Origin of the sequence: Paenibacillus xerothermodurans, from assembly GCF_002220865.2 — a bacterium.
Lineage (GTDB): Bacteria > Bacillota > Bacilli > Paenibacillales > NBRC-103111 > Paenibacillus_S > Paenibacillus_S xerothermodurans.
In genome coordinates, this window is the sequence record NZ_NHRJ02000006.1 from 115,344 (window position 1) to 203,553 (window position 88,210).

At 50.2% G+C, this 88,210-nt stretch carries 85 protein-coding genes, 2 pseudogenes and 2 riboswitches (1 of these 89 running past the window's edge); of the genes and pseudogenes, 10 read left to right on the top strand and 77 right to left on the bottom strand.

Translation table 11 applies throughout. The annotated features are described in order from the left end of the window. The 3 genes from CBW46_RS12450 to CBW46_RS12460 all read right to left on the bottom strand — a co-directional run. Positions 1 to 905, bottom strand: partial view of a hypothetical protein gene (locus CBW46_RS12450; protein WP_089200328.1) — the 5' portion only. It extends 34 nt beyond the left edge of the window; the window shows 905 of its 939 coding nt (coding positions 1-905); the start codon lies at positions 903 to 905; the stop codon falls past the left edge of the window. Between the two features lie 402 nt (positions 906 to 1,307). Beyond that, positions 1,308 to 2,879 (bottom strand): FAD-dependent oxidoreductase, encoded by a 1,572-nt coding sequence (locus tag CBW46_RS12455; protein WP_089200329.1) that lies wholly within the window; start codon positions 2,877 to 2,879, stop codon positions 1,308 to 1,310. A gap of 279 nt (positions 2,880 to 3,158) precedes the next feature. Next, a complete protein-coding gene (locus CBW46_RS12460) occupies positions 3,159 to 4,514 on the bottom strand; it encodes an MFS transporter (protein WP_089200330.1) in 1,356 nt (451 codons plus the stop codon). Between the two features lie 216 nt (positions 4,515 to 4,730). Here CBW46_RS12460 and CBW46_RS12465 point away from each other — a divergent pair, with 216 nt between their 5' ends. Continuing rightward, positions 4,731 to 5,651, top strand: coding sequence for a polysaccharide deacetylase family protein (locus CBW46_RS12465; protein ID WP_089200331.1), 921 nt, complete (start codon positions 4,731 to 4,733; stop codon positions 5,649 to 5,651). Between the two features lie 34 nt (positions 5,652 to 5,685). Further along, positions 5,686 to 6,807: an amidase domain-containing protein gene (locus tag CBW46_RS12470; protein ID WP_243633288.1), complete on the top strand. Its 1,122-nt coding sequence runs from the start codon at positions 5,686 to 5,688 to the stop codon at positions 6,805 to 6,807. A 146-nt stretch (positions 6,808 to 6,953) separates the two neighbouring features. Here CBW46_RS12470 and CBW46_RS12475 read toward each other — a convergent pair whose 3' ends face one another. From CBW46_RS12475 to CBW46_RS12495, 5 genes are all read right to left on the bottom strand, one after another. Next, complete coding sequence (locus CBW46_RS12475) at positions 6,954 to 7,562, bottom strand: alpha/beta hydrolase (protein WP_089200332.1); 609 nt, start codon at positions 7,560 to 7,562, stop codon at positions 6,954 to 6,956. Next, complete coding sequence (locus tag CBW46_RS12480; protein ID WP_089200333.1) at positions 7,559 to 8,509, bottom strand: ring-cleaving dioxygenase; 951 nt, start codon at positions 8,507 to 8,509, stop codon at positions 7,559 to 7,561. Before CBW46_RS12480 ends, CBW46_RS12475 begins: the two co-directional genes overlap by 4 nt. 33 nt (positions 8,510 to 8,542) lie before the next feature. Beyond that, positions 8,543 to 8,944: a DoxX family protein gene (locus CBW46_RS12485; RefSeq protein WP_089200334.1), complete on the bottom strand. Its 402-nt coding sequence runs from the start codon at positions 8,942 to 8,944 to the stop codon at positions 8,543 to 8,545. 70 nt (positions 8,945 to 9,014) lie between these two features. Then, positions 9,015 to 9,467 (bottom strand): MarR family winged helix-turn-helix transcriptional regulator, encoded by a 453-nt coding sequence (locus tag CBW46_RS12490; protein WP_089200335.1) that lies wholly within the window; start codon positions 9,465 to 9,467, stop codon positions 9,015 to 9,017. Between the two features lie 178 nt (positions 9,468 to 9,645). Next, positions 9,646 to 10,797: a hypothetical protein gene (locus tag CBW46_RS12495; protein WP_089200336.1), complete on the bottom strand. Its 1,152-nt coding sequence runs from the start codon at positions 10,795 to 10,797 to the stop codon at positions 9,646 to 9,648. Positions 10,798 to 10,941: 144 nt separating this feature from the next. On the opposite strand from CBW46_RS12495, the gene CBW46_RS12500 reads away from it, so the two are divergent. Then, a complete protein-coding gene (locus CBW46_RS12500) occupies positions 10,942 to 11,679 on the top strand; it encodes a polysaccharide deacetylase family protein (RefSeq protein ID WP_089200410.1) in 738 nt (245 codons plus the stop codon). A 356-nt stretch (positions 11,680 to 12,035) separates the two neighbouring features. Here the strand turns inward: CBW46_RS12500 and CBW46_RS21800 are convergent, their stop codons facing one another. The 12 genes from CBW46_RS21800 to CBW46_RS12555 form a co-directional block, all read right to left on the bottom strand. Then, positions 12,036 to 12,440, bottom strand: a complete 405-nt coding sequence (locus CBW46_RS21800) for a patatin-like phospholipase family protein (protein ID WP_243633289.1) — start codon at positions 12,438 to 12,440, stop codon at positions 12,036 to 12,038. A gap of 13 nt (positions 12,441 to 12,453) precedes the next feature. After that, positions 12,454 to 12,741 (bottom strand): patatin-like phospholipase family protein, encoded by a 288-nt coding sequence (locus tag CBW46_RS21805; protein ID WP_243633290.1) that lies wholly within the window; start codon positions 12,739 to 12,741, stop codon positions 12,454 to 12,456. Between the two features lie 152 nt (positions 12,742 to 12,893). Continuing rightward, positions 12,894 to 13,388, bottom strand: a complete 495-nt coding sequence (locus tag CBW46_RS12510) for a helical membrane plugin domain-containing protein (RefSeq protein WP_089200337.1) — start codon at positions 13,386 to 13,388, stop codon at positions 12,894 to 12,896. Continuing rightward, on the bottom strand, positions 13,381 to 16,341 hold the full coding sequence (fdhF, locus tag CBW46_RS12515) for a formate dehydrogenase subunit alpha (protein ID WP_089200338.1): 2,961 nt from the start codon (positions 16,339 to 16,341) through the stop codon (positions 13,381 to 13,383). The genes CBW46_RS12510 and fdhF overlap by 8 nt, the downstream gene beginning before the upstream one ends. 594 nt (positions 16,342 to 16,935) lie before the next feature. After that, a complete protein-coding gene (locus tag CBW46_RS12520; RefSeq protein ID WP_089200411.1) occupies positions 16,936 to 17,196 on the bottom strand; it encodes a PadR family transcriptional regulator in 261 nt (86 codons plus the stop codon). Positions 17,197 to 17,499: 303 nt separating this feature from the next. After that, positions 17,500 to 17,694, bottom strand: coding sequence for a twin-arginine translocase TatA/TatE family subunit (gene tatA / locus CBW46_RS12525; RefSeq protein WP_089200339.1), 195 nt, complete (start codon positions 17,692 to 17,694; stop codon positions 17,500 to 17,502). An 18-nt stretch (positions 17,695 to 17,712) separates the two neighbouring features. Beyond that, positions 17,713 to 19,434 (bottom strand): GMC family oxidoreductase, encoded by a 1,722-nt coding sequence (locus CBW46_RS12530; protein ID WP_089200340.1) that lies wholly within the window; start codon positions 19,432 to 19,434, stop codon positions 17,713 to 17,715. 21 nt (positions 19,435 to 19,455) lie between these two features. Then, complete coding sequence (locus CBW46_RS12535) at positions 19,456 to 20,199, bottom strand: gluconate 2-dehydrogenase subunit 3 family protein (protein WP_243633291.1); 744 nt, start codon at positions 20,197 to 20,199, stop codon at positions 19,456 to 19,458. Between the two features lie 23 nt (positions 20,200 to 20,222). Further along, a complete protein-coding gene (locus tag CBW46_RS12540) occupies positions 20,223 to 22,253 on the bottom strand; it encodes a methyl-accepting chemotaxis protein (protein ID WP_089200342.1) in 2,031 nt (676 codons plus the stop codon). A gap of 127 nt (positions 22,254 to 22,380) precedes the next feature. Further along, positions 22,381 to 22,465, bottom strand: a riboswitch (cyclic di-GMP riboswitch). Positions 22,466 to 22,778: 313 nt separating this feature from the next. Continuing rightward, entirely contained in the window at positions 22,779 to 23,672 is an 894-nt protein-coding gene (locus CBW46_RS12545; protein WP_089200343.1) for a YitT family protein, read from the bottom strand. A gap of 47 nt (positions 23,673 to 23,719) precedes the next feature. Further along, positions 23,720 to 24,082 (bottom strand): hypothetical protein, encoded by a 363-nt coding sequence (locus tag CBW46_RS12550; RefSeq protein ID WP_165842286.1) that lies wholly within the window; start codon positions 24,080 to 24,082, stop codon positions 23,720 to 23,722. A 216-nt stretch (positions 24,083 to 24,298) separates the two neighbouring features. After that, positions 24,299 to 25,279 (bottom strand): NADP-dependent oxidoreductase, encoded by a 981-nt coding sequence (locus CBW46_RS12555; protein WP_089200345.1) that lies wholly within the window; start codon positions 25,277 to 25,279, stop codon positions 24,299 to 24,301. Positions 25,280 to 25,456: 177 nt separating this feature from the next. Between CBW46_RS12555 and CBW46_RS12560 the strand changes: the two genes are divergently transcribed. Beyond that, positions 25,457 to 26,014, top strand: a complete 558-nt coding sequence (locus CBW46_RS12560; RefSeq protein ID WP_089200346.1) for a TetR/AcrR family transcriptional regulator — start codon at positions 25,457 to 25,459, stop codon at positions 26,012 to 26,014. 499 nt (positions 26,015 to 26,513) lie between these two features. Here the strand turns inward: CBW46_RS12560 and CBW46_RS12565 are convergent, their stop codons facing one another. The 16 genes from CBW46_RS12565 to CBW46_RS12640 all read right to left on the bottom strand — a co-directional run bounded on the left by CBW46_RS12565 (position 26,514) and on the right by CBW46_RS12640 (position 44,777). After that, the gene (locus CBW46_RS12565) at positions 26,514 to 27,818 is read right to left on the bottom strand and encodes an MFS transporter (protein WP_207802286.1); all 1,305 of its coding nucleotides are present in this window, start codon (positions 27,816 to 27,818) and stop codon (positions 26,514 to 26,516) included. Positions 27,819 to 27,858: 40 nt separating this feature from the next. Next, positions 27,859 to 28,533, bottom strand: a complete 675-nt coding sequence (locus CBW46_RS12570) for a cyclase family protein (protein WP_089200347.1) — start codon at positions 28,531 to 28,533, stop codon at positions 27,859 to 27,861. A 61-nt stretch (positions 28,534 to 28,594) separates the two neighbouring features. Next, the gene (locus CBW46_RS12575; protein ID WP_089200348.1) at positions 28,595 to 29,302 is read right to left on the bottom strand and encodes a cyclase family protein; all 708 of its coding nucleotides are present in this window, start codon (positions 29,300 to 29,302) and stop codon (positions 28,595 to 28,597) included. Between the two features lie 361 nt (positions 29,303 to 29,663). Further along, a complete protein-coding gene (locus CBW46_RS12580; RefSeq protein WP_089200349.1) occupies positions 29,664 to 30,689 on the bottom strand; it encodes a galactitol-1-phosphate 5-dehydrogenase in 1,026 nt (341 codons plus the stop codon). A 5-nt stretch (positions 30,690 to 30,694) separates the two neighbouring features. Then, complete coding sequence (locus CBW46_RS12585) at positions 30,695 to 31,582, bottom strand: fumarylacetoacetate hydrolase family protein (RefSeq protein ID WP_089200350.1); 888 nt, start codon at positions 31,580 to 31,582, stop codon at positions 30,695 to 30,697. 151 nt (positions 31,583 to 31,733) lie between these two features. Next, positions 31,734 to 32,693, bottom strand: coding sequence for a U32 family peptidase (locus tag CBW46_RS12590; protein WP_089200351.1), 960 nt, complete (start codon positions 32,691 to 32,693; stop codon positions 31,734 to 31,736). Further along, positions 32,677 to 34,881 carry a dihydroxy-acid dehydratase domain-containing protein gene (locus tag CBW46_RS12595; protein WP_089200352.1) on the bottom strand — a complete coding sequence of 735 codons (2,205 nt, stop codon included), beginning with the start codon at positions 34,879 to 34,881 and terminating at the stop codon, positions 32,677 to 32,679. The genes CBW46_RS12590 and CBW46_RS12595 overlap by 17 nt, the downstream gene beginning before the upstream one ends. Before the next feature lie 29 nt (positions 34,882 to 34,910). Continuing rightward, positions 34,911 to 36,173, bottom strand: coding sequence for a nickel pincer cofactor-dependent isomerase, group 22 (locus tag CBW46_RS12600; protein WP_089200353.1), 1,263 nt, complete (start codon positions 36,171 to 36,173; stop codon positions 34,911 to 34,913). A gap of 37 nt (positions 36,174 to 36,210) precedes the next feature. Next, on the bottom strand, positions 36,211 to 37,272 hold the full coding sequence (locus CBW46_RS12605; protein WP_089200354.1) for a TRAP transporter substrate-binding protein: 1,062 nt from the start codon (positions 37,270 to 37,272) through the stop codon (positions 36,211 to 36,213). 40 nt (positions 37,273 to 37,312) lie between these two features. Further along, entirely contained in the window at positions 37,313 to 38,338 is a 1,026-nt protein-coding gene (locus tag CBW46_RS12610; RefSeq protein ID WP_089200355.1) for a C-terminal binding protein, read from the bottom strand. Between the two features lie 140 nt (positions 38,339 to 38,478). After that, on the bottom strand, positions 38,479 to 39,756 hold the full coding sequence (locus CBW46_RS12615) for a TRAP transporter large permease (RefSeq protein WP_089200356.1): 1,278 nt from the start codon (positions 39,754 to 39,756) through the stop codon (positions 38,479 to 38,481). Then, positions 39,753 to 40,310 carry a TRAP transporter small permease gene (locus CBW46_RS12620; protein ID WP_243633292.1) on the bottom strand — a complete coding sequence of 186 codons (558 nt, stop codon included), beginning with the start codon at positions 40,308 to 40,310 and terminating at the stop codon, positions 39,753 to 39,755. The genes CBW46_RS12615 and CBW46_RS12620 overlap by 4 nt, the downstream gene beginning before the upstream one ends. An 83-nt stretch (positions 40,311 to 40,393) precedes the next feature. Next, positions 40,394 to 41,446 (bottom strand): TRAP transporter substrate-binding protein, encoded by a 1,053-nt coding sequence (locus CBW46_RS12625; RefSeq protein WP_089200357.1) that lies wholly within the window; start codon positions 41,444 to 41,446, stop codon positions 40,394 to 40,396. Positions 41,447 to 41,868: 422 nt separating this feature from the next. Beyond that, on the bottom strand, positions 41,869 to 42,633 hold the full coding sequence (locus tag CBW46_RS12630) for a sporulation protein (protein ID WP_089200358.1): 765 nt from the start codon (positions 42,631 to 42,633) through the stop codon (positions 41,869 to 41,871). Positions 42,634 to 42,725: 92 nt separating this feature from the next. Beyond that, complete coding sequence (locus CBW46_RS12635; protein ID WP_089200359.1) at positions 42,726 to 43,877, bottom strand: AI-2E family transporter; 1,152 nt, start codon at positions 43,875 to 43,877, stop codon at positions 42,726 to 42,728. 126 nt (positions 43,878 to 44,003) lie between these two features. Continuing rightward, complete coding sequence (locus tag CBW46_RS12640) at positions 44,004 to 44,777, bottom strand: DUF1836 domain-containing protein (protein ID WP_089200360.1); 774 nt, start codon at positions 44,775 to 44,777, stop codon at positions 44,004 to 44,006. A 260-nt stretch (positions 44,778 to 45,037) separates the two neighbouring features. Here CBW46_RS12640 and CBW46_RS12645 point away from each other — a divergent pair, with 260 nt between their 5' ends. Further along, positions 45,038 to 46,360: a hemolysin family protein gene (locus CBW46_RS12645; protein ID WP_089200361.1), complete on the top strand. Its 1,323-nt coding sequence runs from the start codon at positions 45,038 to 45,040 to the stop codon at positions 46,358 to 46,360. A 187-nt stretch (positions 46,361 to 46,547) separates the two neighbouring features. Here the strand turns inward: CBW46_RS12645 and CBW46_RS12650 are convergent, their stop codons facing one another. From CBW46_RS12650 to CBW46_RS12660, 3 genes are all read right to left on the bottom strand, one after another. Beyond that, on the bottom strand, positions 46,548 to 47,126 hold the full coding sequence (locus CBW46_RS12650) for a hypothetical protein (RefSeq protein ID WP_089200362.1): 579 nt from the start codon (positions 47,124 to 47,126) through the stop codon (positions 46,548 to 46,550). A 99-nt stretch (positions 47,127 to 47,225) separates the two neighbouring features. Further along, the gene (locus tag CBW46_RS12655) at positions 47,226 to 48,356 is read right to left on the bottom strand and encodes a CgeB family protein (RefSeq protein WP_089200363.1); all 1,131 of its coding nucleotides are present in this window, start codon (positions 48,354 to 48,356) and stop codon (positions 47,226 to 47,228) included. Positions 48,357 to 48,406: 50 nt separating this feature from the next. Then, positions 48,407 to 49,513, bottom strand: a complete 1,107-nt coding sequence (locus tag CBW46_RS12660; RefSeq protein ID WP_089200364.1) for a CgeB family protein — start codon at positions 49,511 to 49,513, stop codon at positions 48,407 to 48,409. 458 nt (positions 49,514 to 49,971) lie between these two features. On the opposite strand from CBW46_RS12660, the gene CBW46_RS12665 reads away from it, so the two are divergent. From CBW46_RS12665 to CBW46_RS21315, 3 genes are all read left to right on the top strand, one after another. After that, positions 49,972 to 50,280 carry a hypothetical protein gene (locus CBW46_RS12665; protein ID WP_133253976.1) on the top strand — a complete coding sequence of 103 codons (309 nt, stop codon included), beginning with the start codon at positions 49,972 to 49,974 and terminating at the stop codon, positions 50,278 to 50,280. Positions 50,281 to 50,307: 27 nt separating this feature from the next. Beyond that, the gene (locus CBW46_RS12670) at positions 50,308 to 50,517 is read left to right on the top strand and encodes a hypothetical protein (protein WP_089200366.1); all 210 of its coding nucleotides are present in this window, start codon (positions 50,308 to 50,310) and stop codon (positions 50,515 to 50,517) included. A 374-nt stretch (positions 50,518 to 50,891) separates the two neighbouring features. Further along, a riboswitch (cyclic di-AMP (ydaO/yuaA leader) is annotated at positions 50,892 to 51,032 on the top strand. An 88-nt stretch (positions 51,033 to 51,120) separates the two neighbouring features. Further along, a complete protein-coding gene (locus CBW46_RS21315; RefSeq protein ID WP_165842287.1) occupies positions 51,121 to 51,288 on the top strand; it encodes a hypothetical protein in 168 nt (55 codons plus the stop codon). Positions 51,289 to 51,577: 289 nt separating this feature from the next. Here CBW46_RS21315 and CBW46_RS12675 read toward each other — a convergent pair whose 3' ends face one another. The 11 genes from CBW46_RS12675 to CBW46_RS12730 all read right to left on the bottom strand — a co-directional run bounded on the left by CBW46_RS12675 (position 51,578) and on the right by CBW46_RS12730 (position 62,498). Continuing rightward, positions 51,578 to 52,036 carry a hypothetical protein gene (locus CBW46_RS12675; RefSeq protein ID WP_089200367.1) on the bottom strand — a complete coding sequence of 153 codons (459 nt, stop codon included), beginning with the start codon at positions 52,034 to 52,036 and terminating at the stop codon, positions 51,578 to 51,580. Continuing rightward, positions 52,033 to 53,265, bottom strand: coding sequence for a glycosyltransferase family 4 protein (locus CBW46_RS12680; RefSeq protein WP_089200368.1), 1,233 nt, complete (start codon positions 53,263 to 53,265; stop codon positions 52,033 to 52,035). The genes CBW46_RS12675 and CBW46_RS12680 overlap by 4 nt, the downstream gene beginning before the upstream one ends. 19 nt (positions 53,266 to 53,284) lie before the next feature. Beyond that, on the bottom strand, positions 53,285 to 54,334 hold the full coding sequence (locus CBW46_RS12685; RefSeq protein ID WP_089200369.1) for a glycosyltransferase family 61 protein: 1,050 nt from the start codon (positions 54,332 to 54,334) through the stop codon (positions 53,285 to 53,287). 70 nt (positions 54,335 to 54,404) lie between these two features. After that, a complete protein-coding gene (locus tag CBW46_RS12690) occupies positions 54,405 to 55,076 on the bottom strand; it encodes a class I SAM-dependent methyltransferase (RefSeq protein WP_089200370.1) in 672 nt (223 codons plus the stop codon). A gap of 30 nt (positions 55,077 to 55,106) precedes the next feature. Beyond that, on the bottom strand, positions 55,107 to 55,802 hold the full coding sequence (locus CBW46_RS12695; RefSeq protein WP_089200371.1) for a glycosyltransferase family 2 protein: 696 nt from the start codon (positions 55,800 to 55,802) through the stop codon (positions 55,107 to 55,109). 230 nt (positions 55,803 to 56,032) lie between these two features. Next, positions 56,033 to 56,665 carry a hypothetical protein gene (locus tag CBW46_RS12700; RefSeq protein ID WP_089200372.1) on the bottom strand — a complete coding sequence of 211 codons (633 nt, stop codon included), beginning with the start codon at positions 56,663 to 56,665 and terminating at the stop codon, positions 56,033 to 56,035. A 795-nt stretch (positions 56,666 to 57,460) separates the two neighbouring features. After that, positions 57,461 to 58,525: a tartrate dehydrogenase gene (locus CBW46_RS12710; RefSeq protein ID WP_089200374.1), complete on the bottom strand. Its 1,065-nt coding sequence runs from the start codon at positions 58,523 to 58,525 to the stop codon at positions 57,461 to 57,463. Positions 58,526 to 58,834: 309 nt separating this feature from the next. Beyond that, positions 58,835 to 59,641: an adenosylmethionine decarboxylase gene (gene speD, locus CBW46_RS12715; protein WP_089200375.1), complete on the bottom strand. Its 807-nt coding sequence runs from the start codon at positions 59,639 to 59,641 to the stop codon at positions 58,835 to 58,837. Between the two features lie 345 nt (positions 59,642 to 59,986). Next, the gene (locus tag CBW46_RS12720; RefSeq protein WP_089200376.1) at positions 59,987 to 60,361 is read right to left on the bottom strand and encodes an amidase family protein; all 375 of its coding nucleotides are present in this window, start codon (positions 60,359 to 60,361) and stop codon (positions 59,987 to 59,989) included. Positions 60,362 to 60,398: 37 nt separating this feature from the next. Continuing rightward, positions 60,399 to 61,334 carry a dihydrodipicolinate synthase family protein gene (locus CBW46_RS12725; protein WP_089200377.1) on the bottom strand — a complete coding sequence of 312 codons (936 nt, stop codon included), beginning with the start codon at positions 61,332 to 61,334 and terminating at the stop codon, positions 60,399 to 60,401. A gap of 141 nt (positions 61,335 to 61,475) precedes the next feature. Further along, positions 61,476 to 62,498 (bottom strand): sialidase family protein, encoded by a 1,023-nt coding sequence (locus CBW46_RS12730; protein WP_089200378.1) that lies wholly within the window; start codon positions 62,496 to 62,498, stop codon positions 61,476 to 61,478. A gap of 451 nt (positions 62,499 to 62,949) precedes the next feature. Here CBW46_RS12730 and CBW46_RS12735 point away from each other — a divergent pair, with 451 nt between their 5' ends. Further along, positions 62,950 to 63,285, top strand: a complete 336-nt coding sequence (locus CBW46_RS12735) for a 2Fe-2S iron-sulfur cluster-binding protein (protein WP_089200379.1) — start codon at positions 62,950 to 62,952, stop codon at positions 63,283 to 63,285. Positions 63,286 to 63,654: 369 nt separating this feature from the next. Here the strand turns inward: CBW46_RS12735 and CBW46_RS12740 are convergent, their stop codons facing one another. The 17 genes and pseudogenes from CBW46_RS12740 to CBW46_RS12830 all read right to left on the bottom strand — a co-directional run bounded on the left by CBW46_RS12740 (position 63,655) and on the right by CBW46_RS12830 (position 78,518). Beyond that, positions 63,655 to 64,725 (bottom strand): lactonase family protein, encoded by a 1,071-nt coding sequence (locus CBW46_RS12740; protein ID WP_165842288.1) that lies wholly within the window; start codon positions 64,723 to 64,725, stop codon positions 63,655 to 63,657. Between the two features lie 33 nt (positions 64,726 to 64,758). Further along, on the bottom strand, positions 64,759 to 65,958 hold the full coding sequence (locus CBW46_RS12745; protein ID WP_089200381.1) for an enolase C-terminal domain-like protein: 1,200 nt from the start codon (positions 65,956 to 65,958) through the stop codon (positions 64,759 to 64,761). Positions 65,959 to 66,040: 82 nt separating this feature from the next. After that, entirely contained in the window at positions 66,041 to 66,862 is an 822-nt protein-coding gene (locus CBW46_RS12750) for an SDR family NAD(P)-dependent oxidoreductase (protein WP_089200382.1), read from the bottom strand. Between the two features lie 52 nt (positions 66,863 to 66,914). Further along, the gene (locus tag CBW46_RS12755; protein ID WP_089200383.1) at positions 66,915 to 67,118 is read right to left on the bottom strand and encodes an ABC transporter permease family protein; all 204 of its coding nucleotides are present in this window, start codon (positions 67,116 to 67,118) and stop codon (positions 66,915 to 66,917) included. Positions 67,119 to 67,408: 290 nt separating this feature from the next. Then, positions 67,409 to 68,578 (bottom strand): DUF418 domain-containing protein, encoded by a 1,170-nt coding sequence (locus CBW46_RS12765; protein WP_089200385.1) that lies wholly within the window; start codon positions 68,576 to 68,578, stop codon positions 67,409 to 67,411. Positions 68,579 to 70,375: 1,797 nt separating this feature from the next. Next, the gene (locus CBW46_RS22155; RefSeq protein ID WP_341538183.1) at positions 70,376 to 70,624 is read right to left on the bottom strand and encodes a histidine phosphatase family protein; all 249 of its coding nucleotides are present in this window, start codon (positions 70,622 to 70,624) and stop codon (positions 70,376 to 70,378) included. Then, positions 70,521 to 70,835, bottom strand: coding sequence for a histidine phosphatase family protein (locus CBW46_RS12780; protein ID WP_279386466.1), 315 nt, complete (start codon positions 70,833 to 70,835; stop codon positions 70,521 to 70,523). The genes CBW46_RS22155 and CBW46_RS12780 overlap by 104 nt, the downstream gene beginning before the upstream one ends. Positions 70,836 to 70,841: 6 nt before the next feature. Next, the gene (locus CBW46_RS12785; RefSeq protein ID WP_089200388.1) at positions 70,842 to 71,264 is read right to left on the bottom strand and encodes an NUDIX domain-containing protein; all 423 of its coding nucleotides are present in this window, start codon (positions 71,262 to 71,264) and stop codon (positions 70,842 to 70,844) included. A 286-nt stretch (positions 71,265 to 71,550) separates the two neighbouring features. After that, positions 71,551 to 72,219: a hypothetical protein gene (locus tag CBW46_RS12790; RefSeq protein WP_089200389.1), complete on the bottom strand. Its 669-nt coding sequence runs from the start codon at positions 72,217 to 72,219 to the stop codon at positions 71,551 to 71,553. 163 nt (positions 72,220 to 72,382) lie between these two features. Beyond that, positions 72,383 to 73,216: a Cof-type HAD-IIB family hydrolase gene (locus CBW46_RS12795; RefSeq protein WP_089200390.1), complete on the bottom strand. Its 834-nt coding sequence runs from the start codon at positions 73,214 to 73,216 to the stop codon at positions 72,383 to 72,385. 33 nt (positions 73,217 to 73,249) lie between these two features. Next, entirely contained in the window at positions 73,250 to 74,299 is a 1,050-nt protein-coding gene (locus CBW46_RS12800) for an ABC transporter substrate-binding protein (RefSeq protein WP_341538184.1), read from the bottom strand. Further along, positions 74,296 to 74,451, bottom strand: a complete 156-nt coding sequence (locus CBW46_RS22160; protein ID WP_341538185.1) for a hypothetical protein — start codon at positions 74,449 to 74,451, stop codon at positions 74,296 to 74,298. Before CBW46_RS22160 ends, CBW46_RS12800 begins: the two co-directional genes overlap by 4 nt. Positions 74,452 to 74,620: 169 nt before the next feature. Continuing rightward, positions 74,621 to 75,320: pseudogene (locus tag CBW46_RS22305) on the bottom strand (carbohydrate ABC transporter permease). A 38-nt stretch (positions 75,321 to 75,358) separates the two neighbouring features. After that, positions 75,359 to 76,222, bottom strand: a complete 864-nt coding sequence (locus tag CBW46_RS12815) for a glycerophosphodiester phosphodiesterase family protein (protein WP_133253980.1) — start codon at positions 76,220 to 76,222, stop codon at positions 75,359 to 75,361. A gap of 5 nt (positions 76,223 to 76,227) precedes the next feature. Beyond that, the gene (locus CBW46_RS12820) at positions 76,228 to 76,416 is read right to left on the bottom strand and encodes a hypothetical protein (RefSeq protein ID WP_089200393.1); all 189 of its coding nucleotides are present in this window, start codon (positions 76,414 to 76,416) and stop codon (positions 76,228 to 76,230) included. A 45-nt stretch (positions 76,417 to 76,461) separates the two neighbouring features. After that, a complete protein-coding gene (locus tag CBW46_RS12825; protein ID WP_089200394.1) occupies positions 76,462 to 76,860 on the bottom strand; it encodes a GntR family transcriptional regulator in 399 nt (132 codons plus the stop codon). Between the two features lie 553 nt (positions 76,861 to 77,413). Continuing rightward, positions 77,414 to 78,518, bottom strand: a pseudogene (locus CBW46_RS12830) (oxalate decarboxylase family bicupin). Between the two features lie 338 nt (positions 78,519 to 78,856). Between CBW46_RS12830 and CBW46_RS12835 the strand changes: the two are divergent. Continuing rightward, on the top strand, positions 78,857 to 80,389 hold the full coding sequence (locus CBW46_RS12835; protein ID WP_089200414.1) for a multicopper oxidase family protein: 1,533 nt from the start codon (positions 78,857 to 78,859) through the stop codon (positions 80,387 to 80,389). A gap of 142 nt (positions 80,390 to 80,531) precedes the next feature. Here CBW46_RS12835 and CBW46_RS12840 read toward each other — a convergent pair whose 3' ends face one another. The 10 genes from CBW46_RS12840 to CBW46_RS12880 form a co-directional block, all read right to left on the bottom strand. Next, positions 80,532 to 81,005: a UPF0158 family protein gene (locus CBW46_RS12840; RefSeq protein WP_089200395.1), complete on the bottom strand. Its 474-nt coding sequence runs from the start codon at positions 81,003 to 81,005 to the stop codon at positions 80,532 to 80,534. 239 nt (positions 81,006 to 81,244) lie between these two features. Then, positions 81,245 to 81,475 (bottom strand): hypothetical protein, encoded by a 231-nt coding sequence (locus tag CBW46_RS12845; RefSeq protein ID WP_089200396.1) that lies wholly within the window; start codon positions 81,473 to 81,475, stop codon positions 81,245 to 81,247. Between the two features lie 144 nt (positions 81,476 to 81,619). Next, positions 81,620 to 82,666, bottom strand: coding sequence for a S66 family peptidase (locus CBW46_RS12850; protein ID WP_089200397.1), 1,047 nt, complete (start codon positions 82,664 to 82,666; stop codon positions 81,620 to 81,622). Between the two features lie 175 nt (positions 82,667 to 82,841). Further along, entirely contained in the window at positions 82,842 to 83,135 is a 294-nt protein-coding gene (locus CBW46_RS21810; protein WP_243633293.1) for a YdeI/OmpD-associated family protein, read from the bottom strand. After that, positions 83,119 to 83,358, bottom strand: a complete 240-nt coding sequence (locus tag CBW46_RS21815; protein ID WP_243633294.1) for a DUF1905 domain-containing protein — start codon at positions 83,356 to 83,358, stop codon at positions 83,119 to 83,121. Before CBW46_RS21815 ends, CBW46_RS21810 begins: the two co-directional genes overlap by 17 nt. 94 nt (positions 83,359 to 83,452) lie before the next feature. After that, a complete protein-coding gene (locus CBW46_RS22070; protein ID WP_341538188.1) occupies positions 83,453 to 83,665 on the bottom strand; it encodes a hypothetical protein in 213 nt (70 codons plus the stop codon). Positions 83,666 to 83,819: 154 nt separating this feature from the next. Next, complete coding sequence (gene abc-f / locus CBW46_RS12865) at positions 83,820 to 85,580, bottom strand: ribosomal protection-like ABC-F family protein (RefSeq protein WP_089200399.1); 1,761 nt, start codon at positions 85,578 to 85,580, stop codon at positions 83,820 to 83,822. A gap of 790 nt (positions 85,581 to 86,370) precedes the next feature. Beyond that, complete coding sequence (locus CBW46_RS12870; RefSeq protein WP_243633295.1) at positions 86,371 to 86,808, bottom strand: NUDIX domain-containing protein; 438 nt, start codon at positions 86,806 to 86,808, stop codon at positions 86,371 to 86,373. Between the two features lie 244 nt (positions 86,809 to 87,052). After that, on the bottom strand, positions 87,053 to 87,556 hold the full coding sequence (locus tag CBW46_RS12875; RefSeq protein WP_089200400.1) for a DUF3600 domain-containing protein: 504 nt from the start codon (positions 87,554 to 87,556) through the stop codon (positions 87,053 to 87,055). Continuing rightward, positions 87,546 to 88,103: a sigma-70 family RNA polymerase sigma factor gene (locus tag CBW46_RS12880; RefSeq protein ID WP_089200401.1), complete on the bottom strand. Its 558-nt coding sequence runs from the start codon at positions 88,101 to 88,103 to the stop codon at positions 87,546 to 87,548. Before CBW46_RS12880 ends, CBW46_RS12875 begins: the two co-directional genes overlap by 11 nt. Between the last annotated feature and the right edge of the window lie 107 nt (positions 88,104 to 88,210).

Consider the following 88,210-nt stretch of genomic DNA (forward strand, 5'->3'; position numbering starts at 1 on the left):
TGGATGGCGTGGCCGTGGAACGGCAGACGGTGCTTCAGCTTCTCATTCACCACGCTGAGCTCCTGCTTCATATAATTTTTTCCTTTAGGGTGAAATGTGATCGGGCCTTCGTCGGTTTTCACAGTTTCCACAGCAACGATAACCGACTTGCCGTTGCGCTCCGCTTCGGCGAGCTCATGCTGAACACTGCCCAGGATCGCCGCGGCATTGTCCCGGTAAGCCATCAGTGTGGTTTGATCCAACATACGGATCATCCAATTGGATAAGCTGGTCCGGCCGCCATGCCCGTCCGGCACGTCAATCGCTTCAAGCCATACCGGCATGTCCGCTCCGGCTACCAACCCCGGTGTTTCTATCCGCATTTCTTCTACAAACCCGCTAATGGTGTCCTTCCATAATCCTATCATCGTATCCGTATCCTTGAACCACTCCTTGGTCACATACGGTTCGACATCCAGATGAATTCCGGTAAAGCGGGCATCCTGAGGCGCGCTGTTGTTGTAGAGTTTGACCCAATGAATTAATTCGTAAAGTTTGACCTGCTTATGACGCAGCGTCCAATCGGGTGCTCCTCCTAGAGCATGAACTTCGATTCCACGTGCTCCAGCCTGCTGAATAAAGCTTATGTATTCCGACTGCGGGACGTCAGGATCGATCTGTAAAAACGCAAGATTGATGGAATTTTCTTGAAGAAACTGAAAAGTACTCTCTCTATTCTTCAACAACTCATCCGTTTTCCACAGGTAAGTGGACTGATATAACGCACGGTCCGGTGTCGCTGCATAAGCGCGTTGTCCGGTGCCGTCAGTCATGGTCAGCAGGAACGGGGCCTGCAGCAGGGCGAGGCAGAGAATCGTTACTTTTGCTAGAATGTGTGGGCGAAATGATTTCTTTTTTCTTTTCACAGGCATGCTCCTTCCATTGGCTTTTACATCGGCTTCCAGCCGCGGTAACACAGTCGATTATAACATTGTTGTTCGTTATTAAGAAATAGTTCCTCATGCACTTTTATGAATCTGGCTTTAATTGTAAAATCCTGGATCACCCTTTCAGGTGCGTTTGAGCGCCTTGGCAAACCACATGCGCGCATGCCGAGCAGGATCACTCCAGCTTGCTACTGGACAGAATCAAACGACAGCACCACACAAAAGCAGGTCATTCGGATCACGCGAAACCTGATATGATGGTCCTATGCATCATAAACGCGAGCATTAAAATTAGGCCCATTGACAGATTGCGACGAACGTCGAAAAAAAGAAGCATGCCCCCGTTCCACTGGGGCATGCTGAGCTCCTGCTTGTGATGATCTATACCGCCCCTATGCTGGGCCACGCCAACTCTACGCCTTGATTTGAGAGCAGCGTCTGTAGTTCCTGCAGCTTCTTGGGATCTGCGCGCACCTCGCTCGGGCTGAACCCTTTGTCCAAGCAAAACGCGGCAAGATAGCCCGCCGACTCGCCAATGTTCCATTCTACCGGATGAAGCCGGTAGCACCCGTTGGTGACGTGGGTTGTGCCGATATTTTTGCACGCGGCCAACAAGTTTTTAGTGCGCTGGGGGATAAGGCTCCCTAGCGGTATCTGAAAAGGAAGCGATGAAATATCAATGAAGTTCCGACCGCTCATGCTTGGATGCAAATCGATTCGATAACATCCAATCCCAACGCTGTCCAGGAACACTTCCGCTCCCTGTTCGCCGCGCACAGCTGCACTGACGTGCTGCTCGAGCACAGTGAACTCCGCCTTGATCCTTCTTGATTCACGAATGTACGGCGCTTGTGCCATGCCATCCGCGGTGCCGACCACGTCGGGCCGCAGCCGCAGCCCCGGGTATCCGCACTTCCCGTCCGGGCGGGGCGCCTCCGTCTGCAGCCAATACAACAGCGAGTAGCTTAGTTGTTTCGCCTGCCGGCGGTGTTTGCGCTCGACCTGTTCAGGCACATCGTAGATGTTGCCTAGAAAGTAATCGTTTTGCGCCCAATTCACCAGACTGATATCGGACGGATAAGTTCCCGGCACGAAATTGGTTTGATCGATGATTCTGCGGTAAATGAAGAGCGGATATTTGTCCGTACCCGGAAACAGAGCTTCCTCCGTCGGTTCAAGTGTCTTGGGGTCTGGGGACACCCAATTCAGCAGAGGATTGGGCCAAAAAGCCGGCTGAAACGAGCGCCAAAAGTCATAGTCTTCCGGCTTATCGATGACATGATTTTCACCCTCGAAATAGTCCATTGCGAAACAATGCGTGAACGCCTGCACATCGTGCGGGTCCGCCGGACCATCCAAAGCATGAGGCTCATCGGTCTCGCTCTTGGATTCCGCACCGGTCACATACTCCACCCCCGCTAAGGGAAGCACATCACCGCACTCTGTCGCATCCAGGACGTACGGGGCGTGAATCGTTATTTTTTGTCCGTCCGGCTGTGTCACCGTTACCGATCTTATCGTATCACCATCGGTTTCGGCCGCCACCGGTTTGCATCGGGTATGAATCGTAAGTTTGCCGGCATGAATGAAAGGGGCTAACATCAGCTGCAGCACGTGCAGCATGGCACGCGGTTCGGCGCAGAGGCGGCTCACGCCTCCATTGCCCGGATTGAAATATATGGCGGATCGACCGGAATCCGATGAGGGAAAATACCGTCGGTAATACGATCTCACGAGATCACGAAACCTTCGGTAATTTCGAGTACACCCAAATTGCTCGATCCATTTATGCTCATCGGGAGGCACGGCCTGACTGGTCAACTGCCCGCCAATCCAATCGTACTCTTCTGTCATAATCACGCTTTTGCCAAGACTGCACGCTGCAAGAGCAGCCGCACACCCTCCGACACCTCCGCCAATCACAGCAATATCCGTATGTACTTCCCTATGCATACCTATTCCTCCTTAAGCATTTTTATCCATAATTTACCTCCCTGCTTGGTTATTGACGATGTTTGTCTACTAAATGTTGCGGTGTAATCCCAATATGGAAAAATATGGATTCAATAGAGCGGTAAAAAAGCTCCGCTGAGGCTAGCCGAGCGTATCCGGAAGGTACCGGTGCAATATTGCGAAAAACAGTGTGGTGTGCGTTGAAAGGGACGGGCAGCGTCTCCCTTTGATTCGCGTTTAAAATCATATAAACAACAAAAAGCACTACGCGTCGAACTGCTATACTGCACTCTCTTCTCTTACAGCCGCGCTTGGCTTTTCCCGGTTTACATGCATCGACCGCCGATACCATAACAGTATCGCGAAGGAACAAACACTGACCGCGAGCAAGCACCGGTATACAAGCTGATAGGCGTCGACCAGCGGTATTTGCTCCTGCAGTGCAAGCAGTAGGCCGCATGCAGCGACCGAAAACGCGCCGCCGAAAAACTGTGTCAGCTGCATCAGTCCCATGCCGGAGCCGATCAGAGGCTTTTGCAATATGCGTGACGTTTCGTTATTCAAGGAAGCGATGGTAGCTGAAAACGCCGGAGAGAAACAGATGTAACCGCAAAGAATAACGAACGGCGACACAGCAAGTCCTATGGAAAAAGCCGCGACCACCGCGGTAAGAATAGCGTGACCCAGAAGCAGAAACCGCAAATTGCCATACCTGTCGATCCACTGACCCAGGAATCGCGTCAGTATCGCAGACACGATGGCGCCCGGTGCGATCACAAATCCGATCGTCATCGCCGATTGTTCGAAAAGATTCGCGAGTGCAAGCGGCATAAGGAACAAATTAGCCAGGTTCAGCACAAGGATGCAGAAGCCTATAGTCAACAGCTTCCTGTAAGCAGAGTTAGCCAAAAGCTGAGGATTGATGAACGGCTGCTGCGCTCTTTTCAAATGCCATGCATGGGCGGCGAATGACAGAACGCTGACAGCAAGCCAAACGGCCGAGCGCTGGGTGACCGCGATTAGCAGTGTGGCGGTGTTGATCACGGTGAAACCCGCACCCGGTGCATCAAAGCGGAATGGCTGCGGCTGTTCTTTGGGCAGAAGCCGCAGAAGCAGAGGCAGGATAACAAGCACAAGGCATGTTACCGCGAACAACCCGTTCCAGCCGAAATACTCGCTCACTAGGCCGCCTACGATCGGCCCGAGTCCGAATGCCATCGCACTCCCGGCCGAAATCATAGTAATCGCTCTGCCGCGCCTCTCATAGGGAATGTACCTGCTGGCTAGAACCAGGCCCAGGCCCGCCATTGCGCCGGACCCCGCGGACTGCAGAATACGTGCCGCAAGCAGCGATTCAAAATCACGGGCAAAAATACCAAACACCGACGACAGCCCAAGCACGCCAATACCGACCGCCAGCAGTGTCCGGATGGGAACGGAGTCCGACAGCCTGCTGTAAATGACGGTGGAGAGAGCATATCCGATCGAGTAGCTGGAAATAATCCACGCTCCGAGGTTCGCCGTTATGCCGAGATCCCGGATGATACTTGGGATGGATACGTTAAACATCGTCGTATTCATCACCACTATAAACAGGCCGAATGTCCACACCGGCATTACGATTTTGTCATTCATATTCCAAACCTTCCTACCCCGCTGCATGCCTGACCATCCTTGGCGCCGCACCAGTTTTATCATGATATATTGATTATTATACTTTTGCGCTCCGTTGGCAAACCCAGGGCTTAATTGAGTGAGGTGGGATCGTCAGCACAATAGCTTACGGGATTACATAATTCCGCTATAAGCAGCAGATAATGATGGGTATAAATCGAAAGGAGTTGCCCAGGTATGCTGTGCTGCAAGCTCGCAATCATTTTGGCGCTTTCCTCTTTACCAATTGTGTCGGGATTCACAACGCTCCCTATCAATCTTGATCCCGTTATGACCAAAATTATGCAGGAAGCGCCGAGCAAACGGATCCCGCCCGTCGATGCCAAAATCGATCGTCTGGAAGGGGCCATCCCTGGCTACAACGGCCTAGAGGTCGATATTGAACGGACTTACTCGGTGAATAAAAATAAGCCTTCGGGTACGCCTTTTGAGTATGTGTATAAACAAATCCCGCCCGCTGTCAATCTGCATGACCTGGGGGCACAGCCCATCTACCGCGGCAATCCGCAGAAACCAATGGCGGCACTAATGATCAACGTCGCGTGGGGCGACGAGTTTATTCCGCGCATTCTAAAGACGTTGGATGAGCATAAGGTGAAGGCTACATTCTTCTTCGACGGCTCCTGGCTGAAAAAAAATGTGGCTACCGCAAAAGTGATAGCCGAGCATGGCCACGAGCTCTCCAACCATGCCTACTCTCATAAGAACATGAGCCAGTTGAGCGACAGCCAGGCGTTAGCGGAAATTACTAAAACGGAAAAGCTGCTGCAAGAGCAGCTGCAGGTGAAAAACCGCTGGTTTGCCCCGCCGTCAGGAGATTTCGACAAGAAGACTGTGGAGCTTGCATTGAGTTTAAAATTGAATACGGTGCTGTGGACGCTGGATACGGTGGATTGGCGAAATCCGAGCCCTGAATCCATCGTTCATAAGATAGGGTCAAAGGTTGGCAATGGGTCGCTGATTCTGATGCATCCAACCCGCTCCGCAACTACAGCATTGGATGGGATGATTCGAGCCATACGCAGCAAAGGCTTGCAGCTTGGCACAGTCAGCGACGTATTGTCCCCTGAGCGTGTCGAGCCCCTCGTCACACCTTAGAATAAGCCCGCTGAACGCACTTTGGAGGGTGTCAATGAAACCATTTGTCTTGTTCATGCTGCTCACCGCCTTGCTCATTCCGTCTGCCGCCAGAGCCGAAGATGCAGGCAAAGAGGAGGTAGTGCGATTTTTAAATCAGCTGTATGCGTCCCGCGCCCAATCGCTGCTGCACGCTGAGCCCCGCCCGATCAGCCCGTTTTACATTGCGGCGGAAAAAACCAGCCGCTATGCGCTGCACCATGAATTGCGCAGAACGGAGTACATGCATGCCTGGGCGGAGAGAAGAAACATCGAGTTCGTTCACGCCGGCAGCGAAATACACATCACCCAGTTCAAGCGCCAGGCAGATCGGATCAAGCTTTCTCTAACACAGAGTCTGAAACTCAGCTATGTATATAAAAACGGGGCAAGAGAGCCGCAGCATTTCGGTGTGGGAACCCGCCATACGCTGACGTTGAAGCAGCTCGACGGGCAATGGTATGTGCTAAAAGAATGGTATTCGGATCCATTAGAGGAAGACCCCAAGCTGATTCCGACTTGGCTTCACGCGCAGGACCATGTGCGCATCCCCATGCCGTTGGCCTACCCCGCTTCCGCTTCGCGCCCGGTCAAATATGATAGGGCGAAGGCGGTCAGATATGCCGACAAGTACGCAGGTCTCGCTTGGGGCGCAGGCAATGGTCATAAGTACAACAGCAAATACAAAGACTATTCGGGACGCGGCGGAGATTGCACCAATTTCTCTTCTCAAATTGTGGGAGATCCTCACGAAGGAGCGGGCCTGCGCATGACACCGACTTGGTTCTATAGCAGGAACGAAGGCGGAAGCACGGCGTGGATCCGGACTGACTCGTTTAAAAATTATTTGCTGTATCAGGGTCACGGCGCGCTCATCAGGAGAGGTAAATATGTCGACATAATGAAATCCAGCTCACGGTTTCCAAAAGGCGCATTTGCGGAAATGAAGCCCGGTGACTTCGTAGGATACGAACTCAAGCAGGGTGATATCGACCACTTCTCCATCATCGTAGGCTTCGATGCCAACGGCTACCCGCTTGTAAACTCGCACTCAGCCGACCGATATCACGTGCCTTGGGACTTGGGATGGGACAAATCCACCGTATTCTGGCTAATCCATATGCGCGATCATAGCTAGCGGCTGCGCGTCAAGCGGCCGCACCGCCGCCACGCCTTACACTTGCTGTACCTCAGCGCGATACCATGCGGCAGTGGCTTCCACTTCTGTGCGCGTCAGTTGATAGCTGTGCTGTTGCAGCGCACTGCGAGTGCGCGCCAGCCGAGTTACAGCACCTCCGCGTGATACCATGCGGCAGCGGCTTCCACTTCTGGGCGCGTCAGCTGGTGGCCATGCTGTTCCCAATGCACTGTGACTGCCGCTCCCGCTTGTGTGAGCAGTTTTTTCAGTTCGTCTGTCTCCGCCGGCGAGCAAATAGGGTCATTCGTTCCGGCCCCGATGAACACCGGCATGCTGAACAGATTGGGAAGCTGCCGTCCCCACAGGGGGACCATCGGATGGTGCAGGATCGCGGCCCGCAGCACATTAGGAAAATGGAACACCAAGCTGGCGATAATGTTCGCGCCGTTAGAATAGCCCACCGCTGCCACGTTAGCCCGGTCGAACCCGTATTGTTCGGCCGCTTTGTCCAGAAACTTGTGCACTTCCTTGGTGCGATGTACGAGATCAACTTCGTCAAACACGCCCTGCCCCAGGCGCCTAAAAAACCGGGGCATTCCATTTTCCAGCACGTTGCCCCGAAGACTTAGCACCGCGGAGCCTGGAGACATGAGCTGGCTCAGCGGCAGAAGGTCTCGCTCCGTTCCCCCTGTGCCGTGGAATAGCACCAGTGTGGGACGGTCGGCTTCGGTTGCCTGCTGATATAGATGAATCATCTGCGTCTCACCTCGGGGTCCCTTACCACAAAAGGCGCCAGATTGCTCTCAATCTGTCTGCGATGAGGCTCATACCACGCGGGCAGCATCAGCTTTTCCCCCAGAGCAGCAACGGCCTCATCCACGGCGAAGCCCGGCGGATCTGTGGCGATTTCAAACAGGATCCCGCCGGCCTCACGAAAATATACCGCGTTAAAGTATTGCCGATCCTGCACCGGCGTAGGCTGAAAACCATGTGACTGCACATGTTCGCGCCATTGCAGCTGCTCTTCATCATCTTTGGCCCGCCACGCAATATGATGGACGGTGCCGCTGCCGCCAGCGCCATACCCTACGGGGTCAGCCTTCAAATCAATGATATTGCCGATGTCCCCGGCAGAGCTAAACCGGATGAGCCCGTGTTCCTCGGACACCCGCTGCAGCCCAAGCGTATGCGCTAGGGCTTGGGCTGTGCTGGTTGGCGCCGCACTGTACAGGACCGCACCTCCGAACCCTTTGATCGCCTTGTCGATCGGAACACCGGCAGTCGACCATGTGCTCTGTGGGCCTTCGGCCCGTTCAACCAACTCCAGCCGCAGATCGTCGTAGTCCGTGAATGTAAGGTAGACTTCGTCGAAGCGCCGGTGTTTCTCGGCCGGAATCTCATATGCACGCAAACGCTGCTCCCAGAAATCCATCGAGCAAGGAGGCACCGCATACGTGGTGACGCCGACTTGGCCGCCCCCTACACGGCCTTTGTGCCCCATCGGCCAAGGAAAAAAAGTGATGATGGTTCCCGGATGCCCGATTTCATCGCCGAAATACAGATGGTATACCTCGGGCGCATCGAAATTGATTGTTCGTTTGACTAACCTTAGACCCAGTATTCCAGCATAAAAATCAACATTCTGCTGCGCATCCCCTACGAACGCCGTGATATGATGAATGCCTACCGTTTTTAACGTCATAACTGATTTCTCCTCCCATGCTGCAACCGCGATTCAGGAATTCCACCAAGCGTCGAGCGAATAATCGCCAGGCCCGGTAAGCCAGACACCTATTGCGACTACGAGCAAAACTAACGGGTATTCGTATCCGTTCGTCGTAGCCCATAGCCCATGCTTGCCGTGCACTTTAATGATGGCGCCCAGCATCGTAATAACAATCAGCGCGGCGGCGAGGCCGGTGAATAGACCGGCAGCGAAGAACAGTCCTCCCACCAGTTCTGCCAAACCTGCCAGCACGGCCATCGTCATCCCTGGTTTGATTCCCGTAGACTCGAACCAGCCGGCGGTGGCCTTTAGCCCGCTGCCGCCAAACCAGCCGAACAACTTCTGCGCACCATGGCCGGCCATGAGCAGGCCTACAACCAGCCGTATCAATAATAACCCTACATCCGTCACGTGGAACTCCTCCTTCGCCTCTACTTTAAATCCATACATCTTAAATTCAAGATACTTTTTAAAAAAATTTTTATGTCCGGTTTTGCGTGCCCTTTCCCAACCTCTTTAACAGCTCCGTGGTAAGATGTTTTTCCTCTGTGGTCAGCTCGTGCATCATCGAGTGGATCGAGGCGGCATGCGCGGGAAAAATACGGTCAAACCACTCTATCCCGGCGTCGGTGATCTCCGCGTACACGACGCGGCGGTCCTCCTTACAAGGCACGCGTCTGATCAGCTGTTTTTTCTCCAGCTTATCAATGTTATAAGTCACACTGCCGCTAGTTACCAGTATTTTCTCGCCGATCTGCTGCAGCGGAATCCGTCGCTTATGATACAGCACTTCCAACACCATAAATTCAGCCGAGGACAGATTGTAATTCCGCATGTCTTTCACAGCCTGGTCCATGATACTTTTGTATGCTTTGGACAGCACTACGAACAGTTTTAGCGATGCTTGTTGATCCTCGCTGTTATTGTCCGACATTAGCTTCTCTCCTATTCGTTCAAACTTAAATATCTTAAAGTTAAGATAAATATATCGTAGGAGACATTCTTTGTCAATCGCGGTAACCTGCGCATAAAAAAGAACCTTCAGGTGGCCATCTCTGTGTGATGTACACATTGTTCATGCAAACGGCGGAGCCGCTGCACGGCTCCGGCGTTCACCTCCGTGTGGCATCTTTTTTGCCTTGCTTCGCAGCGGTACCCACTCGCACGGAGTCAATCTTCCAAGGCTCGAGCAGCGAGGTGCGGCACACGTGGAACGATATTCGCGCGTGCTCTCTCGCCCGGCCCTGCCGCTCAATTTGAAAGCTAGCGGGTATTTCCACGGACAGCAGGCCTGTGGTGTCTTTTTTCACATAATGTGATGTGCGGGTCATTGCCTCGATCTCGTCTTTGCTTCGGAGGAGCTCGGATAGATCAGCGTTTTTTTGCGGCGCCACGCTCAGCGCCAACAGCAGCGGGTCGCCCAGATGTATTGCCGCGACAAACGCATCCACCACATCGTAAGGAGACGCGTGATCGAAGTATTCGTCCAGACGGCCGCCCGCTTTGCGCACCATGAGCTGATGCTCCAAGTCGACTTTACCTGATTTATGAGTTGAGCTATTCAAAAAATGAATGCAAAAGTGGCCTGAAAAGCCGTTGTCAGGGATGCCGTCTCCTCCGTGAGGCATACCGTGCATCGATGCCGCAATAACCTGCTCGTCGGTTTGCGCCAAGATAGCCCGGCGCTTCCAGCTCCATTTTCCATTATAAATTTGTTTCATGATGGCGGTGTCTGCCTCGGTCAACGGTTGAACGTCTGCATGGTGTTGGCCTGCTCTTCTTTGCACGTTAAAGGTCAGCCCGGTCTCCATATCAATTACCTTGAATGTCTTTTTTCTCGGTATGATTTGTTTTGCTTGATCCCAAGGCACCATTTTGCCATAGTGTGCGGAGCGGACGAGCCCTACATACTGCAGCAGCTGCGCCTGGGCGTTTTCATCCAATTGTATCTTTTCCCCGCGCTGAACATCAAACAAATTCCCCTCTTCATCCACCGCATACGTTGTTGCATGCGTCTCTGCGTCTTTGACGGTTAAAAACGTGTCGGTCGCAGGGATAGCGGTGATGAATTTCTCTACATGGCTGCGGTCAATCCGCTGTATCAGCTTGCTGTTCATTACGACGAGCTGCGTCTCCATGTCGGCCTGCGAGGACGCTTTGACGGTGAGAATCGCCTGCTGCGCGGGAGCTGCCGAAGCATCGTGACCGAAGCATGCGGCTACGATAAACATAACAAAACATATGAACAGCCGTCTGTTGATCATCGCCACCCCGTTTCCCGAATTGTATTTTTAGCGTATTTATTTTCTGCCGGCGCCGGGGAAACCATAACAGGCAATTTCAAGGAAACATAATAAACATAGATCCGGCCAAAATACGGTTATGAAGGAGGGAGATCGATCGTGCAAATGTGGGCTAATCCCATTATTATTACCGCCTTATTAGCCGCGCTGTTCACTGTCGACAGTACAGCGCCGCAGTATAAAAACCGGCAGTACTATGAAGCGAGAGGCGACATTGTGTGGGAAGTGCCCACGCAAGAGCAAATTATCGCCCTTACGTTTGACGATGGTCCCGATCCGGCCGATACGCCCGCCATTTTAGATCTGCTGAAACAGTATGAGGCGAAAGCCACCTTTTTTGTGATCGGAACGCGTGTCGAGGCTTACCCGGAGTTAGCGAAACGCGAAATCGCGGACGGCCATGAAATTGCCAACCATTCCTATCATCACAGATATTTTACGAGGCGGATTGGTGGCGACAGAGTATACGAGGATATCTCACAGGCCGAGCGCGTCATAGTGGATACAACGGGACGAAAACCAAGCTTATTTCGGCCGCCCGGAGGTTTCTATGGTGACAACGTGGTGGATGCTGCCAAAAGGTCCGGCTACCAGGTGATCATGTGGTCCTGGCATCAGAACACAAGAGATTGGGACACGCCCGGTGTGAAAAAAATCGTCGACACGGTGTTGAATAACGCGCACAACGGAGATATCATACTGTTTCATGACTACGTGGAAGGGCAAACGCAGACCGTCGACGCCTTGAAACAAGTGCTGCCTGAGCTGAAAAACCGAGGCTTCCGCTTTGTCACGGTGTCCGAGCTGCTGACATTCCGCAAGACGGCTGACGGCAAACATTAAAACATGAGCGGGCAATGACTTTTTTGTGCGGCATAATAAAAAAGCTTCCATTGGCGATGGAAGCTTCAAAAGTCCGAGTAGTTGGTGACTGCGTAGTATCTATTGCAAACTCGCGAGATGAACTCATCCAATCTCACCTTTACGTATTGTTGTAGGCTTCCAGATATTTTTTAGTTCCTGTTTTACCTGATTCAATAAGCCTTAACTTCATCTCAGGAGATATCTCAAAATCGGTAGCCTTTACACCTAGGGAATCAATATATACTGTTCGATCTGCATCTGTACTATGTAAATGAGCATTATTCTGAGTATCCATGATTGTACCGATTAAATTCGAAGAAAAGTCAAAGAAATTATCAATTGCTATGTTCGGGGGGAACCGTCCCTATTAAAACATCTTGCTCCTCTTTCGAATCCAAGCGAAACCCTAACGTCTCTTTGTTTTGCACGAGTATATCCCCAGCTCTTTCGACATTAATTCCGTTTCTGACCCGATAATGTTCAGGAATAGTAAAATTATCTTCGTTTTCAACATACTCCTTCATATCGAACATCCTAACCGGATAATTCATTAACACGCCGCCGTCTACATAGTAGTCATTTTCCCACTTAACTGCTTGAAAAAACAAAGGCAGAGACATGGAAATCCGAACAGCATCAATCATTTTAGGTGTATTGCTAGAGGCAAATATAACAGAAAAGTGAGTTGAAACATTTGTACCTACAAAAGACATTTCTTTGTACCGTTTGCTTTCCTGCATTAACGCAACTTCTTCACCATCCGAAGTTTTTAATTAACTGGTACATGTTATCTATCTGGACACTAGCGATATCCTCGTCCATAAAATCTGTTAAATTCATGCGCTCGAGTGTTACTTTGATTTGATCAACCGAATAATTCAATCCTATTAAAAGGGCTATTATTGCCCCAGCTGATGAACCTCCCGTTCTGCGAATATTCTCAAGAATTCCTTCATCCTTCAGCACTTCTAATGCCCCTGCATAGGCAATGCCCTTTACTCCTCCGCCTTCAAACACCAAATTGCGAAATGGATAAACCATTCGATCACCTCGGTTATTCGTCTCTACTCTTTTTTACCAAACAACTCAAAAAAGGGAAACCCTAACGCTCCCCAAAAACTTATACTTTCTATTATGTTAAAAAAAACGCACCCTCCGACAACCGGAGAGTGCAGTTTTTGTTTGCCAGTATTTCACTTCTTCATCTCGGCTTCCTTCTGATTCAATCCCTCGCCCAAGCCCTGCATGAAACGCAGTCCGGTTGACATTGCGGCACGCACGTTCGGATCGCGCATCATACCCATCAACGCGAATACACCTTGGGGCTCCACGTCCGGTTTCATCGCCGCATTCAATCCTTTTTCCATTCCGGTGATCAGTTTTTCGGTGGTCTTCGGATCAATCCGGCCGAGCAGCTGCGTGAAGCCGATCACCGTTTTCGCCATAGTTGGAATGTTGGCGATATTGATAAAGTCCAGCCCTATCGCCGCCATTGTGCTCCGATTTTTCATGATGCCCTGGATGATGTCCAGCACCCCGGCTTCACTCAGCTCGTTCAACAAATCCAGCGCCCAAATGATAGTGCGCTTATTTTCGGTGAGCTTTTGCAAAATTTCCGCCATGGCCTCCGCTTGCAGCTGTTCCTGCGTCGGAATTTTGCGTTCGATGTAACTTATCGCATTAGCCACGTTGTTCACGCTCCTTTTGGATAGTTACCGCCACAGGCTCGAAGCCCGGCCGCTTCCACTTCTCCTCGACCTTCACGCCGACCTGCGGATTTCTTATTGCAAGGCGGAAGTTTTCATCAGGCAGCGGACGTTCACCATCAGCTCTGATGACATCCATGTTGACTTTCATTTCTTTATACGCCGGCGTGTGCGTGATCAAGTCAAAATAGCTGCTCGTCAGCCGGTTCACCGTTTCCTCGAGCTTCCGGGTATGCATCGGCAGGTACAATTCGTCGCCCTGCACCCTGTCGGTAACGAGAACCGGTACCTCTACTTGGCCATACGGAGATGTCAGCCGTACGAGGGCTCCATCCTTGATGCCGCGGCGCTCAGCAAGCTCAGGCGAGACCTCCAACCAGATGCCAGGCACCTTATGCGTAATGTCAACACTTTGATATGTCATGTTACCTTCATGGAAGTGCTCCAGAATACGACCGTTATTTAAATGCAGCTCATAACCCTCCGGCTCAAACGGCGGTGTCCATTCCAAAGGAATCAACCGGCCTTTACCGTTAGGGAAACCGAACTTTTCCTGGTACAGCAGCGGAGTGCTTTCTCCTTCCGGGGAGACGGGCCAAACCTGGCTGTTCCAACCTTCCAAGCGCTCATAGCTGACGCCGGCGAACAGGGGAGCAAGACTCGCCGCTTCCGCCATAATTTCGCTAGGATGGGTGTAGTTCCAATTCGCGCCCATACGGTTGGCAAGCATCTGGAAGATCTGCCAGTCGGGTTTGGAATCGCCCAACGGCTCGAACACTTGATAGAAGCGTTGGATGCGTCTTTCCGTATTGACGAAGGTTCCGTCCTTCTCCAGGCTTGGCGCTGCCGGCAGCACGACATCCGCAAATTGCGCGGTTCTTGAGAAGAATATGTCCTGCACCACGAAAAACTCGAGGTTGCCGAACATCGCCTCAACATAGTTGGAGTTAGCGTCAACCAAGGCCATCTCTTCACCGAACAAATACATAGCCTTGATTTCACCTTTTTCAATACCTTCAACCATCTGGTGGTTATCATAGCCTGGCTTGGCCGGCAGCTTCGTGCCCCATGCCTTTTCATAGCGAGCCCGAACTTTCTCGTCGGTGACCAGCTCGTAGCCCGGGAAGTAGGAGGGCAGTGTGCCGAAATCGCAAGCCCCTTGCACATTGTTATGGCCACGCAGCGGATAAGCACCCGTACCGGTGCGACCAAAGTTACCGGTCACCATGAGCAGGTTACAAATTGCAGTACTTGTGTCAGTGCCGCCCAAATGCTGGGTAACACCCATTGCCCACAGCATGGAGACCGAGCCTGCATTATGGATCATGTTGGCGATTTGGATCAATGTTTCCTTCGGTACGCTGCACACCTCCGCAGCATAGTCCAGCGTGAACTTGTCCAGTGAGGCGACATACTCGTCAAAGCCTTCCGCACGCTCATTGATAAACTCTTTGGCATGCCAGCCTTGCTCGATAATGTATTTTGTCACCGCCGACATCCATACGAGATCCGTACCCGGTTTTGGACGGAAGAATATGTCAGCCCGCTCCGCCAATTCAGTTTTACGCAAGTCTGCGACAATCAGCTTCTGTCCGTACAGCTTGTGGGCGCGTTTCACCCGGGTGGCAAGCACAGGATGCGATTCCGCCACGTTGGCGCCGAGCACAATGACCAACTCGGCGGATGCGATATCCTTGATCGTACCCGTATCGCCACCCAGACCGACTGTCCGCATCAGTCCCGCAGTAGCAGGAGTCTGGCAGTAACGGGAACAGTTATCTACGTTGTTAGATTCCATTACTGCACGTGCGAATTTTTGGAAAACGAAGTTATCCTCGTTACTGCATTTGGACGAGGCGATGTAGCCGATAGATTCGGGCCCGTGCTTTTCTTTGATCGCGCCGAGCTTCTCCGCAATCAAATCGAGAGCTTCGTCCCATGTAGCTTCAACGAATCGGTCTCCCTGCCGGATCAGCGGCTTAGTCAACCGGTCCTTGCTGTTGACAAAATCCCAACCCCACTTCCCTTTCACACAGGTTGACACACCGTTGACCGGCGCCTCGACGGTAGGCTGGATTTTCAGAATTTTTCTCTCTTTTGTCCAAACCTCAAAACTGCAACCAACGCCACAGTATGTACATACGGTTTTTGTCCGCTTAATTCTGGATTGACGCATCGCAGCTTCGAATTCGGATATCATGAAGATCTCACGATAGCCCGGCTCGACCTCCTTGGTCAGGTCGATCATAGGCTCAAGTATATCGGAAGCGATATTGGTCATGTATCCGGCTTCTCCAAGCATAGTCTTTTCCATAAGAGCGTTACAAGGGCACACATTGACGCAGTGGCCGCAAGATACGCAGGAGGACACATCGATAGGCACATCCTGGTCCCATATAACACGTGGAATTTCACGGTTCCAGTCGATACTCAGCGTTTCATTCACCTGCAAGTCCTGGCATGCCTCTACGCATCGGCCGCATAAGATGCACTGATTCGGGTCATAGCGGTACATCGGGTGCGACATGTCGAGCGCGTATGGCTTTTCCCTGAACTCGTATTTCTGGTGGTCCATCTGCAAAAGTTCCGTAGTATTGTGCACGACACAGTTACCATTGTTGTTATCGCACACGGTGCAATAAAGCTCGTGATTTTCCAAAATACGCGACATCGCTTCCATCTGGGCTTCTCTTACATACGTGGATTCGGTAGCTACCCGCATGCCCGGCTGTATCAATGTATTACAAGAGCGCACCAGTTCGCCATTGACCTCTACAAGACAAGTGTCACATGTTTGAAGAGCACCCAATTGAGGGTTGTAACAAATTTGAGGGATAAAAGTCTTGTCCTCGTTTGCCGCCTGAAGAATGGTCTGCCCGGCCTTACCGGTCACCTCTTTACCGTTCAACATGATGGAAACACTCTCGCTGCTCATACGCTCAAATCACCTCTTATGTTGTTTTTCGTCCGCAATAATAAATAATTAACCAAACTTGATCTCTAATAAGCATACCCTGATCATTTTAAAAAAAACCTGACCGCTCAAAAACCGCCATGCAAGCCATGCGGCTGCCTTAGCACCGTGGGATCAGACCGCGTGAACGCAAGTGGTTTTGCTCGAAAATGATAGCGAGACATTGCTCGATTTTGCAGCTAGACACATGACAAAGATATAAATGAAGAGCAGAAGTCTGACCGCACTAATCAACCTCATCGTGTTCATAACATACAAAAAAACACCTACGGGCTAGGCAGGTGTTCTCATAATAGAGGATGGAGCGGAGAACGGCAGCAGTTGGAAGGCGAACTTCCCCTTCCCTTAGCGATTAACGGTATGTCAGCTGCAGATGGTTAAATCATAGTTGGTAGATTCTAGTCCGGTACACACCGCTGAACTCAAGCCTGTGTGGCGGCGCTACCTGGCACAACGCGACACACGGTGGTATTTCTCATCGAACGCCAACCCGCCGGATGAAACGTAGCGCACCTTCTTATCATAGATCATTCAGTAGTCTCCTCCTTTGCGAAATTAGAGAGCTTTAATTCCGTGCTGTGCCATTCTTGACCGGCGTGCGATCTCATCCGAGATAATAGCTCTGCCTTTAGCTGTGACTGAGTACGTCTTGCGCCGCTCTTCCTCACTCTGATCAAGGGTGATGTAATCGGCGTCCTGCAGTTTTTTTATTAACGTGTACAATGTCGCCGGTCCGATAGACACTTCTCCGTCTGTGAGCTTTTCTATATACTTCATAATCGCGTATCCATGCCTTGGGCAGATTAGAGACAGCATGATGTAATATGCGGAGTCAGTCAGCTGTTCTGCCGCCAACGAATTGTTCCTGGACAAATGACATCGCCGTCCCTTCTTTACTTCAATCCCTCATTGTTTTTCTATATCCGGAATAGATATATCCATTAGCAATATATCCATGAGCGATACAATAACCGGTCATGTCTTCCATGTCAAATAAATGCAAAAAAAAGGCCTCCTGCGTCGGAGACCTAGAGTGGCGAGCAGTGCCCAATTGAATAGAAAACAAGATTCAAAGGCGGGGGTATCCTCTTCCCGGCCGTGGCCGAGTCCTGATTACGTTCATTTTTTCTCTTCTTTGTTATCGCCTTTGACTTCATCGGTGATTTCATCCACTACCCCTTTGGTGGAGTTGCGGAATTCTCGCAGGGTGTCCCCTACGGCTCTGCCCAGCTGAGGCAGCTTGGACGGACCGAACACGACTAGAGCGATGATCAAAATAAGAATTAATCCGGGAATTCCAATGTTGCTGAACATGTGGTTGTTAACCTCCCTTTACACCAAGGATCCGCCGTGCTGCATGTACTTCAAAATACCTTCTGCCGCGCGGTAGGCGAGTGCTCCAATAGTGCCCGTCGGATTATATCCGCTATTGTGAGGGAAGGAAGAAGCTCCTACCACGAAAACATTCTCGGCATCCCACATTTGTGAATAAGTATTCACCGCGGAAGTGCTCGGATCAGCGCCCATTACTGCTCCACCTGTGTTATGTGTGGATTGGTAAGGCACGATGTCGTATGATTTCACTGTGTTGCTGATTTCCATTGTGGTCGGCTTCATCGCCTTCATCACTTCACCGGCTTTTTCGCCCAGGAATTTAGCCAGTTCTCTGTCCTGATCTTCGAAATCGAATGTCAGACGGATAAGAGGCACACCGTACGCATCCTTATACGTTGGGTCAAGATCCAGGTAATGGTGCTTCCACGACAGATTCGCGCCTTGCGTGCTGACGACCAATGTGGAGTTGGCATATTTGATGGACTTTTGCTTAAACTCTTTGCCCCATGAAGGTGTTCCCTTCGGCACACTGTTGCTGGCGATGGGACGCAGGCCTGTTTGTGTCAAACGAATGCCTCCGCCGTGCAGGAAGTTCAGATTACTGTGGTCGAAATTGTCGCCGTTAAAATCATCGAAAATCGAACCTAGGGCGCCCGCACCCATGTATAAGTTGAACTGCTTGTCATCGTAAAAGCCTGTGGCCCTGGCGGATTGCACTTGATATGCATAGTTTCTGCCGACAACTCCTGTGCCTGCCGCCGCGTCGTACGGCTTTCCGAGCTTGGATGTCAACAGCAGACGCACGTTACTGAATACGTAGCTCGCCAAAATAACGATATCCGCAGGCTGCTCGAACTCCTCGCCTGTCAGTGTATTCACATACACAACGCCGGTGGCTTTCTTACCGTCGTTCAACAGTTTGACTACGTTGGAGTGGGTGCGCAGCTCCAGATTGCCTGTGCGCTGAGCGACCGGCAGTACGGTGACAACAGGGTCCGCCTTGGAGCCGTACTCACAGCCAAAGCGCTCGCAGTATGCACAATATTGGCAGGCTGCCCGCTCTATGCCGTCCGGATTTTTATACTGCTCGGAGAGGTTGCCGGAAGGAATCGAGTACGGGTGATAGCCCAAGCTTTTCGCCGCTTCTTCGAACAACTTGATACTTGGCGTCTTTTTCATCGCAGGGGTTGGAAATGGATTAGACCTCTTTCCTACCATCGGATTTGGTTCCGCGTCACCCGAGATGCCTGCCATTTTCTCATATTTGTCGTAATAAGGCTCCAGCTCATCGTAGGTGATGCCCCAGTCTTGAATCGCCATACCTTCAGGGATTTTCTTCTCACCGTAACGCTCCACCGTGTTGGAACGGATTTCGAAGTCGTACGGCAGAAAACGATAGTTTTGCCCATTCCAGTGTGCACCGGAACCGCCCACGCCGTCTCCCATAACGAATGATCCGTGTGCACGCATCGGCAGTGCGCGCATCTTCTCATTGTTACGGAAGGTCACTGTTTCCTTAGAAAGGTCAGTCATCATTTCATGCCGCTGAACATACCGCAGCTCGTCGTGGCCCATAAAATAATCTTCTGTCGTTCTTCCTTTGCCGCGTTCAAGACCTACTACTTTGACGCCCGCTTTGGTCAGTTCCGCCGCGATAATACCACCAGTCCAACCCATACCTACAATAACTACCGGTACTTTAGGTAATTGCTTTGCCATTTCTATAGTTCCTTTCTCTGCTTAGTGGCTCATATGGTCACGAAGACTCATCGGTTCCATTTTGATAAACTCATCTTTTTCTATAAGATCGGTGTAGCTCATTTGATTTCCCGGGTAATTGCGCATTTTCCAGCCCATCATATCCTTGTTGCCGCCGTACATCGGATCGGAGTATACGCCCTCGATCGTGTAAGAGCGAAGCAGACTGAAAAATGATTTCGTGGTTGCTCCATTAAGAGTGAATTCTTCGCCTTTTTCAAACACTTTCAATACATCGTTTTGCTCGTTTTCCGCCAGGTTTTGAAAATCTTTATTGTATTTCTTTTGGCTATAATCTTTGAGACCTTGCAGGCCGAGCAAAAACAGATCTGCCCGTCTCATCTGGGACTGATTTCCTTGAGTGGGTTCTCCTTTGACAAACGGCCCCATCATGTAATCTCTCGCATTGATGCCCCATGGGCTGGCAAGCTGGTGGTCTATATAGAACGCCACGCCAAGCTCCTTGGCTCCCGGCCCGAGCTCATCCTTTGGAAAGATGCGCTCTGCAGCCGCTTCTGTGATCTGATACTGCTCCTGGTTGAAAAACATGAGCGCCTGGTTATATTCCACCGGCTTCGGTGCCGCAGGTTGAGCCTGCTGTGTTTTTCTTCCCAGGAAGACACTGCTGATTGCAGCGCCCCCTATCACGGCTCCCCCGATCGCGATGCCTGAATTTTTCAGAAAGTTGCGTCTGGAATTACTTTGTGGTTGGTCCTTTTCCGACACGACTGTTGCCTCCCGAATATTGATTATAATTTTTGGATGATGAATTTCTGCAATTCTTCCTGTAATTCTTGTGCCATCTTGCTCAGAGCTTCACTGGAAGCCGAAATTTCCTCCATCGAAGCGAATTGCTCCTCAGTTGCAGCGGCGATCGCTTGTGCATTGCCAAAAGAGTTATCCGAAATGGAAACCATTTCATTCATCGAAGATGTCACCTGCTGAGTTCCGGCTGAAATTTGCTCTGTGGCCGCTGAAATTTCTTGAATTTGCTCAGATACGTGCTGTACGGAGCTATGTATCGTCTCGAACACTTCGCCCACGTGATTCATCAACTTCGTGCCCTCGTCGACTACGGCCACCCCTTCGTTCATCGCCCTAATCGCTTTGTTGGTGGTTTGCTGGACTTCCGCGATCAACGCAGCGATGTTGGACGCTGAATTTTTGGATTGCTCGGCCAGTTTCTTGACTTCATCGGCAACTACGGAGAAGCCTTTGCCGTGCTCCCCGGCGCGAGCGGCCTCGATGGACGCGTTGAGCGACAACATTTGTGTTTGGTTGGCAATTTCGCTGATGACATTGACGATTTCACCGATTTTCGCGGACAACTCGCCCAGTACGGAAATCTCGGATGAAGTATTGGTCACAGAGTGTTGAATGGCGCTCATTTGGGTAACTGCCTGCTGCACCGCTTCGTTACCTTGCTTGACATCGTTGGCGGCGCCTAACGTTGTGTCCGCTACAACAGACGCAGACTCGGCGATTTTCATGATGCCTGAAGCCATTTCCTCCATCGCCGCGGAATTTTGCTGCGCCGCCTTGGACTGTGCTTCGGAGCCGCTTACAACGCTTTCGGTCGAAACGCCGATTTGTCTTGCAGACTCTACGTTTTGGGCCGAGATCGCGGTCAATTCCTCGGAAGAAGCTGCAACTTGTTCGGCAACTTGACTAGCCTGGTTGAGCATGCCGCTCATCGAGTCCAACATAGAGTTCATGTTCTCGGATATCTGACCGATTTCATCTCGTGATTTGGACTGTACCCGAACGGTCAAATCACCCGTAGCGGCTTGGTTCAATGCATCGGATAGCGTTGTGAGCGGTCTGGATGCCTTGAGCCCGATAAACCACGCAATTATGGCCACCAGTACGCACGCAGCAACTAGAATAAACAAAGATATGCGCTGAAAGCTGCTAACCGCGTCGTACACTTCTGCGGTGTCCATCGTGACCATGACTTTCCATCCGGTAGTAGGTACCGTGCTGTAAGCCGCAACCTTAGGTATGCCTTCAGAGTTGATAAATTCCATTGTACCTGTGCTGTTGGAGAAGACGGTGTCTTTGAACGCTTGAACTTGCTCGGGGGTGAAGACTTCCTCCATCTTTTTGCCCGGGTGCGTTTCTTTCGGATGTGCGATAAAAGTCCCGGTTTCAGACCAGAGGTAGGACAGCCCCGTTTGTCCGATTTTTATGTCACTGGAAAATTTGCCAAGAATGGTTGGGTTAACAGTGCAGTTGATGGTTCCTAAAAATTTGTCGCCATCCAATAAGGGAATTGCCATAACGATGATAAACTTTCCTGTCTTCTGGTTCACGAGCAGATCACTAATGGCAGGCATTTTCGTTTCCTTAGCCTTGATGAAATACTCCCTCTGCGCTACGTTGGACGTTTGTCCCGCCCAGTTAGTGCTATTCGCATTCGCATCGACGTAAGCGTAGTACTCAATTTCCTTGTCGACTTCACCGATCTGTTTCAGCACCGACAAAATCTGGCCGGCGTCACCGTTTTTAAACTCCGGATGAGCCGCCATAATCTCTTGCACCACGGTAATTTTATGATTGACCCAATATTCGATATTACTGGCATTCGACTGCACGATGCTAGTTTGTTTTTCCTGCGCCTTAGCTGTCGTAGTCCGCTTGGAATACTCGGTTAAAATTAAAGTTGTCGCGAGCAGTGGAATTAAAGAAATCAGCAAAAATAAAACAACCAGCTTCGTCTTGATTGAGTTTTGCCAGCTGCCTTTCCATTTGCCGCTGCTCCATCCTCTTTTCTTACTCATGTTCACACTCCCCAGTTATTTGTGATGTAGAACTGCGCGTTAGCTATTAGACCATTTCGACCTCTACTGGCTCTTTCTTCAGATAAACACTCCTTTTCATGTAAAATACCCCGGAAGCGACTGCGCCTTTGGTAACCCAGCCGTCATAGCTCCATCGCCTTAGACCTGTGGTGCTGCGTCCCTAGTTTTCAATAAGTTTGCCATTTCAAGCCTTTGGAACTAGTAATTGTTGTCAAATGGCCTACGGTTACAAAGTATACACTGACATCTTTCGACAGTAAATACAAAACATTGCGAAATTCACGCAAATTTCTTGCGTGCCCACGCACTTTTCCGAAATTTAGTGTAAGGAAAGTGATTGCAAAATGTGGAAAAATCAAGGTGTGGCGCTGGTTTACACCATTTAGGAGATTGCTGTTGGGGAGATGAATTTTTTGTCGAAAAATTGTCACAAAAAAGAAACCTTGACGGGCATAAAGCCCACCAAGGTTGTTTGAGCATCAATATGAAAGTCCAAATGTGTGTTTAATGTATATCCTTTTTCTTAAAGCGTCCGCCTTTTACATCGTGGATGTTGCCGATAGCAAGGAATGCTTTCGGATCGTGCTCATCCACGATTGACTTCAGCTTGGCTTCCTCCAGGCGCGTAATAACACTGAAAATTACCTTCTTGTCGTCCCCGCTAAACGCACCTTCGCCGTTCAGGTAGGTCACGCCTCTGCCCAGCCGGAACGTGATGGCTTCTCCGATTTTGTCAGATTCGTCACTGATAATCCACACCGATTTTGATTGATCTAAGCCCTCGATAGTGATATCGATCATTCTGAATGCTACATAATAAGCGATCAGTGAATACATGGCGTGATCCCAGCCAAACACAAATCCGGCACTGCTTAAAATGAACAGATTGAAAAACATCACGATTTCGCCGACGGAGAATGGCGTCTTTTTGCTGAATAAAATCGCCACAATCTCCGTACCGTCAAGTGACCCGCCAGAGCGGATAACGAGGCCCACCCCGATGCCCAGAATCACTCCCCCGAAAATGGCGGCAAGCAGCGGGTCAATCGTCAGTGGGGCGACCGGATGGAGCAGCGTAGTGCCAATAGACATGATAACGACTGAGAATAATGTTGATACCGCGAACGTTTTACCGATTTGTTTATAACCGATCAATAAAAACGGCAGGTTCAATATAACGAGAAAAACGGCCAGCGGAATCTGCAGCAGATGGGATAAAATAATGGAAACACCCACGATTCCACCGTCAATGATGTTATTAGGTACCAGAAAAATTTCCAGCCCCACGGAGAATAAGATGGACCCTGTTATCATGAAAAAGATCCGTCGTAAAAACTTGCTCCGGGTTACCTTCTGGTGTTGAGCGCGCAGCTGCTGTGGCACGGAAGTGTTCGTCATGTCGTAGATCTCTCCTCTTTTCTTCACTCATTCATTTCCTACAGTAATCACGGGCTTGAATGAGCCGACACCACATACGCCGAGGTGAATTTCAGAGGATCGAGCAGCTGCCGTTTCAGCCGTGCCCTGACTCTGGATAGCACGTAGACCAGAAATACGACGAAAAGCAGCAGGTCCAGCTGCTCGGGCAAACTGTCATACCAAGGTACCACAGGTTTCAACGCGAGGATCACAATTTCGGTGAGCACCAGCTCCAGCCGCATCGATGCCGGACTTTCGTGGGAATGCCCCATTGCATCCTCTTCCAGCGTCCAGTGGTGTGAGATTGGTGGCGTTAATGGGAACAGAAAGAAGGCGAGGACAATCCAAACCAATAATATCCAATGGCGTTTTCTTGCGGATCGCAGCAATCTGACCCCCCCATTCACATTTATAACCATATGAATGTTAGCATTTCAAAGATGGGTGAGTCAAACCACGCAAACAGCGTTAATCCAAACGTTAGCGGGGGGGAGGGAACCCAGCACCGCCATTGCTTTATTTTTGCAAGATGATTTGATCAGGCAAGCTATCCGCCAAGTGCGCAAACTTACTTTTGAGACATCCCATTTCACTAAGCAAGATGTTTACCCCCTGCTTTTCGATATGACGATTTTCCCCCGTTTTGGCAGCTCTTCGCTTTTACGGTACGCCTGAAGCAGGCCCTGAGCGGTAAAGGGATAGGTCTCATTGATATGGATCCTCAACGTGTTCTTTTGCATATGGCGAACAATAGATTCAAAATCGGCACGGTTGGGTCTTGCATGGAAGAAATGCGCGTTAATGCCCCGGACCTTAGGATATTGATTGATCGTAAATGCCACCACTGAAATATAGGTGCCGCCATCCTTGATGACCGAGTAGTTTTTCTCTCCCAGATCTCCTGGTAGCCCAGTACCGATGGTGGATGGGTCCAAAGCGGAATCAAACACGATATCGACAGGATCGGTTATTTGGACGGAAAAGTCGACTTTCGTGTAGTCGAACACCTCGTCCGCACCAAGTCCTTTGACGAAATCATGATTATAGTCCCTCGCGGTTGCGATAACATATGCTCCATATTGCTTGGCCAACTGGACCGCCGCATGTCCGACACCTCCGGCACCGGCATGAACGAGGATGCGTTGTCTCGGTTGGAGACGACCATGCTCAAACAGCGCTTGCCAAGCTGTCAGGGCAACCGCAGGCGCGGCGCCTGCCTCTTCGAAGGAAAGACTCTCCGGGATAACGGCAAGATGATCTTCCTCCACCGCAACGTAGTCCATGTAGGAACCCATCGGAACCAAGCCCATGACACGATCCCCCGGCTTGAAATGACGAACTTTTTCGCCAACCTCTTTTACGATGCCGGCTACATCAAAACCAAGAACGATCGGCAGTTGAGCCGGAAATTTATCAGCCATCGGACTCTGAAGAATCGCGCCGCTGCGCATTTGAATATCCGCAGGATTAATGGAAGAGGCGCGCATTTCGACTAGAACTTGTGTATCGGTGAGTGTGGGAACGGGCACTTCCAGTTCCTCTAGTACTTCGGGGATTCCAAAGCTTGTCAAAGCAATAGCTTTCATGATTATGCCTCCTCTTAAATTGAACATACGTTGAATTTTCAACATAAGTTTTATATAGTTAAAATGTACCAAAGCGATAGATATGTTCAATGGTTAAAACAAGCCCGGTTGTTGATTTTTCAACAGAGAGCTTCAATATGTTCATTTCATTTTATATAGGATAAAGGGGAGAACGATATGGACAGACGTATTCAAAAATCGAGGCAAGCGATTATGAATGCTTTTATGAGGCTGATGTCAGAAAAAGACTTCGAGAGCATGACGGTCAATCAAATTGCGGAGGAAGCGAATGTCAATCGAGGAACGGTGTATTTGCATTTCACTGATAAGTACGATCTACTCGATCAATGTATGGAAGTTCAAATTAACCAGTTACTGCGCAATTGTATGCCTGAAGAGGGCTTGGTTCATCTCACTTCAAAAACCGCGCTACAGCGCACGTTTGAATATTTGGAGCAGCATGCTTCTTTCTATTCCATAATGCTGACGAGCAAGGGAAGCGCGGTTTTCCGAAACCAAATGGAGACATTGTTCCGGCAAAGTCTAAGCGAGCATCTGGATTCGATCAATCTCGATCGGAAATTGAACAAGGATATTACGGTGCAATTTTTAAGTTCAGCGGGAGTGGGTGTATTGGAATGGTGGATTACCCATTCGATGCCGTATCCGGCATCGGTCATGGTTGAACAATTTTGGAATTTGCTGGACCGAATTCAATTGCAAATGTTCGAATAAATAGCGTATTAAAATTAGAAAAATAAATGAATAGTCAGTGAAAATAAAGGAATAAGATTTCAAATGCGAACGCTACGCTTCTCCACCCCACACCCATTTCCTGCATCAGCTTTTACCAACCGGTCATTAGAAGACTCGATTGTAGAGCAACGGCATCGAGATCCACCCACCCAAGAGTGTAGACTGCAATAGTTCCCATGACCTATTAAGCAGCGGTGCAGTTGTGGTAGCCGAAGTTTCTGTCGCGGGAACGCAAAAACGCCGGCACAGCCCGAATGACCAGCCTGTTATCCGAAAGATGCAGAGTTATTGCGTGGATCGATTTTTGCCATGCAATAAGACGCCGGGGTATCGCAACTTTTTTTGCGTCACCCTAATTTTTCTGTGCGTGACCGCTTGGTTGCATGTGATAGGGCAGATGGACTTTAGAGCTGCTATGCCCCTATCTCCGGACCAACTGCCAAAAATGCACACCGCGTGTTCCAGTCAGTTGGTTCGATCAGTTGTCCTGGCGCACAACTGTCTCTTTCAGCATCGCCATCGGAATGAACGCCAGCACGCAGGCAAACGCAAGCATCATGTAATTAGCCGTCCAGCCCCAAGTTTGGATAAAGTAGCCGGCGACCGGCGCGACCAGGAAGCCCGACAGACCCAAAGCGATGCCAATCATTAAGCCCATGCTCGAAGCGGCTGCCTTTGGCGTGGAATCGATAAGCAGGGCATACGTCACCGGAAACGGAGAATTACGGAACAACCCCCAAATGATGAGAATAAACCAACCGCTAACAGCCGAATCGATGAAGATACACGCGAGCACGGACACGGTCCATCCTAGACCGATGATCCGCAGAGAAAACTTTCTCCCCAAGTGATCAGACAAAGTTCCCCAGAACGCCTGGCCGATCCAACCGGTAAGTCCGGACGCCCCGGAAATGACAGCTGCTTCCGCGAGTGATAGCCCAACGCGTTCGGTCAAGTGCAGCGTCATAAACGTAGCTACCCCCGCCTCTGCCCAGAGAAACAAAAAAATCATGGCCACAGAGCTTGCCACGTTACGGTTGGATAATGCGATTTTCATCAGTTTAAATGGGTTTTCCAGCTTGTTGCTATCGTCTTCTTCGATTGGGACGGTCATGTTATTTTCCCTGATCCAACCGTACACTTTTTCCTGATTTCTTTTTGTACCGATCATCACCTGCGCCAGCATAATCGGGACACCGAGCAGCGGAATCCAAACGAATGCCTCGCGCCAGGTCGCGACGGCGATAATTGCCCCCATCAGCACCGGTCCCAGAAACTGTCCAAACGGAAATCCTGTATGATGCACGCCTACTGCAAAGCCCCGGTTCTCCTTCTGCCACCATTCTCCTATAATGGCGACATTCACAGGTTCGGAGCCGCCAGTGCCCACCCCCATAATGACCCGCCATATCTGAAGACTGCCGAGCGTGCGCGAAAAAAAGGTGCCGATGCCGGCCGCCACAGCGACGCCGATTGCCGCGACCCAAGTCCAGCTTCTGCGATACCCTTTGCCGAACACGTCTGCCAGCACGCCAAATAGCATAGCTCCGACAAAGGTGCCTATAAAGTTTAACGAATTGAGCCAGCCTGCTTGCACTTCAGTTAGATTAAAATCTTTCATGATCGCTGGAAGAACGGTTGGGAGCAACTGCCTGTCAATGGAGGTCAAAAGAATAGCGAGTGTGGTCACGACTAGCATAATCCAAGAAATGGGATGAGCGGTAGGGAACCAGGACATTTTACCCGGTTTACGATGCGAGGAAGGCTCGGGTCTAGTCTGCATGTTTTTTACACTCCCTTGTATAGGATTTATGTAAAATCAGCTATGACTTCAACTCTGCCAAAACAGTCACCGGTGCGCTGTCTATTCCGTCCACGAAAAGCGGAACAGACCAGACCTGCAGCAACTTGTTATTATCCAGTCCGGCGAAATTCAAATCCTCAATGATGCACATATAGTCGGCGCGAAAATTGCCTAGCAGATGTTGATGGGCGAGAATGCCGTCCTCGAGATGAGCGTAGGAGGCCAAAGAGATCCAGTCGACTGCGATCGCTTTCAAGTTGGGGTAGTTTTGTATCAGGTGCAGCGCCGCCTTGGAACTTACACCCGGTCCCCGCTCACTGTAACCCTGCGGATCGGAATGCCGTTTCTCAGAAAAACCGCTTCGGATCATAAGTAAATCGGCAGACTTCAGTTCACGGTGGCAATGTCGTAAATCATCTGCCGTCACTAACTCCTCATACGACTTCGGGATATCTAGAAGCAACGGACGCTCATACACAAACTGCTTCAGCGGAAGCTCACCCAGCCTCGGCCCGTGATCATTAAAATGCTTGGGTCCATCCATATGCGATCCAAAATGGTTAAACAGGCTCAGCCGGTATTCATTTGTGGTTTTACCTTCCGAAATAAGGGAATGGGGAGTAACTTGAACTGTCGGATTTCCCGGCCAGCCGGGACTGTTTTCCGATAATGAGTAGGATAAACGCTTGAGCATGTTAGATCCCTCCGGTTTCAGTTTTTGGGCAGCACAGTGCGATGGGCATATATCGGTGTGCTCAGCAGAATGCGACCGCACGTATCGGCGAACCTGATCCTTCAGCGATAGGTAACGGAAGGGCTATGAAATATGCTCTCGTCGGCATCTTATCGAGATTATTGAGATTTTCCATTATCGGTATTTGACTGCCAAGAAACGTATGATGGGCCGGGTTGTCCGTTGAACCGAACACGTCAATGGCGAGCGTATCCACGCCGATCATCTTTATCTTCTTCTCCGTAAGATACTCTGCAGCCGACTTTCCGATGCCCGGCCAATCCTGTACGAATTGTTTATCGTCCGGCCGTTTTTTCCAGTACTTCGACCAGCCCAGATGAATTAAAACCACGTCCCCTGCATCAATCGCGCCATGCTCTTGTTCCCACTCTTGAATATGTCCGCCTTCCACCACACCCAAACTGCCGATGAACGAAAGATCCAGGACCGTGCAAGGACCAAAAAATGTGCGGATCGGCATTTGATTAATCCACACATGGGCCGGCCCCTCTCTTATGAAGTGTGCCGGCGCGTCCACATGGGTGCCGTTGTGTTCATTGATCAGGATTTGATAATTTACCGCCTCATCGCCGTGCCAGTAGGAATGCCAAAGCGTGTGCTGATAACGGGAATGAGTCGGCCAGATCGGTATATGCTCTTCTAATGTGTGCGAAAGTTCAATCACTTGCATTTGGGTCAAAAGATCGTGCAGAGTCTTGTATTTCGTCATGCTCTTCCGCTCCTTGGTGAAAAGATCCCTGGCGCTCCCACCAGCCCGGACCGCCCGGCATGTCTGATAACTACCGCATCTGGACGCACGGAGGGCTTTACTCTGCGCCTAAAAAGCCCTCAAGAAATTCCGCCACCGTGCGTGCTGAGCAGCATAACCTTCCATAGCAGTGAAAAGAAGTGGCAGACGGCGGAGTGGCTCATAGGGACGTGCCCCAACGAAGGCGTCCCTCACGGGGCGTGCCTTCAGGGGCGTGCCTCATATGGGCATTCCTTCATGCTGCCACCATCCGACTGCCACTCCCGAACATTTATGGCGCTTTTGACTGGTACCTCTTTTCCCAGTGTATGGGAAGCATTATTTAGTTGTTAGGTGTCAAAAAGATTTTCGCCTGTGCAACCCGGCCGTTAACCAAATCCTGAAAGGCTTGATTGCCTTCGTACAGCGGACGGATTTCAGACCATTGCGTTGGATCGATTTTACCGCTCTTCAGCAGCTCAAGAGCATCATGGAAATCCTGCGCATCATAAGAAAATGAACCTAGTATGCTAATTTCACTGCGGATGCAGACGTTAATAGGAATTTGTGTATGATCAATGCCCAAGCCAATGTTCATGATTGTTCCACCTGGATTTACGATTTGCACGGCCGCATCGCGTGTGGGTTGAAAGCCGGCGGCATCGATGACTACATCAGTGCCAGAAGCTCCACCCCATTGCTTCACCTTATCTATGAAATTCGGTTCCTTGGGATTGATGGTAGCGAAAGCGCCAAGTTGCTGCGGTGTCGCCAGACGTGCTTCGTTGCTGTCGACTACAATAATGCGTGAAGCACCGAGCGTCTGGGCGACGAGAAACGCGAGCAGTCCGATAGTGCCGGCCCCGAATATCACGACATTGGCAAAAGGATGACGTTCCATCGCTCTTCTGGCGGCGCGGAGTGAGCACGCCAACGGCTCAGTCAAAGATGCCCGGAAAAAATCCAGTTCGTCTGGCACCACATGAACCGAAGAAGCGGGCACACTCACGAACTGGGCGAACGCCCCCGGCCGGTGAATCCCGACAATGGCGCGCTGACTGCACAGTTGCACAAGCCCCTTCCGGCACTGGTTGCAGCTGCCGCATGAGAGCAGAGGGTTGACGACAACCCGCTGGCCTCTCATCAAGCCTTGGACTTGGCCCCCGACCTCGGTCACCGTTCCGCTGAACTCGTGGCCCATAACGAGAGGGGGAACACGCAAGCTGTTATGCCCTAAGTATCCTTCAATCTCGGACCCGCAAATGCCAACCGCTTCGACCTTCACCAGCAGCTCGTTATCGCCTACAGCCGGCACCTCAGCTTCCTTCATTTCCATCATTTTGGGGCCGGTCCAGACCAAATTATGCATGATTCTCACCCCACCCGCTGACGTCTGACAGGATTGCTGAGCACCCCAATATTGTCGATCTCTATTTCGACGCGGTCGCCGTCTTCCAGTGTGAAGTCATTTGGCGGCACGATGCAGGTTCCCGTCAACAGTACGGTTCCATCGAATATTTCATTGTCTCTCGTGAGGTACGAGACCAGTTCGTCGAACCGACGCTTCAGCTGGCCGGTGGTGGCACTGCCTTCTACAACCTGCTCGTTATTGCGATAGATCTTGCACGCTAATTGGAACCGGTACGGATCTTCCACGGCTTCCGCCAAACGGATTGCCGGGCCGATAGAGCATGAACCTTTCCATACTTTAGCCTGCGGTAAATACAGCGGGTTCTCCCCTTCGATATCACGGCAGCTCATATCATTACCGATGGTGTAGCCCAAGATCGAGCCTTCTGCATCAAGAACAAGGCCAAGCTCGGGTTCCGGAATTTGCCAGTTCGAGTCTCCACGCAGATAGAGCTCATCGTTCGGACCCATCGTACGTGCTGCAGTGGACTTAAAGAAGATCTCCGGGCGCTCCGCATCGTACACCTTGTCGTAAAACGTCACCGCGTCCAGCTTACCATCGGTAGCCTCATAGTTTCGCGCTTCTTTGCTTTTCTCGTACGTGACACCGGCTGCCCACACCTCCGGCGCCTCAAGGGGAACAATCATGCGAAGCTGCTCCAGATTGCTCGGCAGCGGGCTCGTGCCGGCGATATCACGCTGTACCAGCGCGAGTGGTGTACTGCCCTGCTGCTGAGCGCTACGCACCAGCTCGAGAAAATCGGCATAAGGAAGAGGAAATACTTTACCCTGGTCTGTTAAAGCGGCAAGAACGGCTGCATTTGACTCGTCTAAAAAACGGATTATACGCATAAATACCTCCTTCGTTGTGCTGATCCTTTTTTATTGGATGATTGCGTAGATGCTTTACTTGCTGCGAAACGTGCACCCGGCGGCTATCGACGCTCACTCGCTGGCGTCACATTGATCCGCGGGCATCCAAGCGATGGCTGGCGCGTTGCACTCACCTGTTTACCCTCAACTCTAATCTGTCTGCAACAACAGGAACGCCGAGGCCGGCGGCGCCTTTTTCCGATGTTTTCAGTTCCGGACTGTACCGCTTGATCATATCCAGACCGATCCGTGCGCGGCGCACACGCTCCTTGCACAGCGCGATCGATGTCTGCTCCAGATGCGTACCTGACGGATAAATGTTCGGCGAATTGCGAAGTCCGAATTTGATGTACACTGGCGCAGCCACTCTAATGATTTCCGGAATTTCATAGTGGCGGATGAACCCGCCGATATCGTCCGGCACTTCGACGTAGATGTCGATCGGAATATCGATAGCCTGACGTATTGCGGCAAGACGCGGCAGCGTGAGATCCGAAGGGACATTGTACGTGTCGGCGCCCACGCTTTCGATCAAACGGATGGATACCGGGTTCGCTTGTGCCATTTGCACCGATATTTTCACCACTAAATCCGCCGGCAGCTCGCCTTTCTTCTTAAACTCATTCACCAGCCAGAGCAAGCCCTCATCTGCGACCAGAATGCTCCGAATGCCCGCGTCACAAGCACGCTTGATATCTTCGATCGAATACACCAGCTGATCCATGCTTTCCACACGCAGCCCGATCACCTTGCCCGCGCTGGCCCAGGGCATTGCGGTGACATCCCATGTACCTCGGGGTCCGACAAACAGGCTGACCTCCAAGTTTTCTCGCTTGCCGATGGCAGCCATCCGGTGCAGTTCCTCGTCCGTCAACAGCATGATACCGCTCCCTTGGGAGATCCGGTGAATGCCGACATCGTATTGTTCGCAAGCTTCCACAACCGCCTCAAACGAAGCCGGGCCTTCGACGCTTGGAATTTCCACGCGATATTGCGCGCCATCCGGGAAGGTTTTCGTCGAGCTGGGCAGATCATGCAGATCCCCGCGCGGGAATCCAAGCTGTTCGATAAAATCACGCGTCTTTTGCAATGGTTACATCTCCTTTTATCAGTACGTCTGTTTTATAATCCAATGCAGCCTCTGAAAATACGGCATGAGGCACGACTCCAAAAGAGGCATCCGTATGCCCCAGCATCCGGTTACTCGCGGCTACCGTGCGCTGGCGTTGTTTAATGATTGACAGCCTCGCGTCGGCGATGCTCTGGCGTTCAGCGGGTATATGGTCAAAACGGAACGCCAGGCGTTCGCTGCGAAACTCCGCTTCGTCCAAAAACTGAATCTGTCTATCCATGAAGTTCAGGTACAGCACATCGCCTGTTTGCAAGTACAGAAGCCCGCCGCCCTCGAGCGCCTCGGGTGTCATGTGGCCGATGGCGGCCCCATACGTCACGCCGGAGTACCTGCCATCGCTGATTAGTGTGGCGAGCCGCTGCAGCTTACGGTTTGCATTGATATGCTGCATCGGGGTGAACATTTCCGGCATGCCGAAGGCGAGCGGCCCCTGCCCTGCAATGATCACCGCGATCTTAAGCACCCCGTGCTCGACCATTCGATCAAAGAGCATATCATAGTCTGCAGTCCCCCAGCCCGCGAAATGCTCAGGCGCATTGTGTTTGACCATCGCCAACATGTTGTCATACGAAAACGACCGCGCAGTTCTCAGTTGGTCCAGCAGATGGATATCCAACAGCCCATGGTTCGCCTCATCCTCGTTCTGATAGTATAGGACGAACGCGGCCTTCCGGTTGAACTCCTCAAGCTGACGAGTCGTCATGCCGCTGATCTTCACCACAGCGCTGTCAAAGAAGTTGCCGCTCAGCACATCCACACCGCTGAATGGGCGTCTCGGCTTAGCTAGAATGACCGGGTTGTCCGTGATATGTGACGCTGACAAGCGCTCCTGGTTGGACAACCGCGCAGCCCAAGTGGTACCGGTAACCGTCGGGGCATCCATATCCATCGGCACGCCGTTCGCGACAAGCTCGTAGAACAGGGTCTCCATCCCTCTGCTGTTCCCGCTGCAGCACTGTGCGGCCAGAGCGAAAATATCGCGGCCTTGGGTGAGACTGTAGTCGAACAAATCCGGCACGGGGTGGGACTGATGAATTTTTTCCAGCTCGCGCAGACTGAAGGCAAATCCCCCGTACAGCATGGCTGCAACCATGTGCATCATCAAGTTGGTCGATCCGCCTGACGCGCTGTGAATTCTGATCGCGTTGCGGATGTTGGCAGCCATCGCATTAGATACGCCGAACATAGGATCATTGATCATCACAGCCAAGCTGTCCACTGCCTGATTGACCTGAGCCTGCGAGGGAGCGGAAGTGAGCAGCTCAACCGCTGGATGCACCAAGCCCATCCCCGCCACAAGATGGCGTGAGCTGTTGCCGGTTCCGTTAAAGGCGCAGACTCCGCCCTGCCCGTCGCAGGTCGCTACCGCGAGCCGCTTTTCAAAGTCCTTATGCGCCGCATGGGAGATAATACCACGATCGGTCGCCCTCTCGAGGACGCCCTGGAAAGCAGTATTGGAGGAACACTGCAGTATATAAGCCATCGCATCGTACAAATCGTCCGCGATGTCCGGGGCCCCGTGCGCTTCCGCCCGCTTCGCGACCTCTCCGAGCTCATTGAACAAGTCCGCCGGGATCGTTCCGCCCTGCAGAACATGAGCCGGGGCGAACGTAGCGAAGAACGGCGCTTCCCCCCGATACCGCCGGATCCGGTCCAAGTGTGCCAGCGCGCTGACCACACCGAGAGGCTGCTTATCACAGCCTTGGATGACGAATGCGCCATGGTAGCTGTGTGCCTCAATCTGATTGACCACCATCTGTGCCACGGCATTGCGGCTTTGCAGGGAATAGCTCATCCCTTGGTTGTTTTGCGCGGTGCCGTCACACATCACCGGCGTGGAGAAGTAGAAAGGCACCCCCCCGTTTTGCCAAATACGTACAGCCGCTCTGGCGGAGGTCTGAAAATCCATAATATGAGCCGGATGATCCGCCGAGCCGCCGATGATCGCGATCCGCGGCGCGTTGGCTTCCAGCCGGTTGTAGATTTCATCCAAGGTCCAATCCGGAGCGGCCCCCTCGTAGGACGGGCCAAGTATCTGCTTCGCCCGGTCCAAAAGTCCGGCCACGCAGATCGGCTCGTTTGCTTTGCCCTGCACATTGTCACGGTATGGATTGATCGTACTGGCCACTGATGGATAAATCGGCATCCACGGTTCCCCTCCAACATTAAGGTGTTTTAATACGCCTTGACAGAAAAATCCATAGGGGACGGCTCGGAGACAATCTCGATGCTGCTGTTGTTCCTGGCTTCCTCCAGCAAGCTTTCGGAAATCCAGATTTCCTTTAACTCCAATGTGTTGTGTATGCGAATGAGCCGCACCTGGGACATATCGAATGCATTGCAAGTCTTGATCGCCGCTTTGACCCCAAGCTCCTCATTGGCGAGAAACATCGGCACTTTCACAGTGCCGGTCACTGTGCTGGTCAGAGCGTTGGCGTACCCTTTTTCCCAATCGATATCATCGAACACTCTGCGTGTGGTGACGTCGGCCATGCCGATACCGTTGGCGTTACCGTGCGTCCGCTCCGTCAGGCCGAGCACCACAATCCGCGCCACCTCCGGCCCGCCGTCCGCGTAAGGCGTGGCATACCGGCCGGTAATATTCGGATCCATACCGTCGCCGGATATGTCTTTGCCAATTTCATCTACCACCAGCACATCTATGTTGTCAAACATGAGCTTGGGCATGCGCGCTTTAGCCTCAAGCAGCAGCCCCGGCTCAACCGTTTCCAGCTGCTCTGCCGGCACGGCCACGATTTTTGCAGGCCGGTCGTATGCGTTTTCAATGCTGCCGAGCCCAAAAATAATCGGGGCCTTAGAGAGCACAACCTTCGCCATCTCAGGCACATGCTGCGCCATATACTTGAAGCTGTACGCATGCGCCGCTTCCGCGCCTTTTTGTTTGCCGAGCCCGATCGTAATCATCTTCATCAAGCCGCTTTCCACAGCTCCCCGGAACGCCGTATGCGGCTTGATCCGGTTGATGACGATGATTTTATCCGCTTCATACGCGTTTTTGTCGATGTAAATGGGCAGCCCGTTATCCAGCGTGCCTACTTCCACCACGTCCATGCTCGAGATCACCGGAGCGCCCACTGCTCCTTCAGTGACCCCCAGCTGCTCAAGCACCTCTGTCTGACCTTCCGCGGTCGCCCCGCCGTGACTGCCCATCGCGGGCACGATAAATGGCTCTCCCCCTGTTGATTTGACCGCCTTAACCACTTCTCTTGTCAGTATTGGAAGATCAGCGACGCCGCGGCTGCCGACCGCAATCGCCACACGGTCGCCTGCCGCGATACGGGACAACACGCCTGCCGAACCGATTGCTTCATGCACTGCTAACGCCACATCTTCGATCTCCGGCGCATCGAAATTTTGCTTGATCTTCACCATACGCGGCAGCGGCACATCCTGAAGCAATGCTTCAATGATTTTCATGGTTTATTTCCCCTCGCCAGAATTGAGCTAATGCCCGTTATTTTGCGCGCACCTTGTCGACCTCTGCGAACATCTCTTTCACCAAATCTTCTCCAAGCTCTTTCGAGAACTTATCTACGACCGGCTTAACTGCGGCCTCCATCTTCGCCCTGTCTTCCGGTGTAACCTCGTTGACCTCCATGCCTTTGGACTTCAAGTTTTCCAGTGACTTTTTGTTCTGCTCCCTGTTCTTCTCACGCTGGAATTTGCCGGCTTCAACAGCCGCCTCTTTGAGTATTTTCTGTTCGTCCGGAGTCAGTTGATCCCAGAATTTCTTGCTAACGAGAAACACAAACGGCGTATACACGTGATTGGTCATGCTCAAGTATTGTTGCACTTCATTGAACTTATTGGATTCGATCGTGGCCAATGGATTTTCTTGTCCATCCACTGTTTTACTCTCAAGTGCAGTGAATATCTCAGAGAACGGCATCGGCGACGGGTTGGCGCCAAGTGCGCTGAATGCGTCAAGTTGCACCTTGCTTTGCAGCGTGCGGATCTTCAAACCTTTGAAGTCGTCCACGGTGGCGACCGGCCTCTTGCTGTTGGTCAGATTGCGGAAGCCGTTCTCCCAGTAGCCGAGTCCAATCAGACCTTGCGCAGGCAGTTTATCTATTAGCTTTTGGCCCAACGGGCCGTCCAGTACCGCATCCGCTTCTTGTTCATTGTCAAAAACAAATGGGAAGTCGAACATGCCAAACTCTTTCACCATGCCTGTCAGCGGAGAGGTAGATGGGATCGTGATCTCCTGCGTGCCGGCCTTCAGTGCGTCCGTCATCTTCAGGTCATCGCCCAGCTGCGCGGCGAAAAACGTCTGTACCTTCAGCTTGCCGCCGCTTTTCTCACCCACGATTTCAGCAAATTTTTTGAGGCCCTGCCCTTGCGGGTGGTCCTCGTTCAGCCCTATTCCCGCTTTGATGGTGCGCGCTTTGGCGGCAGCCGCACCACCGCCGGCGCTGCCTTGCGGTGCATCGGTCTTGGCAGCTCCACCGCATGCGCTTACAAGAAGCAGGCTCGGCAGGGTGAGGCCGATGGCCAACGTTTTAATCCATTTTTTCATATGTATTCCCCCAGTTGTGTTTTTATAATTTCTCACTCTGTTAAAAATTTTGATAGCGCTGCTCAGGCTGGCAAGCTTTCAATTCCACCTGCTCTTTTACCCTTTGATTGACCAGATACTTCGGATATTCGCCGAACACCAGCACATCGATGATGCCCGCTGCCGCTTTGGAACGCATCTCCTCCGCAGCTTCTTCCGAATACCACGCCACGTGAGGTGTGAGAATAACATTATCCATCGACAGCAGCGGATGATCCTTCACCATCGGCTCCTCCTCCAGCACGTCCAGCGCCGCCCCGCCAATCAACCCTGATTGCAGCGCTTTTACGAGTGCGCTTTCATTAATCACAGGTCCTCTGGAAGTATTAATAATAATCGCGTCTTTTTTCATCAGGGAAAATTGATTCTCACCGATCATTCCGCGCGTCGCCTCCATCAACGGGGCATGCACAGATATGTAATCTGACTGACTGCATAACTCATCCAGTTCAACCAGCTGCACCCCTTTTTGCTCAGCGACTTCTTTAGGAAAAAACGGATCATAAGCAAGCACCTGGAGTCCAAGCGGCTTCACTTTTTCAGCGAGCGCCTGCGGTATTTTCCCGAACCCGACCAAGCCGATGGTCCGGCCGCGCAAACGGTAAATGGGCTGTGTCACTTTGAAATCCCAGTTACCATTTTTTACGTGTCTGTTTGCCAAAGTCACTTTTCTCGTCCAGCTAAGCAGCAGCGCCAGCGCATGGTCAGCTACCTCATCCATACAGTAATCCGGCACGTTCGCAACACAAATGCCCTTCTCCGTAGCGGCATCCAAATCGATCGTGTTTACGCCTACGCCGTAGCGCGTGATGACCTTACAGTTCCGCAGCGCCTCGATGACCTTGCGGCTGATAGGTGCGTATTGGTTGATCAGGGCATCCGCGTCGCGGCATACTTCAATCACATCATCCTCGGTTCGACATTGAGCCGGCACTAGTTCCACACCCTCATGTGCAAGCAGCACTTTTTCCTCAAACCGTAAATCCGCGTACTCCCAATCCGTTACGACAACCTTCCATTTTTTCATGCAAATTCCCCTCCTGTGTAGTGAGACCAGTGAAAGTGTACTAAAAGGCAGTGCATATGGGACGATTAAGCCCGTGCCAATATGGCAAGAATCAAGCCAACCCGTCAGCAAAAGCTGATCTCCTGTACCACCGTTCGTTGTTATGAAAACCAATCAAGCGGAATCAGGACCAGTTCAGGAAACACCGTAAGTAAAAGAAGAATAATAATTTCCACCAGCAGGAACGGCCACACCCCCCGCATAATGTCCTCCATGCTGATTCGGCCCACTCCCGCGGCCACGTTGAGCACGGTGCCCACCGGTGGCGTGAGCAGTCCAATACAGTTGTTCAGTATGAATAGCAGGCCGAACAGCACCGGATCGATACCGGCTGCTTCGACGATGGGCATGAGCACCGGCGTGAGGATCAAAATCGTTGGAGTCAAATCCATGGCGGTGCCGACCAGGAACACGATGAGGTTAATCATCATGAGCAGAAGCAGTTTGTTGTCTAGCACAGGTTCGAGCATGGCCGTCAATTCCGCCGGAATGTTCGCCACCGTGATGAGCCAAGAGGAAACCATTGCCGCCGCGGCTAAAAACATGACCACAGCCGACATTCTTCCCGCGGACACCAGCACCTGGTACAAGTCCTTCATTGTGAGCTCACGGTAAACGACCAGGCCGACAAACAATGCGTAGAAAGCTGCAACGACAGCCGCTTCAGTCGGTGTGAATGCACCGAATTTAAGACCCAGGATAATAATTGCCGGCAGGACCAGCGCCCAAGAGGCTTTCACCGTTGCCGTCAAGATCTCTTTAACGGATTTACGCGGCATTGCTTTGTAATTCGACTTGCGGATAAGGATAGCCCACGCGATAGCTAATCCGGCTGCAAGCAGCACGCCCGGCACAATCCCCGCCAAGAACAGCTTGGTGATGGACACCCCGCTCGTTACGCCAAAGATGATCATTGGGATACTCGGCGGAATGACCGGCGCAATGATCCCGCCTGCGGCGATCAGGCCCGCCGAACGGTTTTTGTCATAGCCGGCACCGGCCATCATCGGAATCAGGATCGCTCCCAGGGCGGCCGTATCCGCTACAGCGGAACCGGACAAGCCCGCGAAGATAACGCTTCCGATAATCGCCACATAACCCAGCCCGCCTTTAATATGCCCCACCAATGCCATAGCAAAGCCGATGATACGGGAGGAGATACCACCCTTATTCATCAATTCGCCTGCCAGAATGAAGAACGGAATGGCGAGCAGCGGAAAGTTGTCGGCACCGCTGATCAAATTCTGGGCCATAATCTGGCTGTCAAACATATCCGTCACGAACATCAGCGCCAGCCCGCTCACCAGCAGCGCGAACGCGATCGGCATGCCGAGCGCCATCGCGCCAAGCAGAGAGCCTAGAAATACGGCTACTGTCATCGAGGCACCCCCTGATCCACGCCAGTCCCTGCGTTCGCATTGCTCATCATTTCCTCGGACTCCTGTGTACGGGTTAACTCGTCAATATTAGCTTTGCGAAACAGCAGACGGTACAGATTCAAGAGAATGATTACCGCCATACCTATACCCATAATCACGCCGGGAAAGTACATCGTAGTCAGCGGCAGCCCGGTGGCCGGCGCCGTACTCTCCCCGTTCAGGACCGTCATTTTCCAGCTGCCTTCGACGACCAGATACAGCACAGCGAGAACAAGCAAATTGCTGATAATATATATGACTGTTTTCAGCGGTTTCGACAGTCTTTTGACGAGCATATCAACGCCCAGATGTTCATTTTGCTTCAGCGCTATCACTGAGCCAAAAAGCACGAGCCAGATGAATAAAAATCTTGCCATCTCCTCGGACCAGGTGATCCCTGAATTAAACAAGTAACGCAGCACGACATTGCCGAAAACAAGAATAGCCATGAGTCCTAATGCCGATGCGATAAAAACGTTGAACAGATTCTCAACCAGTTTTCCCGTATTTTTCAAAACAGTCTCCCTCCTCACGCTATGCACGGCACGCCCGCGGCAGCCTCCGTTGCGCGCGCCGATGCGTATGCTCTTGTTGGCACTTAACCCGCTTCCTTGTTAATCTTCTCAACCATCTCTTTCGCCCAAGGATACTTGCTGTAGAACTCCTCGTACAATGGCGCCGCGGCATCCTGCATCGCCTTCTTGAAGTTGTCGTCAGGCGTAATGAACTGCAAGCCTTTTTCCTGCAAAAACTTCTTATCGGCTTCAACGCTCTCTTCAAGCAGCTTCCATTCGTGGGCGGCCGATTCCTTCGCGGCATCCTGCAATACTTTCTGCTGGTCAGGTGTCAGCTTATCCCAAAACTTCTTGTTGATGATATACATGTTTGGACTGAACATATGATTGGATTCCAGAACATACTTCTGCACCTCATACCAGCCTGACGCCCGGACGGTGGCGATCGGGTTGTCCTGACCGTCGACGACCTTCTGCTCAAGCGCGGTGAACACCTCGGAGATAGGCAGCGGCGACACGGTCATACCCAACGCTTTGCCTAATGCGATGTAGTTCGGAATGTTAGGGAATCTCACGCGGAACCCTTTGAAATCCTCCATGCTGTTGAGGGGCTTACTGCTGGAAAACATCCTGAAACCGTTCGCACTCCATGCCAGTACTTTGACGCCGTGCTTAGTTTCCATATCCGCCGACATCTCCGCGCCGATCGGGCCTTCGAACACCTTCTTCGCATGCTTGAAATCCTTGAATAAGAAAGGCCATTCGCCCACCTGGATCTTTTCTATGTCGGCCTGCATAATCAAGCCGGGAATGCCCATCTCGATCGTGCCGTTACGGACCCCATCATAAAACTCTTTCTCAGCGCCGAGCTTATTGTTTTCATAGATTTCAACTTTAAGAGTGCCATTCGAGTTTTTTTCTACGAGAGGTTTAAACTTTTCACGCAGGGCCACGTTCTGCGGATGATTCTCGGCGAAATAATTTGCTACTTTGATCTTGTGGGTCTTGGCCTCCTGTCCCCCGGCGCCGGCTCCCGCGGTATCTGTGGAAGCTGGTTGGCCGCCGCATCCTGCCAGCAAAACAGAAGCTGTCAGTAAAAGAATCGCAGTAAATTGAATTCCTTTTTTTCTTCTCATGGAATGACCCTCTCCTGAATAAAGATTTTGGATAATATCTTATTTCTAGCAGCCACGATTGGGTCACTAGTAAATAATTGTGAAAACGATTACACAAAGCGTTGAAAAAGGAGTTTTTCTGCGAGAGTTCATTCAATGGCACCAGTTGTGTTTCATAATATAAAACTACGTTTTGAACAAGCCGGAAAAAAAATGAACTCTTGCGTCCGCGTCAATTGAACATTTGGTGGCCGATTCCGCCTCACAGTGGAAGCAGCCTGTGTTCGTTTGGCATTATAGTCCACGGTTTTACAAAAATCGCAGATGAATGAAAGCGTTTCATTTTCCAATTATATGCCGACTTCTAGCAGCTGTCAATCGTCTATGTAATCTTTTGCGTAACAGTGGAAAGCCCCTGCCGTATGACAGGGGCCGGTTAACGGTTACATGTATCTCCGAATCAGCTGTGATATGTGCTCTGCGAGCGCCTCATTGCCGCGGCTCACATCTTCCTCCCGGATCGTGAACCTGATGCGTGTTTCATCCAAGTCGAGCAGCTTCATGATACCACTGGATTTGCGGTCGATTTCCATGAACACTTCGACATGGTCTTCGTGCGGGAAAAAGGCAACCTCCAATTCATCCAAGCCTCGAAACTCCCGGCCCGGCTTAAATTCAAACTCCTGCACAAACGGGAAACCCATCCGTGAGCGGGGTGCATATTCGCACTCGACCTGCCGAAGCCTGAATCCCAACAGTGCCATGGCATCCAGAATATTGGCTACGATCGGGTGAGGGAGAACCTTGATATAATCGTGATCCGCCGCGTCCAGTGCGCTGGCGATGTCTAGCCCGGTCTTGACCCATACTTGAGTGCCGCCCGCGCTGATGGGGGTCGTATAAGGAATCATGAACGAAAACGGAATCTCTCTAGTGGTGTTGGCCTGTATTGTGAAGGCCTCGTTCAGTGCGAATCTGCTGATCGTCCCGTTTTCCCGGATCTTCTTATCGTCCACCTCTCGGATATAAGAAGTCGTCAGGTAAAGATAAACGGCATTTATCTCTTGCGGCACATCACCGCCTGTCACCACTACCCTGCCGCAGACTTCGCCGCCCGCTCGAACTTCGCCGGATGTGTTGTCAAGAATCGTATTGACTGTGGCCGCGCCGACGCCGATCGAAGCCAGCACATTTTTAAAGAAAGACATATAAATCCACTCCCCATCATCTTTAATCATCTACATTTTACCATAAGCCGCAGTAATTGGATAATGATGGCGAATGATACTGCCCAATGATGCTATGTCTTGGTTTGGTCGTGAGGATCGTACAAGCCGGACCGCACCTTAAACCAATCGAAAATGTGAGTAACGATCACCTTACCTACAGCGTAGGCGGGAACTGCCAGTATCACTCCCCCGATTCCGAAGAGATTCCCGGCCGTTAAGATGACGAAAATAATCGTGATAGGGTGTATGTGCAGCGATTTGCCCATGATTTGCGGGGAGATAAATTTCCCCTCTATGAGCTGCACCACCGTCCAAACCACTATAACATTCAGAAGCATGGCCGGAGACGTGACTATGGCCACGATCAATGCGGGCGTGATGGCGATCACGGGGCCCAAGAAAGGGACGACGCTGGTGAAAGCCGCTATAATGGCCAGAACCAACGCATATTCCAAGCCGATGATCCGGTAGCCGATATAAAGCAAGATACCAATGCAGAAGCTCACGATGATTTGTCCACGGATGTAGTAACTGATCTGCCGATTCATCTCGACCATAACGGCGTGCGACTGCTCGCGCAGCCCAGTGGGAATAAATCCGAGAATATACGGCGGCAGCTTGTCCCCGTCTTTCAACAAATAGAATAAAATGAATGGCACCGTGACCATTGCCAGTATGGCATTCCTGATGGCCGCTAGAAGACCGCTGATGTTCGCCCCCGCACGATTGATGATAGCAGAAATTCTCTCAGTTATGGCATTTGTCCATTCATCCGCGTCAGCGCCGGCCAGATGTTGAATTTCGGTAAACAGACGGCTGCCGGTCAATTCCTCGAAACGCTCTCTCGCTTGCTCGCTGTAACGCGGGAAGTTGTGCGCTAAGCTCATAATTTGTTCCCTGATCAGCGGTATTATTATGGAGATGACCGCTGCCAAAATGCCGAGGATCAGAAGGTAAAGCAGCAGAATAGAATAGACCCGTTTGACACCCCTCCGTTGAAACCAATCCACAATCGGATCGAGCAGATAAAACACGACTCCGGTGAGAAGCACCGGTAAAAATACGGTCTGCAGCAGTATGACCAGCGGGGTGAACACGAACGGTATCTCGTTGAACACCAGAATGTTTAAACCGATCAACAGCAAAATCAGCAGTAGTACGACGAATTTATTGTTCAAAAACAAACGTCTGAATCTTTCAGCTCTGTTGATTGACGACTCCATGGCTGGATCCCCCGATAGATGTGATGTGTACCACGTAAATACGTATTTATTCTTCCCATTTGTTGTTATCTGAACCATCGAGCGTTTGGTGTGGGTTGGAGCCGGCGTGTATGCCCCGAGGGGCTGTCAATTGAGCGTGTGGAGGAACAGCGCGGCATGCAAATATCGTCTCGCGAGCGCATGAAAATAGGCATTCCGCACGGAAACCATCGCAATAAACAGCATGTTGCGTACGGCTTCCTGCTGCTGCGGAGTAAGGTGCGTCAGCCCGTGGGTGTACTCCTCCGCCTTTTGCCGTATCGCCAACTCGGTCAATGTGTCGTAGCTGCGGTTGGCCGTGCCGTGCCCTCGCACATCCATGATCTGGTCGTGGTTCGCATCCATTTCTTCAAACAGGCGCGAGTAAGCAGCATAGAGCTCAACAGGTGTCAGTAGGTCGTCCGATTCCGTATCCGGGTTTCTGAAAACAATTTCAAACAGCTTGCGGATGGATTCGAAATCCAAGCAATTTTTCAAGTCATCTATGATAAAAAGCATCGCGGCCTGGTCAATAGAATATTTCTTGCCGACTTTGGGGGAGCCCAAGAATTCCTTAAAATCCCTTTTTACCCAGTTTTGCATCGAAGTGATAGACATATGGGTATACTCAATTTGATTGCCAAGTGAAACGATTTCTTGTAACGAAAATCCTTCCACCCGATCATGTTTCATCATTTTCTCCAGCACCGGGGTGAGCTCGGTGGACAGAAAAGCGGTGAGAGAGTGCCCGTGAGCCACATCGGCTTGGTGATTTTTTTTCCACGCTTCCTGCAGAATTGACAGTGGGGTAGTGCTTACCTTCCCCTGCATTGACAAGAGAATGACCGCCATTTCCCTGCGGGTCAGTGTGAAGGTTTCCATATACATGCCTCCTTCCGAGCGTCGGTTCAACTTTCAAGTTCATTTGAACTCATGATAAAACGCCAAGCCAGCGTTTGTCAAAGGGTGATAATGAATGAAATTGCGCCGCTGCGGGTAAGTGTTAAATAACAGAGAGCTAATATAACAGAATTCAGTGCAAACAGAAGTTTGGTAAGTCTTAAGAATTGTTTTATAATAAGTTCATATGAACTCATATGTCTTAAGTTCGAATTAATCTTATGTGATGAGGAAGGTTGATAATGGTTCTGAATCTGTTTCTTGTAGCCGTGCTTATTTTGCTGACCGCCTTTTTCGTGGCCACAGAGTTTGCCATCATTCGATTGCGCGGCAGCCGCGTCGACCAACTGATCATGGAAGGACGCAGCAACGCGATTAACGTACAGAGGGTTCAAGCAAATCTGGACGGATACCTGTCCGCCTGCCAGTTGGGTATCACGATCACTGCGTTAGGACTGGGTTGGCTGGGGGAACCTACCGTTGAACAATTGCTTCATCCCCTATTTCACGAGTTCGGCGTGGGTCCTGAAGCGAGCAGCCTGATATCCTTTCTTTTGGCTTTCGTCGTGATGACGTACCTGCACGTGGTATTAGGTGAGCTTGCACCGAAAACCGTGGCGATTCACAAGGCTGAGCAAATCAGTTTGGCGTTCGCCAGACCGATTATGATTTTTTATCGTATCATGTATCCTTTCATCTGGCTGCTGAACGGTTCCGCGAATGCATTAGTCCGCCTGTTCGGGTTAAAGCCTGCAACGGAACATGAGGAAGCGCACTCAGAAGAAGAGATTCAAATTATTGTCTCTGAGAGCTATCAAAGCGGAAAAATCAATCAGACCGAGTACGGGTATGTAAATAGAATCTTCGCGTTCGACGACATGCTGGCTAGAGAAATCATGGTGCCGAGAACGGATATGGTCTGCCTGTACACAAATAATACGCTGGAAGAAAATCTGGAAATTGTCCGCCGCGAACAGTACACGCGATTCCCTATTGCTACGGACAGCAAAGATAACATCATTGGAATGATCAATACCAAACATATTTTCCTGAACTATGAAAATAATCCTGAAACCTTCGATCTGAAGAAGTTTATCCGTCCGGTGCTGACAGTGCCTGAATACATGCCTGTGAATGCGCTGTTGACCAGAATGCAAAAGGAACGGGTTCATATCGCTCTGCTGGTGGATGAATACGGCGGAACATCGGGTATGGTCACCATGGAGGACATTCTGGAAGAGATCGTCGGAGAAATTCGCGACGAATTCGACGCGGATGAATCCAAGGAAATCGAACAGATCGGCGAGGGCAAGTACATTTTGGACGGTAAAGTTCTGCTAAGCAGTGTCAATGACCTGCTGGGCACCGACCTAAACAACGATGACGTCGACACCATTGGCGGCTGGCTGTTTAAAGAAAATCCGGACATTGAAACGGATACGGTGTGGGAACGCGCCGGCTTGACATTCCAAGTCATTGAAAAAGACGACCATCGCATTCGAAAAGTTGTGGTGGTCAAGTCAACAGCTGCGGAAAAGGCGGACGCGGAGGAAAGCACCGTCTAGTATAACGTGCAGTGATAACCGTTGCATGTGAGCAAAGCACCCGAAAAGGGTGCTTTTTTGCTGCCCTCGCAGCGGCAGCGGCGCAGATAGACAGGGTTACTGCCAGATTGATTTCAGTCCGCCCTCGTCCGGCGCGCTGCACTGCCACCCCTTCAGCCCTCGTTGCGATATGTCTGCGCCGGTATTCTTACTCCTGCAGCCCCTTATGGTAGCCGTTTGCGAAGCCCTCTTCATAGCCTTTGTTAAACGCAGCGTCATAAGCCTCTTTGTACGCCTGCCTGCGTGCCTTGCTCACTAGTGCCAGGGCGCCCTTAATTGAGCTTTTCTTGACCGGCTTCTTACCCTGTTGGGACGGCGATGGTTTTTTGGCGCGCTTTGACTGCTTGCGCGTGTCTGGGTCCTTAGCACGCTTCGAGCGGCTGGCCTCTTTCAATTGCTTAGGCTGCTTTGACGGCTTTGACTGCTCCGGCCGCTGCGCCTGCTTAGGCTGCTTTAACCGTTTTGACTGCTCCGGATGCTTTTGCTGCGCCGAGCGCTTCGATGGCTTCGAGCGCTTCGATGGCTTCGATTGCTGGAGCTCCTTCGCCTGCTTTGGCTGCTTAGCCTCCATCAGCTCCTTTAACTGTTGCGGCTGCTTTGACCTCTGTGAATGATTTGACCGCCCGGACCTCGTTTTCTGCTGCTTTGTCAGATCGCCTTTTTTGGACTTACGTGCTTTTTTATGTGCAGTCTTTATGGTTGAGATCTTCCCGATACGCGTTGTCATCCTCCGCACCTCCTGCATGATAAGTCGCCGCTTGAGCAGCATGCCTATCATACAGAATATGCGGGCGTTCAGGCGAAGGCGCATGGCACACACGCCCATTTAGCCTAAGAAGGTTTGCAGTAATTGCGCCAGCCTATGCTGATAAGTGTGCTCCATTCTGGTCCGCCTGAGAGCGTTGAGCGCTATTTCCTGCCGTTCCTCCTCATGCTGCAAATAGTAGTCTATTTTTTCCATTAGCTCGTCCGCGGAAGCGTAGGTGACAATCTCCACCCCAGGTGTGTAAAAGCGGCTCAGATCGCTGCGGACATCGACCAGCTGCAGCGTGCCGCAGGCGCAAATTTCAAAGGTCCGCGGGTTCGGCGATACAGCGGCAATCAACTCGGTATTATCATTCATCGTGGGATCATATACCGCCCTATGCAAATTGATTACCACCTTCGCGCCGTTGTAATAGCCGGCCGTCTCTTCCGGCTCCAACCAGTGGTTTAAGCTGATTTTGTGAGCGAGCAGATGATATTCCGGCAGGCGGTCCCACCATAGTCCTGAAATATAAGTATTTCTGGCTGCTAGAAACCGCGTCATCCTGTTGAAGAAGGCCACCCGATGCCAGTATGCTGAGCCGAGGAAGTTGATGTCCCGACGGTAATGTACCGGCACGGGCTTGGGCGTGAACACAGCGGGATTCGCAGCAAAGGGCAGATAGAACACCCGCGGGCAGCCATGCTGCTGGTACAGGGACACACAGGCCAGTTCCAAGGTAAACACGTAATCATAGTTTTTTACTAGATTGATGGTCACATTCGTGTAATATGGGTCGTCCGTGAGCCAGATAGCGGTGCGGATGCCCAACGCACGTACCCGTTCGAGCTGTTCGGCTGCAACGTAAAATCCCTCCAATACCAGCACCGCATCCGGCATGTGTTGTTCGGCCACCGCTGCAATATCCGCGTCCGGTCCCACGGTAATGACCTCGCGCACCATGCCGCTCAGCGCTTGCCCCACCGACATTTCAAGCGGCGGATACGGCATGGGTTTGCCGGACGTGACGTATAATATGCGTGCATCCCAGCACGGCGCCGGCGGAGGTGGAGTTTGTTTGATCACTGCTTCGCAGCGGCCCAAGTGATACCCATAGTTTGCGCCCAATCCATAGCCGGCCTTCCAACCCCGCTTCCAAGCCTTCTGTGCCGAACGGTGGCCATGCGACTTCCGCGCTGTTTCTGCGGCCATTCAGCTCTCCTCCTTCTGCGAGCAAAATCCTGGTACTTACGAAATCTCAGTTAATAGCCGAGCAACTGCAACAGTTGTTGAATGCGTGTGGTGTAAGAATGCTGCTCCAGCGTGCGGCGCAGCGCGTTCAAAGCGATAGCTTCACGCTCTGCTTCATGCGTCAGATAATATTCAGCTTTAGCTATGAAATCTTCCGGCGAATGGTAAACGACGATCTCCTTTCCCGGGGCATAAGAGGCGGCCAAGTCGCTCCTGAAATCCGTGAGCTGCAGCGTCCCGCACGCTGCCATCTCGTATGTGCGCGGATTGATAGACAGCGCCGGAATCCCAAGGCTGTTAAAGTTGTCCGTCGGATGCGCATGGTGACGGTGCAAATTGATCACAATTTTGGCTCCGCTATAATATTTGGCGGTCTCTTCCACCGGCACGAATCCTTCGTAAATGCGGTGCTGCAGCAGCTGGTAGTTCTGCAGACGCTGCCACTCTCCACCGGCAAATTTGAAGTTTTTGCCCACCAAATAGTGCGCGATCCGGTCGAAAAAAGCGGCCCGGTTCCAAAACACCACACCGATAAAGCAGATGTCCGTGTGATACTGATGCTCCACACGCTGTGGACGAAACACATCCGTGTCAGCCGCGAGCGGCAGGTATGCCACCTGACGGCAGCCCCGCCCCATGTAGAACGGGACGCAGCTTTGCTCATGGGTGAGCACCACATCGTAATACGGGGCGATAGATGCGCTGCGGTCTGTAAAGTATGGATCATCCGCGAACCACAGCACGGTACGGGTGCCTAATTCACGAATGCGGCTGATCTGATCCCCCTGATTTTCTGGGAACCCATGGAGGCCGTTCATGACCAGCATCAAGTCGGGACGCACCTGCTCAGCCAGTGCGAGCATCTGATCCGGCGAGCCAGCGGTTACTTCGCTCACCGCATGCCGCAGTGCTTTCTCAATGCCACCGTCGATGGCATGAAATCCCTGAGCGATATACAGCACCCGCATACACCGGGCCGGCGGCGGATCAGGCAGGTATTGCATGCGGATTGCGTCGCGCCGCCCCAAGTTGTACCCGTGCTGCGAGCCCAACTGTCTACCTTTTGCCATCCCGTTTTTTTTTGCGTGAATAGTTGCCTGCTTTTGTGCTTGTAACAAATGACCTCCCCCTAACCTTTAACGAAACACTTTCCGACTCAAATTGGTTGCAGCTTCAGGCTTTTCTATCTCTCGCAGCCGACTCTGGCGTTGGCTCAGATCCCATGGTGTTATGTTATGCTGCTGCTAAAACCGGCTAGTGGACGAATACCGCACGGCAATGGAAATTGGCGCATGACCACAAAAAAACCACAAACGAATTTGTGGTGAAGGGAGAAGACAGTACTTTTGCATATGTCAGGCGATGCCGCAGCTAGGCCTCTATTCTATAAACATAGGTTATTTCACTAACTTTCATATAGACGAGTTGCCATCATCAGAACGAGCACATAACGTGAAGTTGTAGACCGATTCCTCCGAGGAGTGTGAACAGATTGGCCGTAATCAGAAAGAGCAGCTCAATAAAACCCGACAGCAAGAACACAAAATCGTCAAGGCTCCTGCGCGGTGGCCAGCAGTTGAGAAGCTATGTAGAGAGCAAGTACAACATCGCACGGCGCCACATCAACAAAATGGTTTCGGAGGTAAATGAATTAAGCAACCAGATAACGATCTTGCGGGCACGAGTGGCTGGCGTGACCGCGCCGAGTGAAGCCAACCGGACGTATTTGCAATCTCTAATTGGCACTATAGTAACCGTAGGCACTACCGCTGGCCCTGTCTCGGGTCGAATCCTGACGCTGGGCGAGGATTATGTGCAGCTGGTGGAAGCGACAGGCGATCTCGTGCTAGTGCCGCTAGCAAACATCAATTATGTAAGCCAATAAGTTTCTCACGAGAGGAGTGACTGTTTGATGGACCTGATCGAAACTCTAGCCACGTTTGGCGGCGCGACCGTGGAGGTATTTTTTCCAAGTGAACTGTACACCGGAACACTACTTAGAGCCGGCGACGGCAGCTTTGATGTTAGGGTGAGCGGAGGAGACGAAGACATGCCGACGGCGGTCGCGAGGGCGACACCACGCAATGTGGGATTTATCAGAGTGCATGTGAGCACTATATAAGGAAGCATGCTGCCTGTGCGGCCCGCAGTTCACCGCTGGGTTCCCGCTATTATATGATTTATCCGCCCGCAGCGTATCTTGCCCACCGATCAGCGCCGCGCCATTCATTAAAAAAGCTGTTCGGTGGATTTGTTGTGAGAGCATTTGTAATGTTTGCTACATAGCTGTGTTTCTCGCATCCGGCCAAGGGGTAATGATAGGTAAAACTATCCACATCAAATGAATGCGCATACACTGAAGTTGTCGAGAAGGTTCCTGATCGATGGAATAGCGAAAAATACGGGTGGCGGGTATGCTTTAAACACCCTGTAATGATTGAGCTTTACAAACAGCTTGGCCAAGGGTTAAAATCACAGGTACAACTTCATATTCAAAACGGTCAATCGCTGAATTTTCTGACGAAAACCGGGGGAACCAGGATCATGGGGTGAATCGGCGTTTCACTGAACGTCGTAGGGCGAATTCTCACCGCCCGAATCCGTCAGCTAACCTCGGAAGCGAAGTGGGAAGGATAGATGTGTATAAAAACACGGGTATCTAGCCTTGTGTTTTTTTGTTTTCCTTCCTTATCTACTTGCAATTTTTGAGAGGAGGATTACGGGCATGTCCAGTAAAGAGAAATTATTGCATCTATTCGAAGAGCTGAATGAGAGCGATCAAAAAAAGGCGTATGAATTCATCAAATCGCTGGCTCACCATAGCGGCATACAGATGAAGAATCAAGAAGTCATACAAGTATTCGGCAAAAATTACTTTGTAGTTCCTGATTGATTGTTCACATCGGGAGTCACCCCTCCGCGCGTTGCTTGAGCTCCGGTTACCGGTATCCAGCACTCTGGGTGTTATCTCCGCCAAAGTGCGAGATGGCTGGTGCCCGGGCTCTGTTCGGGCTTTAGTTATGCCTGGACAACTGTATCTTCCTCATGCTCTGACTGGGCCGGGCGGCATTATTTTGCCCGAGCCGCAGCATGCCGCTGCCACATCCATCGTCTATTCCAGCACCTGGCATCGTCGATTCCACACCATCCGGGATCGTGTATTCCACGCCATCCGGCATCATCTATTCCACACCATCTGGCGCCGGCACGGGAATATCTTGCTCATCGAACACACCATACCTCTGCATCACCGTGAAGTCCACGATGCGCTCAAACAACGGATCAATGATTGTGTAATCGCGCGGCACCGCTTTTTTAATTTTACTCCATACATACTTATCCACGTTCATTGGGCGAGCTGAAGGCAGTGAAAACATGGGGTCAAACAGATTGCCGGACATAACGGTGCGATCCAGTGCCCGCTTGCTTGGCAACGTGCTTTTGCCACTACGATGCTTCACGGAACGGTACCTCAGCCTCTTGCCCGCAGCAGCATACGTGCGCTGTTTATTCACCGCGCGCTTGGCGGTGCTGTTTGGAATAAAGCGGCTCGCCGGCCGCTCTCGCTTGGTCTGCGTAAGCCGGCTGTTAGAGCTTTCCGCTTCCGCTGCGGGTAGGATCGGATTGTTCAATTGTGTCATACCGCATGCCCCCCACTATGCTTCATTATTGATTGCTGATACACCGCCAGTGTGCGGGCGACCATAATGTCCAGAGTGTGATGCTGCATCAGCCGCTGTTTCGCGTTACGCACCATTCTGTCTACGACCGTGCGATCACTCAGGATGAACTGTAGTTTTTCGCTCAACGCGCGGCTATCTCCAGTAGGAAATAATACACCGGTGCATCCGTCTTCGATCATTTCCGGTATCCCGCCGGCTGCGGACGCCACCACCGGCTTACCCGCGGCCATCGCTTCCAAAATTGCATACGGGCAATTGTCAATCAAGCTCGGCAGAACCACTGCGTCGGCTTTGCGCAGCAGCGCCGGCACATCGCTGCGGTTGCCGAGAAATTGCACATGGCTCTGCAACGACAGGTCTTCTGCCATCGCCACCAGCTTATCCTGCAACGGTCCGTCGCCAACGATCCAACACAGCCAATTTTGCCGTTGCTGCCCAAGCGTCCGCAATGCCTCCAAGAGTATACGGTGCCCCTTTTCCGTGACCAGACGAGCCGGACAAATGAAAATCATCTGATCTTCCTTAACGGGAGCAGCAGCGGCAACAGTAGGCGGACTGTCGTCGGCCATCATCTTATGCCGCATCGCTGCAATATCAAGCCCGTTCGGAATGACTGTGAACTGCGCGCTATCTAAGTGATACATCTCTTGAAATATGTTTGCCAACCAATGTGAGGGCATAATTGCGCAGTCCGACAGCTTCGAACCGGCATGCTCGAGATCATGCACATACTTTCTACGGATGGCTCCAAAGTCATGCTGCCGGGAGAACAGCTCCTGATACAGGCTGCCGTGTATCGTGGCGACCAATGGAATACCCTCGGCAATTCTCTGGAAAGCCCGTGCTGCGAACACATCCTGTGCGTGAATGACATCATAATCACGGATACCGAAATAGCTCGCCGCGAGAGCGAAACCGCTCCGGGAGATTTCCAGATTTTTAATCCAAGGGTCGATGAGTTCCCACTGGCGATGAAAATATTGCTGGAACTTCGTGCTCACCAGGGAGTTGATCTTGATTTGCTGCAGCCCCTGTTTAGAGGATAGGAGGTACTGGGAGTTTGTCATCGAAAACAAGTCCACCACGTGCCCCCTTCGTTCAAGCCCCTCTTTTAGAGTACTAACGTACTGCCACATTCCCCCTACGTGAGGGAATTTGGCTAAAAATGAAGTAAGAAGAATTCTCATAGGTCCCTCCTTTCGCGATTTACGGCTGGGTTTTCACTCCCATCTGCTGCAGCAAATGTGACAGCTCACTAAGATTCACCTCAACGTTGTCACAGCCCGGCCAGTAATTGCTGCTGTCAGCGAACGCCCGGGGACGCACGGCTTTGCAAATCATGCTCCAATGTCGGAGCCCGCCATACAAGCATATTTGTTTAATTTCCGATGGCAGAAAGTGCGGTGAAAAAAATTCCAGCACCTTGGTACCCCGTTTTGAGAAAGTTAAATTGGTCAACGCACTTCCCGTGGAAGATATTACCATCTGTGCGGAAGAAAATAGCCGAACTTGCTCACGCACCGGCATAGCTTCCGGGTATACCGTTTCAAAGCCACAGCTGCTGAGCAGTGACGCCACCTGTGCCTCATTCACCACAGTGCGCCATCCCACGCCGGCACGGCTAATATAAATGCGCCTGGCGGCAGTAGTGCCGTGATGAAACCGTGCGAATGTGTTACGCAGACAGCTGTACGCCCATCTTTCGCCTCTCCGCAATGCCGGCACGATCAACCGGTCCGCCTGAATATGCAAAAAGGGCTCGCTCGGAACCACATGGTGTGGGCTGATTCCGAACGCAGCCAATGTCTCCAATTGAAAAGGCCGGGGGTTGCAGCCTATAAGATACGTATCCACATGGACACCGGACATTCGGAGCAGCAGAATACGCGGCAGCACATCGTACATCCAATGATAATAATTAGCTGATCCGACTGTGTTCAGCACTGCTAGACTGCCAGGGACATGCCGCACCTCCGGCAATGCCGCTTCGCGGAAAACCGGGTGCAGCAGCGGGTCTTCGGTCCAGTGGTAGGACACATCCCAGAGCAAATAGTTATCCGGCGTAATTACCGTTCCACTGTCCCCCCACACCCGACCGTCCGGAATAACGGCGACAAATACCGGATGTCTGCTCTCCACGCAGAGCGGTATATAGGTGGTATACATGTTTAAACCTGACTGCCGTGCCCACTCCCTAGTATGACAAAAGTAATGGTCCGGCGCCTTTTGCCGGTTACGGTCATATTCGGCTGCCATATGCCCCTCCCCGTCGACTCACTGTACCATACTCAGCTAAGACCATACTGCGCTTAGAAGCTTGATGCTACTAGTATTGGTATTGCCGAATGAAAGCCTCTTTGTTCGCCAATATCGGCTGAAACTGCTGCGGACATCCTTTCGGGAACAGCACACCCAGACCGTTCGAGTGCAGGAAGGTCAGATGAGGATAAGCGGATGACAACTCTGCCCACAGCCGATACACGCCAAAATCCTTCTCACGCACAGCGATATCATGAAAAAGCACAATTCCGTTGTGTGCTACTTTCGGGTACCATGCTGTATAATCATGCAGCGAAGCCTCGTACGTATGGTACCCGTCTATGTGCAACAGAGAGATAGACCCATCCGGAAACGAAGGCAGAGCTGCATCGAAGGTGTTCCGAATCAATGTGCTAAATGGGGCATACTCCCTCTGATTGACCGTAGCCACCCGTTGAAATACATCATCCTGGTAATAGCCCTGGTGGGGATCGCCTTGCCAAGTGTCGACAGCATAGCATCTGGTGGATAATCCCCCATCGCGCACTGCCTGACACATGCTGAAGTAAGATGTGCCCATGAAAGTCCCCAGCTCCGCTATGTTGGCGGGCTGCATAAAGCGCACCAGATCATAGGCAAAGCGCGTGTGCCCTGACCAAGGTCCGGCTAGCATAACCGCGGCAGACAGTTCAGGCGCGTAGGCGGCTGCGAATGATGGATTGTAGAATTGCCAAACCATGCAATACACCCCTTTTTTGGGTAAAATGGGTTATTCCGTCTTGTCCGTGTATACTTCTTCCTGCCGGTTGTACTTGGCTTGAATCGAGTGTTCGTGGTATCTGTGTTCATCGGTAATAAAATCGAGAGGGTAGAAGTCCCAGTATCTAGCCAAATCTTCGAAGAACACGGCATCCGCCCACGGCACGATCGCGCGATCGTCATTCCATCGCGGCACCAGTTTGAAGCATGCCGCCCTGTGCATCACGGAGTTATGATCGAGCTTTGTGGCCGGTTCCCTAGTGATACCCGCCAACGGCCTGATTCCGCGCGAATGGACGACGCCGTCAATCATAGCCGCCAATCGCTGTTGCCCGTAGAGAACATATACATGCGGATAGGTTTCGAAGACCTCAACCATTTTTTCAAAACGTCTGGGGAAATAAATATCATCATCTGTCAAGTAAGTGACCAGATCTCCGGATATGCGCGGAATAGCGAGGTTAATGCATGTTGCGTAGCGGGTGGTCTTTTTCCTGTCCTCTGCTTTGACCCAGGTCTGCAGCACTTGGATCCTTGGATCGGCGCTTGCGAATGCCGCGATAATTTCCTGCGTCTCTTCGTTCGAGTTATCATCGACGATGAACAGCTCCCAGTTCGGATAGGTTTGATTTATCACACTGGTAATTGCATCCCGAATCAGCACGCGGCGGTTGTAGCTTGTCAAGATGCAGCTTACTTTCAACATGAAAATTTCCCCCCTATCTCATTGGGATTAACCAACAAGATCATCGTATTTTATTCATTTCGTACACGTGGTTGCCCCTAGCAATACCCCATTTTGTGGAAACACGGCGGTAGGCAGGATGGCCGGACCACTGCATGGTGCCGACGAACAGCGTAAAAAAAGGCCAAGAGCACCCGCTCTTGGCCCCTGCGCAGCACGCGAACAGCTCACTGCTGTCACGAGCGAATGTTTTACAGGATGTCGTTGTACAGCTCGACAATGTACTGCAAGCCTGCTGGATTCACCGGCCCGTTCGGGGGGAAGTTCGCTGCTTCGATAGATACTACGAAATGCTGTGTTGTGAGCAGGGGGAGTCCTACAGGCAGCGTACTGAGGTAAGTGTTGGAGAACTTGCGAACAGTTTGCCATTCATAGGGAGGCGATGCTGCTTGCATGGCGCCGGTAGGTGCTCCTCCCACAGGTGTCGCGCTGGCAAAAAGTTGCAGCCCGACCGCAGGAATGCTCAAATACTCTTCCAAGAACAGAGTATTGGTGTTGTCACTAAACACGTCGGCTGTGGCCAGTCTAGTGATGGCTAACCCCACGGTAGGCAGTGTAAGCGTGACTGCTTGGGCAAACCATATTGTTTCAGGTTCTTCGGGAAGGGCACTCTCCCATACATACTGCGGGTTCGGACTAGCATCTGAAGGATAGTATGCCAGCTCCGGCCAGAACGGAAAGAGTCTGCCAACGTTTGTGACCAGCGCCCTGGTCGGCGACGCAATTCCGGTAATCGCAGCTTCTACCGCATCCGTTCTGCTGGCAGTGGAGAACCAAGTAGTGCCGTTGTTGCTGGCTAATGTTGCGACTTGTGTGATAGGCATCTGTCAATCACTTCCCTTATCAAATTATGACCACTCGTTGCGCGATCATAGTTCATCTTATTCGACAGGGGTATGATTGTTTTGGACGAGAACCGGAGGCACACTAGCGCATTTAATTTGCAAGTTTAGAAGTGCTGGTGAATGGCCTGTGCCGCGGCTAAATGAAAGAGAATGCACTAGCAGTCAGTACGCTCAGCGTGTCAGGATCTCTCTAATCGCTGTTCCTTTTGCCTCTTTTTCGTCCAGCGGGGGGGTCCCTGGCCCATACCATCTGATAGAGATACTAGCTAACAATAATGCTGTGCCCCAATATAAACTCTTCCATGCCCAACTGAAGGCTGAGGCTCCCAACTCCGACGCAGCGCCTGAAGTGCACCGGCTTGGCCGGTGCACAATCACGGCGATCTGCGAATAAAAAAGCCTCAAGACAATTAACGACGCAGACCCGACGCAGCCCCCCAGAGCATCGCAGATGAGTGCCCAGCTCGATCAGGCGGCTCAACGTGGCTGTAAATCTGCCTTGCTAGATCATAGCGATACCGAGCGCCGTCGCCAGCATCCAGATTATGTTCGCATTCCACCGGTCTGACTGGGTGAAGCTCGTAGTCACCCGCAAGGGAGGCATTGCCAACGTGGATGCGATAAATCCAGCTTACGATGGGGTTAAGCGGCATTCGCACGAAACGATAGACAGAGAGCAGAATGCCCACTTCCCACAGAGACGCAAGCCCAATCTCGTCCCAGGGGGTTGGAAGCGGCAATCACGATGAGTTTCTTGCTGAGCGGGAGGGCTGCTTACACTGTGACAGCTTTCAGTGTGCGACAGATTGCATCCGTCACTTCCCTGGTAGTAGCTGTACCGCCGATATCCGGCGTTTTACAGCCGCTGGCCGTCACTTGTTCCATCGCCGCCAGCAGTTTATCTGCAATTTCATGCTCACCCAAGTGATCGAGCATCATCTTCGCAGTCCACACCTGACCGAGCGGGTTGGCAATCCCCTTGCCGGTGATGTCCGGCGCCGAGCCATGCACCGGTTCGAACATAGACGGATATTTGCCGTTCAGATTGATGTTGGCTGCAGGAGCAATACCGATGCTGCCCATGATAGCGCCTCCAAGATCGGTCAAAATATCACCGAACAAATTACTGGCCGCGATCACGTCAAATATTTGCGGGCGCGTGACGAAAAACGCCGCGAGCGCATCGATATGAATGGCAGACGTTTTTATCTGCGGATAATCGGCGCTAACGTCTTTAAACACATCATCCCAAAACGGCATCGAATGCACAATTCCGTTCGACTTGGTGGCGCTGGTCACGTGGCCTCTTCTTTTCTGCGCCAACTCAAATGCGTACCGCATGGCACGCTCCGTGCCTTTCCTGGAGAACACGGCATTTTGGATGGCTAATTCGTCTTCTCCCTTATGTATCCGGCCTCCGATTTCGCTGTACTCCCCTTCGCTGTTCTCCCTAACCACGATAAAATCAAAATTATTATGATTGCGCAGCGGAGAGCTCAGACCTTGAAAGTATTTCGCCGGGCGGATATTGATGACCTGTTCGAATTCCCTACGGATCTTGATTAGCAGGCCCCACAACGACACATGGTCCGGTACACGGCTTGGATCGCCGACCGCCCCGAGAAAGACCGCGTCAAAGCCAGACAACGTCTGGATCCCGTCATCCGGCATCATTTTGCCATGCTCCATGTAATAATCACAATTCCAAGGGAAATTGGTGAACTTCAGCTTCAAGCCGCCGTGCACATCCATTACAGCCTGCAGCACTTGCAGCGCTGCCGGAACAACCTCCTGCCCTATCCCGTCACCGGGAATGACAGCGATTTCAAAAGTTTTCATATTTATCCTCCTTTTGTTGCTGCTGTGCGTGATTTTTGCTTTGTGCGCGTGTTCATATGTTTAATTTCATAAAATGTTTGACGAGCACAGTATGCAAGGGCAGTATAGCATACGGATTTTGTTTTTTGAACCGTCAGCTTTGTTCACAACTTACATAGATGCAGTGTGCCAGCTGACACCAGCACGGCGCAGACGAAAAAGACATGGACGAATACCATTCCATGCCGACGCCCTTCATATCCGACCGTTGCTGCTGCTGAAGATTGCTGCCTGTGGCGCAACTGTCAACTCTTGATGACACCTGTGCGGTTAGTAAATGTTTTTGCCATAGAATATTTCATCCATCTCCATTTGCACGCTTTGCGTGATCTCTTCCTGCTCCTCTGGAGACAGCTTGTCTTTGGTGTAACCGAACAGATAGTTATTGAGATCGAATTCTCTGAGTTTACATTTTGTATGGAAAATATTTTCCTGATACACGTTAACATCGATCATATGAAACATGTCTTTGATCTCTTCCGGAATGTAGTTCTGAATCGAGCTGATGTCGTGGTCAATGAACAGCTTATGCCCGCTGATGTCTCTGGTGAAGCCGCGCACCCGGTAGTCCACCGTCATGATGTCGGTATCGAATGAGCGGATAAGGTAATTCAATGCTTTCAGCGGTGAAATTTCGCCGCATGTGGAGACATCTATGTCAGCCCTGAACGTACTAATGCCTTCGTCCGGATGATACTCCGGATACGTATGCACCGTGATGTGACTTTTATCCAAAGCTAAGACCACCGACTCGGGCAAAGGGCCCGGGGACTCCTCAAACCTCTCCGTCGGTACTTCAACTACAGGCTCTTCCGAAATCAGCATGGTCACACTCGCTCCCTGGGGAACGTAGTCCTGCTTGGCGATATTCAACACGTGTGCGCCAATAATATCAGCGACATTTTTCAAAATGGCAGTTAATCTGTCAGCGCTGTACTGTTCATCTATATAGTCGATGTAAGCTTCGCGTTCTTCTTTGGTTTTGGTGAAGCAGATGTCATACATATTAAAGCTTAATGATTTGGTAAGATTATTGAAGCCATGTAGTTGGATACGCTGCTCCGGCGTTAGGCTCATCGGCTATCTCTCCCTATTTCTTTTGTGGTCAATAACTAATATGTCCCCTTCATAATTTACCAATTCCCAGCGGCGCTGGAATTTCCTAAATATTTTTTATTTAACCTTATTTGAGTAAGGAAAAACATTAGCAGGCGCGGTACCCCCCACCGTGTGAGGCGCTCGGGAAAAATGCCGTGGCGGTACGATGAGGGGTGACCCATGCTGGATGCATAGGGCCAAGGGGCGCTACGCGGCAGAACACAGAAACAGCCTGCAGGGAGAGCTCTGTCAGGCTGTTTCTGCGTCGAGCAAATATTTTGCACGTGCAGGGGGGAACCCTCGTGCGAGATATAAGCGTGAAGCCTATCTCGAACTGCTAGGAGTAACAGCCGGCGGCTGGCGGTGCAGCGTGGCTTGTTCGTATGCATACGCATACTGGATGAGTGTTCCTTCGCTGAACGGTCTGCCCAGCATTTGAAGCCCGGCCGGATACTTGCCATGGCTGAATCCCATTGGTACGGTCAGCGCCGGGAAGCCGGTCGGAGGGCTCATCAGACCGCTGTTATTGCCATGAGGACTTGTGAGATCGCCAATCAACCGCGGCGGGTTATTCCATGTCGGATAAATAATGGCGTCCAGGTCATGATCGGCCATTGCCTTCAGCACGGCTTGGCGGTATTTCTCGCGATAAAACTCACCTTTCAGATATTCAGGATCATCGATAGGGGCGGTCGCCATTTTCTGGCCTGCAAGCAGCCGTTCCTTAATGGAAGGGTCAAATTTGCCTGAGCAAATTAAGCTGCTGAGACGACCAATTAGTGAGCCTATGCAGCTGCTCGATTTCCATCCGGTGCGTGGCTGTGAATTGTTGATGGTTTTTGGAACGACAAATGTAATTCGTGAAGATCCCCTCAAGCATCAGATAATATTTCGCATTAACCGGATATAGCTGTTTTTCGATCAGTGAAGCCATGCTGAGCACATCACTCAATCGCTCCGCTTGTTCCGGCTTGGCAGCAGCATTACGTGAGAGCCACACATAGAGTTCAGGGTGGAAATTCGCCATGACACCGCTGTATCCGGAAATACCAAGCTTCAGCGTTGCCAGCAGGGTCGCCGAGTTAGCGTTATAAATATTCAAGCCGGTCCCGCTCACAGCTGCCATTTTAGCTTTGATGTTGTCCACATCACAGCTCGTATCCTTGAGAAACAGGAATCTCCCGGTTTCCGCGCACCACTGCAGCATTGCCGGGGAAATAATTCTTTTATACGGGTAAGGACACTCGTATAGGCCGAGAGGCATCGATTCAGGTACAACGGCCAGCAGCTTTTCCAGATTCGCCTTCCACACTTCGTCCGACTCCTCCGCGGCGGCCGACCGATTGGTCAACAGGACGAGCGCATCAATCCCTGTTTCCGCCAATGCGTTCAGTTCCCTCACCTGTTCCGCATGAGAATCCGCAATGTGGCCCGATGCGATGACAGGCACGCGCTGTGCCGCCTTGCGTTTCACAAACGCTGCCAGCTGCACCCGCTCTTCCAAACTTAAATAAAACATTTCACTGGACTGGCATACCGCGAACAATCCGTCTACTCCGCGCGCAATGTACCACTCAATCGTCCGCTCGACGGCAGCGTAGTCAATCTTGTTATCGTCGGTGAACGGAGTCACCATGGTCGGCCAGACCCCTTTGGAAATTTTCATTGTCATTGATTCTCCCTCTCATTTCACCGGTTGCTGAAGCCCGTTCGTTGGGCCTCGTGTTGAGCCTTTTGTTTAACCTTCTGTCGAGCCTTTTTGTGCGGTGCTCCAGACGCACCCACCTCTTACCTCTATGGACGGATTTGTTCGCTATTCATCGGAAAATGAGACATGGCGGAAGGCGATCCGCTCTCTTTTCCATGTGTAAGTGATGAACAGCTCATTCCCTTGTGCGAGGATAGCTGGATAAGAGTACTCCCCTTCGCCATCCTCCAATACAAATGAAGCAGCCCATGAGTCACCGTTGTCCCGGGAGGCACTCAACACGAGCGGCGTTCGTGGCCCCCAATTCACACCAACCGGATTATATGCCAGCACCAACGTTCCGTTATCCAGCTTCACTAAATCTATGCCGCTGTTGTTATTCGGCAATGGGGTCGGATAGGCGGCACACCAACTCCTGCCCCCATCGTCCGAGTCGCTGCGGTGGATGAAATTTTCCGTACTGCGCAGCAGCATGTGCACTTTCCCCGGTTCCGACTCCCACATTGTAGGTTGAATCACACCTCTCCCTACGAGCGACTGCTTCGACACTGGAATGCCAGTGCCCCCGACCGCTGAGATATTGGTATAATCAAGTCCTGCAGCCCGGATCGCGCTGCTGAGCTGCCAGCTTCGCCCATCATCCTCGGAACGATCGACGTAGGCCTGCCAAATGCCGTCTTCCGTTGAGGCAGGAGCCAGCCAGGTGCCGTCCGACAATACGATGACCTTGTTACGCACCGGACCTCGCCCGCCCCGGTCGCCACGGACGAGCTCCACCGGCTGAGACCACGTTTGGGCATGATCATATGAAACTTTCAGCATGGTATACCATTCTTTTATTAAGCGCCCGACCTTGTAAAACAACAGTAAGCTTCCGTCATGCGCACGGTGCAGCACAGGATTCCAATGCGGCAGGCCGGCTGCATCAGCCAACTTGGACGGCTTCGTCCAGCCGCCTGCCTGCCGTCTAGAGCACCATATCGCTGTGTCGTCCGCCCCCTCCTGACTTCCTGCGAACCAAACCACTATTATATCCCCGTTCGGAAGCGCCGCCAAATGAGAGGCATGACAGCTGGCGAACGGTCTATCGCTGCCAAAGATATGTTCGTTGACGATGCATGTAAACATGTGATCAGCCTCCTTTGCTAAGAAGCGAGTCTTTGGCCACCCTGCAACGGCCGAAAGCATCGGCTGCCAGGGTATGCGTGCCACCACTACACATATGCTACCACAGTTTATGTATACGCTGTGCATATTCAGCTAGGACATGGAGATTTTTCTACATGCGGCCGCATCATTCAGAGTGTCAACTAGCTCCTGGAGTCCAGCTCAAATCCAGCGTGTATAGTCAGGGCTGCGAGCTCAATCCAGCGTGCATAGTCAGGGCTTCGAGCTCAATCCAGCGTGCGTAGTCAGGGCTGCGAGATCCATTAATACAAATCAAGGACCACACCAGCGGAGTCGTGAGCTGCCCTTGACAGATGTTATCTAATGGCGGAATCAACAAATATGGTATTTGGTATACCATAAGCCAGTCAGCTATGTTATAATGGGCACATAGCTAAGGGGAGGGATACTTGTGCCATCTGTCACTTTTCAAACATCGGGCAAGACTATCGAAGTAGATAAAAACGCGAATCTTTTGAGAACCTCCATCAGATATGAGGGAGCGGTTCCCTACAAGTGCGGCGGCGGTCTATGCGGAACCTGCCGTGTGCTAATCGTGGACGGACATGACAATCTCAGCAAGGTGATGAAGAAGGAAGTGGACAGACTAGGACAGGAAAAAATCGCTCAAGGTTACCGTCTCGCGTGCCAAACCTCTGTAACGGGCGATATCACGGTGGCTTGGAGCGACGAAGACCTCACGCGGCTGAACAAAATCGCACAAAGGCGAATCAACGCCGTCCAATGATCCAAGCACGCTCGCTAGACGGCAGCTCCTCATTCTCAGGAGCTGCCGGCTCTCGTGTGAACACTAATAATACTTTCGGGTACCCGCAAAATCCAAGTGATTTATGTGCATACGGTGACAGATTGTGCAAGCAGCAGCTGGTCCTGAGGTGCACGCACGTTAACCTACATTTTTTCGATCACCGCTTATGTTGAATCGTCTGTTCGAGGCGGATTCACTAGAACGCCAAACCTGCTTTACTGCTTTCTGCCCGCACAACGCACTTACCCTCCCCGTCCGGACCGCCAACGAAGGCCTATGCCAGAACCTTGGGCTCCGATATTGGCCTCCGCTCACCCTGCGTGCATATACGCCAGCATGCCAAGCGCACTAGAGTGCAAACTTGATGCACACCGGCTTGGACTCCAATGTTTCATCTGCGACAGGACGGAGTGTACCTGTGTGCTGATCTATGGCAAAAGTAACGATTGAATTGGAATCCTGATTGGCTGCCAATAAAAAGCGGTTATCCGGAGAAATGGCAAAGTTCCGCGGCGTCTTCCCCTGAGTCGAGACGTGTTCCACATAGGTTAATGTTCCATCCTTGGGATCGATTGCAAACACGATGATACTATCGTGTCCACGGTTGGATCCGTATAGGAATCTTCCTGTGGGCGAGATATGTATATCGGCACAAATGTTAACGCCGTCATAGCCTGCAGGCAAAGTCGATGCGATTTGACCGCTATGGAGGGCGCCCTCTGTTTTATCGTAAGCGTAAGCAGTAACTGTCGAGTTCAGTTCATTAATTCCATATGCAAATTTTCCGTTGGGGTGAAAAGCAAAATGACGTGGCCCCGCGCCCGGCTGCGCGCTTACTTCAGAATGAAGCTGTAGCTCGCCGCTCTCCCGATCCAATTGGTAAACTACAATCTTATCCTGACCCAAATCAGGTACGTGCACGTATCGATTGGTAGGATCGACAAGGATCGAATGAGGATGCGCGGATTCCTGTCTATCAGCCCGAATGCTTCCACCATGGTGCTGCACTTGGCAGGATGCTTTCTCAACGCCGCCAGACCGATTGATCGGGTAAACACAGAGATTCCCGCCGGAGTAATTCGAAACGAACAACCATTCCCCCGTCCTGTCCAAGCTAACGTAACACGGGGCGCCGCCGAAAGTCGACTGTTCATTAATATGCAAAAGTTTGCCTGTGCTATGCTCAATCGCAAATGAATGTACGCTGCCGTACGGCGCGCTCGTTTCACTCACCGCATACAGACAATTACGCTTAGTGTCTAAGGTTAAATAAGAAGGATTCTCGATGCCTGCGACAGCGTCGACGCGGGTTAAAGCTCCCGTATTAACATCGAAAGCATAAACGAAAATGCCTGGCGAAGATGCTTCTGCGTAAGATCCTACGTATACGTACCGATACCCTTTGGTTGTAGTAGACATGGTTATTCGCATTTTCCTTTCCGTGAGTGTTTACTACGGCCTGGTAGACATGCCATCGGGCAAGCGTGTTAATGTCCAAGCCGGAAGAATGTTTTGGCATGGATATTTCTCCGCTTTCTTTTCATCGATGTCGATACCAAGACCGGGCAGCCTGTTCGGATATACATATCCGTTTTTCAGTTGCGGACACCCCGGGAATACTTCTTGGAGGATTTCACCCAAGCCATGCCATTCCTGTACTCCCAAGTTGTTGCTACTGATGTCTAAATGTACATTAGCCGCATGACCGACAGGTGAAACATCACCGGGACCATGCCAGGCGGTTCGTATGCCGAAGGCTTCGCACAGATGTGCCAGTTTCTTTGCCGGGGTGATGCCCCCTATCGCACTGATATGGACCCGAATAAAATCGATCAGCCGGTTCGAGATGAGCGGCATCCATTCATTTGGACTGCAGAACAGCTCTCCCATGGCAAGCGGCGTTGAGCTCTGGCTGCGAATAATTTTAAACCAATCCAACTGCTCCGGTGCGAGTGGATCTTCCAGGAAGAATAGTCTATGCGGCTCCACCGCCTTAGCGAGCCGAACCGCTTCGATCGGGGCTACTCGCTCATGTATGTCATGAATCAGCTCAATATCGAAGCCAAGCTGCTTCCTCAAATGATCAAACATCTGTGGAATACTGCGTGCATATTTGTCAGGGTCGTAGTATGCGCCCGGCAGAGAATTATCGGGAGAATCTACTGTGTGTTTGCCTCCATAGCCATTCAGCTGGCAGCGAATGTACTTGAGTCCTTGTTCCATGTAGGCTCTGGCGTTATCTTCAACTTCCTGCGCATCGCGGCCATTCGCGTGACGATAAACCGCTGCCGCTTCGCGGCATCTCCCGCCCAACAATTCATACACCGGCATACCCGCTAATTTGCCTTTTATATCCCACAGTGCCATGTCTACGCCGGACAAAGCGTTATTCAAAACGGGCCCGTTGCGCCAATAGGAACTGACCATTGCGGTTTGCCAAATGTCTTCCACGCGGCTGGGATCCTTGCCTATCAAAAATGGCTTCAGGTAGTCTTCTATGGCTGAGGCTACCGTCAGATAACGCTGCGTGAATGTTGCACATCCCAGTCCGTAAAGCCCCGGCTCAGAGGTTTCCACTTTCACCACTACCAGATTGATGCCCTCCGGCGCGGTGAGAATTGTTTTTACGTTGCGGATCGATAACTCTTTCATTGGCAGGTTCCCCCGTTTCTGTTATTGTCTGTGCCGCCGTGCATCGCGCAGCTCGTCACCGCGCAGCTGCGCTGCACGCTTGTTACATTTGTAGCCGATCTCTCCGCGGTACAGCGCCCCATACCGCGTGGGAATCCCGCTCCGGCATGCCGGGAAGAATCAATCCGCCGTCCACCCTCACCACGATACCGGTTACGTAGCTGGATTTGTCGGATACCAGCCAAGCTACAGCATTGCCGATGTCTTCCGGAGTACCCGGCCGTTCCAGCGGGATACGAGGACCCAGTGCTTGATAGAAGACATTATGCTGCTCGTCATCGCGGACCTTGATCGCGCCTGGCGCGACGCAATTGACCCTAATTCCGTACGGTGCCAAATCCAGAGCGATTGATTGTGCCGCTCGCTCCAACGCGGCTTTGAGTCCGCCGTACACGACATCGCCGGGATACGCCCTCTGCGCACGCGATGACGTAATGTTGACAATCGATCCTTTCACACCGCGCGTGATCATATGTTTCGCTATCAGCTGCATTAACAAAATCGGCGCCCGGAAGTTGGTCGCAATAATGCGGTCCATATAGCCGGGATCGATGTTAAGAATGTTTGTCGTTCCCTTCAGGCCGGCATTATTGACCAGCACGTGTATGTCCCCCAACGTAGCGGCTGCGAATTCCAACAGCTTCTCCGGCGTCTCATGCTTACCTAAATCTCCCTGGAATACGAAGCAGTCTCTGCCATATTCCCGCTGAATCCGATCGGCGACTTCTGCTGCTTCTGCAGGCTCCTGGTAATGCGCGATTACCAAATCGTATCCTTCGGCGGCCAAAGCGAGAGCTATTCCTCGCCCAATCCCCATACTCCCTCCGGTCACCACCGCTGTTTTCGCCCTGTTTTCCCGCGACATTCAATCCACTCCATCCCTGTGTATACTAAAAAATATGTTTGAGCATCACATGCTAGCCCTTAATTCCGCTAAATGTAAACCCTTGCATAATGTAGCGCTGAAAGAATATAAACAGTATCGCCGGCGGAATAATGGAAAACGTCAGTGCGACAAATTGCTGGTCCATCGTTGTGCTACTTCTAATGTTATACAATGCCACAATCACTGTCCATAGATCTTGGTCCTTCAACACCATGAACGGCCAGCAAGATGACATAAGAGGCATTGGCTCCGGCCATCAACCACATCGGCCAAAAAGAGTTTGTCAAGTTCAACCTAAAAACAGTGCAGATTCATCTGGAGAGGCGTACCAAAGCAGCGGTAGCGCTGCTACCATCGAGCGTGAGTTTGATGAACAAAAAACAACCAAGCGGATATTTGACAAACAGAGTGCCGCTTGGTTGCTGATACATGCGTTGATTGTCCAACTTCATATAGAAAAAACCGCCTAACGTGCGGGCCGACAAAACAGGTGAGCGGCAGACCCAGCCGTCGGCGTCTGAGCACCTATCCGTCCCGTGTGAGTCCTTTGCTGGCGCCGGCAGATTGTTTCCGCAGTGCGGGCCATTTTCCATACGTTGCCGCACGCCAACCCCATTCCAACGGTCCTATGACGAAGCTCTGCAGCCACCACTTGCTCCACACGGCTTGCAGCGAGAACAAGAGGAGAGAATACATAAGATAAGCCCAAAGAGGCCATACCCCCACATTCTGCCACAGAACGTAAAGCAGCAGCATGGTAACGATGGACTGAGTCAAGTAATTCGTGAAGGCCATTCGGCCGACGGCTGCTAAATATCCGAAGTGCTGCGTGCCGAGGGCTCGAATAAGCCGCACAAGGGTGCAAACATAGAATACAGCCATCGTTTTACCAGACAAAAAGGTATAGTGTGTGACCAGCTTAGAATTATATGCCGGTTCAGTGACATACTGCAGCACCATGGGAATAAAGAGCAGCAGCGATATAACCAGCGAGATCCACTGCAGCCTTCTGACGCCGACAGACATCTGTCCTCGAGCGACAAACCACTGCTTCCTGCCAGCGTACATCCCCAATAGAAACAAACCTAGAATCTCCGGACCCATCAGGAACAGGTTGCCCGTACCATACACGAGCATGAAGTGCGCCCGTTCCTCCCAGCCCGGGATGCCATGGAACAATGGCTTACTCAGCTCGTCCGGAAAGAATGCCAGAGCAAGCAAGGTGGAGCCGATCGTTATTAACGCCGATAAACCCAGCAGCAACGAACTCCAGATCAAGAGCGTTTTCTCGCGCCTCCGGTAGAATAGTAAAAGTAAAAAGCCTAGTATGGCGTATGAATGAAGGACATCCCCAAACCAGATGAACACGCCGTGGACTACTCCGATTACTAACAGCAACAAGAGCCTCCTCGACATCAAGCTCCTGAAACTGTATCCACGCCGCTCCGCGCTTTGCATGAACAAGTGAAAACTCAAACCGAACAAGAAGGCAAAGATCGTGTAAAACTTGGTCTGCACGAACATGTCATACAGCAGTCTGAGCACACCGTCAGAGCCGGTGAAGCTAGAGCTAAACGCCAGGCCCTTGCCCACCATTTCCGGTATGTTGATCACACAAATTCCCAGCACTGCAAACCCGCGCAGAATATCCACCTCATCTATTCGTTCCTTCTGCTGCCCAGGCAACGGTTCCATCCCAATCCACCCCGATACATCTTAAAATAGTTATTACCGTTTTTATTATACTTCGCCTTTGGAACGAAGGACTACTATTTTTCTAGTAATGATCATGAAGCGTGCTGAATTCGTTCGATTCCCCTGCTGGTTTGGTTATCTGTGTGAATTTTGCAAGCACGGCAAAAGTCGCTTTCACTTTTAAAAGTCGGGAATTATCGGAGCGAATAAAACCCGCTTCCGCGAGTTCACCAATATTTTTCTTCCAGGCGTATTGATTCGCTTTGCAATGCTGCCCTCTGCCAAAAGCTGGTCTAAGGTTAAATTTATCGTTTTTCGCTTACCTGCTGAGAAAGGAACACACCACGATGCCAAAGTGGTTGTAGCTCAAAAGCATGGTATGGAAGAAGTACGCGAAACCGCCGAGTGCAGCGACAATGGCTACAATTCACCGATAGACAAGACCAGTGGCCTCCTTTCCATTAGCATTTCTGTAGAGCGATTATTACGAGTCTTGCAAAAAAACGAGCGCCTCAGTACGATGGAAGTACGCAACGGGTCAAAGCCCTTTAATTCCATCATCTAGAGGACGCTCTACCAGGAAGTTTATACGATGCAAATAAAAATCTAATCACAGCAGCGTAAGACACCGATGAAGGCATTTACTTCTCTAATGTAAGCACGTCTCAAGCCGGTGCGATATCGTTTACACTGAATCACGCTTCAAATAACCCCCGAGTGCAACCAGGCCTCCAAATATTGGCTATTATTATAACGCGAATTTCAATATTAGCGGCCGTTACCCTATATCAGTTTCCGCACGCCCAAATGCCAAATCATGAATTCTACAATTCGTCTCTGGTTTGAGTTATAGTTTAAAAAATTGGAGGGCAATCTCATGCCAAGAAGATTGTTGAGTGGAATTCTATCTGCATGTACATTGAGTTTAATTCTAGCGATAGTTTCTGATAGTACTCGGGGCGCAAATGCAGTATCTAATCATTCTGGACATTCTCATGTTACTTTTAACTTATTTTCTCCCAGCGTATTTATTGCTGGGAGTACCCATTTCTCTATTGATAGATAAATGGATGAACAAGAGAGAGAGTCATTATGTTTCGCATCTTCTGTTATACATCGTATGTGGTGGGATTCTATGCATACCGTATATTTTCATAGTGACTAAGGGAGAACTTCCTTTTCTGCAACTGCTACAGTTTTTCATATGGGGATCAGTTGCTGCTATCCTTTATTATCATATTTATTTGGTGTTATCTCTTCTGGTAAAAAAGAACAAGAAGTCATCTTAAACTAATACTTCCTGTGGTACTAGTTCCATTGATGGCCAGCATCTGGAGAGGTATCGTAGTTAGATGCATTTGTGATAGTGACAGCTGGACCTGCTGCGCTGAATTGCAGTTCCCCGGAATTGCCCCATTCCTATGGAAATAAGTCGCTTTGGCAGATGTCGAATCAATGCTATTGCTGCCGTTGTGGGGCCTACCAACTTTCACTTGCCCCCAACCACTGTGTTTGTCGTTATATTCAGCAACCCCTTAATTTTGCGTGTTCCAGTTGTTTCGACTGGCTGTAAATATCTCTACAACCGCATTCTCCAGCTTTTGCTCATGTTCATTCTTAGCCGGCTCAGGCTTGTAGAAATAGGTGCTACGGGGTAGTTGCAGGACTGTGCATACTGCATAGAATAGTGTTGCTCTAATATAAAATCACTCTGCCCATATTCGATGAATGTTAGGCTTATCCTCTGCTGAGAAGGTAAGATGAAATACATCAGGATTGGATAAAGATTCCCACTCCTTATATCCAATACGGTGAATGCTTAAGTAAGAGTGATATCAAGTTTCCATGTGAAACTAATACAACGTTTTTGTTCTCACCATTCAGGACTTCCATTACTGCTCTAATGGCACGGCTCATAGCCGTGTTACTGGACTCTCCACCCTCATAGCATATGTCTAAGTCCTCGAATGTCAAATGTCTTACGAAGCATATCTTGCCAATCAGGATAATTCTTGCTTGATAAAAGCCTCTCAGCCAATCTATCATCCAAAACAACTTCTACTCCAATTTGATCAGCCAGTGGTGATATGGTACGGTAAGCCCTTTCAAAGGGGCTTGAAATGATAAACTCAATGTGTTTACCTAAGAAAAATTTAGCAAGAACCTCAGCTTGTTGAATACCTAGTTCAGTTAGCCTAGCATCAGGCTCCTGCCCATCTGCTTTGCAATGTCGCACCACATAAACATTTCTCATCATTGGTTTTTATCTCCTTGCTAACGCTGCTCTTCTTATATTCTCTTTTGTCCAAGGGGGAGCTTTGGGATGATTCATTATTTCATCGTAGGTCATCCAATGTACGGCTTCAACCTCATCAGGACTCTTATTATGTGCTGTACCTCTGTCATATTCGCACAGGAAGACCATATTTATAACGCTGTATCCATTCTCTGTCACAAAGGAGGAACTGTATACAAAAGTAACATTATCTTTTATCTCGATGCCAACTTCTTCATAAAGTTCTCGCTTTACAGTCCGTTCTAGGATTTCGAGTGTGTCCCCTTCAACGTCTACTTTTCCTCCTACAAGCGACAGAGTACCCCCTGCATGTTCTTCTTTGGTACTTCGCGTAATAACAAGCCATTTATCATCCCTACAGATTGCACCTTCTACGTTTACTATGAACATGCTTGTTTCCTCCCCTCTACAGACCTTGTGGATAACTTCATCTGTGGATATGTTAATAGACGTATAAAAAGATATGCACAGCAGTGTCTTAATAGTTGTTGATATTGTGGATAACGCTGTGAATAAACACATGGAGAGCTGCTCGACGTGACCCTGTGTGCATCCGAGTTTTTAACTTAATGTTGGAATGAGTACCGCTGCATCAAAGGTTGTCGCGTCAAATCCTACGTAGGTCAAAGTCACGTATTAGTCAAAGCGGAATTAAACGTCTTTACCGCCAAACCGTTTACGCCCTCCGATTATAAATGTACCTGGCTAAGCCGATAATGGTTAACATCGTGCCAACGATGAAAATGACAACAGGAATTACCGTCGCATACGGATTGCCAGATTGATAGCGAATATCCGATTCGTATCCGAACGGTGACAATATAGTCCCACTGGACATAAGCAGTTTTACTCCTAGGTAGGTGTTTGGCCTGTCATTCACAGATACCTGTTCTTGTGTGACATTTTTTGTCTGATCTAAGTAATAAATATTCCACTGGCGATTAGTGAGATCGTCCTGATCGTGATGTGGAATACGCTGCACCACAGCTAAATTTTCGGTGTTATTCCTCTTATTTTGTATTTTTAATACCCCGATCCAAGCCCAATACTTATAAGCCGACCCCTTAATTAACTGTATGTGGTACGGCTCCCCAAGTATTTTTTCATTTATTCGCAATTGAACCACCGCTGATAAATCATCACTTGGCCTATTGAGTATTTCAATAGTATTACCACCAAAGTCGACACGATCATGGATGGGCTCTAGATAAGTTATCGTATAATTTGCCTGCGCCGAAGATTCAATTATATTCTCCCTCAAGATAAGAAAGACGGGTGATACAGAGCAAATGAATAAAATTAAACCCATGGTGAGTAATACAAGCCCCTTACGCATTTTCAACATTTGGCAATCCACCTCCTTTTTATAAAAATGCCGGGCACCATGGTGAAAGACTGATCGTTGGACATAACGATAATTAACCTCGATTGCTTGGGATTTCTCCTAATTCTACTTTAAACTCATCAAACAATGGAAAGACCACTCGTTCGGGTGGTTTTCTGCATCGTTATTCATACAGCTGCTGAATATGATCGAACACTTCCAATATAGCATCCTCATCGTTGCTCCGGTCCGTGACCCAATCGGCGGTTGCTTTTAACTGCGGATGGGCGTTCTGCACCGCAAATCCATGCCCGACGAGGGAAAGCAGTTCAATGTCGTTCAAGTTATCTCCCACCGCGCTGAAGTCTGTGAGATCCAATCCCAAATACGCGACCAAGTCCAGGCAGGCTGAGCCTTTGTTGACGTGGGGCGGGAGGATCTCAAGCAGCTCCGGCTCAGATTGCACTGTATGCCATTCGGCCTGGTGAGGCTCCCTGCTGCAGTGAAAGAACTTATCGTGAAACGAGTGGAGCGCGGCGAAGTCGCCGATAAACATGATTTTGGTGGCCCGTTTACACTGCTCAGACATGGCAGATGGAGACTTTTCCGACACATGTACCTTATCTTTCCGCATATACCGTTCAACGATCTGAGTAATAGCAGGGCTGTAGATGTGCTCCTGATGAAACATCAGCAGGTTCAATCCCATTTGTCTACCGGCGCCTTCGTACATATCTAAAGCGTACCGGCAAGACGATTGGGGCAAATAGTGTTCTTTGAAAAATACTTTTTCGACGGGGTCATACAGTTTAGCACCATTGTACAGAATGACCGGGACCTGGATGTCAAGCTCCTCAATAAATGGTAAAGCGCTGGACAACGAGCGGCCTGTAGCCAGAGTGAACACACCGCCGTACTGTCGAAACAACCGCACTCTTTTCTTCACAGCCTCTGGGATTTGCTGCCGGGAATTTAAGAGGGTCCCGTCGAGATCCGAAATGATCCATTTGCCGTGCATCTTCGTGTCCGCCTCTCTTAAGCCCACATAAGACTATTTATTCGCTTGGTTGTATTTTATAAGTGCTTTGGTGCTGTTGTCTGCTGCAGTGTCCAGTGCTTCCTGAGGTGATTTCTTCCCGTTCAGCGCCTCCTCTATTGCCGTGGAGACAAACTGCCGCTGCTCATGAAATATGCCCATAACGGCGCCTTGGGTAGCTGGAGTAGATTTCGTCTGATGCAGCTGCTCGATTCCGGTGACAAACTGCGGATACTTCACGAGATTGTCCTTTACCGATTGTTCGTCGTACGCCGTTTTTGTGATCGGGAAATAGCCGCTGCTCACGCTCCAGAAAGCTTGTACCTTGGGTGAAACCAGATACTTGATAAACTCCCATGCCGCTTGTTGCTCCGCTTCGGATTTGTTGTTCAAGATCCAGTTGCTGCCTCCGCCGATGACCACGCCGCCCTCCGTTGTACCTGCCGGTTTAGGCAAAAATCCGGTGCCCACTGCAAATTTCCCTGCGGCTCCATCGACAACACCACGAAGTCCGCCTGTTGAGTTGATCATCATCGCAACTTGTCGGGATAAGAATGATTTCTTCGCGTCATCGCCGCTTCGGCCGAAATTAATGGCCAATTTGTTGTCAACCAGACTCTTCCACCATGTCAGGGTTTTTACACCTGCTTCTTTATTCAGATAGGACTCTGTCGGAGTTCCGGAGCGGCCATTGTCATTGTTGACATACAAAGCGGTTTGTCTGGGAAAATTTTGTTCCATATACCAGCCTTTATAGAACACTCCTAATCCGGTCGCTCCTGTCTTACTCAGCTGCTGCGCCACCGTGGTCAGTTCCTCGTAAGTTGTCGGAGGCTTTTCCGGGTCAAGCCCTGCTGCTTTGAACAAGTCCTTGTTGTAAAACAGAATGGGGTTAGAAGTGTTGAACGGCATGGAGTTCAGCTGCCCGTTTATTTTAAATAATCCGGCAATATTACCTTCAAGATGGGACGTATCATACTTTTCTTTGTCTATAAAAGTTTGCATCGGAGTGGTCGCCTCGGAATCCAGGATAAACCGGGAGCCGACTTCATTGACTTGAATCAAGCCCGCCCGCTTTTCGAATCGAATGACGCTTTCATTTTGGCAAGAGATTCTTCGTACGAGCCCTGGAATACCGCCTTCACCATCACTTTTGATTGGGAGGCGTTATAGTCTGCAACCAGCTTATCTACAACTTTCCCCAGTTCTCCGCCCATCGAGTGCCACCATGTGATGTTGACGGCACAATCGCCGGGGGGAACGAATCGATCTCCGCGGTAGTCATCATAGCTGCGGAAATGGCGTAAAACACAGGATAAATGGTCATCACAGAAGCTGCGACTAGAATAGAAAGTGTTACTGCACGCTTGATTGTGATTCTGAGCTTCATGTATAATGCACTTTCCTTTCTCCAATCCGAAATTGCACCACGGTGAACAGAAGAATGATGAGGAACAGCACAATCGCCTGCGCACTTCCGCTGCCAAACCGGAAATTTACAAACGCCTCTTGATACAGATCGTAAACAGCGACATTCGTTGCATTCATAGGACCGCCTTTAGTCAGAATTGAAATCTGACCGAAGCTCTGTAGGAGCTGATAACTGAAATTACGCTGACAAAAAACAGTACCGGCGAGATCAGAGGCAGGGTGATATGGAAAACTGTTACAAATGAGCCCGCACCGTCGATTTTCGCACTTTCATACAAATCCTCCCGGATACCTTTTAGGCCACTGAGAATAACAAGATAGTTGAATCCGATATGTATCCAGACGGTCATAATGGAAATGGAGAGCATCGCATACATAGGTCGGGTCGGTCAGCCACCCGATCTCAGGGATTCCAAGCAAGCTCAGGAAATAATTCAGCATGCCGGCGGACGGGTGAAATAAAAATTTCCAGATGACCGATGCATTGCCAATCGGTATCGCAGTGGTTGCCGGGCGCATTCGTGCTGTGAAGACTTAAGTAGAACCACATCAGAAACGGATAAAACAAAAAGACGCTAAAGCCTAATAAGGATGGAAATACAAAGCCGTATCCTATTGCCGCTTCTTTGATTTTATTTTTGTTCTTTGGCAACACCTATGATCCTCCTTGCAGCGTGTCGTTTTGACGTGATGTCACTTACTTCCTGGATTCAAATGCGCATACAGCTCTTTGGGTGAATCCGTCTGGATCATATTCACGCCCCGTCCCAGGTGCCAGTCCCAGCCCAGCTTCGGGTTGGTGAGAGACACGGCATCCGTATGCCCCCCGCAATCCGCATCAAACATGGTATTCACCCATATTCTGCATTTGCCTTTCAGCCGCCGCAGCGTTACATCAGAGATAACGGGACTATCGTCTTTTGCAAAGTTCAGTTCGAACGCCTTCGGTTGCACTCGCGTTATAATTTCATCCGTTTGATCGAGCAAATGTGCATTGGAGCCGTTTATCAGCTGCATGAACTCCGGCCGCTCACTTTTGCCGCTTAAGAACTCCTGAACTTCCTCCACGCCGGCCGTGCTTTTGAACAAGCCTTGTTTCACGGTTCCGGTGTTGACAAGCACCTGGTACACGTCCTCGCGTATGTGCCAGCATTTGTCCAAATTGACCATCACTTTGTCTTTGGCGAGCAGCATGACCTCATGGAGAGTAGGAATAAGTGCAGCGGTAGCGGCAGTATCTTCTCCTCCTTGGCCTTCTTTCAACTGAAGCGCGCGTATTGCATCAAAGGTGAGCTCCGAGATCCTGCCGGAACCATCCGTCATACGGTCCACCGTATCATCGTGCATGAGCACCAATCTGCCGTCCTTCGTGCGCTGCACATCAACCTCAACCACGTCCACACCGGCATCGATGGAACATTGAATGGCGAGGACGGAGTTTTCCGGCGCCTGTCTCCAATTCCCCCTATGTGCGGTAATCATCACTCTCCCATTCGGGTTCGAATAATCGGCATAAATGGCATCGAAGCTCTTTGTAGTCGGCTGCTTGCTATTCATCACAATTAGTCCTCATTTCTGTTTTTATATGCTTCTCTTGTTCTCCGGACATAAAACCGGATCAAGTCGTTTCTCATATAACCGTAGGAGATGTAAATCGGTTTTGCCTTGTCGTCGTAATGGACCTGGATAAATTTCAGCAGCGGAGCTGCGCTTTGTTTCAAACGATACGGAAGCACATCTTCTCCTCGCACCGCTTGGATCTCCATTAATGATTCGACAATGTAAATCCCGTATTTTTATTCAAGGCGTACGGACAAGGAGCCAGGCTCAAAAAGTTCACCAAAATTGCGTCCGACAATGCTCTGCGGCAAAAAGATTTGGACCTCCAGATCCGCCTCGGTTAAATTGGCGTTTCGGATCAAGTCGGTAATGCTTAAAAATTTGTTCAACGTGCTTACCATATGTAGGCCAGTGTGCCGCACATAATAGCCCGATCCTTGAATATTGTGCACCTTGCCTGTTTCAATGAGGTTTTTGAGTGCCTTCCGGACGGTCTCACGGCTGACCTGAAAGCGGGCCGCCAAGTCTTTTTCGGTTGGCAACCTGTCGCCTGCGGTGAACATATTTTGGTCGATTTCCCCGGCAATAATTTTGCTGATTTGCATGGATTTGTTGATCATTGTGAAGAACGTCATACCTCCCAAGCGACTGCGTATATCACAGGTCGATAGGTGTATTGTATATGTGGGATATTCGATGGATGTTAATCGAAGAACAAAAATTGTTCGGGGGAGATGAAAGTATCGTAAATTTGTCTAGTCCTATTTCGGATCGGTAGGGGAGTAGCAGGAAGGAAATCGGCGTCGGTATTGCGTTTTTCAGATCACATTCAGCGCAATCATGCTCACCGCACGAATAATTTGTCTAGTTCAATGACAGAGCGATCAATTGAAAGGACCGGTTCGTGCTACAAGCCAGAACGGCTGCTAAGACATCATAGAGAGGAATGTGAAAATGAAACTGTAGGCGCTGCTAAGTTCCCTTTGCAGTTTGATCAACGTACGAACGCCCGGTAACTAATTAGGTTTTGGTACAAATAAAACCAGCTGTGCAGACAGCTGGTATCAGTTATTGCGGAAAAGCTGGATTGAACTTAACGTAACTGAGCTCTGGCAAGTATAAGGGCAAGATTAAGCGCACCAAACGAGGCAGATCCAGTTAATTGGCAAACTCGCGCGCATCTACTTTTTATCTATTCGTTCTTGGGTAGTATGAAAAGCCCGGATATTTCACTACGTCCCATTTTTCCTTTCTCAATGCGTTCATTAATTCTGGTCCTACATTTAAATTTTTGCTGTACCAGTTGATGAGGTGTAAGCGCCATCCACTGATTCAACGACACCTCTTCAAAGCGGTCACTTCTGAACATCTCTAAAAACCACACACTTTGGTTACCCGTGTTTTGGATGTAATGTCCTAAAGCGCGCGGCACATACCCTACGTCACCTGCACGGTAATCAAACGTGCGTGCTGTCCCGTCGCCTGAAAATACCGTCATTCGAGCCGTTCCCGTGATATAATACTGCCACTCATCCGCAATCGGATGCCAGTGCATCTCCCTCAGTCCACCAGGTTTGATTTCGACCAAAGCTGCCGCAACCGTGGTTGAAATAGGAAAATTGGTTGAATCAACGATGCGAACTGTCCCGCCTGGAAAAACGAGCGGCTCCTGCGCAAGCAGACGGTGTGAAAAGCTCAGCGGCACAGGACCTAGGGGAGCCGGTACTTTTTGCGTTTCAAGAGGTCCGGGAATGCTTCCTTGGAAAATGTAGACCTGTTGTTTCGGGATGTGGGCAAAAGCGCTTACCGGTACACCAAAATTCGCCGATAGCACGTCCTTCGGCGTATGTGCAAACCAATCGGAGATAGATAAAGTATTGAGGTCGGAAAAGCTGCCGTCATCGAAGACGAGCAAAAACTCGCAGCCTTGTTCCAGCCCTTGGATAGAATGAGGAATTCCGGGCGGAAAAAACCAGAGGTCACCCACGCCAACATCGGCTATAAAATTCCTCCCGTTCTGATCCACTGACGTTATACGTGCACGTCCCACAAGCATTATCGCCCATTCCGCTTGCTGATGCCAATGTAATTCACGCACACCGCCCGGAGTCAGAGCCATATTCACCCCAGCCAGCGTGGTCGCAATCGGAAGTTGTCTAACTGTAACCTGTCTTGACCAGCCGCCGTGATTTAACTGCATATGGGTATCGGAGAAAGAGAACTTTAGGTTAGGAAGCGTTCCGGCATCGGTTTCCGGCGGAACTAGCAGGTCGGGGTTCTCCATGTCTCGCATGACGTCCCGTGGGCCTAAATCCCACCAACCGGCACCATCACTTCTTATAGGTTGCGGTATATGTCCTTTGCGTTTTTCCACCGAGACTACTCCCCTCGTCGATACATATCGTACTGTCAATACTAAGGGCGCCTAAATATAAGTTATGAATAGAATAATGGATTCAGAAATTGTCCACTTATAACGGTGACGGCCCGTTAGCGCAGCGAAGCTGCCGATCATAACATAGGCACTGCTGTTTTTCGTTAGCTCAGTCATAATGAACAAGCTCGCGACCATAATTTAACTTAGTTAAATACATTAGCGGGGGAGGTAATCCATTAGTTATGGGTGAAAAGATAATGCTGCAAAAATTTGTGGATGCTCTGCCTATTCCGCCTATTTTAACACCTAAATGGAAAAATCAGTTTTATACTTATTATCAAGTGAACATGACGGAATTTAAGCAATCACTACATAGTGAGTTAAATGAAACAACTGTTTGGGGGTACGAAGGCAGCTATCCGGGTCCTACCATTGAAGTAGGTAGCGGAGAAATCACGTTTATTAAATGGATCAACAATCTCCCGGATAAGCATCTGTTGCCTATTGACTTTACGGTGCATGGCGCTCATAGGGACGTGCCGGAAGTACGCACGGTCGTTCACGTCCACGGTGCTTGCGTTGAATGGGAAAGTGACGGGTACCCGGAAGCTTGGTTTACAAAAGAATTCAAACAAGTTGGTCCGTACTTTAGAAAGCAAGTATATCGATATGATAATTGCAATCATGCTTGCACTCTATGGTATCACGATCATACGCTTGGTATCACGCGGCTAAATGTGTATGCAGGATTGGCAGGATTCTATCTTATCAGAGACGATCGGGAACGTATATTGAATTTGCCAAGTGGAAAATATGAGATCCCTATTATGTTACAAGACAAGACTTTTAATAAGGATGGTTCTCTTTATTACCCGAAGCAACCAGAAAAACCGATCCGGGAATTAGAAACGTCAATTGTTCCTGAATTTATTGGGGACACGATCTTGGTGAATGGCAAAGTATATCCTTACTTAAAAGTGGAACCACGGAAATATCGATTTAGATTGTTGAACGCATCCAACACCCGTTTCTTTCGAATAAAGCTTGATTCCGGTCAACTTCTTTTCCAAATTGGGACAGATGGTGGATTCATGCAGCACCCGGTAGGAGTCAAAGAAATAATGTTAGCTCCTGCAGAACGAGCAGATGTGATTATTGATTTTAGCAATCTTGAGGGCAAGAATATTATCATGGTAAACGATGCTCCTGCTCCTTTTCCGACTGGAACTCCGACAGATGAAAATACAGGTACTGTGATGCAGTTTAGAGTGACTCTTCCTCTGTCAAGTGTTGATACGAGTGTTATTCCAGCTCATATGAGGCCATTTCCAAAAATAAATGGGCACTTGGCCTCAAAGATACGATACTTAACATTAAATGATAATATGGATAAATTCGGTCGTGAATTCATGCTATTGGATAATAAACAGTGGGACGCCCCAATAACCGAAAACCCAATCTTGGGATCGACAGAAATATGGTATTTAATTAACTTAACTACGGATACACACCCTATCCATCTGCACTTAATTGATTTCCAAATATTGGATCGGAGGGATTTCGATGTAGAAACGTATAACAAGGAGAAAAAGATCAAGTACACGAGTACTGCGATTCCCCCGGAGCCACAAGAACGAGGATGGAAGGACACAGTAAGAGCTAATCCAAACCAGGTAACCCGAATTATGATGAAGTTTGGTCCTTTCACAGGGTTATATGTTTGGCACTGCCACATCTTGGAGCACGAGGATTATGAGATGATGAGACCGTATATTGTTATCCGATAAACAGTGGCAAATGATTGGGAATTTTAAAAAACACAGACTGGTCCAGCACTCGTCCAACTATCTCCAGCATTCAATTCGTGCTCAGGGCGAAAACGCTATCTCTGCCAGAGCGAACACGTTGTTCGTTCAGGCGGACCGTTTGTTACTTCTGGATTGCGATACCGTGCTCCTTACACCATTCAATTACTAGTTCTTTAATCTTAGTTTCTTTGTACTTGTACCAATCTGTATCTACACCATGTTCTATTATTCCATCTTTAAATCTCCTAAATGCTCCTCTTCCTTTAGTGGCGTCATACATCTCTTCTCTAACGTGTTCATCTAGAGTCCCAATAAAATCCTGCATGATTTCATATTCGTTGTAGTCGTTTCTTAACGTGAAGTCAACGTAAGTCCCGACTTCATCCTCAATGATACTAATTGCGTTTTCAATGTTCCCCCTTTGCCAATCAGGAAAACTTTCGAGTGGCTTTTCATCCTCGGCAGCCCCAATTTCTTCTCTCATTAATGTAATAACTTCGCCTGTTTTAGTGTTTATAAAAGTAAAAGCGTCCTCAATTTGGAGTTCAATTTCGCTGACTAGATCATCCAATCTTACTGTTATGTTATTCTTCATTTCCCTTCGCCCCTTTCCATTCACACAATCATCTTCTCCATGATAACAAAAAAAGCTACCCAGTGGGCAGCTTCAAACATTTCGATTTAGACGATCCTATTGGTGGCCAGCGAACTATCGTTTCCGACAATTGGATCCCTGTGCACAAATGGGTCTAAGTAGACTGCAGTAGTTGCTCATTTGAATAAACCTTCAAGAAATCTTCCAAGCTCAACGATTGATACTTCGCTCCATTCCATTCAATCAGCTCCCAGTCTTTTGTAATCCACACCCGCAAAATCAGCCAAATCTTCAATGAAAGCAAATGCCAACTTGAATCCTTCTTTACGAAATTCATGTTCTCGTAAGTCCACAAGTGTATAGCCCATTTTTTCAACTGTTTGTCGAAAGAAGTCCCACTTCTCTTGCAGGTATTCTAGTGGCACAAGAACGTCAATATCCTTTGGTTTCAAATCTATTCCCGTTTTCATTTGCAGACCCAGAGAGCCATACAATACTGGAGCAATGTGAAGTTCACTGTGTTAGAATTTGCGCAATAACATTAGGAATTCATCAAATTTATTTGTTAGTGCCACGCAACACGCCCTCCATTTTCCATTTGATTCTCCGTTAGTTTAGTTAGCTTCAGTGAACGGGCTATCCAAGAGTTTGATTTCATTTGTATCAGGATTTAATTCTACCTTACCCCCGAGAGGTAATATCAATTTTGGATCTGTATGACCGAAATCAAAATCAACGACTACCGGTATCTTTTCAGCACCAAACTCACCTTTAATGACATCTACAATAATTTCGTTAAGCTTTAGCTTCTCTTCTCCGGTATAATCCTTCGCTCTTCCAAAAATAACTCCCTTAATCCTTGAGAAAATACCTTGCATTCCATAATTGCGTAGAAAGTATCCGACTTGTCTGGGTGAAGGTTTTTCTTCCGATGTTTCAAAGAACAAAACTTTGTCTTCCCAGAATGATTCACTCGGCCAATAGATAGTCGATTTCATAAATTCTAATACATCGATACATCCACCCCACAAATACCCCTGCTCAACCGAGTTTCCTTGCAAGAACGTCCATCCAGTTCGATTTTCATAAAATTGCTCACACTCACCTAACGTATCGAGATCGCTCCAATCTCTATAACCATTTGTCCATTTCTTAAACGGAGTGTATTCGTAGGGAAATTGGTTAGCAAATAAAATTGACTTCAAATGCTGGGTATATTCCGATGGCAGGTTCTTAATCTGAGCCAACCCCGCCATAACAGAAGGTCCATAAAATGTAACCATGCCTAACTGGTTTAAATATGTTAAAAAGGTTGTGGCATCAGAAAAACCCATAATAAATTTCGGATTGTTGATAATCGTTTCAGTATCTAGAAATGGTAAAATTCTGATCGATTCATACCCACCAATTGAAGTAATAACTCCATCAATACTATTATCCTTGAAGCATTTGTTAATATCATTTGCACGAAGTTGTGGATTCCTGTATAAATCATCCGAAGACATTCTTGCGGCTGGCATTTCAACAACTTCAAAACCCATAACTTCTTGCAGACTTTTTAATCCAAGCTCGTAGATCTCTGGAAACAAATGAGGTAATCCACTTGAAGGTGATATAATAGCAATCCTTGAACCAGGCATCATTCTTTTGGCTTTTATCATTCTTCGTAACCTCCCTTATTCCTTATATTACCAATAATCTGCCCAATTAGCACAGCGAGACTGTCACATTCGGAAGAAAGTTCGAAGGTCATAGTATTTCACACACAACCTTTTGTATTGACTTACTCTTGAAGTAACCGTATACCTTTAGTGTAACCAAGCTTCTTTGCCTTTTCTAACATGCCGAACCGCTCCATTTCCTTCTTTTGAAAATGGGTACTTTGACTGCCTGCTGGAAAAGAGCCTGGATTTGACTTTCTTTCAACGTAATTACTGCTTTTTCTATGCGCCGTTGCCGAGTCTCGGCTGTCTTCGCACCTTCGATCGAAACTACAAAACGGCTCTTGCTGCTATAAGATAACCCGTCGAAGTAACGCCTTGCTTCTGGAACCCGGTCAAGCGCAGCCGAGAAATCGGGCGGCACGGTAAGCTCGCGAGGCTCGGTATCGAGTTCAATGTTCACATCCACCTCGTCGCCTCCTGCGACATTGGCCGCTTTTACGGTCCGCCGCACTGAGGGGGATCGCGAATTGTCCGCCCATTGACGCCGCGGTACTGCGGTATGTATAACCCCCGATCGTAATTTTGACAGGCGGCTTTTTACCGGCTCCGAGTTTCGCAACGACTTCTTCCGGAACATAAACACCTGTCGTTGTCTTACCACCTTGATGAATGACAGCTCGAAATTTCATAGAAGTCCGCCTCCATTATCATTGATTGAATTAAACATCGGTTTCTCCATAACAGGAGCTAACTGCATTACGGCTGTTCTTAGGACCAGCCTTGTTATTGCACATTTTTCATCAAATGCAGCGCTATAAGCGATATCCATGCCCAAGCGAGTACTACAGGCTCCCGCTCTGAGCCCAGTTGTCCGTTTGGAAATACATTCACTTTAATCGTACCGTTCGCGCGCTGCTCCACAAGCTCGGCAAATTTCTTTGTCCCTTTGACCGGCGCCGATGCAGCATTATATACCGAGGCTATATCGATTTTCACAGTCTTGCCTGAGGCGGGTTGCGAGTGTGAAACGGCGGAAGCGCAGAAATGCGGGATGCATGGCATATATTAGACTTCGATAAAAACTCAGGGAGCAGCTGCCGCGGCAAATCTGCTCCCAGATAACTCCACTATCGTATGAGGTGACTGCCGTCTAGGTTAGTCGCTTTTTCCTCTCGAGCAACTCCTTGAACTCGCGATCCAGCACTTCATATTGGGCAACGCCCGGCAAATGGGAGCCTAGTTCCGCAAGCACGACAGCCATACGGTTCTCCACTCTCATCCTCTCCTCCATCTGGTCGTTCTCCGCCTGGTGTGCCGCGCGATTACTGGTCATGTCAAAGCTTGAGCGGCTTGCAGTTTTCTCCATAAACGCCCGAAACCCGCTCTCGACTCGCCTAATTCGATTGCCCTCGAATACGAGGAGCTTATCGCATGTTTTTTCAAGGAAATAACGGTCGTGAGAAACGACGAGCAGCGTACCATCATAAGACAACAGCGTCTCCTCTAACTGCTCGCGGCTCGCAAGATCCAAGTGATTGGTCGGTTCATCGAGGATCAGCACATCCTTGTCGCGCATGATGAGATCCGCCAGCTTTACCCGTGTTCGTTCGCCAAGGCTTAGCTGCTTGACGGGTTTCCGGAGCAGCGATTCCTCGATGCCCATGTTGGCGAGCAGCGTGCGAACCTTACCGGCGTCGTCCCGGAACGAGTAGGAGCCGCTGATGAGGTCCAACACCGAACGTTCCGGCTCGAGATCCATGACGTCTTGCGTGAGATAGGCAAGCTTTGCCGTTGGGCTGACCCACAGGGTTCCAGAACTGAGCTGGTCGCTGCCAATGATTAACCGAATGAGCGTCGTTTTGCCGCATCCGTTTGGCCCCAACAGGCCGATTCGCTCGCCGCGCTGGATGTAGAATGAGCTGTCCTGGAACAATACGCGTTCTCCGTACGTCTTCCCGACCCCCGATGCCTCGATGATCCGCTTCCCACGCTTGCCTCCGGCTTCGAGCTCGAACCGCACTTGTGCCTCTCCTTTCGGCCGCTGGACACCTTCGATAGCAATCCTCTCCAGACGCTTGATGCGAGATTTGATCTGCTGGTCCATTTTCTTCGCTTTGCTTCGATAAAACTCTTTAGTGCCCCGCATATCAGCCATCTTGCCGGTCTTGCCCGCCTCGCGGTGGGCCTTATCCGACCAGTTTTTCAGCCTGCTGATCTCCGCTTCAATCTTCTGCTCATATTTCCGCTGCTCTTCGTATTGGTGCAATTGACTGCGAAACCGCCGCTCTTTCTCCTCCCGGTAAAACGTGTAATTGCCCGCGTAATCGACGTTCGTCCCATCATCCAGCTCGATGATCCGCTGCACCGTCTGGTCGAGAAAATAACGGTCATGCGAGATAATCAGCGTCGTTCCTCCGTAAGACTGCAGTTCCTGAACAAGCCAGTCGACGGCGCTGAAATCCAAATGGTTCGTCGGTTCGTCAAGGATGAGCAGATCCGGCTTCGATGCCCAGATGTGTGCAATAGCCAACTTCGTCCTTTCGCCTCCGCTTAGGCCTTCGACGCGTTCAACATCCCAATCCTTTACCTTTTGAAGTCCGAGATGGCTTGTTAGCGTGAGGAACTCGTCATGCAATCCGATACCGTCTTCGAGAATATCCGAGAACGTGTTTACGGTATACGAGGTCGACTGCAGTAAATAACCGATTTTCATCTGGCGTTTGTGGCGAACAACCGTGCCCCCATCCAACGTCATGCTGCCGTAAATCAGATTGGCCAGCGTCGATTTGCCCGCGCCGTTCACGCCGACTAGTCCGATCCGCTCGCCACTTCCGATAGCCAGATTGACATTTTTCAGTACGAACTGCTCCCCGAACGACTTATTGAGATTTCGACATGTAATCAATGTCATACGATCACCGCTTTTCATATGGATTTAATGTTTCTGTAAGCAAGGGACGCCGACATTCGATATGGACCGTGCCGATGACGCAAAAAGCCGCAGGCCTCGGCCTGCGGCAACTTCGGGTATGCGGATGAAGGAAAACGAGCACCTCTACGAAACGCTAAGAAGGCGCTGCCATGTGCTGTATGCAAGGAGTCTGCTCCCATAGACACACGTTTCCTAATCCGCTCCGCCGCCAAAGCTGAGCATCGTCGTCGACCTATCGAATATCAGGTTCATGACCGACTCGGGAATTAGGACCACATGATGTCTATCTGGATACCTCCTGCCGCTGTAGATAATCCCAGTATATACACGCCGGGAGGAACGCGCAATCCCTTTCCTTTTTTCAGTATTGCACATCACTGCCGCTACAATTACTTTCCTCTCTGTAATTTGCCTTTGCCACTAATGCCGAGATTTTACTGCTACATTGTCCCCTTCGTAGCTGTACAGCTGTTGCAGTCCAACCATTCAAGCCGCATTCCCTTCAGTTCCGCTTCGAATATACAATACATTGGATCGCATCATATCATTAATTGAAAACTCCCTTATTACAATCACTTGGAGCATCCCTGCTTTCCAAAGTATGCTTACGAAATTAATTATACATTGTAGGCATGGTTCACAATAACTTTTAGTTAGTTCAACCGTTTTAACCCATAATCAAGTGGAGGACTGGTGTGTCCTCTCCGATTGCCATTAGTGAACGAATGTTCCTGAGAGCTGATCACAGCTATGACTTAGTATGTGTACTTCACCGTTGAGCAAATCTTCGAAAACTGGCTTCTGCACCGCGTTTATTTGATCCAGCTCGATCTCTTTTATATCCCAAAAAGCACAACCTCAATGATTCATTATGAGGATCTTTGAATAAAAGTGATTTTCCGTCGTCCGCTATGTGTTCACTATAGTCAGTGGAGACCTCGAACAAAAACATCACAAAAATAACCTGGTTCCCATCTGGATAGTTATATTTCATTCTAGATCCGCTATAAATCGCGTAAAGTTCATATTGTTTGACTGTAAGCCCTGTCTCTTCATAAACTTCTCGGATCATCGTTTCTTGGACGCTTTCTCCTGGGTCCATCCCTCCACCCGGCAGTCCCCAGTCTCCATAATCGGATCTTTGTTGCAATAAAATTCTGCCGTCCTCGTCTCTTATAATCGCGCCACCTGTAACAACAATTCTCATTTAACTCCCCCAATGTGATGCCGTTAACGTATTTAAAAACTGGCTTACGTTCTGTCGTTTATGTAATTCCCCGTGCTATTCAACTATCCTGCCATTTAGTTGAGTACGGTGTCTTAACCCATCAACACTTACAAATAACGGCGGTATAGTTGTCGTAGTCGTTCTGCCCGGAGTTGGGCATACAAATTTGACTGGACGAGAAAAAGGGACCCAATCCCACATCGGACGGGTCCACTTCATTTTATTACGGCTTGGCGGTTCCGTTAATCTTCTCAAAGTATGGGGCCAACTTGGAGCCGAGTTGCTCAAACTGCTGCTGTTCTTCTTTGGTCAGCTTCTCCTCATGTTTGACCCCATTTTCATCGGTGATCTTCAGCTTTAATTGCATCAACTGCTTGGTCAGCTCCATATACTCCTTGAATTCGTCTTCCGTGAGCTTGCCTTTTGCTGCTTGAAGCATTGCCTCAATCTCTTGATAATCTTCCTGTGTTCCGCCGTGCTGTTCAATGGTTGCAGAAGAACCGAATATATCATCGGCCAGATAGGAAGAAGCAAATACAGCAGACGGAATCAGGATTGCTACTGCGGCAATACCTGCGAGCATGCGTTTTTTCATGGGAGATCTACCTCTCTTTTCGTTCAGATAGTGTTGATAGGACTGTCTGACACGGCCATACAAATCGGGTGGGCAGTGCATCGAATCTGCCACCTGTCGTAGCTCTTCACGCAATTCCTTGTCAATGGACATACGCGTCTCCTCCCGTCATTTCGAATCGTTTCCGGAGTTCTTTCAGTGCCAGGTGATGCCTGGATTTCACTGTGCCAACGGGGATCTGCAGAATGTCTGCGATTTCTTCCAGAGCATAGTCGTGAAAATAGCGCAGGATCACGACCACACGTAGTTTGTACGACAACTGGCGGACAAGGCTGAACAGCTCATGCTGCATTTCGGACTGCAGGACATCCTTATCCGTCCACTCGAACTGTTCGCAAGTCATCTGGCGGTTTCGTTCAAAGATGCGAATTCGCCGCCAAGCCTTTCTTTTCCAATCCTGGACCTGACGTACAATGATACCGTGCAACCAAAATCGGAACGGCCGGCTCGAGTCGTACGTGTGAAACGACCGCCACATGCGCAAATAAACTTCACTCACGATGTCCTCAATGTCCTGTTTGTTGTAGACGAGAAAGGCAACTGTCCGATAGACATCTTGGTGAGTCGCCTGATAGACAAGCTGAAAAGCCGTCTCGTCGGGGTCTGTCCAGAATTTTGTGTAAACCCTCTTGAAGCACAGATTCTAACGTAAATGATGCCCGATTCGGTCAGGGAAGAAGACGGAGAGCTGGAGCAGGATTTGTCCCCAGTTCTGCACGCGACCAGTCCATTTACGTGTCACGTCCA

Coding starts and splice junctions, on each gene's coding strand:
- CBW46_RS12640 (WP_089200360.1), bottom strand. CDS start 44,777: ATGGAAACCTTCACACTGACCCGCAGGGAAATGGCGGTCATTCTCTTG.
- CBW46_RS12560 (WP_089200346.1), top strand. CDS start 25,457: ATGGACAGACGTATTCAAAAATCGAGGCAAGCGATTATGAATGCTTTT.
- abc-f (WP_089200399.1), bottom strand. CDS start 85,580: ATGACATTGATTACATGTCGAAATCTCAATAAGTCGTTCGGGGAGCAG.
- CBW46_RS12875 (WP_089200400.1), bottom strand. CDS start 87,556: ATGTCCATTGACAAGGAATTGCGTGAAGAGCTACGACAGGTGGCAGAT.
- CBW46_RS12600 (WP_089200353.1), bottom strand. CDS start 36,173: ATGAAAATCATTGAAGCATTGCTTCAGGATGTGCCGCTGCCGCGTATG.
- CBW46_RS12785 (WP_089200388.1), bottom strand. CDS start 71,264: ATGTTCATAGTAAACGTAGAAGGTGCAATCTGTAGGGATGATAAATGG.
- CBW46_RS12765 (WP_089200385.1), bottom strand. CDS start 68,578: ATGGAACCGTTGCCTGGGCAGCAGAAGGAACGAATAGATGAGGTGGAT.
- CBW46_RS12790 (WP_089200389.1), bottom strand. CDS start 72,219: ATGTTGAAAATGCGTAAGGGGCTTGTATTACTCACCATGGGTTTAATT.
- CBW46_RS12720 (WP_089200376.1), bottom strand. CDS start 60,361: ATGGCGACCGCCCCTATCGATGATCCTGAATATCTGAAAGGTGAGTTT.
- CBW46_RS21815 (WP_243633294.1), bottom strand. CDS start 83,358: ATGAAATTTCGAGCTGTCATTCATCAAGGTGGTAAGACAACGACAGGT.
- CBW46_RS12650 (WP_089200362.1), bottom strand. CDS start 47,126: ATGACAACGCGTATCGGGAAGATCTCAACCATAAAGACTGCACATAAA.
- CBW46_RS12475 (WP_089200332.1), bottom strand. CDS start 7,562: ATGATTCATCTATATCAGCAGGCAACCGAAGCCGACCGTCCCACACTG.
- CBW46_RS12780 (WP_279386466.1), bottom strand. CDS start 70,835: ATGATGAGAAATGTTTATGTGGTGCGACATTGCAAAGCAGATGGGCAG.
- speD (WP_089200375.1), bottom strand. CDS start 59,641: ATGAGCCTAACGCCGGAGCAGCGTATCCAACTACATGGCTTCAATAAT.
- CBW46_RS12540 (WP_089200342.1), bottom strand. CDS start 22,253: ATGAGTAAGAAAAGAGGATGGAGCAGCGGCAAATGGAAAGGCAGCTGG.
- CBW46_RS12570 (WP_089200347.1), bottom strand. CDS start 28,533: ATGCTCAAGCGTTTATCCTACTCATTATCGGAAAACAGTCCCGGCTGG.
- CBW46_RS12595 (WP_089200352.1), bottom strand. CDS start 34,881: ATGCCGATTTATCCATCAGTGGCCAGTACGATCAATCCATACCGTGAC.
- CBW46_RS12755 (WP_089200383.1), bottom strand. CDS start 67,118: ATGTCATCTTGCTGGCCGTTCATGGTGTTGAAGGACCAAGATCTATGG.
- CBW46_RS12470 (WP_243633288.1), top strand. CDS start 5,686: ATGAAACCATTTGTCTTGTTCATGCTGCTCACCGCCTTGCTCATTCCG.
- CBW46_RS12670 (WP_089200366.1), top strand. CDS start 50,308: ATGGACCTGATCGAAACTCTAGCCACGTTTGGCGGCGCGACCGTGGAG.
- CBW46_RS12605 (WP_089200354.1), bottom strand. CDS start 37,272: ATGAAAAAATGGATTAAAACGTTGGCCATCGGCCTCACCCTGCCGAGC.
- CBW46_RS12580 (WP_089200349.1), bottom strand. CDS start 30,689: ATGCATAATTTGGTCTGGACCGGCCCCAAAATGATGGAAATGAAGGAA.
- CBW46_RS12710 (WP_089200374.1), bottom strand. CDS start 58,525: ATGAAAACTTTTGAAATCGCTGTCATTCCCGGTGACGGGATAGGGCAG.
- CBW46_RS12850 (WP_089200397.1), bottom strand. CDS start 82,666: ATGATAAAAGCCAAAAGAATGATGCCTGGTTCAAGGATTGCTATTATA.
- CBW46_RS12460 (WP_089200330.1), bottom strand. CDS start 4,514: ATGAATGACAAAATCGTAATGCCGGTGTGGACATTCGGCCTGTTTATA.
- CBW46_RS21805 (WP_243633290.1), bottom strand. CDS start 12,741: ATGGTTTATCCATTTCGCAATTTGGTGTTTGAAGGCGGAGGAGTAAAG.
- CBW46_RS12680 (WP_089200368.1), bottom strand. CDS start 53,265: ATGAGAATTCTTCTTACTTCATTTTTAGCCAAATTCCCTCACGTAGGG.
- CBW46_RS12520 (WP_089200411.1), bottom strand. CDS start 17,196: ATGCTGTCTCTAATCTGCCCAAGGCATGGATACGCGATTATGAAGTAT.
- CBW46_RS12740 (WP_165842288.1), bottom strand. CDS start 64,725: ATGTCTACTACAACCAAAGGGTATCGGTACGTATACGTAGGATCTTAC.
- CBW46_RS12725 (WP_089200377.1), bottom strand. CDS start 61,334: ATGACAATGAAAATTTCCAAAGGGGTCTGGCCGACCATGGTGACTCCG.
- CBW46_RS21800 (WP_243633289.1), bottom strand. CDS start 12,440: ATGCAGGAAAGCAAACGGTACAAAGAAATGTCTTTTGTAGGTACAAAT.
- CBW46_RS12750 (WP_089200382.1), bottom strand. CDS start 66,862: ATGTCGCGGGAAAACAGGGCGAAAACAGCGGTGGTGACCGGAGGGAGT.
- CBW46_RS12480 (WP_089200333.1), bottom strand. CDS start 8,509: ATGACGTTAAAAACGGTAGGCATTCATCATATCACGGCGTTCGTAGGG.
- CBW46_RS12645 (WP_089200361.1), top strand. CDS start 45,038: ATGGTTCTGAATCTGTTTCTTGTAGCCGTGCTTATTTTGCTGACCGCC.
- CBW46_RS12565 (WP_207802286.1), bottom strand. CDS start 27,818: ATGCAGACTAGACCCGAGCCTTCCTCGCATCGTAAACCGGGTAAAATG.
- CBW46_RS12585 (WP_089200350.1), bottom strand. CDS start 31,582: ATGCGTATAATCCGTTTTTTAGACGAGTCAAATGCAGCCGTTCTTGCC.
- CBW46_RS12610 (WP_089200355.1), bottom strand. CDS start 38,338: ATGAAAAAATGGAAGGTTGTCGTAACGGATTGGGAGTACGCGGATTTA.
- CBW46_RS12555 (WP_089200345.1), bottom strand. CDS start 25,279: ATGAAAGCTATTGCTTTGACAAGCTTTGGAATCCCCGAAGTACTAGAG.
- CBW46_RS12465 (WP_089200331.1), top strand. CDS start 4,731: ATGCTGTGCTGCAAGCTCGCAATCATTTTGGCGCTTTCCTCTTTACCA.
- CBW46_RS12495 (WP_089200336.1), bottom strand. CDS start 10,797: ATGATCAACAGACGGCTGTTCATATGTTTTGTTATGTTTATCGTAGCC.
- CBW46_RS12690 (WP_089200370.1), bottom strand. CDS start 55,076: ATGGTTTGGCAATTCTACAATCCATCATTCGCAGCCGCCTACGCGCCT.
- CBW46_RS22155 (WP_341538183.1), bottom strand. CDS start 70,624: ATGATAGATTGGCTGAGAGGCTTTTATCAAGCAAGAATTATCCTGATT.
- CBW46_RS12845 (WP_089200396.1), bottom strand. CDS start 81,475: ATGAAAACGGGAATAGATTTGAAACCAAAGGATATTGACGTTCTTGTG.
- CBW46_RS12615 (WP_089200356.1), bottom strand. CDS start 39,756: ATGACAGTAGCCGTATTTCTAGGCTCTCTGCTTGGCGCGATGGCGCTC.
- CBW46_RS12695 (WP_089200371.1), bottom strand. CDS start 55,802: ATGTTGAAAGTAAGCTGCATCTTGACAAGCTACAACCGCCGCGTGCTG.
- CBW46_RS12675 (WP_089200367.1), bottom strand. CDS start 52,036: ATGACACAATTGAACAATCCGATCCTACCCGCAGCGGAAGCGGAAAGC.
- CBW46_RS12635 (WP_089200359.1), bottom strand. CDS start 43,877: ATGGAGTCGTCAATCAACAGAGCTGAAAGATTCAGACGTTTGTTTTTG.
- CBW46_RS12745 (WP_089200381.1), bottom strand. CDS start 65,958: ATGAAAGAGTTATCGATCCGCAACGTAAAAACAATTCTCACCGCGCCG.
- CBW46_RS12815 (WP_133253980.1), bottom strand. CDS start 76,222: ATGAATAGCAAGCAGCCGACTACAAAGAGCTTCGATGCCATTTATGCC.
- CBW46_RS12575 (WP_089200348.1), bottom strand. CDS start 29,302: ATGACGAAATACAAGACTCTGCACGATCTTTTGACCCAAATGCAAGTG.
- CBW46_RS12545 (WP_089200343.1), bottom strand. CDS start 23,672: ATGACGAACACTTCCGTGCCACAGCAGCTGCGCGCTCAACACCAGAAG.
- fdhF (WP_089200338.1), bottom strand. CDS start 16,341: ATGAGCAGCGAGAGTGTTTCCATCATGTTGAACGGTAAAGAGGTGACC.
- CBW46_RS22160 (WP_341538185.1), bottom strand. CDS start 74,451: ATGGGCGGAGAACTGGGGAAAGTTGTAGATAAGCTGGTTGCAGACTAT.
- CBW46_RS21315 (WP_165842287.1), top strand. CDS start 51,121: ATGTCCAGTAAAGAGAAATTATTGCATCTATTCGAAGAGCTGAATGAG.
- CBW46_RS12870 (WP_243633295.1), bottom strand. CDS start 86,808: ATGAGAATTGTTGTTACAGGTGGCGCGATTATAAGAGACGAGGACGGC.
- CBW46_RS12840 (WP_089200395.1), bottom strand. CDS start 81,005: ATGAAGAATAACATAACAGTAAGATTGGATGATCTAGTCAGCGAAATT.
- CBW46_RS12500 (WP_089200410.1), top strand. CDS start 10,942: ATGTGGGCTAATCCCATTATTATTACCGCCTTATTAGCCGCGCTGTTC.
- CBW46_RS12700 (WP_089200372.1), bottom strand. CDS start 56,665: ATGCCTATCACACAAGTCGCAACATTAGCCAGCAACAACGGCACTACT.
- CBW46_RS12825 (WP_089200394.1), bottom strand. CDS start 76,860: ATGACGTTCTTCACAATGATCAACAAATCCATGCAAATCAGCAAAATT.
- CBW46_RS12685 (WP_089200369.1), bottom strand. CDS start 54,334: ATGGCAGCCGAATATGACCGTAACCGGCAAAAGGCGCCGGACCATTAC.
- CBW46_RS12455 (WP_089200329.1), bottom strand. CDS start 2,879: ATGCATAGGGAAGTACATACGGATATTGCTGTGATTGGCGGAGGTGTC.
- CBW46_RS12655 (WP_089200363.1), bottom strand. CDS start 48,356: ATGGCCGCAGAAACAGCGCGGAAGTCGCATGGCCACCGTTCGGCACAG.
- CBW46_RS12795 (WP_089200390.1), bottom strand. CDS start 73,216: ATGCACGGCAAATGGATCATTTCGGATCTCGACGGGACCCTCTTAAAT.
- CBW46_RS12630 (WP_089200358.1), bottom strand. CDS start 42,633: ATGTCTTTCTTTAAAAATGTGCTGGCTTCGATCGGCGTCGGCGCGGCC.
- CBW46_RS12625 (WP_089200357.1), bottom strand. CDS start 41,446: ATGAGAAGAAAAAAAGGAATTCAATTTACTGCGATTCTTTTACTGACA.
- CBW46_RS12490 (WP_089200335.1), bottom strand. CDS start 9,467: ATGTCGGACAATAACAGCGAGGATCAACAAGCATCGCTAAAACTGTTC.
- CBW46_RS12530 (WP_089200340.1), bottom strand. CDS start 19,434: ATGGCAAAGCAATTACCTAAAGTACCGGTAGTTATTGTAGGTATGGGT.
- CBW46_RS12730 (WP_089200378.1), bottom strand. CDS start 62,498: ATGTTTACATGCATCGTCAACGAACATATCTTTGGCAGCGATAGACCG.
- tatA (WP_089200339.1), bottom strand. CDS start 17,694: ATGTTCAGCAACATTGGAATTCCCGGATTAATTCTTATTTTGATCATC.